General features: G+C 60.2%; 78 protein-coding genes and 2 pseudogenes (1 of these 80 running past the window's edge). 36 read left to right on the top strand and 44 right to left on the bottom strand.

Annotated elements, in window-relative coordinates; genetic code table 11:
- The first annotated feature begins 114 nt into the window (after nucleotides 1-114).
- The 7 genes from hslV (at nucleotide 115) to AEQ67_RS25025 (ending at nucleotide 8,080) form a co-directional block, all read left to right on the top strand.
- A complete protein-coding gene (hslV, locus tag AEQ67_RS25055) occupies nucleotides 115-645 on the top strand; it encodes an ATP-dependent protease subunit HslV (RefSeq protein WP_007899242.1) in 531 nt (176 codons plus the stop codon).
- A gap of 55 nt (nucleotides 646-700) precedes the next feature.
- The gene (gene hslU, locus AEQ67_RS25050; RefSeq protein ID WP_059406466.1) at nucleotides 701-2,038 is read left to right on the top strand and encodes an ATP-dependent protease ATPase subunit HslU; all 1,338 of its coding nucleotides are present in this window, start codon (nucleotides 701-703) and stop codon (nucleotides 2,036-2,038) included.
- A gap of 149 nt (nucleotides 2,039-2,187) precedes the next feature.
- Complete coding sequence (locus AEQ67_RS25045) at nucleotides 2,188-2,565, top strand: gamma-butyrobetaine hydroxylase-like domain-containing protein (protein WP_008025216.1); 378 nt, start codon at nucleotides 2,188-2,190, stop codon at nucleotides 2,563-2,565.
- A 256-nt stretch (nucleotides 2,566-2,821) separates the two neighbouring features.
- A complete protein-coding gene (gene phaC / locus AEQ67_RS25040) occupies nucleotides 2,822-4,501 on the top strand; it encodes a class II poly(R)-hydroxyalkanoic acid synthase (RefSeq protein ID WP_059406465.1) in 1,680 nt (559 codons plus the stop codon).
- A gap of 135 nt (nucleotides 4,502-4,636) precedes the next feature.
- Nucleotides 4,637-5,491, top strand: a complete 855-nt coding sequence (gene phaZ / locus AEQ67_RS25035; RefSeq protein ID WP_059406464.1) for a poly(3-hydroxyalkanoate) depolymerase — start codon at nucleotides 4,637-4,639, stop codon at nucleotides 5,489-5,491.
- 130 nt (nucleotides 5,492-5,621) lie between these two features.
- Nucleotides 5,622-7,304 (top strand): class II poly(R)-hydroxyalkanoic acid synthase, encoded by a 1,683-nt coding sequence (phaC, locus tag AEQ67_RS25030; protein WP_059406463.1) that lies wholly within the window; start codon nucleotides 5,622-5,624, stop codon nucleotides 7,302-7,304.
- 155 nt (nucleotides 7,305-7,459) lie between these two features.
- The gene (locus AEQ67_RS25025; RefSeq protein ID WP_059406462.1) at nucleotides 7,460-8,080 is read left to right on the top strand and encodes a TetR/AcrR family transcriptional regulator; all 621 of its coding nucleotides are present in this window, start codon (nucleotides 7,460-7,462) and stop codon (nucleotides 8,078-8,080) included.
- Nucleotides 8,081-8,257: 177 nt separating this feature from the next.
- Here the strand turns inward: AEQ67_RS25025 and AEQ67_RS25020 are convergent, their stop codons facing one another.
- The 3 genes from AEQ67_RS25020 to AEQ67_RS25010 all read right to left on the bottom strand — a co-directional run bounded on the left by AEQ67_RS25020 (nucleotide 8,258) and on the right by AEQ67_RS25010 (nucleotide 10,021).
- Entirely contained in the window at nucleotides 8,258-9,097 is an 840-nt protein-coding gene (locus AEQ67_RS25020) for a phasin family protein (protein WP_059406461.1), read from the bottom strand.
- 10 nt (nucleotides 9,098-9,107) lie between these two features.
- Nucleotides 9,108-9,530, bottom strand: coding sequence for a phasin family protein (locus tag AEQ67_RS25015; protein ID WP_059406460.1), 423 nt, complete (start codon nucleotides 9,528-9,530; stop codon nucleotides 9,108-9,110).
- Nucleotides 9,531-9,745: 215 nt separating this feature from the next.
- Entirely contained in the window at nucleotides 9,746-10,021 is a 276-nt protein-coding gene (locus AEQ67_RS25010) for a polyhydroxyalkanoic acid system family protein (RefSeq protein ID WP_059406459.1), read from the bottom strand.
- A 155-nt stretch (nucleotides 10,022-10,176) separates the two neighbouring features.
- Here AEQ67_RS25010 and ubiE point away from each other — a divergent pair, with 155 nt between their 5' ends.
- The 11 genes and pseudogenes from ubiE to AEQ67_RS36885 all read left to right on the top strand — a co-directional run bounded on the left by ubiE (nucleotide 10,177) and on the right by AEQ67_RS36885 (nucleotide 18,332).
- Complete coding sequence (gene ubiE, locus AEQ67_RS25005; protein WP_007948968.1) at nucleotides 10,177-10,947, top strand: bifunctional demethylmenaquinone methyltransferase/2-methoxy-6-polyprenyl-1,4-benzoquinol methylase UbiE; 771 nt, start codon at nucleotides 10,177-10,179, stop codon at nucleotides 10,945-10,947.
- Nucleotides 10,947-11,570 carry a ubiquinone biosynthesis accessory factor UbiJ gene (locus AEQ67_RS25000; protein WP_059406458.1) on the top strand — a complete coding sequence of 208 codons (624 nt, stop codon included), beginning with the start codon at nucleotides 10,947-10,949 and terminating at the stop codon, nucleotides 11,568-11,570. The genes ubiE and AEQ67_RS25000 overlap by 1 nt, the downstream gene beginning before the upstream one ends.
- On the top strand, nucleotides 11,567-13,171 hold the full coding sequence (ubiB, locus tag AEQ67_RS24995; RefSeq protein WP_059406457.1) for a ubiquinone biosynthesis regulatory protein kinase UbiB: 1,605 nt from the start codon (nucleotides 11,567-11,569) through the stop codon (nucleotides 13,169-13,171). Before AEQ67_RS25000 ends, ubiB begins: the two co-directional genes overlap by 4 nt.
- A 79-nt stretch (nucleotides 13,172-13,250) precedes the next feature.
- On the top strand, nucleotides 13,251-13,652 hold the full coding sequence (hisI, locus tag AEQ67_RS24990) for a phosphoribosyl-AMP cyclohydrolase (protein ID WP_059406456.1): 402 nt from the start codon (nucleotides 13,251-13,253) through the stop codon (nucleotides 13,650-13,652).
- Nucleotides 13,645-13,977 carry a phosphoribosyl-ATP diphosphatase gene (locus AEQ67_RS24985; RefSeq protein ID WP_007899279.1) on the top strand — a complete coding sequence of 111 codons (333 nt, stop codon included), beginning with the start codon at nucleotides 13,645-13,647 and terminating at the stop codon, nucleotides 13,975-13,977. Before hisI ends, AEQ67_RS24985 begins: the two co-directional genes overlap by 8 nt.
- A 25-nt stretch (nucleotides 13,978-14,002) precedes the next feature.
- Nucleotides 14,003-14,281 (top strand): twin-arginine translocase TatA/TatE family subunit, encoded by a 279-nt coding sequence (locus tag AEQ67_RS24980; RefSeq protein WP_010464483.1) that lies wholly within the window; start codon nucleotides 14,003-14,005, stop codon nucleotides 14,279-14,281.
- Nucleotides 14,282-14,291: 10 nt separating this feature from the next.
- Nucleotides 14,292-14,744: a Sec-independent protein translocase protein TatB gene (tatB, locus tag AEQ67_RS34240; protein WP_082377950.1), complete on the top strand. Its 453-nt coding sequence runs from the start codon at nucleotides 14,292-14,294 to the stop codon at nucleotides 14,742-14,744.
- Nucleotides 14,741-15,535: a twin-arginine translocase subunit TatC gene (gene tatC, locus AEQ67_RS24970; RefSeq protein ID WP_059406454.1), complete on the top strand. Its 795-nt coding sequence runs from the start codon at nucleotides 14,741-14,743 to the stop codon at nucleotides 15,533-15,535. Before tatB ends, tatC begins: the two co-directional genes overlap by 4 nt.
- A complete protein-coding gene (locus AEQ67_RS24965) occupies nucleotides 15,532-16,239 on the top strand; it encodes a 16S rRNA (uracil(1498)-N(3))-methyltransferase (RefSeq protein ID WP_059406453.1) in 708 nt (235 codons plus the stop codon). Before tatC ends, AEQ67_RS24965 begins: the two co-directional genes overlap by 4 nt.
- 176 nt (nucleotides 16,240-16,415) lie before the next feature.
- Nucleotides 16,416-17,474: pseudogene (locus tag AEQ67_RS36890) on the top strand (methyl-accepting chemotaxis protein); the annotation flags it as partial.
- Nucleotides 17,460-18,332 (top strand): methyl-accepting chemotaxis protein, encoded by an 873-nt coding sequence (locus AEQ67_RS36885; RefSeq protein WP_442965673.1) that lies wholly within the window; start codon nucleotides 17,460-17,462, stop codon nucleotides 18,330-18,332. The pseudogene AEQ67_RS36890 and the gene AEQ67_RS36885, both read left to right, overlap by 15 nt.
- 156 nt (nucleotides 18,333-18,488) lie before the next feature.
- On the opposite strand, the gene AEQ67_RS24955 is transcribed toward AEQ67_RS36885, so the two are convergent.
- From AEQ67_RS24955 to hutC, 21 genes are all read right to left on the bottom strand, one after another.
- The gene (locus AEQ67_RS24955) at nucleotides 18,489-19,223 is read right to left on the bottom strand and encodes an amino acid ABC transporter ATP-binding protein (RefSeq protein WP_059406451.1); all 735 of its coding nucleotides are present in this window, start codon (nucleotides 19,221-19,223) and stop codon (nucleotides 18,489-18,491) included.
- Entirely contained in the window at nucleotides 19,216-20,175 is a 960-nt protein-coding gene (locus AEQ67_RS24950; protein ID WP_059406450.1) for an amino acid ABC transporter permease, read from the bottom strand. Before AEQ67_RS24950 ends, AEQ67_RS24955 begins: the two co-directional genes overlap by 8 nt.
- Nucleotides 20,176-20,330: 155 nt before the next feature.
- A complete protein-coding gene (locus tag AEQ67_RS24945) occupies nucleotides 20,331-21,128 on the bottom strand; it encodes a transporter substrate-binding domain-containing protein (protein WP_059406473.1) in 798 nt (265 codons plus the stop codon).
- Between the two features lie 203 nt (nucleotides 21,129-21,331).
- Complete coding sequence (mdoH, locus tag AEQ67_RS24940) at nucleotides 21,332-23,902, bottom strand: glucans biosynthesis glucosyltransferase MdoH (RefSeq protein ID WP_059406449.1); 2,571 nt, start codon at nucleotides 23,900-23,902, stop codon at nucleotides 21,332-21,334.
- Nucleotides 23,895-25,718 (bottom strand): glucan biosynthesis protein G, encoded by a 1,824-nt coding sequence (locus AEQ67_RS24935; protein ID WP_059406448.1) that lies wholly within the window; start codon nucleotides 25,716-25,718, stop codon nucleotides 23,895-23,897. The genes mdoH and AEQ67_RS24935 overlap by 8 nt, the downstream gene beginning before the upstream one ends.
- 322 nt (nucleotides 25,719-26,040) lie before the next feature.
- On the bottom strand, nucleotides 26,041-26,478 hold the full coding sequence (dtd, locus tag AEQ67_RS24930) for a D-aminoacyl-tRNA deacylase (RefSeq protein ID WP_034148582.1): 438 nt from the start codon (nucleotides 26,476-26,478) through the stop codon (nucleotides 26,041-26,043).
- Nucleotides 26,475-27,446, bottom strand: coding sequence for a prolyl aminopeptidase (gene pip / locus AEQ67_RS24925; RefSeq protein ID WP_059406447.1), 972 nt, complete (start codon nucleotides 27,444-27,446; stop codon nucleotides 26,475-26,477). Before pip ends, dtd begins: the two co-directional genes overlap by 4 nt.
- A gap of 104 nt (nucleotides 27,447-27,550) precedes the next feature.
- Nucleotides 27,551-28,468: an alpha/beta hydrolase gene (locus AEQ67_RS24920; protein WP_059406446.1), complete on the bottom strand. Its 918-nt coding sequence runs from the start codon at nucleotides 28,466-28,468 to the stop codon at nucleotides 27,551-27,553.
- A gap of 145 nt (nucleotides 28,469-28,613) precedes the next feature.
- Nucleotides 28,614-29,561, bottom strand: a complete 948-nt coding sequence (locus AEQ67_RS24915; protein ID WP_059406445.1) for a choline ABC transporter substrate-binding protein — start codon at nucleotides 29,559-29,561, stop codon at nucleotides 28,614-28,616.
- A gap of 263 nt (nucleotides 29,562-29,824) precedes the next feature.
- Nucleotides 29,825-30,628, bottom strand: a complete 804-nt coding sequence (hutG, locus tag AEQ67_RS24910) for an N-formylglutamate deformylase (RefSeq protein WP_059406444.1) — start codon at nucleotides 30,626-30,628, stop codon at nucleotides 29,825-29,827.
- A 10-nt stretch (nucleotides 30,629-30,638) separates the two neighbouring features.
- Nucleotides 30,639-31,844 carry an imidazolonepropionase gene (gene hutI / locus AEQ67_RS24905; RefSeq protein ID WP_059406443.1) on the bottom strand — a complete coding sequence of 402 codons (1,206 nt, stop codon included), beginning with the start codon at nucleotides 31,842-31,844 and terminating at the stop codon, nucleotides 30,639-30,641.
- A 17-nt stretch (nucleotides 31,845-31,861) separates the two neighbouring features.
- Complete coding sequence (locus AEQ67_RS24900; protein WP_059406442.1) at nucleotides 31,862-33,271, bottom strand: amino acid permease; 1,410 nt, start codon at nucleotides 33,269-33,271, stop codon at nucleotides 31,862-31,864.
- Between the two features lie 137 nt (nucleotides 33,272-33,408).
- Nucleotides 33,409-34,941, bottom strand: coding sequence for a histidine ammonia-lyase (gene hutH / locus AEQ67_RS24895; protein ID WP_059406441.1), 1,533 nt, complete (start codon nucleotides 34,939-34,941; stop codon nucleotides 33,409-33,411).
- A 114-nt stretch (nucleotides 34,942-35,055) separates the two neighbouring features.
- Nucleotides 35,056-36,579, bottom strand: coding sequence for a histidine ammonia-lyase (gene hutH / locus AEQ67_RS24890; protein WP_059406440.1), 1,524 nt, complete (start codon nucleotides 36,577-36,579; stop codon nucleotides 35,056-35,058).
- A gap of 167 nt (nucleotides 36,580-36,746) precedes the next feature.
- Nucleotides 36,747-37,577: a quaternary amine ABC transporter ATP-binding protein gene (locus tag AEQ67_RS24885; RefSeq protein WP_059406439.1), complete on the bottom strand. Its 831-nt coding sequence runs from the start codon at nucleotides 37,575-37,577 to the stop codon at nucleotides 36,747-36,749.
- Entirely contained in the window at nucleotides 37,574-38,425 is an 852-nt protein-coding gene (locus AEQ67_RS24880) for an ABC transporter permease (RefSeq protein ID WP_059406438.1), read from the bottom strand. Before AEQ67_RS24880 ends, AEQ67_RS24885 begins: the two co-directional genes overlap by 4 nt.
- Nucleotides 38,426-38,495: 70 nt before the next feature.
- A complete protein-coding gene (locus AEQ67_RS24875) occupies nucleotides 38,496-39,464 on the bottom strand; it encodes an ABC transporter substrate-binding protein (protein WP_059406437.1) in 969 nt (322 codons plus the stop codon).
- Nucleotides 39,465-39,533: 69 nt separating this feature from the next.
- A complete protein-coding gene (locus AEQ67_RS24870; RefSeq protein WP_059406436.1) occupies nucleotides 39,534-41,006 on the bottom strand; it encodes a purine-cytosine permease family protein in 1,473 nt (490 codons plus the stop codon).
- A 127-nt stretch (nucleotides 41,007-41,133) separates the two neighbouring features.
- Complete coding sequence (gene hutU, locus AEQ67_RS24865) at nucleotides 41,134-42,801, bottom strand: urocanate hydratase (protein WP_059406435.1); 1,668 nt, start codon at nucleotides 42,799-42,801, stop codon at nucleotides 41,134-41,136.
- 466 nt (nucleotides 42,802-43,267) lie between these two features.
- Nucleotides 43,268-43,837 carry a HutD/Ves family protein gene (locus tag AEQ67_RS24860; RefSeq protein ID WP_059406434.1) on the bottom strand — a complete coding sequence of 190 codons (570 nt, stop codon included), beginning with the start codon at nucleotides 43,835-43,837 and terminating at the stop codon, nucleotides 43,268-43,270.
- A gap of 10 nt (nucleotides 43,838-43,847) precedes the next feature.
- Nucleotides 43,848-44,558, bottom strand: coding sequence for a histidine utilization repressor (gene hutC / locus AEQ67_RS24855; RefSeq protein WP_172435301.1), 711 nt, complete (start codon nucleotides 44,556-44,558; stop codon nucleotides 43,848-43,850).
- 146 nt (nucleotides 44,559-44,704) lie between these two features.
- Between hutC and AEQ67_RS24850 the strand changes: the two genes are divergently transcribed.
- The gene (locus tag AEQ67_RS24850; protein ID WP_059406432.1) at nucleotides 44,705-46,069 is read left to right on the top strand and encodes a formimidoylglutamate deiminase; all 1,365 of its coding nucleotides are present in this window, start codon (nucleotides 44,705-44,707) and stop codon (nucleotides 46,067-46,069) included.
- 115 nt (nucleotides 46,070-46,184) lie between these two features.
- On the opposite strand, the gene AEQ67_RS24845 is transcribed toward AEQ67_RS24850, so the two are convergent.
- Both AEQ67_RS24845 and AEQ67_RS24840 read right to left on the bottom strand, forming a co-directional pair.
- Entirely contained in the window at nucleotides 46,185-46,754 is a 570-nt protein-coding gene (locus AEQ67_RS24845; RefSeq protein WP_059406431.1) for a lipocalin family protein, read from the bottom strand.
- 31 nt (nucleotides 46,755-46,785) lie between these two features.
- Nucleotides 46,786-47,040, bottom strand: coding sequence for a hypothetical protein (locus AEQ67_RS24840; RefSeq protein WP_059406430.1), 255 nt, complete (start codon nucleotides 47,038-47,040; stop codon nucleotides 46,786-46,788).
- 235 nt (nucleotides 47,041-47,275) lie between these two features.
- On the opposite strand from AEQ67_RS24840, the pseudogene AEQ67_RS36880 reads away from it, so the two are divergent.
- From AEQ67_RS36880 to AEQ67_RS24830, 3 genes and pseudogenes are all read left to right on the top strand, one after another.
- Nucleotides 47,276-48,445 (top strand): annotated as a pseudogene (locus AEQ67_RS36880) (HAMP domain-containing protein); the annotation flags it as partial.
- 93 nt (nucleotides 48,446-48,538) lie between these two features.
- Complete coding sequence (locus AEQ67_RS36875; RefSeq protein ID WP_437180826.1) at nucleotides 48,539-49,303, top strand: methyl-accepting chemotaxis protein; 765 nt, start codon at nucleotides 48,539-48,541, stop codon at nucleotides 49,301-49,303.
- A 113-nt stretch (nucleotides 49,304-49,416) separates the two neighbouring features.
- The gene (locus AEQ67_RS24830) at nucleotides 49,417-49,629 is read left to right on the top strand and encodes a hypothetical protein (RefSeq protein WP_059406472.1); all 213 of its coding nucleotides are present in this window, start codon (nucleotides 49,417-49,419) and stop codon (nucleotides 49,627-49,629) included.
- A gap of 104 nt (nucleotides 49,630-49,733) precedes the next feature.
- Here the strand turns inward: AEQ67_RS24830 and AEQ67_RS24825 are convergent, their stop codons facing one another.
- The 5 genes from AEQ67_RS24825 to AEQ67_RS24805 all read right to left on the bottom strand — a co-directional run bounded on the left by AEQ67_RS24825 (nucleotide 49,734) and on the right by AEQ67_RS24805 (nucleotide 59,239).
- Complete coding sequence (locus AEQ67_RS24825) at nucleotides 49,734-50,336, bottom strand: DUF924 family protein (protein ID WP_059406428.1); 603 nt, start codon at nucleotides 50,334-50,336, stop codon at nucleotides 49,734-49,736.
- A gap of 3 nt (nucleotides 50,337-50,339) precedes the next feature.
- Nucleotides 50,340-51,350: a class 1 fructose-bisphosphatase gene (locus AEQ67_RS24820; protein ID WP_059406427.1), complete on the bottom strand. Its 1,011-nt coding sequence runs from the start codon at nucleotides 51,348-51,350 to the stop codon at nucleotides 50,340-50,342.
- Nucleotides 51,351-51,642: 292 nt separating this feature from the next.
- A complete protein-coding gene (locus AEQ67_RS24815; RefSeq protein WP_059406426.1) occupies nucleotides 51,643-53,016 on the bottom strand; it encodes a DUF3999 domain-containing protein in 1,374 nt (457 codons plus the stop codon).
- Complete coding sequence (locus AEQ67_RS24810) at nucleotides 53,013-56,585, bottom strand: DUF2339 domain-containing protein (RefSeq protein ID WP_059406425.1); 3,573 nt, start codon at nucleotides 56,583-56,585, stop codon at nucleotides 53,013-53,015. Before AEQ67_RS24810 ends, AEQ67_RS24815 begins: the two co-directional genes overlap by 4 nt.
- Nucleotides 56,586-56,788: 203 nt before the next feature.
- The gene (locus AEQ67_RS24805) at nucleotides 56,789-59,239 is read right to left on the bottom strand and encodes a glycogen/starch/alpha-glucan phosphorylase (RefSeq protein WP_059406424.1); all 2,451 of its coding nucleotides are present in this window, start codon (nucleotides 59,237-59,239) and stop codon (nucleotides 56,789-56,791) included.
- A 257-nt stretch (nucleotides 59,240-59,496) separates the two neighbouring features.
- On the opposite strand from AEQ67_RS24805, the gene AEQ67_RS24800 reads away from it, so the two are divergent.
- Nucleotides 59,497-59,937 carry a YkgJ family cysteine cluster protein gene (locus tag AEQ67_RS24800; protein WP_152974909.1) on the top strand — a complete coding sequence of 147 codons (441 nt, stop codon included), beginning with the start codon at nucleotides 59,497-59,499 and terminating at the stop codon, nucleotides 59,935-59,937.
- Between the two features lie 195 nt (nucleotides 59,938-60,132).
- Here the strand turns inward: AEQ67_RS24800 and typA are convergent, their stop codons facing one another.
- Together typA and thiI are read right to left on the bottom strand one after the other, a co-directional pair.
- Nucleotides 60,133-61,953, bottom strand: coding sequence for a translational GTPase TypA (gene typA, locus AEQ67_RS24795; RefSeq protein WP_059406422.1), 1,821 nt, complete (start codon nucleotides 61,951-61,953; stop codon nucleotides 60,133-60,135).
- A gap of 139 nt (nucleotides 61,954-62,092) precedes the next feature.
- The gene (thiI, locus tag AEQ67_RS24790; RefSeq protein ID WP_059406421.1) at nucleotides 62,093-63,547 is read right to left on the bottom strand and encodes a tRNA uracil 4-sulfurtransferase ThiI; all 1,455 of its coding nucleotides are present in this window, start codon (nucleotides 63,545-63,547) and stop codon (nucleotides 62,093-62,095) included.
- Nucleotides 63,548-63,877: 330 nt separating this feature from the next.
- Between thiI and glnA the strand changes: the two genes are divergently transcribed.
- The 6 genes from glnA (at nucleotide 63,878) to ntrC (ending at nucleotide 69,998) form a co-directional block, all read left to right on the top strand.
- A complete protein-coding gene (glnA, locus tag AEQ67_RS24785; RefSeq protein WP_010464555.1) occupies nucleotides 63,878-65,284 on the top strand; it encodes a glutamate--ammonia ligase in 1,407 nt (468 codons plus the stop codon).
- Nucleotides 65,285-65,459: 175 nt separating this feature from the next.
- The gene (locus tag AEQ67_RS24780) at nucleotides 65,460-66,047 is read left to right on the top strand and encodes a hypothetical protein (protein WP_059406420.1); all 588 of its coding nucleotides are present in this window, start codon (nucleotides 65,460-65,462) and stop codon (nucleotides 66,045-66,047) included.
- A gap of 66 nt (nucleotides 66,048-66,113) precedes the next feature.
- Nucleotides 66,114-66,626 carry a DUF4124 domain-containing protein gene (locus AEQ67_RS24775; RefSeq protein WP_059406419.1) on the top strand — a complete coding sequence of 171 codons (513 nt, stop codon included), beginning with the start codon at nucleotides 66,114-66,116 and terminating at the stop codon, nucleotides 66,624-66,626.
- On the top strand, nucleotides 66,626-67,249 hold the full coding sequence (locus AEQ67_RS24770; protein WP_177333684.1) for a DUF4124 domain-containing protein: 624 nt from the start codon (nucleotides 66,626-66,628) through the stop codon (nucleotides 67,247-67,249). The genes AEQ67_RS24775 and AEQ67_RS24770 overlap by 1 nt, the downstream gene beginning before the upstream one ends.
- Before the next feature lie 230 nt (nucleotides 67,250-67,479).
- Nucleotides 67,480-68,565: a nitrogen regulation protein NR(II) gene (glnL, locus tag AEQ67_RS24765; protein ID WP_010464561.1), complete on the top strand. Its 1,086-nt coding sequence runs from the start codon at nucleotides 67,480-67,482 to the stop codon at nucleotides 68,563-68,565.
- On the top strand, nucleotides 68,562-69,998 hold the full coding sequence (gene ntrC, locus AEQ67_RS24760; protein ID WP_059406417.1) for a nitrogen regulation protein NR(I): 1,437 nt from the start codon (nucleotides 68,562-68,564) through the stop codon (nucleotides 69,996-69,998). The genes glnL and ntrC overlap by 4 nt, the downstream gene beginning before the upstream one ends.
- A gap of 551 nt (nucleotides 69,999-70,549) precedes the next feature.
- Here ntrC and AEQ67_RS24755 read toward each other — a convergent pair.
- Nucleotides 70,550-70,990 (bottom strand): hypothetical protein, encoded by a 441-nt coding sequence (locus AEQ67_RS24755; protein ID WP_059406416.1) that lies wholly within the window; start codon nucleotides 70,988-70,990, stop codon nucleotides 70,550-70,552.
- Here AEQ67_RS24755 and trmL point away from each other — a divergent pair.
- On the top strand, nucleotides 70,989-71,444 hold the full coding sequence (gene trmL / locus AEQ67_RS24750) for a tRNA (uridine(34)/cytosine(34)/5-carboxymethylaminomethyluridine(34)-2'-O)-methyltransferase TrmL (RefSeq protein WP_008149431.1): 456 nt from the start codon (nucleotides 70,989-70,991) through the stop codon (nucleotides 71,442-71,444). The genes AEQ67_RS24755 and trmL overlap by 2 nt on opposite strands.
- A 108-nt stretch (nucleotides 71,445-71,552) precedes the next feature.
- On the opposite strand, the gene secB is transcribed toward trmL, so the two are convergent.
- From secB to AEQ67_RS24735, 3 genes are read right to left on the bottom strand one after another with little or no spacing between them, the layout of a single operon-like run.
- The gene (gene secB / locus AEQ67_RS24745; RefSeq protein WP_059406415.1) at nucleotides 71,553-72,044 is read right to left on the bottom strand and encodes a protein-export chaperone SecB; all 492 of its coding nucleotides are present in this window, start codon (nucleotides 72,042-72,044) and stop codon (nucleotides 71,553-71,555) included.
- Between the two features lie 41 nt (nucleotides 72,045-72,085).
- Nucleotides 72,086-72,340: a glutaredoxin 3 gene (gene grxC, locus AEQ67_RS24740; RefSeq protein WP_008149430.1), complete on the bottom strand. Its 255-nt coding sequence runs from the start codon at nucleotides 72,338-72,340 to the stop codon at nucleotides 72,086-72,088.
- A gap of 1 nt (nucleotide 72,341) precedes the next feature.
- Nucleotides 72,342-72,755 carry a rhodanese-like domain-containing protein gene (locus AEQ67_RS24735; protein ID WP_059406414.1) on the bottom strand — a complete coding sequence of 138 codons (414 nt, stop codon included), beginning with the start codon at nucleotides 72,753-72,755 and terminating at the stop codon, nucleotides 72,342-72,344.
- Between the two features lie 153 nt (nucleotides 72,756-72,908).
- Between AEQ67_RS24735 and gpmI the strand changes: the two genes are divergently transcribed.
- The 4 genes from gpmI (at nucleotide 72,909) to AEQ67_RS24715 (ending at nucleotide 78,102) form a co-directional block, all read left to right on the top strand.
- On the top strand, nucleotides 72,909-74,438 hold the full coding sequence (gene gpmI / locus AEQ67_RS24730) for a 2,3-bisphosphoglycerate-independent phosphoglycerate mutase (protein ID WP_059406413.1): 1,530 nt from the start codon (nucleotides 72,909-72,911) through the stop codon (nucleotides 74,436-74,438).
- A 239-nt stretch (nucleotides 74,439-74,677) separates the two neighbouring features.
- On the top strand, nucleotides 74,678-75,976 hold the full coding sequence (locus AEQ67_RS24725) for a murein hydrolase activator EnvC family protein (RefSeq protein ID WP_059406412.1): 1,299 nt from the start codon (nucleotides 74,678-74,680) through the stop codon (nucleotides 75,974-75,976).
- A 31-nt stretch (nucleotides 75,977-76,007) separates the two neighbouring features.
- Complete coding sequence (locus AEQ67_RS24720) at nucleotides 76,008-77,324, top strand: S41 family peptidase (RefSeq protein ID WP_059406411.1); 1,317 nt, start codon at nucleotides 76,008-76,010, stop codon at nucleotides 77,322-77,324.
- A 1-nt stretch (nucleotide 77,325) separates the two neighbouring features.
- Nucleotides 77,326-78,102, top strand: coding sequence for a divergent polysaccharide deacetylase family protein (locus AEQ67_RS24715; protein WP_059406410.1), 777 nt, complete (start codon nucleotides 77,326-77,328; stop codon nucleotides 78,100-78,102).
- Nucleotides 78,103-78,199: 97 nt separating this feature from the next.
- On the opposite strand, the gene AEQ67_RS24710 is transcribed toward AEQ67_RS24715, so the two are convergent.
- The 7 genes from AEQ67_RS24710 to AEQ67_RS24680 form a co-directional block, all read right to left on the bottom strand.
- Nucleotides 78,200-78,955: a substrate-binding periplasmic protein gene (locus AEQ67_RS24710; protein WP_059406409.1), complete on the bottom strand. Its 756-nt coding sequence runs from the start codon at nucleotides 78,953-78,955 to the stop codon at nucleotides 78,200-78,202.
- Nucleotides 78,956-79,033: 78 nt separating this feature from the next.
- The gene (gene hisF, locus AEQ67_RS24705; RefSeq protein ID WP_059406408.1) at nucleotides 79,034-79,804 is read right to left on the bottom strand and encodes an imidazole glycerol phosphate synthase subunit HisF; all 771 of its coding nucleotides are present in this window, start codon (nucleotides 79,802-79,804) and stop codon (nucleotides 79,034-79,036) included.
- Between the two features lie 9 nt (nucleotides 79,805-79,813).
- Nucleotides 79,814-80,551 (bottom strand): 1-(5-phosphoribosyl)-5-[(5-phosphoribosylamino)methylideneamino]imidazole-4-carboxamide isomerase, encoded by a 738-nt coding sequence (gene hisA, locus AEQ67_RS24700; RefSeq protein WP_010464588.1) that lies wholly within the window; start codon nucleotides 80,549-80,551, stop codon nucleotides 79,814-79,816.
- A gap of 42 nt (nucleotides 80,552-80,593) precedes the next feature.
- Nucleotides 80,594-80,851, bottom strand: a complete 258-nt coding sequence (locus tag AEQ67_RS24695; protein ID WP_008024930.1) for a DUF2164 domain-containing protein — start codon at nucleotides 80,849-80,851, stop codon at nucleotides 80,594-80,596.
- The gene (gene hisH / locus AEQ67_RS24690) at nucleotides 80,852-81,490 is read right to left on the bottom strand and encodes an imidazole glycerol phosphate synthase subunit HisH (protein WP_059406407.1); all 639 of its coding nucleotides are present in this window, start codon (nucleotides 81,488-81,490) and stop codon (nucleotides 80,852-80,854) included.
- Entirely contained in the window at nucleotides 81,490-82,083 is a 594-nt protein-coding gene (gene hisB / locus AEQ67_RS24685; RefSeq protein ID WP_003186751.1) for an imidazoleglycerol-phosphate dehydratase HisB, read from the bottom strand. Before hisB ends, hisH begins: the two co-directional genes overlap by 1 nt.
- A 256-nt stretch (nucleotides 82,084-82,339) precedes the next feature.
- Nucleotides 82,340-84,004 (bottom strand): OFA family MFS transporter, encoded by a 1,665-nt coding sequence (locus AEQ67_RS24680; RefSeq protein WP_059406406.1) that lies wholly within the window; start codon nucleotides 84,002-84,004, stop codon nucleotides 82,340-82,342.
- A gap of 410 nt (nucleotides 84,005-84,414) precedes the next feature.
- Here AEQ67_RS24680 and AEQ67_RS24675 point away from each other — a divergent pair, with 410 nt between their 5' ends.
- Together AEQ67_RS24675 and mutY are read left to right on the top strand one after the other, a co-directional pair.
- Complete coding sequence (locus AEQ67_RS24675) at nucleotides 84,415-86,637, top strand: AsmA family protein (protein ID WP_059406405.1); 2,223 nt, start codon at nucleotides 84,415-84,417, stop codon at nucleotides 86,635-86,637.
- Nucleotides 86,634-86,925, top strand: partial view of an A/G-specific adenine glycosylase gene (mutY, locus tag AEQ67_RS24670; RefSeq protein WP_059406404.1) — the 5' portion only. Its footprint extends 776 nt past the window's final position; the window shows 292 of its 1,068 coding nt (coding positions 1-292); it begins with the start codon at nucleotides 86,634-86,636; the stop codon falls past the right edge of the window. Before AEQ67_RS24675 ends, mutY begins: the two co-directional genes overlap by 4 nt.

Raw genomic sequence — 86,925 nt, 5'->3', positions numbered from 1 at the left:
CCCTCCCGCCCAACACCGCTCGTCCCCCGCCAACTCCCGCAGTTGAAATACGCTCCACCACCCCCATATGAGTTGGCATAAGGCATTTTCGCCCCGCTGCGTGGAGACTCTCCCTTGACCACCATCGTTTCAGTTCGCCGCCACGGCAAAGTCGTCATGGGCGGCGACGGCCAGGTTTCTCTCGGCAATACCGTGATGAAAGGCAACGCGAAGAAAGTTCGCCGCCTGTACCACGGCCAGGTGATCGCCGGTTTTGCCGGGGCCACCGCTGACGCCTTCACCCTCTTCGAGCGTTTCGAAGGCCAGCTTGAGAAACATCAGGGCCACCTGGTGCGCGCCGCCGTCGAACTCGCCAAAGAATGGCGCACCGACCGCTCCCTCAGCCGCCTCGAAGCCATGCTCGCGGTCGCCAACAAAGACGCTTCCCTGATCATCACCGGCAACGGCGACGTGGTTGAGCCCGAAGAAGGGCTGATCGCCATGGGTTCCGGTGGCGGCTACGCTCAGGCCGCTGCCAGCGCCCTGCTGAAGAAAACCGATCTGTCGGCCCGCGAAATCGTCGAAACCGCCCTCGGCATCGCCGGCGACATCTGCGTATTCACCAACCACACCTTCACCATTGAGGAGCAGGACCTCGCCGAGTAAGCCTGTTTTGGCCACCACGCCACGGCTCACTTTTACCTGAGGACCGCCAATTACTATGTCCATGACTCCCCGTGAAATCGTCCACGAACTCAATCGCCATATCATCGGCCAGGACGATGCCAAGCGCGCCGTCGCCATCGCGCTGCGTAACCGCTGGCGCCGGATGCAGCTGCCCGAAGAGCTGCGCGTTGAAGTCACGCCAAAGAACATTCTGATGATCGGCCCGACCGGTGTCGGTAAAACCGAAATCGCCCGTCGCCTGGCCAAACTTGCCAACGCGCCGTTCATCAAAGTCGAAGCGACCAAGTTCACCGAAGTCGGCTATGTCGGTCGCGACGTCGAATCGATCATTCGTGACCTCGCCGATGCCGCGATCAAGCTGCTGCGCGAACAGGAAATCACCAAGGTTCGCCACCGCGCCGAAGACGCCGCCGAAGAGCGCATCCTCGACGCCTTGCTGCCACCGGCACGCATGGGCTTCAGCAACGAAGACGCCCCGTCGGCCGACTCCAACACCCGTCAGCTGTTCCGCAAGCGCCTGCGCGAAGGTCAGCTGGATGACAAGGAGATCGAAATCGAAGTGGCCGAAGTGGCCGGCGTCGATATCTCCGCGCCACCGGGCATGGAAGAAATGACCAACCAGTTGCAGAGCCTGTTTGCCAACATGGGCAAGGGCAAACGCAAGAGCCGCAAGCTCAAGGTCAAGGAAGCGCTGAAGCTGGTCCGCGATGAGGAAGCGAGCCGCCTGGTCAACGATGAAGAGCTGAAGGCCAAGGCCCTGGAAGCCGTCGAGCAGCACGGTATCGTGTTCATCGACGAAATCGACAAGGTCGCCAAGCGCGGCAACTCCGGTGGCGTCGACGTGTCCCGTGAAGGCGTGCAGCGCGACTTGCTGCCGCTGATCGAAGGCTGCACGGTCAACACCAAGCTGGGCATGGTCAAGACCGACCACATCCTGTTCATCGCCTCCGGCGCGTTCCACCTGAGCAAGCCGAGCGACCTGGTGCCTGAGCTGCAAGGCCGCCTGCCGATTCGTGTCGAACTCAAGGCGCTGACGCCGGAAGACTTCGAACGCATTCTCAGCGAGCCACACGCGTCGCTCACCGAGCAGTATTGCGCCCTGCTGAAAACCGAAGGCTTGACCATCGAGTTCCAGCCGGACGGGATCAAGCGCATTGCCGAGATCGCCTGGCAGGTCAACGAGAAGACCGAGAACATCGGTGCCCGTCGTCTGCACACCTTGCTTGAGCGCCTGCTCGAAGAGGTGTCGTTCAGCGCCGGTGACCTGGCCAGCGCGCACGACGAAAAGGCAATTCTGATCGACGCCGACTACGTCAACAGCCACCTGGGCGAATTGGCGCAGAACGAAGACCTGTCCCGTTATATCCTGTAAGCCAAATTCCCTTCGGGATATCTGGCTGACGTAAATCTCTGTAGGAGCCGGCTTGCTGGCGATGAGGCCCTCAAGGCCGCCAAAAGCATCGCCAGCAAGCCGGCTCCTACAGTGTTGAGCCACGATCTCCTACAGACGGACATCCGGCCATGACCCAACTCCCCACCGACATCAAACTGCACAAAGCCTCGAAAACCCTGTCGCTGAAATACGCGTCCGGCGAAGAGCATCACCTGCCCGCCGAGTTCCTGCGCGTGCACTCTCCTTCCGCCGAGGTCCAGGGCCACGGCAAACCTATCCTGCAATTTGGCAAGATCGGCGTAGGCCTGACCAAGGTCGAACCGGCCGGTCAGTACGCACTGAAATTGACCTTCGACGACGGCCACGACAGCGGCCTGTTCACCTGGGAATATCTGTACCAGTTGGGCGTGCGCCAAGAGGACCTGTGGAACGATTATCTTGCCGAGCTCAAAGCCGCCGGAAAAACCCGCGACCCGAACGAATCTGTCGTCAAGCTGATGCTCTAATCCGGCCCTCTTGCTCATTAGAGGGCATTTTCTAATTCCATCTGTTTGAATGCTCCGCTTCAGGGCTATTGATTGGCCTGCTTGCGAAAAAAATTAAACTCGGGTAACCAATGGAACTGGCAAGTTCCCTGCAGTGCTCTCTGCCATAAAAGCAGCGATGCAGAATTAACGGTCACCCGAGTTGTAGTACCTGGCATTGGCTGTGTGACTGCACAGTTGGACCCGGTACTCGTCTCAGGACAATGGAGCGTCGTAGATGAGTAACAAGAATAACGATGACTTGAAGTATCAAGCCTCGGAAAACACCTTGGGGCTGAATCCTGTCGTTGGGCTGCGTGGAAAAGATCTACTGGCTTCCGCTCGTATGGTGCTGAGGCAGGCCATCAGGCAACCGATTCACAGCGCCAAGCATGTCGCTCATTTCGGTCTTGAACTGAAGAATGTGTTGTTCGGAAAATCCGAGCTTCAACCGACAAGCGATGACCGTCGTTTTGCCGATCCGGCCTGGAGCCAGAACCCGCTCTACAAACGTTATTTGCAAACTTACCTGGCGTGGCGCAAGGAGCTCCACGACTGGATCGACGACAGTAATCTGCCGCCCAAGGATGTCAGTCGCGGGCATTTCGTGATCAACCTCATGACCGAAGCCATGGCGCCGACCAACAGTGCGGCCAACCCGGCGGCGGTCAAACGCTTCTTCGAAACCGGTGGCAAAAGCCTGCTCGATGGCCTCTCGCATCTGGCCAAGGACCTGGTGCACAACGGCGGCATGCCGAGCCAGGTCAACATGGGCGCGTTCGAGGTGGGCAAGAGCCTGGGCGTGACCGAAGGCGCGGTGGTTTTCCGCAACGACGTGCTGGAGCTGATCCAGTACCGGCCGAGCACCGAACAGGTGCACGAGCGCCCACTGCTGGTGGTGCCGCCGCAGATCAACAAGTTCTACGTATTCGACCTGAGCCCGGACAAGAGCCTGGCGCGATTCTGCCTGCGCAATAACGTGCAGACGTTCATCGTCAGCTGGCGCAACCCGACCAAGGAACAGCGCGAGTGGGGCCTGTCGACCTACATCGAAGCGCTCAAGGAAGCGGTCGACGTGGTCATGGCGATCACCGGCAGTAAAGACGTGAACATGCTCGGCGCCTGCTCCGGCGGCATCACCTGCACCGCTCTGTTGGGCCACTACGCTGCGATCGGCGATAAGAAGGTCAACGCCCTCACTCTGCTGGTCAGCGTGCTGGACACCACCCTGGACAGCGACGTGGCCCTGTTCGTCGACGAGCAGACCCTCGAATCCGCCAAGCGCCATTCCTATCAGGCCGGTGTGCTGGAAGGCCGCGACATGGCGAAAGTTTTTGCCTGGATGCGCCCCAACGACCTGATCTGGAACTATTGGGTCAACAACTACCTGCTCGGCAACGAGCCGCCGGTTTTCGACATCCTGTTCTGGAACAACGACACCACACGGTTGCCTGCCGCCTTCCACGGCGACCTGATCGAAATGTTCAAAAGCAACCCACTGATCCGCCCCAATGCACTGGAAGTGTGCGGCACGCCAATCGACCTGAAGCAGGTCACTGCCGACATCTTCTCCCTGGCCGGCACCAACGACCACATCACGCCGTGGAAGTCTTGCTACAAGTCGGCGCAACTGTTCGGTGGCAAGGTCGAATTCGTGCTGTCCAGCAGCGGGCATATCCAGAGCATTCTGAACCCGCCGGGCAATCCGAAATCGCGCTACATGACCAGCACCGAAATGCCGGTCAAGGCCGAGGAGTGGCAAGAAAACTCCACCAAGCACACCGACTCCTGGTGGCTGCACTGGCAGGCATGGCAGGCCGAGCGTTCGGGCAAGCTGAAGAAGTCCCCGACCACGCTGGGCAGCAAGGCGTATCCAGCCGGTGAAGCTGCACCGGGCACCTACGTACACGAACGCTAAAATGACCCCCGACCTGTAGGAGCCGGCTTGCTGGCGATTGCATCACCGCGGTTTCACCGTTACACAGCAGTGATGCCATCGCCGGCAAGCCGGCTCCTACAGAATGGGGGCCGATCTACCCACAGGGCTTGAAGCATGCCGCAACCGTTCATATTTCGTACCGTCGACCTGGATGGCCAGACCCTCCGCACGGCGGTACGCCCCGGCAAGCCTCACTTGACGCCCTTGCTGATTTTCAACGGCATCGGCGCCAACCTGGAGCTGGTGTTTCCGTTCGTCGCGGCGCTGGACCCGGACCTGGAAGTCATCGCTTTCGACGTACCCGGTGTCGGCGGCTCGTCGACGCCAAATCGGCCGTACCGTTTTCCGGGCCTGGCGAAACTCACGGCGCGGATGCTTGATTATCTCGACTACGGGCAAGTCAACGTGATCGGCGTGTCCTGGGGTGGCGCCCTCGCCCAGCAGTTCGCGTATGACTATCCCGAGCGCTGCAAGAAACTCGTGCTGGCGGCCACGGCGGCTGGCGCAGTGATGGTGCCGGGCAAACCCAAAGTGCTGTGGATGATGGCCAGTCCGCGGCGCTATATCCAGCCGTCGCATGTGATCCGCATTGCGCCGATGATTTACGGCGGCGCGTTCCGCCGCGATCCCACCTTGGCCGCCAGCCATGCGGCGAAAGTCCGTTCGGCAGGCAAGCTCGGTTACTACTGGCAGCTGTTCGCCGGTCTCGGCTGGACCAGCATTCACTGGCTGCACAAGATTCACCAGCCGACCCTGGTGCTGGCCGGCGACGACGATCCGCTGATCCCGCTGGTCAATATGCGCTTGCTCGCCTGGCGAATCCCCAATGCCCAGTTGCACATCATCGATGACGGGCATCTGTTCCTGATTACCCGGGCCGAAGCGGTGGCACCGATCATCATGAAATTCCTTGAGGAAGAGCGGCAGCGTGCAGTGATGCACCCGCACCCGGCGCCATTGGGTGGCTGACCGGCCCCGATTTTTTGTTTATGGAAAGGGGTCGGCAGGACGCCGCGCCGCGCAACAACCCGTAACAGCGTCTATGGTGTTCTGGTTCGGTGTATCTGTATTTGGCCTGAAGACGAAGGAGTGTTGATTCATGCGCGAAAAACCAGCGAGGGACTTTTTGCCCACTCCCGCCGCGTTCATCAACGCGCAGAGTGCGATTACCGGCCTGCGCGGCCGGGATCTGTTTTCGACCCTGCGCAGCGTGGCAGCCCATGGTTTGCGCAACCCGGTGCACACCGCCCGACACGCCTTGAAGCTGGGCGGTCAACTGGGGCGCGTGCTGTTGGGTGAAACCCTGCACCCGACCAATCCGCAGGACAGTCGTTTTGCCGATCCGGCGTGGAGCCTCAACCCGTTCTATCGCCGCAGTTTGCAGGCCTACCTGAGCTGGCAGAAGCAGGTCAAACACTGGATCGACGAGAGCAACATGAGCCCGGACGATCGCGCCCGCGCCCACTTCGCATTCGCCTTGCTCAACGACGCCATGGCGCCGTCCAACAGCCTGCTCAATCCGCTGGCGATCAAGGAGATCTTCAATTCCGGCGGCAACAGCCTGGTGCGCGGTATCAGCCACCTGGTCGACGACCTCCTGCACAACGACGGCCTGCCCAGACAAGTCACCAAACAAGCTTTCGAAGTCGGTAAAACGGTCGCCACCACCACCGGTTCGGTGGTGTTTCGCAACGAGCTGCTGGAGCTGATCCAGTACAAGCCGATGAGCGAGACGCAGTATTCGAAACCGCTGCTGGTGGTGCCGCCACAGATCAACAAGTACTACATTTTCGACCTGAGCCCACACAACAGCTTCGTCCAGTTCGCCCTGAAGAACGGCCTGCAAACCTTCATGATCAGCTGGCGCAATCCGGATGTGCGGCATCGCGAATGGGGGCTGTCGACCTACGTTGAAGCCGTAGAAGAAGCGATGAATGTCTGCCGGGCAATTACCGGTGCCCGCGAGGTCAACCTGATGGGCGCCTGCGCTGGCGGGCTGACCATTGCCGCGCTGCAAGGGCATTTGCAGGCGAAGCGGCAACTGCGTCGCGTCTCCAGCGCCACCTATCTGGTAAGCCTGCTCGACAGTCAGATGGACACGCCGGCGACCCTCTTCGCCGACGAACAGACCCTCGAAGCGGCCAAGCGTCGCTCCTATCAGAAGGGCGTACTGGACGGTCGCGACATGGCCAAGGTCTTCGCCTGGATGCGCCCCAACGATTTGATCTGGAGCTACTTCGTCAACAACTACCTGTTGGGCAAGGAGCCGCCGGCGTTCGACATTCTCTACTGGAACAACGACAACACACGCCTGCCGGCAGCCTTGCATGGCGACTTGCTGGACTTCTTCAAGCACAACCCGCTGAGTCACCCGGGCGGCCTTGAAGTGTGCGGCACGCCGATCGACTTGCAGAAAGTCACGGTCGACAGCTTCAGCGTGGCCGGCATCAACGACCACATCACCCCGTGGGACGCGGTGTATCGCTCGACGCTGCTGCTGGGCGGCGAGCGACGCTTCGTGCTGTCCAACAGCGGCCATGTGCAGAGCATTCTCAACCCGCCCTCAAACCCGAAGGCCAACTATGTCGAAAGCACCAAACTGAGCAGCGACCCACGGGCCTGGTATTACGACGCCAAGCAAACCGACGGCAGTTGGTGGACCGAATGGCTGGTCTGGATTCAAGCACGTTCAGGCGCGAAAAAAGAAACCCACATGGCCCTCGGCAACCAGAACTATCCACCGATGGAAGCTGCACCCGGTACGTACGTGCGTGTGCGCTGAACCTTGAACGCCGCATCCAACCCTGTAGGAGCGAGCCTGCTCGCGATGGCCGTTAACGATTACGCGGGCGGCCTGATTACCCGCGCAGCCTGGATGTCCATCGCGAGCAGGCTCGCTCCCACAGGTTGGCCTGGCCTGATCATTAAGAAGACTGGATGAAAACCCGCGACCGGATCCTCGAATGTGCCCTGCAGTTGTTCAATCAGAAGGGCGAACCGAACGTCTCCACCATGGAAGTTGCCAACGAAATGGGCATCAGCCCGGGCAACCTCTACTACCACTTCCACGGCAAGGAACCGCTGATTCTCGGGCTGTTCGAACGCTTCCAGGCCGAACTGGCCCCCCTGCTCGACCCACCGGCTGATGTCGAACTGGCGCCGGAAGATTACTGGTTGTTCCTGCATTTGATCGTCGAGCGCCTGGCCCACTACCGGTTTCTGTTCCAGGACCTGTCGAACCTCGCCGGGCGTCTGCCGAAACTGGCGAAGGGTATTCGCAACCTGCTGAACGCGTTAAAGCGCACGCTGGCTTCGTTACTGGCGCGATTGAAGGCTCAGGGGCAATTGGTCAGTGACACCCAGGCATTGGGTCAACTGGTGGAACAGATCACCATGACACTGCTGTTCTCGCTGGACTATCAGCGGATTCTTGATCGTGAAGGCGAGGTGAGGTTGGTGGTGTACCAGATCATGATGCTGGTCGCGCCGCACCTGTTGCCGCCGATCAAGGCGGCGACCGAGCAGATGGCGATGCAGTACCTCGAAGAACACGAATAACCCTTTGTAGGAGCTGGCTTGCCAGCGAAAGCGGACTGTCACACAACATCAATGTTGAATGTGAGGGCCCTTTCGCTGGCAAGCCAGCTCCTACAGGGGATTGTGGCGTTCATTGAACCGTGCATAAACAAAAACGCCCGACCTTTGCAGGCCGGGCGTTTTCTTGAGCCCTGAAAATCAGGACTGACTGGTTGGCGTCGATGGAGCTGGCGCGGCAGTCGGGGTTACAGCAGGGGTCGGCGCGGCAGCAGAGTTCGATGTGCTGACTGGCGCTACCGGGGTTGCCGGTTTGGCGGCAGCCACTGCTGGTTTTGGCGCGGCGGCTTTCGGCGCTGCCGGTTTTTTCACGGCCGGTTTTTTCGCTGCAGCAGGTTTAGCTGCTGGTTTGGCCGCTGCGGTTTTAGCTGCAGGTTTCGCTGCTGGCTTAGCCGCTGCTTTTGCCGCAACCGGTTTGGCCGCTGGCTTGGCTGCTGCAGGCTTGGCTGCTGCGGTTTTGGCCGCTGGTTTGGCAGCCGGTTTAGCGGCAGCCTTGGCCAGTGGTTTGGCAGCGGTTTTAGCAGCTGCAGGTTTTGCCGCCGCAGTTTTCGCCGCAACAGGCGCAACCTTGGCACCGGTGAGTTTTTCGATTTGCTTGGTCAGGGTATCGACCTTGCTGTGCAGCGCTTTCACTTCGTTGCGGCTCGGAACGCCCAGGCGCGAAATGGCGCTGTTCAGGCGCTTGTCAAAAGCACCTTCCAGCTCATCCCACTTGCCCAGCGCACGATCTTTCACGCCAGTGATACGCGACTTGGCCGACGTGGCAGAGTCCTTGGCAGCATCAACTTTCTTGCCCACGGCACTCTTGGTGAGCTTCTCGGCTTTCTCGCCGTCTTTGACCAATGTATCGAAGAGCTTGCTGCCGTCAGTGTCGATCTTCGAGTACACGCCTAAACCAGCCAGCCAGATTTTGCGGGAGTAGTCTTCGACCTTCCCGATCCACGAGCTGCCTTCTTTGTCAGTTGTCTTTTTACCAGCCATCCCGTTCTCCTTAAGATTTACGCGCGACGCGTTCGAGCAATGCCGTCAGCTCATCGAGCTTGACAGAGAGTGTCTCAACGTCATGTTTAGACGGAATGCCGATACGATTCAAGGTACTTGCGACACGCGAGTCAAAAGCCTTCTCGACCTTGTCGAGTTGAAGTTCGACCTTGCCTTTGAAAGTGCTCACTTCACTCTTGGCTTCATCGATCTCGGCATTCGCTGCTTCAAGCTTCTCGGCAACGACTTTTTTGCCTTTGCTTTCAACTGTTTGACCCGCTTTTACGAGTTCTTGAAAGTACTCGCTGCCCTCTTGGCCGACCTTGGCGTAGGCACCCAGGCCTGCCAGCCAGATCTTGCGGGCATAGGATTTGACGTCGCTCAGAGCCGTTGTCGAAGCGTCGATTTTTTTCTTCAAAATAACTTTGGCCATGGTGCACCTCACGCGCAGAAGGTTTGAGGAACTGCCCGGATAAGTGTCGGGCTCAGGCACAAAGTAGTGAGATTAATTAGAAACGGCACCCTAACAACTGACATGAATCGGTGGAAAAGATCGCAGCCTCGTTGCACTCGACAGCTCCTACAGAGGGTGGTGGCGTACATCCTGTAGGAGCTGTCGAGTGCAACGAGGCTGCGATCTTTCCGCCATCACACCAACGCTTTATCCAGCGCCTTCTCGATTTCCGCTTTGATCATGCCGCTCATGGCCGACATCATCAGGCCCAACTCCACATCGACGCGGATCGAATCTTCACTGACCTGCACCGCGCCTTTCACACCCGAGCGCTTGAGGTTCAGGGTGTCGCCGGACCACTGCGGCTCCAGGCCATATTGCTCGGACAGTTTCTGCGCCAACTGGTCGGCCTTCTCGCGGGCCGCTTCCTTGCCCAGGCCGTGGGCACGCTCAACACTAATACGGGCCATCGAATGACTCCTGCTTTATGAATACTTTCCTGAAGCATCTTGACCGCTGCTGCGGCAAAACGTCCCGGTGGTTGCCTATCTTACCTGCAGCCTTGCCAAGACAAAGCAGGCCACCGGGATTAGAATGTCCCGCATTCTCTTCTGGTGACAGCGATATGACTGATCAGCGCAAAGGCAGCGATGCCGAACCCACCACTCACTTCGGTTTCAAAAACGTTCCGGAAAGCCAAAAAGCGGAAAAAGTCGCTGAGGTTTTCCACTCGGTAGCCGCCAAGTACGACTTGATGAACGACCTCCTGTCGGGCGGCATGCACCGTCTGTGGAAGCGTTTCGCGATCGAACTGTCGGGCGTGCGCACCGGTAACCGCGTGCTGGATATCGCTGGCGGCACCGGCGACCTGACCAAAAAATTCTCGCACCTCGTTGGCCCGACCGGCCAGGTGGTGTTGGCCGACATCAACGAGTCCATGCTCAAGGTCGGTCGCGATCGCCTGCTGGACCTGGGTGTGGCCGGCAACGTCGAGTTCGTCCAGGCCGATGCGGAAAAGCTGCCGTTCCCGGACAACCATTTCGATTGCGTGACCATCGCCTTCGGCCTGCGCAACGTCACCCATAAAGAAGACGCCCTGCGCTCGATGCTGCGCGTGCTGAAACCGGGTGGTCGCCTGCTGGTGCTGGAATTCTCCAAGCCGACCAACGCGCTGATGTCCAAGGCCTACGACGCCTACTCGTTCGCCTTCATGCCGCTGATGGGCAAGCTGATCACCAACGACTCGGAAAGCTATCGCTACCTGGCCGAATCGATCCGCATGCACCCGAACCAGGAAACCCTGAAGTCGATGATGGTCGAGGCCGGTTTCGACCGCGTGACCTACCACAACATGACCGCAGGCATCGTCGCCCTGCACCGCGGCATCAAGCCCTGATGTTGCTGGCCGGCCTGCTCGCCAGTGTCGAACTCGGTCTGAACCGGGTGCTGCGTCTCGACAGCACGGCGCTGCCGCGGCTGGCGCATTTGAGCGGCAAGGTGATTGCCGTCGATTGCCGCAGCCCGGCACTGCAAGTGTTCATCCTGCCCAGCGACGAAGGCCTGATGCTCGCCTCCCAGTGGGAAACCGGCGCCGACTGCACCTTGCGTGCACCGGCCTCAAGCCTGTTGAAACTGGCGATGAGCAAGGACAAGACGTCGGTTCTGCATGCGCCGGAAGTCGAACTCGACGGCGACAGCGGCGTGCTGCTGGAACTGGCCGCGATCCTTCAGGACCTTGAGCTGGACTGGGAGTACGAACTCTCACGCTGGCTCGGCCCGGTCGCCACACACCTGCTCGGCGGTCACCTGCGCAGCCGGGCACGCTTTTATCAGCAAGGGTTCGCCAGCCTCAACCAGAACATGGGCGAATACCTGGCCGAAGAATCGCGCACCCTCGTCGGTCAGCGCGAAGCCGAAGCCCGTTTCAGTGAACTGGACCAGATCAAACTCGATCTGGAACGTCTCGAGGCGCGTTTCGAGCGCCTTTCCCGATCCCTCGACCCAAGCGATAACGCATGAAGCTGCTTGCCGTCCGCCGTTTGTTGCGCATCCAGCGCGTTGTGATCCGCTACCGCCTCGATGACCTGCTGTTCGCCCTGCCACTGCCCTGGTTTTTGCTGGCGCTGCGCTACGCCTTGCCATGGCGCTGGTTCCCGCGCAAGACGCTGGACCTGAGCCGTGGCGCGCGATTGCGCCTGGCGTTACAGGACCTGGGGCCGATTTTCATCAAGTTCGGGCAGATTCTGTCGACCCGTCGCGACCTGCTGCCGGAAGACATCGCCGACGAGCTGATGAAGCTGCAGGACCGCGTGCCGCCGTTCGATTCGCAGGTGTCGATCAAGCTGATCGAAGAGCAGCTCGGCAAGAAAATCAGTGAAGTGTTCAGCCGCTTCGACGTCGAACCGCTGGCCTCGGCCTCGGTGGCGCAGGTGCATGCCGCGCAACTGAAAACCGGCGAAGAAGTCGTGGTCAAAGTGATTCGCCCGGGCCTGAAACCGATCATCGCGCAGGACCTGGCGTGGCTGTTCATCCTGGCCCGCGCTGCCGAAAAACTCTCGGCCGACGCGCGCCTGCTGCACCCGGTGGACGTGGTCCAGGACTACGAAAAAACCATCTACGACGAACTCGATCTGCTGCGCGAAGCGGCGAACGCCAGCCAGTTGAAGCGCAACTTCGAAGGCTCGGAGCTGCTCTACGTGCCGCAAGTCTATTGGGACTGGTGCCGGCCGAAAGTGCTGGTGATGGAGCGGATCTACGGGATTCAGGTCACTGACCTCGCGACCCTGGCCGACCAGCGCACCGACATGAAAATGCTCGCTGAGCGCGGCGTGGAAATCTTCTTCACCCAAGTGTTCCGCGACAGTTTCTTCCACGCCGACATGCACCCGGGCAACATCTTCGTCAGCACCGTCAACCCGTGGAGCCCGCAATACATTGCGATCGACTGCGGCATCGTCGGCAGCCTGACCCCGGAAGACCAGGATTACCTGGCACGCAACCTGTTCGCCTTCTTCAAGCGTGACTACCGCCGCGTGGCGCAGTTGCACATCGATTCGGGCTGGGTGCCGGCAGAAACCAAACTCAACGAATTCGAAGCGGCGATTCGTACTGTTTGCGAACCGATTTTCGAAAAACCGTTAAAAGATATTTCCTTCGGCCAGGTGTTGATGCGCCTGTTCCAGACCGCTCGGCGCTTCAACATGGAAGTGCAGCCGCAGCTCGTTCTGTTGCAAAAAACCCTGTTGAACATCGAAGGCCTGGGCCGTCAGCTGTACCCGGACCTCGATCTGTGGAACACCGCCCAGCCGTTCCTCGAACGCTGGATGCGCGAGCGCGTCAGCCCCAAAGCCTTGATCGGCAACGTGCAGAGCCAGATCGAACAACTGCCGCACCTGGCCAACATGGCCCGCGATCTGCTCGAACGCATGTCGCAGCCGCATGCCAATGATCCGCCGCCACCGTGGCATCGGCGCAAGGACGACTGGCTGCTGCGACTGCTCGGCTGTGCACACCTGGCGGGCGGCACGATACTCGCTGCCGGTGGACCGCTGAACGAACTGGGTCATTGGCCGGCCGGTATCATGGTGGCCGTCGGTTTGTATCTGGTCGTTCGCCGATAGCCAGAGCTCCCGCACGCTGGCACACTGTTTCAACGCCTGCCCGACTAATGAAGTGTCGGGCCCGCTGTCGGAGTCGAAGATGAAAAACTGGCTGGACGAAATCAAGTGGGACGCCGATGGCCTGGTGCCCGCGATTGCCCAGGATTACAAGACCGGGCGCGTCCTGATGATGGCCTGGATGAACCGCGAAGCGCTGGAATTGACCGCCGCCGAAAACCGCGCCATTTACTGGTCACGCTCCCGTGGCAAGCTGTGGCGCGAGGGCGAAGAGTCCGGCCACGTGCAAACCCTGCATGAGATGCGCCTGGACTGCGACGCCGACGTGATCATCCTGATGGTCGAGCAGATCGGCGACATCGCCTGCCATACCGGCCGTCAGAGCTGTTTCTACCGTGTCTTCGAGAACGGCGACTGGACAACCGTCGACCCGGTCCTGAAAGATCCGCACGCCATCTATTCCGCAGGACACAAACATGAGTGACACTCTGACCCGTCTGGCCCAGGTGCTGGAAGAGCGCAAAGGCGCCGCCGCCGACAGCTCGTATGTCGCCAGCCTGTACCACAAGGGCTTGAACAAGATTCTGGAAAAAGTCGGCGAAGAGTCGGTCGAAACCATCATTGCCGCCAAGGACGCTGCCATCAGCGGCGACTGCAGCGATGTGATCTACGAAACCGCCGATTTGTGGTTCCACAGCATGGTCATGCTCGCCCAACTGGGGCAGCATCCTCAGGCTGTACTCGATGAACTGGACCGTCGTTTCGGTCTCTCCGGACACGCCGAGAAAGCCTCGCGCCCGTCCGCCTGAACAACTATTAGAGAGGAGCAGCAACATGGGCATTTTTGACTGGAAACACTGGATCGTCATCCTGGTTGTTGTCGTACTGGTGTTCGGCACCAAAAAACTGAAAAACCTCGGCACCGACGTGGGCGAGTCGATCAAGGGCTTCAAAAAAGCCATGAACGATGACGAAAAACCGGCTGATCCAACAGTGACCCCGGCACAACCGGTTCCACCGGTCCAGCCACAGACCACGCAGTCCGTGAACCAGCCGCACACCATCGACGTGCAGGCGCAAAAAGTCGAAGAGCCGATCCGCAAAGACGTGTGAGCACTGACTAATGTTTGGTATCAGCTTCTCTGAACTGCTGCTCGTCGGCCTCGTTGCCCTGCTGGTGCTGGGCCCCGAGCGTCTGCCGGGCGCTGCGCGCACCGCTGGCCTGTGGGTCGGGCGGTTGAAGCGCAGCTTCAACGCGATCAAACAGGAAGTTGAGCGTGAAATCGGTGCCGACGAGATTCGTCGGCAACTGCACAACGAGCACATTCTGTCGCTTGAGCAGGAGGCGCGGAAGATCTTCACGCCGACCCAGCAGGAAGCCACACCCGTCCAGCCGGTTGAAGCAGTGGCGGAACAGACGATTCATGCGCCAGCCGCTGTCGAGCCTGCACCTGTTGTAGCAACTGTTGAACCTGCGCCCGTTGTCGCAGCAACCCCGGTTGAACCTGTTACGCCTGCGGCTGCGCCAGTTGCGCCGGCCCCTCATGACCCCACACTGCCGCCGCGAGCCCCATGAGCGATCTCCCCGAAAACGACCAGCACATGCCGCTGGTTTCGCACCTCACCGAGTTGCGTACCCGCCTGCTGCGCTGTGTAGCGGCGATCTTCATCATCTTCGCCGGGTTGTTCGCGTTCACCCAGCAGATCTACACCTTCGTCTCCACGCCGCTGCGTCAGTACCTGCCGGTGGGCGCGACGATGATTGCCACCGACGTGTCGTCGCCGTTCCTGACGCCGCTGAAGCTGACGATGATGGTGTCGCTGTTCCTGGCGATCCCGGTGATCCTGCATCAGATCTGGGGCTTCATCGCACCAGGCCTGTACAAGCATGAGAAGCGCATCGCGGTGCCGTTGCTGATGTCCAGCATCCTGCTGTTCTACACCGGCATGGCGTTCGCCTATTACCTGGTGTTCCCGCTGATCTTCAAGTTCTTCGCCGCCGCCACCCCGGCCGGCGTGGAAATGATGACCGACATCACCAGCTACCTCGATTTCGTCATGACGCTGTTCTTTGCCTTCGGCGTAGCGTTCGAAATCCCGGTGGCCGTGGTGCTGCTGGTATGGATCGGCGTGGTCGACGTCAAATACCTGAAGAAAATCCGCCCGTACGTGGTCATCGGCTGCTTCGTGGTCGGCATGATCCTGACGCCGCCGGACATCTTCTCGCAGACCTTGCTGGCTGTGCCGATGTGGCTGCTGTTCGAGATCGGCATTCTGTTTGGCAGCCTGATCAGCAAACGTGGCGAGCACCCGGACGACCAGCCGGCTGACGATCACAACGACCAGCCGCCAGCGACCCAACCGTGAACCTGCTGCTCCTCGAAGAAGCCGACTTCATTGCGGCCGACCGGGCGATCCTGCGTGATCGCCGGTTGACGCACATGCAGGAAGTTCACCGTTGCGAAGTCGGTGACAGCATGCGCGTCGGGCGCATCGGTGGGCTGATGGGTTCGGCTGAGGTGCTGCGCCTGGATGCCGATGAAGCCGAATTGCGCGTCACCCTCGACCAACCCCCGCCCGCCAAGCTGCCATTGACCCTGGTGTTGGCACTGCCACGGCCGAAAATGCTCCGTAGGGTGTTTCAGACCGTCGCGGCCATGGGTGTGCCGCGTATCGTCCTGGTGAACAGCTATCGCGTCGAGAAGAGCTTCTGGCAAACCCCGTTTCTGGAACCCGAGGCGATTCGCGAGCAACTGATTCTCGGCCTCGAACAGGCCCGGGACAGCGTGCTGCCGGAAATCGTCATCGAGAAGCGCTTCAAACCGTTCGTCGAGGATCGTCTGCCGGCGATCACCGAAGGGACGCTTGGCCTGGTCGGCCATCCCGGCACCTCCCCGCCCTGCCCCCGTGGCCTGGACGAGCCGGTGACCCTGGCCATCGGCCCCGCAGGCGGCTGGATTCCTTACGAAAGCGACCGGCGGGGCAAGCCCGGCCGGCACCCGGTGCAACCGGGGGGGCCCATCCTGCGCGTCGAACCCGCCGTCCCCGCACTGCTCGCCCGCCTCTTCTAACATCACCCGTTCTGTAGGAGCGAGCTTGCTCGCGAAGGTCGTGAAGCCGCCGCGTTCATTCAGGCAGCCCACGTCATCGTTAACGCCCATCGCGAGCAAGCTCGCTCCTACAGATTCCCGGCGTCCTGCCGATACAGTCCCCATAAAACCTATGAGTGGTCCTGGGGAGTTGCAGCATGTACCAATGGCTAGCCGAGAAACTGGGGAACGTCAGCGTTAACCGCAAATTGAGCGTCGGCTTCGGTCTGGTGCTGCTGTTGACGTTGTTGATCACCTTCACCGGCTGGACCGGCCTGAGTGGCGTGGTCGCTCGTGGCGACAAGCTCGGGTTCATTGCCAGCCTCAACGAACTGACCAAAGACCTGCGCCTGGCCCGTATGGACTACGACATGCGCCGCGGCGAACAAGGCCCGGGCGCCGTCAACGATCTGATCGGCCAACTCGACACCGGCTTGAAAACCGCGCGCACGCTGATCGAACAACCGGCTGATGTGGCGATGATCGACCAGCAACTCGCCGCCGTCAGTCAGTACAAACAAGCCTTCAGCGCCATGACCCAGGCCGGCGCCAACCGCGAAGACGCCCGCAGCAAACTCGGCGCCACCGCCGATAATGCTGTGGCGCGCGTGGCTGAAGTCGAAAAGTCCTTGCTGCAGGGTGACAGCGTCGCCGATTTCAACAGCGTGATCGACCTGAGCAAGCTGATCCAGCAAGCGCGCTTCCAGGTCCGCGGCTACACCTACAGCGGCAAGCCCGAGGCCGAGCAACCCGCGCTGGACGCCATCGACAACGCCCTGAAAAACCTCGAGAGTCTGCCTTCAAAACTGCCGGAACAGCACATCGCCAACCTGCAACAGGCCACCGATTCGCTCAAAGCCTACCGCGCTGCCGTCAGCCAGTACCGCGACTCCCAGGTGGCCAGCGCCGCCGCACTCAAACGCATGGCCGAGCAAGGCGAGATCCTGTTCGAAGTCAGCAAGAAGCTGACCGCCTCGCAAACCATCGTCCGCGACACAGACGCCGCGCAAGCCAAGAATATGCTGCTGTTGGCCACCGCTCTGGCGCTGGCCTTCGGCATCCTCGCCGCCTGGGCCATCACCCGCCAGATCGTGATCCCGCTGAGCCAGACCCTGAAAGTGGCCGAGCGTGTCGCGGCCGGCGACCTGACCCACAACCTCATCTCCAAGCGCCAGGACGAACTGGGTCAACTGCAACGCGCCATGCAGAGCATGACCCTGGGCCTGCGCGAGTTGATCGGCGGCATCAGCGATGGCGTCACGCAAATTGCCAGCGCCGCCGAAGAACTCTCGGCGGTCACCGAGCAGACCAGCGCCGGGGTCAACAGCCAGAAAGTCGAAACCGACCAGGTGGCTACCGCCATGAATGAAATGACCGCGACGGTGCAAGAAGTTGCGCGCAACGCCGAAGAAGCCTCGGAGGCCGCCCTCGCCGCCGACCAGCAGGCCCGCGAAGGTGACAAAGTGGTCGGCGAAGCCATCGCCCAGATCGAACGCCTGGCCCTGGAAGTCGGCAATTCCACCGAAGCCATGGGACACCTCAAGCGCGAAAGCGACAAGATCGGCAGCGTGCTCGATGTCATCAAGTCGGTGGCCCAGCAAACCAACCTGCTGGCGCTCAACGCGGCGATCGAAGCTGCCCGTGCCGGTGAAGCCGGACGCGGGTTTGCGGTGGTCGCCGACGAGGTCCGCAGCCTCGCTCAACGCACGCAGAAATCCACCGAAGAAATCGAAGAGCTGATCGTCGGCCTGCAAACCGGCACCCAGCAAGTCGCGACCATCATGGACAACAGCCGCACCCTGACCGACAGCAGCGTCGAACTGCCCCGCCGCGCCGGGGGTTCACTGGAAAGCATCACTCGCACGGTGTCGGCGATTCAGTCGATGAACCAGCAGATTGCAGCGGCGGCCGAGCAGCAGAGCGCGGTGGCCGAAGAGATCAACCGCAGCGTGCTGAATGTGCGCGATGTGTCCGAGCAGACGTCGGCAGCGAGTGAAGAGACGGCGGCGTCCAGCGTTGAGTTGGCGCGGTTGGGGACGCATCTGCAGATGTTGGTGGGGCGGTTCAAGGTTTGAGGTGATGCGGATGCCTCGGTTCACACAGAACCGAGGTGATGGTATCGCGGGCAAGCCCGCTCCCACAGGATTCATCAGTGTTACGCAAATTGCATGAACACTGAAAACACCGTGGGAGCGGGCTTGCCCGCGATTACGATCTGACAGGCGCCTGAGTTATAGAACCTGCCGCAAGAAGGCCTGCGCCCGAGGATCCTTCGGTGCATCGAAGAACTCCGCTGGCGAGGCGTCTTCCAGCAATTTGCCGTGATCGAAGAACAACACCCGATCTGCCACTTCCCGCGCAAAGCCCATTTCGTGGGTGACGCAAACCATGGTCATGCCTTCCACGGCCAGGGTTTTCATTACGTCCAGCACTTCGCCGACCATTTCCGGGTCGAGCGCCGAAGTCGGCTCATCAAACAGCATGACCTTCGGTTCCATGGCCAATGCCCGGGCAATCGCCACCCGCTGTTGCTGACCGCCTGAAAGGCGCGATGGAAATTCGTTGGCCTTCTGCGCAATGCCGACCTTTTCCAGCAACGCCAAAGCCTTGGCCTCGCGCTCCTTCTTGCCGCGCTTGCGCACGACTTTCTGCGCCAGGCAGAGGTTTTCCAGCACGGTCATGTGCGGGAACAGGTTGAAGTGCTGGAACACCATGCCGACTTCACGGCGGTAGGCATTCACGTCGGTTTTCGGGTCGGCCAGTTGCAGGCCATCGATGCTCACCGAGCCCGAGTCGAACTCTTCGAGGCCATTGAGGCAACGCAAGAACGTCGATTTGCCGGAACCGGACGGACCGATCACCACCAGCACTTCGCCCTTGGCCACTTGCGTGGTGACGTTATCCACCGCGCGAACCACGTGGCCACGGGTGTCGAAGACTTTTACCAGATCGCGGACTTCAATCACTTTGCGCGAGCCTCCGCTCTAACCGGCTGGCGATTTTCGACAGCGGCAGGTTGATCAACAAATACAGCCCGGCCACGCAGAACAGGATTTCGAACGGCGAGAACGAGGTGGTGATGACTTCGCGACCGCTTTTCAGCAGTTCGGTAATCGCGATCACCGACACCAGCGAGGTGTCCTTGACCAGACTGATGAATTGCCCGGCCAATGGCGGCAGCACGCGTTTCAAGGCTTGCGGCAGCACCACGTGGCGCATCGACTGGCCAGCGCTCAAACCCAGGGAGCGCGCGGCTTCGTTTTGGCCACGGGCGATCGACTGCACGCCCGAACGGATGATCTCGGCGACGTAGGCGCCGGTGAACAGCGATAGCGCGGCGATCCCGGCGAATTCCCGGGACAGGTTCATCACGGTGCCGATGAAGAAGTAGAAAATGAAGATCTGTACCAGCAGCGGCGTGCCACGAACGAGTTCGACGTAGATAGTCGAGAGGTCGCGCAGGGTCGGGTTGTTCGACAGACGGCACAGGCCAGTGGCGAGGCCGATCAGCAGGCCGAGCACGCCGGACACCACGGACAACCACAAGGTGGTCCAAAGGCCCCACATCAGCGGTCCGGCCGCCCAATGCCGGGTCACGCCAATCACGTCGCCTTCGGCCACGTCATCGCCCTGGGCGACTTGCAGGCTGTTGTCGTCGACGACCAGATGTTGCTCATCGCCGGCATCGTTGCGCAGGGTGACTTCGGCTTTATCGCCCTTGCGCACCAGTTCGCTGACGGTTGCGATGTCGGCGGCGCGCTGGGATTCTTCGGCGTGGTAGGCGAAGTATTGCGGCACGCGGTTCCAGCGCCATTCGTAGGACATCAGCGAGGTGGCGTAGTACAACGCGCCGGCCAGGCCGATCAGCACCAGCACGGTTAGTACGTGCCAAGGCCATTGGGCTTTTTTCTGTTTCATTACGGGTTCCGGAATGTGTGTTGCCTGGGAGGCCGTCATCGCGGGCAAGCCCGCTCCCACAGTGAACGGGGTGAACACAACCTTTGTGCCCGACGTGGTTCCTGTGGGAGCGGGCTTGCCCGCGAATGGGGCGGCGCGGTCTATCTGACCGGGCCTTATTCCATGTCCTTCAGCCAAGCGGTGTCTTTAAACCACTTGTCATGGATGCGATCGTAGGTGCCGTCTTCGTGGATCTGGTGCAGGAAGTTGTTGATGAAGTTGATGCTGTCGTAGTCACCCTTCTTCAGACCGAAGGCCAAAGGCTCGTAGGTGAACGGCTTGTCGAGGAACACCAGTTTGCCGGCACCGGCCTTGTTCACTGCCACGACGTTGTACGGCGCGTCGTAGATAAAGGCGTCGGCCTTGCCGTTGACCACGTCGAGCACGGCTTCCTGCTCGTTGTCGTAGCCGTGGTACTTGGCTTTGGCGATGAGCTTTTTGGCGACCATCTCGCCGGTGGTGCCGAGCTTGGAGGTGATGCGGTAGTCGGCGGTGTTCAGGTCTTTGTAGGACTTGATGGTGCCTTCCAGCTCCTTGCGGATCAGCAGCGTCTGGCCGACGACGATGAACGGCTCGCTGAAGTTCAGGCGCAGGTTGCGTTCCTGGGTCAGGGTCATGCCGCTGCCGATCATGTCGAACTTGTCGGTGAGCAGGGCCGGGATGATGCCGTCGTAGCCGGTGGACACCAGCTCCAGCTTGACGCCCATGGCCTTGGCCATGGCTTTGAGGAGGTCGACTTCGAAGCCGATGATCTCGCCGCGCTTGTTGGTCATTTCGAACGGCATGTAGGTCGGGTCCATGCCGACTTTCAGCGTGCCGCGCTTGACCGCGTCATCGATGGCACCGGCCTGCGCCGCGTTGGCTGCAACCCATGCCGTGACGCCGACCAGCAGCATCGAGAGATACTTCTTCATCATCATGTCCCCAAAACCATTGCGTTGTGAGGCGCGCAAACAGCGGGTTTCCCTTGGAAAACCGGCAGATACGAACAGAAAGTTGTCCGGGCGCACCAATTCGGGGACGGATGCTAACGCACTCGCCCGTTTGCACAAGGGTTTAAGCAGGATTTGTTGCTTGTACGCGATCAAAAAAAACCCCGCTTTCGCGGGGTTTTTCGTTATGCCAACTGAGGCTGCACGCTCAGGGGCTTGAGCGGCAACAGCGGCGCATGGGGATCGGCTTTCACCGATTTACGCCATGCATCCAGCCACTCGGGGTGACCTTCGTTCCAGATCTGCTCGTGCAAGCGACCCAATGCCACCGGGTCACTCAACAGGGCCACGCGCTCGTTGTTGGTCAGCCCTTCAGGTCCGACCTTCAGCGCATGACGAACCCGCTCGACGCGCAGCCACTCGATCGGCTCGGCCTGACCGTGACGGGACGTCGCCAGCGAGCACGCCAACGCGTTCTGCTGTGGGTCGACCACCGAACGGATGAAGCCGTCTTTCAGCGCATGCCAACGGTTTTCGTGGGTGTACTGGTCAGTCGCCAGCAACGCCTGTGGCGGATTGTATTCCTCAGGAATCAGGAACAGGCTCTCGTCACGGGACTTGAGGCCCAGGCCGACACGGCTGGAAATCACCGACACCGGGATCGACAGCATCAGCGAACCGACGATCGGCACCAGCCACCACAGGAAGCTCGGGTTCAGCCAGATAACCAGCAAGGCCCAGAAGAAGCCCAGCAAGGTTTGCGGACCGTGGCGCTTGACCGCTTCGCTCCATGGCGTGGAGTCGTCGTCACGTTGTGGCGAGTTCCAGGTCGCGGCCCAGCCGAGGAACGCGGCGAGCACGAAACGGGTGTGGAAAATCATCCGCACCGGCGCCAGCAGCATGGAGAACAGCATCTCCAGCAGCATCGACAGCGTCACTTTGAACTTGCCACCGAACTCTTTCGCGCCCTTGGCCCAGATCAGGATGATGCTCAACAGCTTCGGCAGGAACAGCAGCACGACGGTGGTCGAGAACAGCGCAATCGCCTTGTCCGGGTGCCATTGCGGCCACAACGGATAGAGCTGGCGCGGTTCCAGGAAGTACTGCGGCTCCATCAAGGTGTTGACCGCCAGAAGCGCTGTCGACAGCACCAGGAAGAAGAACCACAACGGTGCCGACAGGTAAGACATCACGCCGGTCAGGAACACCGCGCGGTGCACCGGGTGCATGCCCTTGACCAGGAACAGGCGGAAGTTCATCAGGTTGCCGTGGCACCAGCGCCGGTCACGCTTGAGTTCGTCCAGCAGGTTCGGCGGCAGTTCTTCATAGCTGCCCGGCAGGTCGTAGGCAATCCACACGCCCCAGCCGGCACGGCGCATCAGCGCAGCTTCGACGAAGTCGTGGGACAGAATTGCACCGGCGAACGCGCCTTTACCGGGCAACGGCGCCAGGGCGCAGTGCTCGATGAACGGCTTCATGCGGATGATCGCGTTGTGGCCCCAGTAGTGGGATTCGCCCAACTGCCAGAAGTGCAAGCCAGCGGTAAACAGCGGACCGTACACGCGGGTCGCAAACTGCTGCATGCGCGCATACAGCGTGTCCATGCCCGACGCACGTGGCGCGGTCTGGATGATCCCGGCGTCCGGCGTGGCTTCCATCAAGCGCACCAGACTGGTCAGGCAATCGCCGCTCATCACGGAGTCCGCGTCGAGCACGACCATGTACTTGTAGTCACCGCCCCAACGACGGCAGAAGTCGTCGAGGTTGCCGCTTTTGCGTTTTACCCGACGGCGACGGCGGCGATAGAAGATCTTGCCGAAGCCTTTGGCTTCACGGCAGACGTCGAGCCAGGCTTGCTGTTCGGCGACGCAGATATCGGCATCGTTACTGTCGCTGAGGACGAAGAAGTCGAAGCGATCCAGGTCACCCGTGGCCGCGACCGACTCGAACGTCGCCCGCAGACCGGCAAACACCCGTGGCACGTCTTCGTTGCAGATCGGCATCACCAGTGCGGTGCGCGCGTCCTTGGCGATCGGCTCGTTGCCGGCGCTTTTGCCGGAAATGCGGTATTTGTCGTGGCCGGTGAGCAACTCGAGGAAGCCCATCAGCGCGGTCCAGAAACCGGCCGACACCCAGCAGAACAGAATCCCGAACAGAATCAGGATGCTGGTTTGCAGTGCATACGGCAGCACTTGCGTGGCCGTCTGGGTCAGCGGTTGATGCAGCACTTCGTTGAGGTCGACGAACGACCAGCCCTGGTACGGCATGATGCCTTTCATGTACCAGCCCGCCACGATGGTCTGGCCGAGCATCAGGACCAACAGAATGTAGCGACGGATCGAACCGACGGTGCGCCAGCGAGCGGCCGGCAACACGCGTTCATCCTTCGGCGGGGCCGGCGGATTGGTGCGACCGGTCAGACGACGCCAGCCACGCACCAGAATGTTGGTGCGCCACGGCTCCGGCACGACCTTGGTCCGGCGAATCGGTGGGGTCGCTCGCAGGCAGACGCGACCGCTGGCATCGAGCACCAGCATTTCGGCGTCCTGCAGTTCTTCGGCAGTGCTCAGGGTCAGGCGCTTGCCAACCGACGCCTGGGCGGCCTCGGTCGGCGCGTCAAACGTCGAAGACGACAGACGCTCGTGCAGTTCGCTGAAAGACTGGCAGCCCGCGAGTTCCGCGCGCTGCTGGTCGGTCATCGGTAAATGCGCCAGATACTCGGCAAGAGTCTCTGGTTGTACGTGTGAATTACTCATCGGCAGGCAACTGGTAGCTCCAGGTCTCGGTCAGGACTTCTTCAGTCGCTGCCGATTCCGGTGTGGCTGGGACCGCGTCCGCAGCGACTGGCTGCTTGGCGTCATTGTTGTCCTTGTTGTCCTTGTTCTTGGTATCCGCGACTGGCTTGGCGTCGGCCTGCTTGGCTTCAGCTTGCTTGACGTCTTTGTCCATCTTCTCTTGTTGCTTGGCAGCCACCTTGTCAGCCTTGGCTACAGAAGAATTAGACGCCGGAATCGACGACTTGGCCAGATCGGCAGGCACGATGTTCTCGACCAGTGCGGCACGCATCTCGGTCGGTTTGCCCGGATCCTTGATTTTCATCCGCAGGGTCAGGCGCCAGCCCTTGGTTTCAGGGTTGTAACGCACGCTGTTCTCGACCAGTTCGGCATTCTCGCCAACGCTGACCTGACTGCGAACGTCTGCCGTTTCCGGCAATGCGGAAAGGGACGGGCCCTCGAAGTCGACCAGGTAGGCAACGCTGCCATCCGGCTGACGGATCAGGTTGGACTGTTTCACGTCACCCGTGGAACGCAGGGTCTGTTGCACCCAGGCGCTGTCCGGTGCGTGAAGGGCGGCTTCGTCGATGGTCCAGTGCATGCGGTAGGCAACGTCCAGCGGCTGGCCAGGCTCAGGCAGTTTTTCCGGGCTCCAGAACGCAACGATGTTGTCGTTGGTTTCGTCGGCGGTCGGAATTTCCACCAGGTCTACAGAACCTTTGCCCCAATCGCCTTTTGGCTCGATCCAGGCACTTGGGCGCTTGTCGTAACGGTCGTCGAGGTCTTCGTAGTGGCTGAAGTCACGGCCACGTTGCAGCAAGCCGAAGCCGCGCGGGTTCTCGATCGAGAAGTTGCTCACCGCCAGGTGTTTCGGGTTGTTCAGTGGGCGCCAGATCCACTCGCCGTTGCCGGCATGGATCGACAGACCGCTGGAATCGTGCAGCTCGCGACGGTAGTTGAGCACTTTCGACGGCTGGTTGGCGCCGAACAGGAACATGCTGGTCAGCGGCGCAACGCCAAGCTTGGTGACCTTGTCACGCAGGAACATCCGGGCCTTGACGTCGACAATGGTGTCGCTGCCTGGACGCAGGGTCAGGCGGTACGCGCCGGTCGCGCGTGGCGAATCCAGCAGGGCGAAGATCACCAGGTGCTTGTCGCCCGGTTTTGGCTGTTGAATCCAGAACTCGGTGAAACGCGGGAATTCTTCGCCGGACGGCAATGCGGTGTCGATGGCCATGCCGCGAGCGGACAAGCCATAGGTGTGACCCTTGCCGACAACGCGGAAGTAACTCGCGCCGAGCATGGTCATGATTTCGTCTTGCTTGTCGGCCTTGTTGATCGGGTACAGCACACGGAAACCGGCATAACCCAGTTGTTCGGTGGCCTTAGGATCGAACTGCACGTCGCCGAAGTCGAAACGACTTGGGTCGTATTTGATCTCTTCGACGGTGTTAGCCGTGATTTCGTTGATTTTCACCGGCGTATCGAAGTGCATGCCCTGGTGATAGAACGAAAGCTTGAACGGGGTTTTCTGATCGGCCCATTCGGCTTTTTCGGTGCGGAAACGAATTTTTTGGTAGTCCGCGAATTTCATTTCGCGGAATTCGTTCGGCAGGTTACTGCGCGGAGCTTCGAATTTCTGCCCGGCCAGCTCTTTTGCCTTGACCGACACATCATCCAGACTGAATGCCCAAAGCTGGCCGGCGCTGAGCAGGCAGAGCAGAGCAGAGCCCGCTACCAGAGCGCTTCGGAACCGTGTGGCAGTCAATTTTGGTGCATTACAGGGACTAACAATCACGAGCAACCCTCGCCGAAAACAGATCAAAAAACCAACGGCCAGTTAAAGGGCCTGTGAGGTGTACGGCATGGAAAAACCGACCTTACGGACCACTCTTGCCAAGTTGGCGAGCATTGTTCCGACTCCGGTGGGGCTAAATGATTCCCCAATCGGTCCAGGACAAGTCTCTACCTAAGTCAAAAACGGACCAACGAACGCTGATCCCCGTAGCGCGCGATTATCTAGTAGGCCGCGTTACAACGCATCAGGGCTAACAAAGTATTTCTCGCGAAAAACCCCTGTTTTCAGTCGAAAAGGGCTTAAAAAGATGTTTCAAGCGCTTTCAGGTCTGTAACAGGAAGGTGACCGGGCCATCATTGACCAGGTGCACCTGCATATCCGCGCCGAATCTACCTGATGCCACAGTGCCATGCACCTGTTTCGCTTTGCCTAATAGATAGTCGAAGAGTTCTTCGCCCAGGGCCGGAGGGGCAGCAGTCGAAAAACTCGGGCGCAATCCGCTTTTGGTGTCGGCGGCCAGGGTGAACTGAGAGACCAGCAGCAACCCACCGCCCACATCCGCCAGGGACAGATTCATCTTGCCCTCGGCGTCGCTGAACACTCGATAGTTAAGCAGCTTATTAAGAAGTTTGTCGGCGCTGGCCCGAGTATCCTCGGGCTCGACGGCCACCAGTACCAGCAAACCCTGATCGACTGCGCCGACCACCTCCCCCGCTACCTCGACTCGGGCGCCACGCACCCGTTGCAGCAGGCCCTTCATGCTTCTTCAGGAGCCAGGTCAAGCAGACGCCGGGCCATCAGATCGGCCGCGCGCACCAATGCATCGGTAATCCCCGGTTCGGAGGCGGCATGGCCGGCGTCCCGGATGATTTGCAGTTCGCTGTTCGGCCAGGCCTGGTGCAGTTCCCAAGCGTTATCCAGCGGGCAGATCACGTCATAGCGACCGTGGACGATCACGCCCGGCAAATGGGCGATCTTGCCCATGTCGCGGATCAGCTGGTTCGGCTCCAGGAACGCGTTGTTGGTGAAGTAGTGGCATTCGATGCGGGCGATGGACAACGCGCGCTGTGGTTCGGAGAAACGATCGACCACCAGCGGGTTCGGGCGCAAGGTCGCGGTCCGGCCTTCCCAGGTGGACCAGGCCTTGGCCGCGTGCATCTGGGCAATTTGATCGTTGCCGATCAGGCGCTTGTGGAAAGCCGAGAGCAAGTCGTCGCGCTCATCCATAGGGATCGGCGCGATGTAGTCCTGCCAGTAGTCGGGGAACAGACGACTGGCGCCCGCCTGATAGAACCACTCGATTTCCTGCGGACGGCAGAGAAAAATCCCGCGCAGGATCAGACCGTGCACACGCTCCGGGTGGGTTTGTGCATAGGCCAGGGCCAGCGTCGAACCCCAGGACCCGCCGAACAGCACCCATTTCTCGATGCCCAGGTGCTTGCGAATTCGCTCGAGGTCGGCGACCAGATCCCAGGTGGTGTTGTTTTCGAGGTTGGCGTGGGGCGTGGAGCGACCGCAACCGCGCTGGTCGAAGGTGACAATGCGATACAGGTTCGGATCGAAATACCGGCGGCTCTGGGCATCACACCCGGCACCGGGGCCGCCGTGGATGAACACTACCGGCAAACCTTCCGGTGAACCGCTTTCGTCGACATACAGCGTGTGAGTTTCATCGACGGCCAGATCGTGCCGGGCGTGGGGTTTGATCTGCGGGTACAAAGTCTGCATTGCGCGCTCCGTAAGGGGTCGAGGTCATCCCTGGGGGGACTTCTATTATTCTGCCGTCCGGCATCATAAACCCGAATTACGCCAATGAGCATGCCCTTGCAGAGTCAGAGTTTTGCCGTCAGATATCTGGACAGGGTTTCATAGAGGGCGTCGACCTCGGCGACTTGCCCCCGAGCGCGTAAACAACCGTGAACCAGCCCTTCCCCGTAATATAGTGTCGCCTTCACACCGGCGGCGTTCAGTCGTTCGGCGTAACGCACACCGTCATCGCGCAGCGGGTCGAATTGCGCCACGGCGACCAGCGCGGGCGGCAGGCCGCTGTAGTCGTTGGCGAGCAATGGCATCGCATAGGCGCCCGGCTGTCGGGTGCCCCGCAAGTACAACGCGTGATAGCAATCCACATCACTGCTGCTGAGCAACGGGGCGTCGACGCATTCGCTGCGCGACGGCAACCGATGATCGCCGCCGAGGCCGGGATAAATCAGCACCTGCGCACAGGGCACAGGCTCGCCGGCATCGCGCAGTGCCAGGCACAACGCGGCGGCAAGATTGCCGCCGGCACTGTCGCCTGCCACTAGCGTACGCGCAGGGTCGAGCCGAAACGGTCCTGAGCGCAGGGCTCGCCAGACTTTCAGACAGTCATCGAACGCCGCCGGAAACGGATGTTCCGGCGCCAAACGGTAGTCGACGGCGATCACCAACACACCGAGGGTCGACGCCAGTTCGGTGCAGATGAAGTCGTGGGAATCCAGATCTCCCACCACCCAGCCGCCGCCATGCAGATACACAATGCACGGGACACCGTTGGTCGACGGCGGAACCGGCGGCTGATAAGAACGCAGCGGTACGCCAGCCAATTCGAAATCGACCACGTAAAGCCCGGCCGGACGTGGCGGAGTGAACGCCCGGCACATCTCGCTATAGGCCTGACGCAAACCGGCGAGGCTGCTGTCGGTGCTGTTGAAGCCGACGGTTTTCTCGACAAAAGCCGTCATCTGTTCGGAAAGCGGATAAGGAGCCATAAGCCTGGTGCCCGTTCAGAGAGATTTGTGGCCCCCCTGTAGGAGCTGGCTTGCCAGCGAAGGCGGTGTGTCAGGCCACATTGATGTCATCTGACACGCTGCCTTCGCTGGCAAGCCAGCTCCTACAGGGGAGTTGCGGTGACGGTCAGTTTTTCAGGCTGGCCTGAACGGTGGCCACGCCATCCTTGCCATCGAAACTGCTGACACCGGCGAGCCAGCGCTGAAGATCTTGCGGGTTGTCGCGCAGCCATTGCCTGGCGACATCCTGTGGCGTCTTGCGCTCCATGATCGGCACCATCAACTGGCTTTCCAGGGCGGCGGTGAAGGTCAGGTTTTCCAGCAGGCGATTCACGTTCGGGCAGCGCTGGGCGTAGTCCGGGGCGGTGACGGTGGAGACGGTCGCCGCACCTTCATTCGGGCCGTAGACGTCTTCGCTGCCCGTCAGGTAGGCGATCTTCATATTGATGTTCATCGGGTGCGGGGTCCAGCCGACGAACACCACGAACTCCTTGCGATTCACCGCGCGCTGCACGGCGGCGAGCATGCCGGCTTCACCGGATTCAATCAGTTTGAAGTCCTTCAAGCCAAAGTGATTGGTCTCGATCATGGTTTTGATGGTGGTGTTGGCGCCGCTGCCCGGCTCGATGCCGTAGATCTTGCCACCGAGTTTGTCTTTGAATTTGGCGATGTCAGCGAAGGTTTTCAGCCCTGCTTCGGCGACGTACTCAGGTACGGCGAGGGTTGCCTGGGCGTCGGCCAGGCTCGGTTTATCCATGACCTTCACCTGATTGGCGGCCACGAACGGCGCGATGTTCTTGTCCATCGCCGGTTTCCAGTAACCAAGGAAGATGTCCAGGCGCTTGTCGCGGATGCCGGCGAAGATGATTTGCTGCACGGCGCTGGTTTGCTTGCTCTCGTAGCCGAGGCCGTTGAGCAGCACGTCGGCCATGCCGCTGGTGGCGATGACGTCGGTCCAGTTGACCACGCCCATGCGCACGGCCTTGCAGGAAGGGTCGTCATTGGCCAGAACGCTGGTGCTCAGAAGAGCCGTGCCGCAGAGGATGGAGAGACAGCGGGTGAACAGTCTTTTCATTGGGAGAGTCTCGTGCGGCAGCGGATTATTGTCGGGCCGGTGTCTTTGTGCACCGTGGACCAAACATTACGCAGCAGACGAGCGGTAAAAGCGAACTGTGGCGACCGTGTTTTGCACGGTGGCGACGCGTGATCCGTTATCAAGTCGAACACATACCCTGTAGGAGCAAGCTTGCTCGCGCAGAGGGCGTGTCAGTCGGCATCGATGGTGACTGATCCACCGTCTTCGCTAGCAAGCTAGCTCCTACAGGGTTATGCGTCGGTTTAGCGCTTGTAGTGTTGCTCGCCCCAGGCGAGCAGGCCTTGCAGCAATTCCTTCAGTACCACCTGCGTCGGCTCTGCCAGATCAGGCCGATAGCGGAACGGCTCGAACTCTTCCATGTACGTGCACTGGCCCAACTCCAGTTGCACCGCATGAATGTTCTCGGCCGGGTTGCCGTAATGTCGGGTGATGTGGCCGCCCTTGAAGCGACCGTTCAGCACATGGCTGTAATCGGCGTGCTTGGCGCAGATCGCTTCCAGTTGAGTCGCCAACTGCGGATCGCAACTGGCGCCGTTGAAGGTGCCGAGGTTGAAGTCCGGCAGCTTGCCGTCGAACAGGTGCGGGATGATCGAACGGATCGAGTGCGCGTCGAACAGCAGCGCGTAGCCAAACTCGGCTTTCAGTCGCGCCAGTTCGTTCTGCAACGTGCTGTGGTACGGCGTCCAGATCTGCTCCAGATAGGTCGCGCGCTCTTCTTTTGAAGGCTCCAGCCCCTCGCGGAACAGCGGGATGCCGTCGAACAGCGTCGCCGGGTACAGACCCGTGGTCGCGCCGACGTACAAAGGCTTGTCGTCGGACGGTCGGTTCAGGTCGATGACAAACCGTGAATACTCGGCCGCCAACGTGCTGGCGCCCAGCTCGGCGGCAAACTCGTAAAGCTTGGGGATGTGCCAGTCGGTGTCCGGCAGGCTTTTCGCGTCGGGAATCAACCCGGCTTCTACGGCCGGGGTCAGGCGCAGGCCCGCGTGGGGCATGCTGATCAGCAGCGGCACGCGGCCTTGTTTGAAGTTCAGAACCTTATCCACAACTGTTCTCCTAAACGCTTGTTTCGACGCCGTGACGCACGACGCGTTTTTCCAGGTCACCGCCCAGCCAGTACGACAGGTCGGCGGGACGATCAATTTGCCAGGCGACGAAATCCGCGACCTTGCCGACTTCCAGCGATCCATGAGTCTCGGCCATGCCCAATGCGGTGGCGGCGTGAATCGTCGCACCGGCCAAGGCTTCTTCCGGGGTCATGCGGAAACAGGTGCACGCCATGTTCAGCATCAGGCGCACCGACAGCGCTGGCGAGGTGCCGGGGTTGAGGTCGCTGGCGATGGCGATCTTCACGCCGTGTTTGCGCAGCGCGTCCATCGGCGGCAACTGGGTTTCGCGCAGGAAGTAGAACGCGCCGGGCAGCAACACCGCGACGGTGCCGGACTGGGCCATGGCGATGGCGTCGTCTTCGTCCATGAACTCCAGGTGATCAGCCGACAGTGCGTGGTAACGCGCCGCCAGGCTCGACCCGTGCAGCGACGACAATTGCTCGGCATGCAGTTTCACCGGCAAGCCCAGTTCTTGTGCGGTGATGAACACCCGCTCGACCTGCGCCGGGGAAAACGCCAGGTATTCGCAGAACGCGTCCACCGCATCCACCAGCCCTTCGGCGGCCAGTGCCGGAAGCATCTCGGCGCAGATATGGTCGATGTAGTCGTCGGCGCGATCGGCGTATTCCGGCGGCAAGGCGTGAGCGGCCAGGCAGGTGCTGCGCACGCTGACCGGCAGTTCGGCGCCGAGGCGACGGATCACACGCAGGATCTTGCGTTCGCTGGCCAGGTCGAGGCCGTAGCCGGATTTCATCTCGACCGTGGTCACGCCGTCACGCAGCAAGCTCTTCAGGCGCTTGGCGGCGCTGGCGAACAACTCGTCTTCAGTCGCTGCGCGGGTGGCGCGAACGGTGCTGGCAATGCCACCACCGGCCGCGGCGATTTCCGAATAGCTGACGCCTTGCAGGCGCTGTTCGAATTCGCCGCTGCGGTTACCGCCGAACACCGTGTGGGTGTGGCAATCGATCAGGCCCGGCGTGACCCAGGCGCCTTTAAGATCGTTGACGACCGGGTACTCACCCGCCGGCAGTTCGCCGCGCGGGCCGATCCACTCAATGTGCGCACCTGACGTCACGATGGCCGCATCCTCGATGATCGAGTAGACGCCTTGCGCCATGGTTGCGACGTGGCAGTGTTGCCAGAGAGTTTTCATCCGTGGCCTCCGTTAGGTTATCGATGTGAAAAAGAAGGTTCCTGCTCGACCCGTGCTGCCTGGCCTGCCGCAGGTTTGACCCACGTCAGGTAGGCCAGCACCAGCAGAGCAATCCAGACCACGCCGACGATCAACGCCGCCTGGGTGTCCGGGAAATAGCCCAGCACGCCGAAGATGAACAGCATGAAGGCAATCGCCGCCATCGGCGCATACGGCCAGAACGGCACCGGGAATTTCAGTTGCGCGACCTGCTCGCTGCTCATCGAACGACGCATCGCCACTTGAGTGAGCAGAATCATCAACCAGACCCACACCGTCGCAAAGGTCGCGATGGAAGCGATCAACAGGAAGACGTTTTCCGGAATCAGGTAGTTCAACAGCACGCCCAGCAACAGCGCGCCACTCATCACCACCACCGTCATCCACGGCACGCCATTGCGCGACAACCTGGCGAAGCCCTTGGGCGCATGCCCTTGCTGGGCCAGGCCGTACATCATGCGGCCTGCGCCGAAGATGTCGCTGTTAATGGCTGAAATCGCCGCCGAGATCACCACGATATTCAGAATAGTCGCCGCCGAGCTGATCCCCAGATTGTCGAAAATCTGCACGAACGGGCTGCCCTGGCTGCCGATCTGCTGCCACGGAAAGATCGACATCAGTACCAGCATGGTCAGCACGTAGAACAGCAAAATACGCAACGGCACAGCATTGATCGCCCGCGGCAGCACACGCTGCGGGTCTTTGGCTTCACCGGCGGTTACGCCGATGATTTCAATGCCGCCGAAGGCAAACATCACCACGGCGAACGAAGCGATCAGGCCGCCTACGCCATTGGGCATGAAGCCGCCATGGCTCCAGAGGTTGCTGATGTCGGTCGCTTGGGCGCCGGGTGCACTGCTGATGCCGAACAGCATGATGCCGAAACCGCCGAGGATCATTGCGACGATGGCCGCGACCTTGAGCAGCGACAGCCAGAACTCCATTTCGCCAAAGACTTTGACGTTGCACAGGTTCAAGCCGCCGACCACCGAGACGATGCCCAGCACCCAGATCCAGCGGTCGACTTCCGGAAACCAGAAGCCCATGTAAATACCGAACGCAGTGACGTCGGCCATGCCGACGATGACCATTTCGAACGCGTAGGTCCAACCGAGGATGAAGCCCGCCATTGGCCCCAGATAGGTGCTGGCGTACTGGCCGAAAGAGCCGGCCACCGGGTTGTGCACCGCCATCTCGCCGAGGGCGCGCATGACCATGAACACCGCCGCGCCACCGATCAGGTAAGCCAGCAGTACCGCAGGCCCGGCCATTTGAATGGCCGAGGCAGAACCGTAAAACAGCCCGGTGCCGATCGCCGACCCCAGCGCCATGAAGCGAATATGTCGGGCAGAAAGCCCGCGTTTGAGTCCTTTTGATTGCTGTTGCATTGCTCGTCCCTAATTATTTTTATTCGACGCCAAACCGAATCGCCTCCTGTAGGAGCTGTCGAGTGCAACGAGGCTGCGATCTTTTAAAAAGCAAGATCAAAAGATCGCAGCCTGCGGCAGCGCCTACATTGGAACCATTACAGGCTAGGCAGCAACTTCGCCGGCACCAGTTCATTCAGGCAACGGGTAGCCAACAGTTCAGACGCCGCATTGATGTCCGGTGCGAAGAAGCGGTCCTTCTCATAGAAAGGCACTTCGGCACGCAGAATCCCGCGCGCTTTTTCCAGTTTTGGCGAGGTTTTCAGACCGTCACGCAGATCCAGACCCTGCACCGCAGCCAGCCATTCAACCGCCAGAACACCACGGGTGTTCTCGGCCATTTCCCACAGGCGCTTGCCAGCCGCCGGGGCCATGGACACGTGGTCTTCCTGGTTCGCCGATGTCGGCAGGCTGTCCACCGAATGCGGATGCGACAACGCTTTGTTTTCGCTGGCCAGTGCCGCCGCAGTCACCTGGGCGATCATGAAGCCGGAGTTCACGCCGCCATTGGCCACCAGGAACGGCGGCAGTTGCGACATGTGCTTGTCCATCATCAGCGAGATACGACGCTCGCTCAGGGAACCGATTTCAGCGATGGCCAGCGCCATGTTGTCGGCCGCCATGGCCACCGGTTCGGCGTGGAAGTTACCACCGGAGATCACGTCGCCTTCAGCAGCGAAGACCAACGGGTTGTCGGAGACGGCGTTGGCTTCAATGACCAACACTTCGGCAGCCTGGCGGAACTGGGTCAGGCAGGCGCCCATGACTTGCGGCTGGCAACGCAGGGAGTACGGGTCCTGTACCTTCTCGCAGTTCTGGTGCGAGTCGGACACTTCACTGCGCTCACCCAGCAGATCACGGTAAGCGGCAGCGGCGTCGATCTGGCCTTTCTGGCCACGAGCAGCGTGGATGCGCGCGTCGAACGGCGAGCGCGAGCCCAATACCGCTTCAACGGTCAAGGCACCCAGCGCCAAGGCACCGGCGAACAGGTCTTCACCTTCGAACAGACCGCGCAGCGCGTAAGCGGTAGACACCTGAGTGCCGTTGAGCAGCGCCAGACCTTCTTTCGCCGCCAGGGTCAGCGGCGTCAGGCCGGCGACTTTCAGCGCTTCGGTGGCTTCCATCCATTCGCCTTTGTAGCGGGCCTTGCCTTCGCCCAGCAGTACCAGCGACATGTGGGCCAACGGCGCCAGGTCGCCGGATGCACCGACCGAACCTTTCAATGGAATGTGCGGGTAAACCTCGGCGTTGATCAGCGCGATCAGGGCGTCGATAACCTTGCGACGAATACCCGAGAAACCACGGCTCAGGCTGTTGACCTTAAGCACCATGACCAGGCGCACCAGCGCGTCGCTGATCGGCTCACCGACACCGGCGGCGTGGGACAGGACCAGCGAGCGCTGCAGGTTTTCCAGGTCTTCGCTGGCGATGCGGGTCGAAGCCAACAGGCCGAAACCGGTGTTGATGCCATACGCAGTGCGGTTCTCGGCGAGGATCTGTTCCACGCAGGCAACGCTGGCTTCGATCTGCGCCGAGGCGCTGTTGTCGAGGGTGATTTTGACCGGTTGCTGATAAACATCACGCAGTTGGGCAAGGCTCAGTTGGCCGGGAATCAAATTAAGCGCAGTCACATCATTCTCCTTTTGAGAGTCTTTTATTAACTCACCAGACGCTCCGGAGATGTCCGTTGTCCGTCGCGTCTCTCTGTTGGGGAGCCGCGCCTTGGCACGCTGGTGTGGTGGGAATCAATTCAGATTCGGTAAAGCCTTGTGCAACAAAATCGGGTCTTTCAACACGCTGGCAGCGGCGGCGATATCAGGCGCCAACCAGCGGTCCTGGTCGTACGCGGGAACCCGCTCGCGCAGCAGGCGCCACGCGGCATCGGTGCCGGCGCCGAAGCGTTGTTCTTTGAGGAACTCAAACGCCTGGGCCGCCAGCAGGTACTCGATGGCGAGGATCTGCGTGCAGTTCTCCAGGACACGGTGCAGCTTCAGCGCCGCGTTGGTGCCCATGCTCAGGTGATCTTCCTGCAGGCCCGAGGTGACGTAGTTGTCGAGCACCGCCGGTTGAGCCAATTGACGGTTTTCCGCACACAGCGAAGCGGCGACGTACTGGACAATCATCATCCCGGAATTCACCCCCGGATTGGCCACCAGGAAGGCCGGCAAACCGCTGACGTGCGGGTTGATCAGGCGATCGAGGCGACGCTCGGCGATGGAGCCGATTTCGGCCATGGCGATGGCCAGCAAGTCTGCCGCCAGTGCCACGGACTGGCCGTGCGGGTTGGCCTGGGACATCACCCGGAAGTTGTCCGGCGTGCCCAGCAACATCGGGTTGTCGGTGACGGAGTTGAGTTCGGTTTCGATCTGCTTCCTGGCGTGCTCAAGCTGATCGCGAGCGGCGCCGTGCACTTGCGGGATCGAGCGGATGCTCAACGCATCCTGGGTGCGAATACCTTTGCTCGAAGCAATCACTTCACTGCCATCGAGCAACGCCCGCAGGTTGATGCCGACTTGCTGCATGCCCGGATGTGGCTTGAGCGCGATGATCTCGGCATCGAACGCAGCAATCTGCCCGCGTTGGGCTTCAAAGCTCATGGCACCGATCACGTCGGCCCATTGCAGCAGACGGGTGGCGTCGGCCAGCGCCAGGCAGCTGAGGCCGGTCATGCACGGCGTGCCGTTGACCAGGCACAAGCCATCTTTGGCACCCAGTTGAACCGGTTGCAGGCCTTCTTCGGCCAAGGCTTGCTGCGCGGAAACGATCTGCCCGCGATAGCTGACATTGCCGACGCCCAGCAGCGCGATGCTGATGTGCGCCATGTGGGTCAGGTAACCGACCGAGCCCTGGGACGGCACTTGCGGGGTGATGCCACGATTAAGCAGTGCCAGCAGCGCTTCGACCACCCGGCGATGAATGCCGGATTTGCCATGGCTGTAGTTACGAATGGCCGCGCAGATAATGGCGCGGGTCTGTTCGTCGGCCAACGGCGCGCCGACGCCACAGGCGTGGCTGAGCAGCGTATTGCGCGACAGTTGGCTGAGTTGCTCGTCTTTGAGCGAGACGTTGCACAAGGCGCCGAGGCCGGTGTTGACGCCATAGGCGCGTTCACCGCTGACGACGATGCGCTGGACGATCGCCTGGGCATTCTCGATCCGGGCCCAGGTCTCGGCCGACAGCTCGAGCTGCGCGCCATGGCGGGCTACGGCAACCACATCCTGCCAGCGCAACGGGGCGTCGGCGATAACGATTTTTTCAGCCTGGGACATCTTTGACCTCGTGCGTACAACTTGAATATTGATGCAGCTCTACGGGCGCCATCGCGGGCAAGCCCGCTCCCACAGTGGTTCCGGGTGTACACACAATTGTGTAACGCAACCTATCCCTGTGGGAGCGGGCTTGCCCGCGATGAGGCCGACCCAATCACCACAAACCTTTAAACCACCGCCGCCCGCCGCTGTACGAACCGGTCGACATACTCATCCGCCGGCGAATGCAGGATCTCTCTTGGCGTGCCGACCTGAATCAGACGGCCATCCTTGAGGATCGCAATGCGGTTGCCGATGCGCACGGCCTCGTCGAGGTCGTGGGTGATGAACACGATGGTCTTGTGCAGGGTCTTTTGCAGCTCCAGCAACTGGTCCTGCATTTCGGCGCGGATCAGCGGATCGAGTGCGCTGAACGCTTCGTCCATCAGGATGATGTCGGTGTCCGCCGCCAAGGCGCGGGCCAGGCCCACACGCTGGCGCATGCCGCCCGAAAGCTGATGCGGGTATTTGTTTTCGTAGCCCTTGAGGCCCACGGTGTTGATCCAGTGCAGCGCACGCTCGGAGCACATTTGCTTGGTCTCGCCACGCACTTTCAAGCCGTAAGCGACGTTATCCACCACGGTCTTGTGCGGCAGCAGGCCGAAGCTCTGGAACACCATGCTGATCTTGTGCCGGCGAAATTCGCGCAGGGCTTCCATGTCGTATTGCAGGATGTCCACGCCGTCGACCAGGATCGCGCCGCTGGTCGGGTCGATCAGGCGATTGAAGTGGCGCACCAACGTCGATTTTCCGGAACCCGACAGGCCCATGATCACGAAGATCTCGCCGGTGCCGATGCTCAGGGACAAGTCGTTGACGCCGACCACACAGCCGGTTTCGGCCAGCACCTGATCCTTGGTTTTGCCCTGGCTGATCATGCCCAGCGCTTCCTTGGAGCGGTTGCCGAAAATCTTGAAGACGTTTTTGACTTCGATTTTGCTGATGGCTTCGTTGTTCATTTGCTCACCTCATGCCGTGGCCGACCGTACGCTTGAGTAATGCGGTCGATCACCACTGCCAGAATCACGATCGCCAGACCGGCTTCAAGGCCACGTCCGACGTTGAGGGTCTGAATCCCCACCAACACGTCTTCGCCCAGGCCGCGAGCACCGATCATCGAGGCAATCACGACCATCGACAGGGCCATCATGGTGGTCTGGTTGATCCCGGCCATGATGCTCGGCAGGGCCAGTGGAAGTTGTACGCCAAACAGTTGCTGCCAGCGGTTGGCACCGAAGGCGTTGATGGCTTCCATCACTTCACCGTCGACCTGGCGGATGCCCAGATCGGTCAGGCGGATCAGCGGTGGTGCGGCGTAGATCACGGTGGCGAAAATCGCCGGGACCTTGCCCAGGCCGAACAGCATCAGCACCGGGATCAGGTACACGAAACTCGGCATGGTCTGCATGATGTCCAGCAACGGCATCAGCACCGAACGCAGGCGATTGCTGCGTGCCGAGAGAATGCCCAGCGGGATGCCGATCAGCACCGAAATGACCGTCGCGACCATCATCAGCGCGAGGGTCTGCATCAGCTTGTCCCAGAGGCCGACCGCGCCTACCAGGAACAGCAGACCGACGATCACGGCGGTGGTCACGACTTTGCGGGTCGCGGGCCAGGCAACGCCCGCCACGATTGCCAGCATCAGCCACCAGGGCGCCGCACGCAGCAGCCCTTCAAGATTGACGATGGCCCACAACAGGGTGTCGGAGATGTGCCGGAACACGTCGCCGTAGTTGGTGACCAGCGAATCGACCCAACCGTTGACCCAGTCGGCGATGGAAAAGGTAAAGCTTTCGGGAAACATAAGAGACTCTCAATCAAGGGGTTGCGATCAAGCGTCCGACCGCCGTTGCCGACAGTCGGAGAAGCCCAACCTACAAGGCCGCGTCGATTTTCTTGGCTGCGTCGTCGCTCACCCATGCGTGCCAGACTTCAGGATGTTCCTTCAAGAAGATCTTGGCCAGTTTTGGCGACTCGATCCGCTCTTTGGCCATACGCCCGAGGTTCTGGTTCAGCAGGTCGATTGGCAGGTTGACCTTTTCCAGCACAGCCACCAGTTCCGGGGCTTGCTCGTGGAACGTCTTGGACAGGCCGACCTTGATGGTCACGCGCTTGTCCACGCCTGGCTTCTCTTCAAGCTTGACCAGGTCAACCTGGCCCATCAGCGGGGTTGGCGACCAGTAGTAGAACAGGATCGGCTCGCCACGCTTGTAGCTCGACAGCACCGCCGCATCCAGCGCCGGGCCGGTGCCCGGACGGAAGTTGGTGTAGGTGCTTTCCAGGCCATAGCTTTTGAGCATTTCGCTGTTGTCCAGTTCACAGGTCCAGCCCGCCGGGCAGTTGTAGAAACGGCCCTTGGAGGGCTCTTCGGCGTCCTTGAACACAGCGGAATATTTGGCCAGGTCAGCAATGTTTTTCAGGTCCGGTGCCTTCGGCTCCAGCTTACGCTTGGCGTCGCCTTCGATCACGTAACGCGGCACGTACCAGCCTTCGATAGCGCCTACGACAGGGGCGCCGACACCGACGACTTTGCCGGCCTTCTCGGCCTTGTTCCAGACTTCACTGCGGCCGACCCACTCTTCGGCAAAAATCTGAATGTCGTTGCTGCTCAGGGCGTTTTCCATGGTGATGGAGTTGCCCGGCAGGCTGTCAGTCTTGCAGTCGTAGCCTTTCTCCAACACGACTTGCAGCACGTCGGTCAGCAGCATGGCGCTTTCCCAGTTCAGGCCGGCAAATTTCACCGGTTTGCCCGACTCGCACCAACCCGCCGCCTGAGTGGCACCGGCACTGGCCAGCAGGCCCATGGAAAGCAATGTGGTCAGCAGGGTCTTGTTCGATTTCATTGTGTGACGCTCCTAATCATGAATTGGCTTACGGCAGTCAAGAGGCATCCAGGCCCTGTCCACGTCCAATCAGGCCTGCGCCGCAGCGCGACCGGCCCCGCTTGTTATAGGTGCTGCATTGCTGTCCTGCTCGACTGGCAGAATCAGGTGATCGGGTACTGGGCTGTGCCATTTTTTCGCGCACACGTAATACAGGGCAGCGGGAATCACTAGACCGATGATCCAGGAAATATCCACATCGCCCAGGGCCGCTACCAGCGGACCGGTGTAGAACTTGGTGGAGATGAACGGCAGCTGCACCAGCACACCGAAGACATAAACGCTGATACCGAGGGCGTTCCAACGGCCGTAGCGACCGTTTGGATCGGCCAGTGCCGGCACGTCATAACGCTCGCGGGTGATGCAGTAGTAGTCCACCAGGTTGATCGCGCTCCAGGGTGTAAAGAAGGCGAGCAAGAACAGGATGAAAGACTTGAATGCACCGAGGAACGAGTGCTGACCGAGCAACGCCATCAGGGTCGCGGCACCGACGATGACCAGCACGAACACCAGACGCTGCAAGCGCGATACTTTCAGATCACCACGAAAACCGCTGATGACGGTCGCAATGCACATGAAGCTGCCGTACGAGTTCAGCGTGGAGATGGTGACCTTGCCGAACGCGATGCTGAAGTACAGCAGCGCAGCGGTGGCACCGGTGCCGCCCAAACCAACGATGTAGGCGACTTCGTGGCCGGCAAATTGGCCGTTGGCCGAGGCGGCCGCGAACACGCCGAGGATCATTGCCACCTGTGCGCCAATGACCGAACCTGCGCCAGCGGCGAAAAAGGTCTTCACCGAGGACGTCTTGCTCGGGAGGTAGCGCGAATAGTCAGCCACGTACGGGCCGAAGGCGATCTGCCAGGACGCGGCAAGAGATACCGCGAGCAGGAAGCTGCTCCAGCTGAAGTGGCGGATTTGCAGGAGTGCGCCAATGTCGGTCTGGCTCATCAGACGGCTGAACAGGGAAACGAAGGCAATCACACCAATGACACTGGCAACACGGCCAATCCAATGGATCACCCGATAACCGAGCACCGTGACCAGCACGATGACACTGGCGAAGATAAGGATACCGACGCTGTCGCTGACGCCAAACAACTGGCCCAGCGCCTGGCCGGAAAGTACGGTTCCCGTTGCGGTGAAACCGAGGTACATCAAACACACCAGCACGATCGGGATGGCCGCGCCATACACGCCGAACTGCACGCGGCTGGAGATCATCTGCGGCAGGCCAAGCTTTGGCCCTTGTGCGGCATGCAACGCCATCACACCGCCGCCGAGCAGTTGCCCGATCAACAGACCGATCAACGACCAGAACACGTCACCGCCCAGCACTACGGCCAGGGCCCCGGTGACAATCGCGGTGATTTGCAGGTTGGCACCCATCCACAGGGTGAACTGGCTCAATAGACGACCGTGTCTTTCCGCTTCCGGGATGTAGTCGATCGAACGTTTCTCGATCAACGGTTTGTTGCCTGCACGATCGCTGTTAACCGCCATGATTCAACCTCTGTGGATTGTTATTGGGTGATCCCTGTAGGAGCGAGGCTTGCCCGCGAAGGCGTCCTTCCTGACACACCGTGGTGCATCATTCGCTGGCAAGCCAGCTCCTACAGGTATTTCTGCGTTATTTGCCGGTGATCATCGGCAGGTTCAGGCCTTGTTCCTTGGCGCAGTCGATCGCGATCTGGTAACCCGCATCGGCGTGACGCATAACGCCGGTCGCCGGGTCGTTGTGCAGAACGCGAGCGATACGCTCGGCCGCTTCGTCAGTACCGTCGCAGACAATCACCATGCCCGAGTGCTGGGGGAAGCCCATGCCGACGCCGCCGCCGTGGGGCAAGGAAACCCAGGTCGCGCCGCTCGCGGTGTTGAGCAGGGCGTTGAGCAGTGGCCAGTCGGACACGGCATCAGAACCGTCTTGCATCGATTCGGTTTCGCGGTTCGGGCTGGCAACCGAACCGGAGTCCAGGTGGTCGCGACCGATCACGATTGGCGCGGACAATTCACCGCTGCGAACCATTTCGTTGAACGCCAGGCCGAGCTTGGCGCGCAGGCCCAGGCCAACCCAGCAGATACGTGCCGGCAGACCCTGGAAGCTGATGCGCTCGCGCGCCATGTCCAGCCAGTTGTGCAGGTGAGCGTCGTCCGGGATCAGTTCTTTGACCTTGGCGTCGGTCTTGTAGATGTCTTCAGCGTTACCCGACAGCGCAGCCCAACGGAACGGGCCGATGCCACGGCAGAACAGTGGACGGATGTAAGCCGGTACAAAGCCTGGGAAGTCGAATGCGTTTTCCACGCCTTCTTCCTGGGCCATTTGACGGATGTTGTTGCCGTAGTCGAAGGTCGGAATGCCCATTTTCTGGAATTCGAGCATCGCTTTAACGTGCACAGCCATCGATTGCTTGGCGGCCTTGACCACGGCAGCAGGCTCGGTCTTGGCGCGAGCGCGGTATTCTTCCCAGGTCCAGCCGGCTGGCAGGTAACCGTTGAGTGGGTCGTGGGCGCTGGTCTGGTCGGTGACCATGTCCGGGCGCACGCCACGCTTGACCAGTTCCGGGAGGATTTCAGCCGCGTTGCCCAACAGAGCGATGGAGATCGCCTTGCCTTCCTTGGTGTATTTTTCGATGCGCGCCAGGGCGTCGTCGAGGTCGGTGGCTTGCTCGTCGACATAACGGCTGTTCAGGCGGAAGTCGATGCTGACCTGCTGGCATTCGATGTTCAGCGAGCAAGCGCCGGCCAGTGTCGCGGCCAGAGGTTGAGCGCCGCCCATGCCGCCGAGGCCTGCGGTCAGGACCCAACGACCTTTGAGGTCATCGTTGTAGTGCTGGCGACCGGCTTCGACGAAGGTTTCGTAGGTGCCCTGGACGATGCCCTGGCTGCCGATGTAGATCCAGCTGCCGGCGGTCATCTGGCCGTACATGGCCAGGCCTTTGGCGTCGAGTTCGTTGAAGTGCTCCCAGCTCGCCCAATGTGGCACCAGGTTGGAGTTGGCGATCAGTACGCGCGGGGCGTTGGTGTGGGTCTTGAACACGCCGACCGGCTTGCCGGATTGCACCAGCAGGGTCTCGTCGTCGTTCAGGTTGGTCAGGCTTTCGACGATCTTGTCGTAGCATTCCCAGTTACGTGCCGCACGACCGATACCACCGTAAACCACCAGTTCTTTAGGGTTCTCGGCGACTTCCGGGTCGAGGTTGTTCATCAGCATGCGCAGCGGCGCTTCAGTCAGCCAGCTCTTCGCAGTCAGTTTGTTACCGCGGGCAGCGCGGATTTCAACGTCACGAAATTTAGTCACGAAAAGAACTCCTCAGCAATCAATCCAAAACCAACCCAGACAGTGGGCGAGCAAGCCAATGAGCATCAGTGCACACCGGCGAATCAGTGGACGATGGTTGAGTCTTCGTGACTCATACGCATACGTCTTTACTTGTACATACAAGCATATGCAATCAGGCGGCCAACTTGTTGGATAGCTGTTCAAGAAAAATTCTGAAAGGGCTGGAGAGCGCCTGAATCAAGGGTTCTGGCGTAGATGAAATTTTTCTGGGGGATTGTGCGGAGGGCGTGACAGTTGTTACTTGAGCGTGGTTTTGCGCCACGCTGGGGCGTTCGGTAACAAAGTGGTGCGCGATGGGGAACGGGTTTGAGTAGCGAAAAGCTTCGCGGGCAAGCCTCGCTCCTACAGGTTTTATGTCAATCCCCGATCGAGGAACGACAAATAACCTGTAGGAGCGAGGCTTGCCCGCGAAAGGGATGTTGGATCAGCGTGCGATCAGTTCAATCACACAGCACAGGCCGTTACTGGAGATTTCCAGCAGCCCAGCGTTATCTTCGAGTTGCAAGCAATCATGGCGACCCAGTTGTGCATCGCTGTTACCCACCTTCACTTCCAACGCTTCGGTGACACTGAACACCAACACGGTGCCCGCCGAACTGAAAAACCGCTGCTCACCGTCCAGCCACTGCAACCGCGCGCTATACCGCTGCGGCGCGTAAATCAGGTTGAAGTCGCGAATCGGCCCGCCGAGCAATGTGCAGGAAACCTGGCTCTCACCGCTGAAGGCAAATGGATCGATCGGTAACAATGGCCGCGTGACTTGGCCATCAACCGACAAGGTCATGCCATCGCCTTGCAGCACGGTAATCACCCGCTCGTAACCGGCGAAGGTGGAAAACCCGCCCGACTCACCAATATCGGCAATCGACAGGCGCCAGCCAAACCCATCCAGGCCGGTGCCGGCATCGCGGGTGATTTCTTCAGTGCTGCCGCCGCCGTTTTTCCACGGCATGCGCGGATAATCTTTTGCGCGTAAAACCTTCAACTCACTCATTTATGGCTCTCTATTTATGAAACCGCCCTTCCAGACGATGACGGGAACCGGGGTGGATCAAACGGGCGGCGGTCACGGGCTGACGGCCGGACCAGGTGCGGCGACGAATCAGCAGGCACGGCTCGCCCTTTTCAATCTGCAGCAATTTGCATTCGGACGCCTCAGCCAGAATCGCCTCGACCACGTGCTCGCCTTCGGTCAGCGGTGCCACCTGGTTCAAGTAGGCGTACGGCGTTTGCAGGGTGAAATCCTGCTTGAGGTAGTCCGGAGCGACCAGCGCGTTGACGAAACGGTCTTCGATTTGCACCGGGATATCGTTCTCGAAATGCACGATCAGCGAGTGGAAGACCTTCTGGCCTTCGCGCATGTCCAGGGCCAGTGCGCGCTCGGAACCGGCGGCCTCTTCTTCCAGCGTGATCACCTTGCAGGTGTGGCGATGGCCACGGGAGGCGATTTCGTCGGCGATGTTGTGCACTTCAAACAGCGCGGACTGGCTTTTCGGCTCGGCGACGAACGTGCCGACACCTTGCATGCGCACCAACAGACCGTCGGCGGTCATCTCGCGCAGGGCGCGGTTGATGGTCATACGGCTGAAGCCCAACTGGCTGACCAGTTCACTTTCCGACGGGACGCGGTAGTGCGGCGGCCAGTTTCCACTGTCGATTTGCTGGGTGATCATTTGTTTGACGCGGGCGTACAAGGGCGCCGGACTGTCGCCCATGTGTGCGGCCAACGGAGAGACTGCAGGCGGAGTCGGCACGGTTAATCCTTGTTCGTTGAGAAGAGATTGCTAGCTTGCCGGAGTTTACCGAGCAGGCAAACGTCTGTATATGTATATACAAATAACACACGATGGGGTGCTGAACCATGTCCGCCTTCTTTGCCGAACGCGCGCTGCTGCCTAGTGGATGGGCCAACAATGTACGTCTTGAGGTCAGCGCCGAAGGCGTTTTGACCCATATCCAGGCCGATTCCACTGCAGATGGCGCCGAACGGCTAAGCGGTCCGCTGCTGCCTGGTATGCCGAATCTGCACTCCCACGCCTTCCAGCGGGCCATGGCCGGGCTGGCGGAAGTGGCGGGTAATCCGAACGACAGTTTCTGGACCTGGCGCGATTTGATGTATCGCCTCGTCGGAAAAATCAGCCCGGACCAGCTCGGCGTCATCGCTCGTCAGCTGTACATCGAAATGCTCAAGGCCGGTTACACCTCGGTCGCGGAATTTCATTATGTGCACCACGACACGAGCGGCCAACCGTACGCCGACCCGGCCGAACTGGCGCTGCGCATCAGCCAGGCCGCCAGTTCCGCCGGTATCGGTTTGACCTTGCTGCCGGTGCTTTATAGCCATTCCGGTTTCGGCGGCCAGCCCCCGAACGAAGGCCAACGCCGCTTCATCAACAGCACCGAAAACTACCTCAAGCTTCAATCGCGTTTGCAGCCGATCCTCGCGCAGCAACCGGCGCAGTCGCTGGGCCTGTGTTTCCACTCGTTGCGCGCGGTCACACCGCAGCAGATCAGCGAAGTGCTGGCGGCCAGCGACAAACAATGCCCGGTGCACATTCACATCGCCGAACAGCAGAAAGAAGTCGATGACTGCCTGAGCTGGAGCGGTCGCCGTCCGCTGCAATGGTTGTACGAAAATACCGACGTCGACCAACGCTGGTGCCTGGTCCACGCGACCCACGCCAACCCTGAAGAAGTCACGCTGATGGCCAAGAGTCGCGCCATCGCCGGTTTGTGCCTGACCACCGAAGCCAACCTCGGCGACGGGATTTTCCCGGCGGTGGATTTCCTCGCGCAGGGCGGACGCATGGGCATCGGTTCCGACAGCCATGTGTCGTTAAGCGTGGTGGAAGAACTGCGCTGGCTGGAATACGGCCAGCGCCTGCGCGATCAGCGACGTAATCGCTTGTATGGCGCCGATCAGCCGATGGTTGGCCGCACGCTGTATGACGCAGCGCTGGACGGCGGGGCTCAGGCGCTGGGTCAGCCGATTGGTGCGCTGGAAGTCGGCAAGCGAGCCGATTGGCTGGTGCTCGACGGTAACGATCCGTACCTGGCAACCGCCAGCGGCGACGGGATTCTCAATCGTTGGTTGTTTGCCGGTGGCGATCGCCAGGTGCGGGATGTGCTGGTCAATGGCCAGTGGGTCGTGCGTGACGGGCGCCATGCCGACGAAGAAGAAAGCAACCGCGCGTTCACCCAAGTCCTGCGCGATCTCCTGGGCTAACGCCAACCTCTGTAGGAGCTGGCTTGCCAGCGAAGGCGGCCTCTCAATCAACATCATCGTTGAATTTGAAGGCCTCTTCGCTGGCAAGCCAGCTCCTACGGGTTTGTATATGCCTTTAGTTCGAGGTCTTGGCCATCTGCGTATCGGACGCGCGCCAGATCAGTCGCGTGGTGTCGTAGCCTTGCTGGCGCGCCTTGCTCAGCAATTCCTCGCGCACGACGCCATTGACCGTCGGGGTCCGTGACAGCAGCCACAGGTACTTGCGGCTCGGGTCGCCAACGATGGCGGTCTTGTAGTCGTCGCTGACGTACAACACCCAGTATTCCCCCTTCGACACGCCCGGCAGCAATCGTGAGAACCAGGTATCGAACTCGACCCACAGTTTGTCGGACTTGCCCGGCACTTGTGGATAAGCCGTGCCCTTGGCCTCTTCCCATTGCCACTGCGGCGTCAGGCAACGGTTCAATACCGCCACGTTACCGTCAGGCAAGAGGGTGTAATGGGCTTCGGATTGCGCGCAGTTGCGCTGGAAATACATCGGCAGACGGGCCAATTCGTACCAGGTTCCTTGGTACTTTTTGAGATTGACGCTGTTGACGGTCTTGGGCGCCAACGGATCGTTGCCAGAAGTGGCACAGCCGGCCAATACCAGGCTGGCAAAAAGTAGGATCAATAACCGCTTCATTGTTTTTCTCCCGTGGGCGCATAGCCCCGGTTTACTTCAGGCCTTGGCCGGAAAACATCAGCACTTTGTCACCGGCGTACTGCACGCTGATAAAGCTGTTCTTGTCGCCCCAGGTGCAACTGGACATGCCGAGCGCGCCCGAGCAGTCGGCAGGTTTGCCCAGCAAGGTTTCTACCTCGGCCTTGGGCATGCCGGTCGACAGCTTGGAATAATTTTCCTGATTGACCTTGCTGCACGCAGCCAACAACACGCAGAACGAAAGCAGGGCGATAGATCGCAGCGACATGGTGTAGCTCCTGGGCGAAGGGGAATGGCATGTCTGCCAAGCAGAAGCTTAGAAGAGAAAACCCCTGTCTGGTTCCCTGCCAGCCCGGCTATTTGTTTGGCCGCTCGTCTGCCTTTTGCCGAAAAATCAGCCACTTTCTTTCGCTGTTGGGTATTTCGTCGTTTTTCGCAAAAGACGCCTAATCTTTGGCGCTGACCTGTCGACATAGGTCCTTGTAGGAGCGAGCTTGCTCGCGATGGTCCTCAGGTCATCGCGTGCACTCAGTAAGCACGCGTTATCGTTGAAGCCCATCGCGAGCAAGCTCGCTCCTACAGTAGCCCCTGCAATAATCACAAAGTTCGACCAGTCCCCTCCCGCGGTAGCTCATTTAATGACCAGAAACATGAAGTTCAGCCACAAGATCTTGTCGGCTGCTGCCCTCGTGGTGGCCGTTGCGTTCGCTTGTTTCATCCTGTTCAACGACTACCGCCAGCGCCAGACCCTGCGCAGCAGTACCGAATCGTCGATGCAGGAACTCGGCAGCCTGACCACCAGCAACATCCAGACCTGGCTGGAAAGCCGCATCCAGTTGCTGCAATCGCTGTCCCAGCAGATCGCCGTGGACGGCAGCGCCCAGGCCAGCCTGAAACGCGCGATCGACCTGCCGGCCTACACCAGCAACTTCCAGTTGAGCTACTTCGGTGGCACCGACGGCGTGATGTTCTCGATCCCGGCCGGCAATCGCGCCGCCGACTACGACCCACGCGCCCGTGGCTGGTACAAGGCGGCCAACAGCGCGCAACAGACCATCGTCACCGAACCGTACATCGCCGCTTCGTCGGGCAAACTGGTGATCACCGTGGCCACACCGGTCAAGCACGAGAGCCAGATGATCGGCGTTGCCGGCGCAGACATCGACCTGTCCAGCGTCAGCGCGATCATCAACTCGCTGAATTTCGGCGGTCATGGCCACGCGTTTATCGTCAGCGCCGACGGCAAAATCCTGATCCACCCGGACAGCAAACTGGTGCTCAAGAGCCTGGCCGACGCCTACCCCAACGGTGCGCCTAAAGTCAGCCCGGGCATGAAAGAGGTCGAGATCGACGGCAAGAGCCAGTTCATCTCCTTCACCCACGTCAACGGCGTGCCGTCGGCGGACTGGTATGTGGCGCTGGTGCTCGATCAGGACACCGCGTTCTCGATGCTCAGCGAATTCCGCACTTCGGCGATCATCGCCATGGTCATCGCCGTGGTGATCATCATTGCGCTGCTGGGCATGTTGATCAGTTTCCTGATGCAGCCGCTGCTGACCATGGGCCGCGCCATGCACGACATCGCCGAAGGCGAAGGTGACCTGACCAAACGCCTGACCATTCACGGCCACGACGAATTCGGCGCCCTGGGCACCTCGTTCAACCGTTTTGTGGAACGCATTCATACGTCGATTACCGAAGTGGCCTCGGCCACCGGCCAGGTCAACGAAGTCGCCTTGCGGGTAGTGGCGGCGTCGAACTCGTCGATGTTCAACTCCGACCAGCAAGCCTCGCGCACCAGCAGCGTGGCCGCAGCGATCAACGAACTGGGCGCCGCCGCCCAGGAAATCGCCCAGAACGCAGCCCTCGCCTCCCAGCATTCCAGCGATGCCAGAGCCTTGGCCGAAGACGGTCAGCACGTGGTGGATAAAACCATCGCTGCGATGCAGCAGCTCTCGGCGAAGATCAGCGATTCGTGCGGCAACATCGAGACGCTCAATAGCAACACCGTCAACATCGGGCAGATTCTGGAAGTGATCACCAGCATCTCGCAGCAGACCAACCTGTTGGCCCTCAACGCCGCGATTGAAGCCGCCCGCGCTGGTGAAGCCGGACGTGGTTTTGCCGTGGTCGCGGACGAGGTGCGCAACCTCGCCCACCGCACCCAGGATTCGGCGCAGCAAGTGCAGAAGATGATCGAGGAACTGCAAGTCGGCGCCCGCGAAGCGGTCAGCACCATGACCGACAGCCAGCGCCAGAGCGAAAGCAGCGTCGGCATCGCCAACCAGGCCGGTGAACGCCTGGGCAGCGTGACCCAGCGTATCGGCGAGATCGACGGCATGAACCAATCCGTGGCGACGGCGACTGAAGAACAGACCGCTGTGGTGGAGTCGATCAACGTCGACATCACCGAGATCAACACGCTGAACCAGGAAGGTGTGGAGAACTTGCAATCGACCTTGCGCGCGTGCGCTGACCTTGAACAGCAGGCGGCGCGGTTGAAGCAGTTGGTCGGTAGTTTCAGGATCTAGCGACTGATCTGGCCTCATCGCGGGCAAGCCCGCTCCCACAATGATTTTTGGCGGACACAAATTTTGTACACGACAGAAAAACCTGTGGGAGCGGGCTTGCCCGCGAAGACGGCATCAAACGCAACAAAAATCTAAAACCTGCCTACGAGACACGTTGGTCGGCTGAAGCAAAGCTCGTAGTCATGGATGTGAAAAGCTTTGAAGAGCAGGAAGACACGATGGCCCTTCTGAAACTCTTGGCGATGGGTCATCGCGAGATTGAAGAGGGCAAGTTTCAGGATGCCGAAGATGTCTTCGCAGAACTGGACAAGGCTGACCGTCAATGAGTTTGAAGGTGGTTATTCTTCCACATCATTGCCGACACGCGAAAAAATCTGCCTACGCTTCTGATGAAGCGACTGCTTCAAGGGAATCCGTGAGTTGAAAAGGTTTAGAAACGTGAACCCGGCTTACTCAAAAACTCCATTTCCTCAGCCGTAGACTCCCGCCCCAGCACCGCATTCCTATGCGGAAACCGCCCAAACTGCGCGATCACTTTCTGATGCTTCTCGGCGTAATTCAGGTAATCGGTGAACAGCGCTTGATCCGTTTCCGGCTGTTGTGCCACCAGGTCGATGTAGCGGGAAACCGCCTCGTTCTGCACCGCCAGATTCTCGCAATGCTCAAACACCAGGTAGATGAACACGCGCTGAATAGGCTGTAACTGCCGATCGAAATCCGCAGCGATGCCTTGCGCCACCAGCGCCTGGGCCCGGAGATCGCCTGCAAAGGATTTGGGGGAGTCGCGAAAGATCATTCGCGGGATTTGGTCGAGTAGCAGCACCAGGGCCAGCCAACCTTCGGGGCGTTGCGCCCACTCGGTCAATCCGCCGGCCAGTGCCTGCTCGACCCAGTCCCCGAAACGCGTCTGCGCTTCGAGGTCCTGGCTGTCGCGCTTGCCGAACCACAACTTGCCCTTGTCAGCCGCTACATCCTTCGGTGCTTCGGCTGAACCGAACCACCAATCGAGTAACGGCTGCCAGGGCGCGGTCATGGTTTATTCCTTGTGGTAAGCCGTGACGCGTTCAACTTCTTCTTTCGAACCGAGGAACACCGCGACACGCTGGTGCAAGCCGTCAGGCTTGATGTCGAGGATGCGCTGATGGCCATCGGTGGAAGCACCGCCGGCCTGTTCAACCAGGAACGACATCGGGTTGGCTTCGTACATCAGACGCAGCTTGCCCGGCTTGGACGGCTCGCGGCTGTCGCGTGGGTACATGAACAGACCACCACGGGTCAGGATGCGGTGCACGTCCGCGACCATTGCGGCAACCCAGCGCATGTTGTAGTTCTTTTTCAGCGGGCCTTCTTCGCCCGCCAGCAATTCGCCGACGTAGCGCTGTACCGGCGCTTCCCAGTGACGCTGGTTGGATGCGTTGATCGCGAATTCCTGGGTGGCTTCCGGGATCTTGATGTCTTCGTGAGTCAGCACGAAGCTGCCCATTTCACGGTCCAGGGTAAAGCCTTTCACGCCATCGCCCAGGGTCAGGATCAACATGGTCTGTGGACCGTAGATCGCGTAACCGGCCGCCACTTGCTCGGTGCCTGGCTGCAGGAAGGCCTTTTCGTTCAAGGGCTCGTTCTGGCTCAGGTATTCGTTCGGGCAACGCAGTACCGAGAAGATCGTACCGACCGGGGCGTTGATGTCGATGTTCGACGAACCGTCCAGCGGGTCGAAAACCAGCAGGTACGCGCCTTTCGGGTATTTGCCCGGGATTTGGTAGGCGTTGTCCATTTCTTCGGACGCCATGCCGGCCAGGTGACCGCCCCATTCGTTGGCTTCGAGCAGGATCTCGTTGGAGATCACGTCGAGTTTCTTCTGCACTTCACCTTGAACGTTTTCTGTGCCCATGCTGCCCAGAACACCACCGAGGGCACCTTTGGACACGGCGTGGTTGATCTCTTTGCAAGCACGCGCCACCACTTCGATCAGGAAACGCAGATCGGCAGGGGTGTTATTGCTACGGGTCTGCTCAATCAAATAGCGACTCAGGGTAACGCGGGACATGGAAGGCTCCGGTGGATTGGGGGCTAAAAACCCGCGCAGTTTAGCGCGAGTCGGGGCGCATTTCCTCCTATCAGACGTGATCCGCCCAATAGAGTTCATGCGCGGGGATGAGCGTAGTTCGAAATGGACGGGGGATAGGTGGCAGTTTCAAGATTTTCGTTGCCTGACAATCCGCCTTCGCGGGCAAGCCCGCTCCCACAATGAATCCTCGTTGTGACAGATATTTTGTTCCCAACGCAAAACCCTGTGGGAGCGGGCTTGCCCGCGATCTGGCGCGCAGCGCCAGCCATTCTCAGGATTTAGTGGCCGGTTTGCGCAACAGGCTGAACGCCATCGCCGCCAGGAACAAAACGCTCAGCAACAACACCGCCCACAACCCGAATTTCTTCCAGTTCGTGTCATTGGTCGCCGCCGTTGTCACCGTCGACACCGGCGTGGCAACCGCCCCACCATCAACCGTAGCCTTGCCCAGCGTCGCGAATTTTGCAGCGCTGTAATCCGGGATCAACGTCGATAACGGCAGGTTCGCCGCCTTCACCGTCGCACTCCCCAGCGCCAGCGTGTAAGGCCCGGCGCCGCGCGCCAGGAACACCAATTGCGTCGAACGCACCGCGAACCGAACTGTTGGCGCCTCTTCACCGAGACCACCGCCGCGCTCGTCCACGGTCAGTTTCAATTGCTGCACGGTTTGCCCCGGCAGCTGCAATTCGTTCTGCACCACGTCCTGGCCACTTTGGGTCAGGCGATAGAGCAGACCACTGCTCAGCGCCTGCCACGGCAGGCTGCTTTCCCGACGACCGGACAACGTCACCGGCGCCAGGCTGTTGGGCTGACTCAACTCGACCTGCAAGCGTTCGACGTGCAATCCCATCGGCAATTGCCACGTGTACTCACCGGCCTTCACCCGGCTGCCGGCCAACGGTTGCGACCAGACCAATGGCAGCGGCAGGCTGCGGCTGCTGGCGCTTTCCAGTTGCGCCGAGGTCAGCACCGGCGCCGATTGCGGCGTGCTCCACAGCAAGCGCAAATAGCGCGCCGATTGCCCCGGCAAGCCGACTTCGTGCTGCTCGACCCGCTCGTCGGCAAACGTCAACCGCGCCACCTGTCCATCGCCCCAGGACTGCCAACTCTGCAAGTCATCGCTGGCTTCGATGCTGAAACGCTGGAAGCCGTCGCGCTCGCTGGTCCAGTCGAGGATCAACTGCTGCAACGGTGCCTTTATCCCACTGGCGTCGAGCAACCAGCCACGCAGCACTTCTTCGCCCGCCTCCAACTGGCTGGACGGCTGCACTTCGACCAGCGTGCCATTGGCGCTCGATTGCACGCGCACGCTGGGCGCGCGTTCGGTGTCGTCTGCCGAGTTGTACAGCGGGAACCATTTCACCTCAGTCACGGTGCGGTTTTCGCTGGTCTGCGCGGATTCCCGAGCCAGGGCGTAAGCTTGAGCCTCGCCGGCAGCGTTGAACACGCGCACGTCGCTCAGGTCGGTCTGGCGCGCATTCAGCTGCACGGCCAAGGGCAATTCGAGGCGATACCACGGGCCTTCGCCGGTAACGGTTAACGGCACTTGCGTGGCGAAGTCCGCCGGTTTTTCCTGGGCGCCAGCCGACAACGCCACACCCATTAAAACTGCGCCCAACCAGTTCAGGTTCAGCTTCTGACTCAAGATGACACTCCTTCGGTTTCCGGCACCGGTTTCTCAGCATCCGGCACAGCGTCGGCACGCTTGGGTGGCAACGGCGCGAAATAGCCCACCACCAACAGCAACACGCCAACGCCGATAAACGAGACGATCCGGGCGAGGCCGCCACGGTTACTCAATTCAATAAAGAACAGTTTGGCCACCACCACGCCGATCAGCGCCGCACCGATCAACCAGACTTCGCGGCGATGGCGCAAATGGCCGCCGATCATCAGACTCAGCGCCATCAAGGTCCAGACGATCGACAGACCGGCCTGCACCAGCATCGATTCAAGCAACGCGTCCAGTTCGAACGGCACGCCGCCCCAATGGTGAGCCGTGCGCATCACCAATGCGGTGAAGAACACGAACAGCGAGACGCCGGCGATCAGTTGCGTGGCATGCGCGGCGTAGTCCTTGCGGATCGCCAGTTGCGTCACCGCGCTGCGCGACCATACGTAGACACCGAACAGCGCGAACAGCAGGCCCAACTCCAGCGGGTTGATCAATGGCACGTAGGGCAGCGGCTCAGCAGTGCCGTCGCTGACGATGTTCGCCAGCCAGAACCAGCCGAGCATCAATACCGCCAGAGGTGCCGCCGCATAGAGGCGGTATTCGCGGGAATACGCCGACACTGGCCACGGCCATGTACGGTTTGCGGCCGTGAGCACCAGATACAGGCTCGGCAGAATCGCCCAACCCAACCAGCGCCAGGCGTTGTATTGCTCGGACAACAGCAGCAAGCCATAACGCAACTCCAGCGCCAGCACGCCGATCAACAGCCAGCAGCCGAGCACGTGAGTGGTACTGAGCGCGCGTGCCGGCAGCATCGGCGCCAGACGCCGCAGGGAGATGAAATGCACGACGAACACTGCCGCCCACACCAGCCAGCCGAAGTTGGCCGCCGGGTGATAACGCGAATGCCACGCGGCGACCAACACCAGGCCCGCCGCCGGAATCAACAAGGTGCAGAGCAAGCCCAGCGCAGACCATTTCAATCGCAGTGCCAACAGCGTCCATAGCGCAACGCTCAGGGCTGCGACGGCCAGCAACAAGGTCGCTTGCAGATTCAACGGGGCAAAACGCAGCACTTCACTGATCCACGCCAGCGCCCACCAGCCCGCGCCCCACACCAGCAGCACTTCGGACAAACGCTGCAAACTCAACGCGTCGAAGGCCGTGGCGTGATTGCCGAGCTGTAAGCGCCAGGCGCCGACGAACGCGGCCAAGCCCAACACCAATGGCGTCCAGAACCCGCTGTGCGCCAGTGGGCGCAAACCTTCGCTGGCCAACGGCCCGAGCAGGTCCGGCCCGGCCAGCAAGAACGCCGCACCGCCAATCACCTGCAACAGCAGACCGAAGACAAAACTCACGCGCTGCTTGAGGTACAAACTGAGCCAGATGATGAATAAACCACTGGCCGCCCACACTGCGCTCGCCGTTTGCCAGGGCAGAACGAACAGCACCGCCAGGTTGATCAGCACCAAACCGGCGAGCAGCACCACCGACAAGCCGCGCAACAGTCGAATGTCGCTGCGGACCATGTCGTCGCGAGCCGCCAGCAACATGCCAGCGATCAGCGCCAGGCCGATCAATGACGCGCTGAGCAAGCCGCTCCAACCGGCGCTGAACACGACGCCGGAGTCAGTGCTCAAACCTTGCAGCCGCAACAGGAACAACGCGCCACCCAGCAACTGCACGGCAAACGCAGTGAACAGGAAGGTGCGTGATTGCAGACGCAGCCCGACAAACAGCGTCGCCAACCCCGCCAGCGCCCAACTGATCGCCGTGCCGTGGGTGAAGAAGAACAACGGCGCCAACAGATAGAGGAAGGTCAGGCCGAGGCAGGCCAACACCGGCAGGCTTTTGCGTTCCCACGGCGAGGTCTGTTCGGGCAATGCCTTGCGCAATTGATAGAAGCTGAACAACAACGCCACGCCGAGCATCAATGCGCCGAGCGGCGCACCGTCCAGCAGGCTGCTCTCGCCACTGCGCAACTCACTGAGGAACGCCAGCGCCGAGCCCAGTTGCAGCAACAAGGCAAAAGCACGGGCCAGCGGTCGTTGCTGGCGCAGGCCGAGCCAGAAGATCCCCGCGCCCTCCACTGCCCAGGCCGCCGACGTCCAGCGCGCATCCAACCCTAATGGAATCGCCAGGCTGGCGAAGATCACACCCAGCGCCAGGCAGGTTTCCGCCAGCAGCAGCGCGCGACCGCCCATCAGCAGACGCGCCAGCCCCATGTAGATCATGCCTAACGCCAGCGCGCTGAAGGCGGCGGCGAATTCCAGATGTTGAACCAGGGCGAACTGCAAACCGAAGCCGACGATGGGCGGACCAAATAGCATCGTGCCATCGACGTAGTCGCCCTTGCGCGCCGACCAGCGCAGCAACGCTTCGCGGCTGCCATCCTGCGGTGCGTCGCTCATCTCCAGCAGCTTGCGCCGGGTGAACAGCAGGCCGATGGCCAGGTACATCAGGAAGAACAGAATCAGGAACGGCTCGGTGCTCCACAACAGCTCCGGCGCATAAGAACGCAGGCCCCAGGCGAAACCGATGCCGAAGGTGCCGACAAAACCGATCAGGTTGAGCAGCCGCCAGGCCTTGAACCACGCAATCGCGAGGATGCCGGCATTGAGCAAGGCGAAGTAGCTGAACAGCGCGACGTGGTTGCCGGCGCCGGTGGAGGTCAAAATCGGTGCGGCAAAACCGCCCAATGCCGCAGCGGCGGCGAGGCCCAACGCGTCCTGGGTAATGGCCAGAATCGCCGAGAACACCGTCACTGCGACCAGCAGGCCCAATGCCGCCGAAGGGTCGAGCAGCGGATGCAGTCGCATCGCGGCAAATACCGTCAGGTACAACACCGCAATCCCGGTGCCTTGCAGCATCAACGCGTAATGGCTGTTGCGGGTTCTCAACCACCAACCCAATCCGAGCAGGCCTAACGCGGCCGCTGCAACACCGGCGTAACGCAACTCGATCGGCACCACCATGCCTTCGGTGGCGTAACGCAACAGGAATGCCAGACCGAGGAACAACAGCACCACGCCCACCCGCAGCACCGTGTTGCCGCCGAACAGCCAGGCGCGGGCGCCGCTGATGGCGCGATCGATGAAGTTCGGGCCACGAGGGGCGGCGGGCGCTTGCGGTTCGCGGGCGACCGGCTCGGGTTTCCAGGCATCGACCGGCGGTGGACGACTGGTTTCGGTGGCGGCGGCGCTAATCGGTTCGAGATCGGGCGGAAGCTCCCAGATCAGTTGCGGGGCTTCGACAGGGATTTCATCGAGAAGGAATTCAGGCGTCAGGACCGGCTCGCTGGCTTGCTGCGCCTTGACGCCAGACACCTCCAGCAATGCCAGACGCTGCTCGACCGCCCCCAGCGCAACCTGGGCTGATTGAAGCTGACGTTGTTGCTCGGCGGCCTGAGAACCCAAGCGGCCGATGCGGATAGCCTGGCCGATGCCCAAACCGAGCAGCGCGCCCAACAGCGCATCGCTGAACGACTCGTCGAGTATCCAGCCCAGCACCAGCCCTATCAGCATGAACATCCATTGCATGGTCGATATCCCTAAGCGGCCCATTGCCTTGTGGCGTCTGCACTGACGTCATCGCGGGCAAGCCCGCTCCCACAGGATTTGCATATAGCCTGTGGGAGCGTGGCTTGCCCGCGATTGAGCGCGCAGCGCTCACCGAAACTGACGCTTAGTATATCGATCAGGCCCAACGGCCGTCGGGCCTTGCGCACATTTGTCGCTAAAAGTTACTCCAGTGCCTTCCAGATATCCGTGGCGTACTCGCGAATCGTCCGGTCAGAGGAGAACCAGCCCATCCGCGAGGTGCTCAATACCGCCGAACGCCACCACGCTTGAGAATCGTGCCAATGCGCTTCAACCCGCATCTGCGCATTCCAGTAAGAATCAAAATCGGCGCAGACCAGGAAGCGATCGTAGTCGATCAGCGAATCGATCAGCCCGGTGTAACGGGACGGATCATCCGGCGAGAACACCCCGCCACGAATCGCTTGCAGCACATCATTGAGACGATGGGATGCAGCAATGTCCGGCGTCGCGTTGAACTCATGATTCTGCTTGCGCGCTTCAACCTGCTGGGCGCTGAGGCCGAAAATGAACATGTGCTCAACGCCAATGCGCTCGCACATTTCCACGTTGGCGCCGTCCAGGGTGCCAATGGTCAGTGCGCCGTTGAGGCCGAACTTCATGTTACTGGTGCCCGAGGCCTCGAAACCCGCCGTGGAGATCTGCTCCGACAAATCCGCCGCCGGAATAATGCTTTCCGCCAGGCTGACGTTGTAGTTGGGCAGGAACACCACTTTCAGCAAACCGCGCACCGTCGGGTCGTTGTTCACTACACGGGCGATGTCGTTGGTCAGTTTGATGATCAACTTGGCCTGGTGATAACTCGCCGCCGCCTTGCCGGCGAAGATCTTCACGCGCGGCACCCAGTCGATTTCCGGCTCGGCACGAATCGCCTGATACAGCGCCACCGTGTGCAGCAGGTTGAGCAACTGACGTTTGTATTCGTGGATCCGTTTGACCTGGACGTCGAACATCGCCGCCGGGTTGACCGCCACCCCGAGTCGCTCATGGATGATGTACGCCAGGGCTTTCTTGCTGTGCAGGCGCTGCTCGGCGAACGCCTTGCGGAACGCGGCTTTCTCGGCGAACGGTTCCAGGTCGAGCAAGCGCTCTTCAGGGTTATCCAGCAGATCAGGCCCGAGGGCATCGACCATCATCGACGTCAGTTCAGGGTTGGCCTGATAGAGCCAGCGGCGGAAGGTGATGCCGTTGGTCTTGTTGTTGATCCGCTCCGGGTAAAGCTTGTGCAGTTCGGAGAACACCGTTTTGCGCATCAGCTGCGTGTGCAAGCCGGATACGCCATTGACGCTGTGGGAACCCAGGAACGCAAGGTTACCCATACGCACCCGACGGCCGTTGTCTTCCTCGATCAGCGACACTGCGCGCAGCACGTCGAAATCGTGAATGCCCTTGGCGCGCAGGGAGTCGATGTGCTGAGCGTTGATCAGGTAAATGATCTGCATGTGCCGTGGCAGCATGCGCTCCATCAAACCGACCGGCCAGGTTTCCAGCGCCTCGGGCAACAGCGTGTGGTTGGTGTAGGAAAGCGTATCGACGGTGACCTGCCACGCCGCATCCCACGCCACGTCATAGACGTCGACCAGTTGCCGCATCAGCTCGGCCACGGCAATCGAGGGGTGAGTGTCGTTGAGCTGGATCGCCGCGTGATCGCCCAGGGTCAGCACCGAGGTGTGCATGTTGCGATGGCGACGGAGTAAATCCTGCAGGGAGGCGGCGACAAAAAAGTATTCCTGACGCAGGCGCAGTTCCTGGCCGGCTTCGGTGCTGTCCGCCGGGTAGAGCACGCGGGAAATACTCTCGGCCCGGGCCACTTCTGCCACCGCGCCCAAGTGGTCGCCGGCGTTGAAGCGTTCCAGGTGCAAATCTTCCATGGCCCGTGCGCGCCACAGCCGCAGGGTGTTGACGCTCGCGCCGCGCCAACCGACCACCGGCGTGTCGTAGGCAATCGCCCGAACGGTTTCTGCCGGGCTCCAGACTTGCTTGGATTTGCCAGCTTCGTCGGCCACGGTTTCGACGCTGCCGCCGAAGCCGATCGTGTAAACGACTTCTGGCCGTTCAAATTCCCAAGGGTTGCCGAAGTCCAGCCAGTGTTCGGTTTGTTCCTGCTGCCAGCCGTCGACGATGGCCTGACGGAACAGCCCGTGTTCGTACCGAATGCCGTAGCCATGGCCGGCGATACCGAGGGTCGACATGCTTTCCATGAAGCACGCGGCCAGGCGCCCGAGGCCGCCGTTACCCAGCGCCGCGTCGGGCTCCAGCAGGCGGATGCGTTCCAGGTCGACACCGAGTTCGGTCAGGGCTTCGCGGGCCACGTCGAGCAGGCCGAGGTTGCTCAGGCTGTCGTAAAGCAGCCGGCCGATGAGAAATTCCAGAGAGAGGTAGTAAACGCGCTTTTGACCTTTGCGGTAGATCTGCCGCGTGTGGTCCATCCAGTGCTCGACCATGTGATCACGCGCGGCCAAGGCAATGGCTTCGAACCAGTCGTGGTCGAAGGCGTGATCAGGGTCTTTGCCCACCGCGTAGGTGAGTTTGGTCAAGACGGCGTCGCGGAATGCGGCCACCTCTGCTTCGCGAACAAGTGGTTCTTGAGTCATCGATAGGACCTCGAGCGAGCATGGAATTGTCTGAGCCTAGACGGTCTGACAGGCGGTATGGGCTCTGGTTCGGCAGTTTTTCCTGATAGTGCGAGATAGGTCGGCATTACCTCGTCGTGTGCCCGAATCAATGCAGGGGCCGTGCCGGAACACAGGGTTGATTTGACGACAAACAAAAAAACTGGCGAAAGGTTGTTCAAAAATCCACCAGTCCCGGTATGATCGCGCGCCCTGATGCACGCTGGTAACAACCGATGATGAAGTCCAACCTGATCGCCGCCGCGGAGATCGATCGCCTCGATACCTGGGCCAAATACTCGGCCCCGATGTGCGGCTCGTGCGTGTCCAGCTGCTGCACCCTGCCGGTCGAGGTCAAGATCAAGGATCTGATCCGTATCGGAATTGTCGACGAATTCGAGCGCGGCGAGCCAGCGAAGAACATCGCCAAGCGCCTGCAGAAGGAAGGGATCGTCGAGCGCTACAACCAGAAGTCCGAGATCTTCACCCTCCAGCGCATGAGCAACAACGATTGCCTGTACCTGGATCGTAAGAGCCGTCTGTGCACTATTTATGAAAAGCGCCCGGATACTTGCCGCAATCACCCGAAAATCGGCCCGCGGCCTGGGTATTGCGCTTATAAGCCGAAGGAAGTGGCGCGTGAGACCAGCGCCGGCCGTCGCACCCTCGAAAAATTTTAACGATCGCTGAGTTCTTCGACGGCTGACAGTCCGCCTTCGCGGGCAAGCCTCGCTCCTACAGGATTCACGCGGTCCCTGTAGGAGCGAGGCTTGCCCGCGAAGAGGCCGGAAAAAACACCACACAACCTCCAGACAAACAAAAACGCCCCCGACCTTGCGGTCGGGGGCGTTTTTTTTGTCAGCTAACTAAATGACTCAGTTACCGGACTTCTTGGCAGCGCGGGTACGCTCGCTTTCGCCCAGGATCTTCTTGCGAAGACGGATGGACTTAGGAGTGACTTCGCACAATTCGTCTTCTTGAACGAATTCCAGAGCCTGTTCCAGAGTGAAACGGATAGGCGGAACCAGAGCGATGGTTTCGTCTTTACCCGAGGCACGCATGTTGTCGAGCTTCTTGCCTTTGGTTGGGTTGACGCCCAGGTCGTTGTCGCGGCTGTTGATGCCGACGATTTGACCTTCGTACACGTCTTCGCCGTGACCCAGGAACAGTTTGCCGCGAGCTTGCAGGGTTTCCAGCGAGTAAGTCAGCGCCTTACCGGTAGCTACCGAAACCAGCACGCCGTTCTGACGACCGGACATGTCGCCGGACTTCATCACGTCGTAACGGTCGAAGATCGAGGTCAGGATGCCTGCACCGGAGGTCAGGGTCAGGAACTCGTTACGGAAACCGATCAAGCCACGAGCCGGGATGTTGTACTCAAGGCGCACACGGCCCTTGCCATCCGGAACCATGTTGGTCAGGTCGCCTTTACGGATACCGATCTGTTCCATGATCGAACCTTGCGATTCTTCTGGCAGGTCGATGGTCACGTTTTCGTACGGTTCGTGCTTAACGCCGTCAACCATACGGATGATCACTTCCGGACGACCAACACCCATTTCGAAGCCTTCGCGACGCATGGTTTCGATCAGTACCGACAAGTGCAGCTCACCACGGCCGGACACTTTGAACTTGTCAGCGGTGTCGCCTTCTTCAACGCGCAGGGCAACGTTGTAGAGCAGTTCTTTGTCCAGACGCTCTTTGATGTTACGGCTGGTGACGAACTTGCCTTCACGGCCGCAGAACGGCGAGTCGTTAACCTGGAAGGTCATCGAAACGGTTGGTTCGTCAACGGTCAGCGGCTTCATCGCTTCGACGTTCAGTGGGTCGCACAGAGTGTCGGAGATGAACAGCGAATCGAAGCCGCTGATGCAGACGATGTCGCCAGCAGCTGCTTCGTCAACGTCTACACGGTGCAGACCGTGGTGACCCATCAGCTTCAGGATACGGCCGTTACGGCGCTTGCCGTCGGCATCGATCGCTACAACCTGGGTGTTCGGCTTGACGCGACCACGAGCGATACGGCCAACGCCGATGATGCCCAGGAAGCTGTTGTAGTCCAGTGCCGAGATTTGCATCTGGAACGGACCGTCACGGTCAACTTTCGGCGCAGGTACGTTGTCGACGATCGACTGGTACAGCGGGGTCATGTCTTCAGCCATGGCGGTGTGTTCCAGACCGGCAATGCCGTTCAGGGCCGAGGCGTAGACAACTTTGAAGTCCAGCTGTTCTTCGGTAGCACCGAGGTTGTCGAACAGGTCGAAGATCTGGTCCAGAACCCAGTCCGGACGCGCGCCTGGACGGTCAACCTTGTTGATCACCACGATTGGACGCAGGCCGGCTTCGAAAGCCTTCTTGGTCACGAAACGGGTTTGCGGCATAGGGCCGTCTTGAGCGTCAACCAGCAGCAGAACGGAGTCAACCATCGACATTACGCGTTCAACTTCGCCGCCGAAGTCGGCGTGGCCCGGGGTGTCCACGATGTTGATGTGGTAGCCGTTCCAGTTGATGGCGGTGTTTTTCGCCAGAATGGTAATACCGCGCTCTTTCTCCTGGTCGTTGGAGTCCATCACGCGCTCGTCGTTGAGCTCGTTGCGCTCCAGGGTGCCGGATTGACGCAAGAGTTTGTCTACCAGGGTGGTTTTACCATGGTCAACGTGAGCAATGATGGCGATGTTGCGTAGATTTTCGATCACTTGTGTATCTCGATCAGAGGATTCGGTGTGCTGACAAGTCTTGGCAGCGATTTACAGTAGAGTCAGGCCTTGCCGTTACAGCTTGACGGCAGAGTCGGGGGGCCGGTGACGCAGGCCACAGGCGTACAGCCCCGGGCTCTTAGCTCGGTCGATAAACGCGCACATTGGCATGCCCCTCACTGAGCAAATGGTGGGCATGCAGGCGACTCATCACGCCTTTGTCGCAATACAGCAGGTACTGGCGAGTAGGGTCCAGTTCCTTGAAACGAGCGTTCAATGCATAAAACGGCATCGTCTGTACCTCAATGCCAGCGAGTCCCAGCGGCTCGTCTTCAGCGGCATCCGGGTGACGGATGTCGATGATGATCTGACCGGCCAGTGCTTCGCTGACTTCTTCGATCTGCACATCCTGGCCCAATTCATCGATCACGCGATCGATCGGCACCAGCTTGGCGTTCTCAAGCGCACGCTCAAGGACTGCCATGTCGAACTGTTGTTCTTCGTACTCCACGCGTGGACGCTTGGCGTGGGTCTTGGGGTTCACCGAGATGACCCCGCAATATTCCGGCATGTGCTTGGCGAAGTCGGCGGTGCCGATTTCGTTGGCCAGGTCGATGATGTCCTGCTTGTGACTGGCGATCAGCGGACGCAAGACCAGCTTGTCGGTCACGCAGTCGATCACGGACAGGTTCGGCAGCGTCTGGCTCGACACCTGGGAAATCGCCTCGCCGGTTACCAGCGCATCGATCTCCAGCCGATCAGCAATACGAGAAGCAGCGCGCAACATCATACGCTTCAAAACTACGCCCATATGACTGTTATCGACTTTCCCGAGAATTTCTCCCAGTACTTCTTCGAAAGGCACACTGACAAATAACACGCGTTGGGAGCTGCCGTACTTCTTCCAGATGAAATGCGCGACTTCCATAACGCCCAGTTCATGGGCCCGCCCGCCCAGATTGAAGAAGCAGAAATGGCTCATAAGCCCACGGCGCATGATCTGGTACGCGGCGACGGTGGAATCGAAGCCGCCGGACATCAGCACAAGCGTCTGTTCCAGGGCACCCAGCGGATAACCGCCGATGCTGTTGTGCTGGTTGTGGATCACGAACAACCGTTTGTCGCGAATTTCGATGCGAACTTCGATTTCCGGCTCTTTCAGCGAGATTCCGGCGGCGCCGCACTGACGACGCAGTTGGCTGCCGACGTATTTCTCGACGTCCATCGAGCTGAATTCATGCTTGCCGGCACGCTTGCAGCGTACCGAAAAAATCTTCCCGGCCAACGCCTCACCGAAGTGCTGCTTGCACTTGGCGACGATGTCATCGAAGTCGCCCAACGGGTACTCGTCGACCTGCAGGAAATGCGCAATGCCCGGCATGCAGCTCAGGCGCTCGGTCATCTCTTTCAGGGCTTTGGGCTCGCTGACGCGGGTTTCCAGCTCGAGATTGTCCCACACACCGTTCACCACCACAGCCGGGTCCAGGTCGCGGAGCACGGTACGGATGTTCTTGGCCAACTGACGGATGAAACGCATCCGTACCGGGCGGCTCTTGATGGTGATCTCGGGGAAGACTTTTACGATTAGTTTCATGAAAACAGCGCGCGCTGGGCCAGCCGAAAAAGGGGGGCGCGGATTATAGCGGAAATTGCTCAAGGTTTAACCAGTTAATGTGCAGAAGGTTTTGCGCGCACCAAAACAGGTCATTTGTCGATTTTAGCGCCACATTGTAGGGCGAGATTTTGTGCTTTAAGACGCTTTGTACCTTTATAAGCGTGAAATTGGGGCAAAAAACCCATGGTGGGGCACTGGCATGCAATTTGCTCCCTTGTGAGGCAGGTTGCCTTGGCAGAGTATTCGCGCCGGCATCACCCACATTCTAAGGGCATCCACTACTAAGCCCGAAGCCACCCGGAGGACACTATGTCGAAGTCGGTTCAACTCATCAAAGATCATGACGTCAAGTGGATTGATCTGCGCTTCACGGACACCAAAGGCACTCAGCACCACGTGACCATGCCGGCTCGCGACGCGCTGGATGAAGCTTTCTTCGAAGAAGGCAAAATGTTCGACGGTTCCTCCATTGCTGGCTGGAAAGGCATCGAAGCCTCCGACATGATCCTGATGCCGGACGACAGCACCGCTGTTCTCGACCCGTTCACCGAAGAGCCGACCCTGATCCTGGTTTGCGACGTGATCGAGCCTTCGACCATGCAAGGCTACGACCGTGACCCACGTGCGATCGCCAAGCGCGCCGAGGAATACCTGAAGTCGACCGGTATCGGCGACACCGTATTTGTTGGTCCAGAGCCTGAATTCTTCATCTTCGACGAAGTGAAGTTCAAGTCCGACATCTCAGGTTCCATGTTCAAGATCTACTCCGAACAAGGTTCGTGGATGTCCGACCAGGACGTGGAAGGCGGCAACAAAGGCCACCGTCCAGGCGTCAAAGGCGGCTACTTCCCGGTTCCACCGTTCGACCACGACCACGAAATCCGTACCTCCATGTGCAACGCCATGGAAGAAATGGGCCTGGTCATCGAAGTTCACCACCACGAAGTGGCAACGGCTGGCCAGAACGAAATCGGCGTGAAGTTCAACACCCTGGTTGCCAAGGCTGACGAAGTTCAAACCCTGAAGTATTGCGTACACAACGTTGCTGACGCATACGGCCGCACCGCGACCTTCATGCCTAAGCCTCTGTACGGCGACAACGGTTCGGGTATGCACGTTCACCTGTCCATCGCCAAAGATGGCAAGAACACCTTCGCTGGCGAAGGCTATGCCGGCCTGTCCGACACCGCCCTGTACTTCATCGGCGGCATCATCAAGCACGGTAAGGCCCTGAACGGCTTCACCAACCCGTCGACCAACTCCTACAAGCGTCTGGTCCCAGGTTTCGAAGCACCGGTAATGCTGGCCTACTCGGCGCGTAACCGTTCCGCTTCGATCCGTATTCCTTACGTGTCCAGCCCTCGCGCTCGCCGTATCGAAGCCCGCTTCCCGGATCCAGCAGCCAACCCGTACCTGGGCTTCGCTGCACTGTTGATGGCTGGCCTGGACGGCATCCAGAACAAGATCCACCCTGGCGACGCAGCTGACAAAAACCTGTACGACCTGCCGCCTGAAGAGGCGAAAGAGATCCCACAAGTTTGCGGCAGCCTGAAAGAAGCCCTGGAAGAGCTGGACAAAGGTCGCGCGTTCCTGACCAAAGGCGGCGTGTTCTCCGATGACTTCATCGACGCTTACATTGCTCTGAAAAGCGAAGAAGAAATCAAGGTCCGCACCTTCGTACACCCACTGGAATATGAGCTGTACTACAGCTGCTGATCCGGTAGCGCCTGCGCAAGCGGCGTGAAAAAAAAAAGAGGCCTCCTTCGGGAGGCCTTTTTTGTGGGCGGGAATTTTCAGGCAAAAGGCTTTTTGCATTTTTTTGAAAATAGTTCTGTGAAACTTTCAAGCAGTTTTCATTTACTGTCCCGGGACTTTTCGGAAGGAACATCAGATGAAATCAGCATCGGCCTCTCTTTATTCGCTAGCGTTGTTTCTTGCGGCGCTAACACCTGCCTGGGCCGCAACTGATAGTTCCCACTCCACTGATCAGGGCAAACATTGGAGGGTGGAAAAATCCTCCGACGACAGCCGGTTTCAAACGGCCCTTCTCAGCGGAAATACGCGCTATGACGGCACAACCGGCGAAGCCCTATTGGCGATAAGTTGTCATCCTGATGACCCGATGAGAATGTCCCTGACTATCCCGACACAGCGACTTGGCTTCAATGCCGATGATTATGAAGGCCCGGGCGCACCGGCAAACGGACCATTGCGCCTGACAACCGGCGCGCGCGCGCCCATCAGCTATCTGGTTAGCGGTTGGGGCTCGGTAAGGAGCCTGCAAAAAGACGGTTGGGTGTTTGAGTTTGGTACGAGCATCGACAAGCACGAGTTGCATTACTGGCTCACCGACACTGCCCATGGTCAACGTGTAACTTTGACATTGCCTTCGCGCAAGAGTGATACCCCACTGATTGCAGAGTTTGTATTACCAGAAGACGACAGCGGGTTGCGCAAGGTTATCGGGGCTTGCCTGTAGCCAACTATGCCAACCCACGCCCGTAACCTATGCTGCAATCCAACGCTTTCGTTTCTGGTCGATTTTATGGGTCGTGGTTTTCTATTGATGCTGCTGCTGTTGATCGCCCTGCCCGCTGCAGCGCAGATCTATAAGTACACCGACGCCGACGGCAACACCGCCTACAGCAATCAACCGCCCGATGGCGTGAAAGCTCAGCCGGTCGAGTTGCCACCGCTGAACAGGGTTGAGCCCCAAGCCCCTTCTGCGCCACCTGTCGAAGCCACCAGCCGCGAACAGCCGCGCAGCGCTTACGAGGTGCTGGAGCTGAGCAACTTGCCCACCACCGAAGCGTTGCGTGCCAACAACGGCACCTTCACCGTCAACGTGCTGATCAAACCCCGCCTGCAAGGCCCACATTTGTTCAGGCTGTTGCTGGACGATCAGCCTTACGGCCAGCCGAGCAACGTGCCGATCCTGCAATTGATCAACATCGACCGAGGCGAGCACAGCCTCGCGGTGCAGGTAATCGACGGGGAAAACATCGTGCAGCAAAGCCCGTCCGTGTCCTTCACCGTGCAACGGGTGCATAAGCCGTGATGCGCTGGTTGCTTGCCGTGTGCCTGTCGCTGATGGCTGGCGCTGCATCGGCAGAGGTTTACACCTACGTCGATGCCCAGGGCAATCGGGTCTACACCGACCAGCCTGGTTCCGGCAACGCCAAACGGGTGCCGGTGGCGCCGAGCAATCGCATGGCCGCCCACCCCACCGGCGCGGCGCCAATGACAACCACGAAGAAAACCGAAGCCAAACCGCTCTTCCACTACGACATGCTTCGCGTACTGGTGCCGGAGCCAGACGCGACTGTCCGCAGCAGCGCCGGCGAGCTGATTGTCAGCGTCACCAGCGAACCGGGCCTGCAACGCGGTCATCGTTACCGCTTGCTACTCGACGGCGAGCCTACGGCCGAGCCCGGCCCCAGCCCGGTATTTGCCCTGAGCAACATCGATCGCGGCAGCCATCACCTGTCCGTGGAGATCCTCGACGAACAGGGCCGCACGGTCGAACGCACCGCCAATCAACCCTTCCACATGCTGCGCATCTCCCTCGCGCAGAAACGCCAGGTCAAACCCTGCACGCTCGACGACTACGGCCAACGGCCGGAATGTCCGATCAAAGACAAACCACCCGAAGAAAAAAACCCCTTCCTGCGTTTCTTCTAACCTCGTTCAGCTTTGCGCACTATATTGGTGCAATAGGTTGCACCGTACCCACATCACAACCCATTTTGGTTCGAAAGTACCCGCGAAAGCTGGCAGAGCGCCACGCAAACGAGCGTCAAACGCCCGTTTCAGGCCTTTGACGCTTCTTTTCGGAGCCTTGGTTTGGTTTTTGCATTTTCCTTGTATCAGCGCTTTATTCATGCGCGCGCCCTGCTCCAAAAGAGGTCCTGATGACCATTAGCGACGCACTGCATCGATTGCTACTCGACAACCTGACCACCGCCACCATTCTGCTCGACGCCGAACTGCGCCTCGAGTACATGAACCCGGCGGCGGAGATGCTCCTGGCCATCAGCGGCCAGCGCAGCCATGGGCAGTTCATCAGCGAGTTGTTCACCGAATCCACCGAAGCGCTGAACTCCCTGCGCCAGGCGGTCGAGCAGGCGCACCCATTCACTAAGCGCGAAGCGATGCTCACCGCCCTCACCGGCCAGACCCTGACCGTCGATTATGCGGTAACGCCGATCCTGGCCAACGGCGCCACCATGCTGCTGCTGGAAGTCCACCCTCGCGACCGCTTGCTGCGGATCACCAAGGAAGAAGCCCAGCTGTCGAAGCAGGAAACCAGCAAGATGCTGGTGCGCGGCCTCGCTCACGAAATCAAGAATCCGCTGGGCGGGATTCGCGGTGCGGCACAACTGCTTGCTCGCGAGTTGCCGGAAGAAAGCCTGCGCGACTACACCAACGTGATCATTGAAGAAGCCGACCGCTTGCGCAACCTGGTCGATCGCATGCTCGGCTCCAATAAATTGCCGTCGCTGGCCATGTGCAACGTCCATGAAGTGCTGGAACGCGTCTGCCATCTGGTCGAGGCCGAGAGCCAGGGCTGCATCACTTTGGTGCGCGACTACGACCCAAGCATTCCCGACGTATTGATCGACCGCGAACAAATGATTCAGGCCGTGTTGAACATCGTGCGCAATGCGATGCAGGCCATCAGCAGCCAGAACGAACTGCGCCTGGGCCGCATCAGCCTGCGCACCCGCGCCATGCGCCAGTTCACCATCGGTCACGTACGCCATCGTTTAGTGACCAAGATCGAGATCATCGACAACGGTCCCGGCATTCCCGCGGATTTGCAGGAAACCATCTTCTTTCCCATGGTCAGTGGCCGCCCGGACGGTACAGGGCTGGGCCTGGCCATTACCCAGAACATCATCAGCCAGCACCAGGGCCTGATCGAATGTGACAGCCACCCAGGCCACACCACTTTCTCGATCTTTCTGCCACTGGAACAAGGAGCCACATCGACATGAGCCGTAGTGAAACCGTGTGGATCGTCGATGACGACCGTTCTATCCGTTGGGTCCTGGAAAAAGCCTTGCAGCAAGAAGGCATGACCACGCAAAGCTTCGACAGCGCCGATGGCGTGATGAGCCGCCTGGCGCGCCAGCAGCCGGACGTGATCATCTCCGACATCCGTATGCCCGGTGCCAGCGGCCTGGACCTTCTGGCGCGGATTCGCGAACAACACCCACGGCTGCCAGTGATCATCATGACGGCGCACTCCGATCTGGACAGCGCTGTCGCGTCCTATCAGGGCGGTGCGTTCGAATACTTGCCGAAGCCTTTCGACGTCGACGAAGCGGTGTCGCTGGTCAAGCGCGCCAACCAGCACGCTCAGGAACAGCAAGGCCTGGAAGTCCCGGTCGCCCTGACTCGTACACCGGAAATCATCGGTGAAGCGCCGGCGATGCAGGAAGTGTTTCGCGCCATCGGGCGCTTGAGCCACTCCAACATTACTGTGCTGATCAATGGCGAATCCGGCACCGGTAAAGAGCTGGTGGCCCATGCTCTGCATCGCCACAGCCCACGGGCGGCCTCGCCATTCATTGCACTGAACATGGCGGCGATCCCCAAAGACCTCATGGAGTCCGAGCTGTTCGGCCATGAGAAAGGCGCGTTCACTGGTGCCGCCAACCTGCGTCGCGGTCGTTTCGAGCAGGCTGACGGCGGCACGCTGTTCCTTGATGAAATCGGCGACATGCCGGCCGATACCCAGACCCGTTTGCTGCGGGTGCTGGCCGATGGCGAGTTCTATCGTGTTGGCGGCCATACGCCGGTGAAGGTCGATGTGCGCATCATCGCCGCGACGCACCAGAATCTGGAAACCCTGGTGCACGCCGGGAAATTCCGTGAGGACTTGTTCCACCGTCTCAACGTGATCCGCATTCATATCCCACGGCTGTCGGACCGTCGCGAAGACATCCCGACCCTGGCCAAGCACTTCCTCAGCCGCGCCGCGCAAGAACTGGCGGTGGAGCCGAAGCTGCTGAAAAGCGAAACCGAGGAATACCTGAAGAACCTGCCGTGGGGCGGCAATGTGCGTCAGCTGGAGAACACTTGCCGCTGGATCACGGTCATGGCTTCGGGTCGCGAAGTGCATATCAGCGACCTGCCGCCAGAACTGCTGAACCTGCCGCAGGATTCGGCACCGGTGACCAACTGGGAGCAAGCACTGCGCCAGTGGGCCGATCAGGCGTTGGCTCGCGGCCAATCGAGCCTGCTCGACAGTGCTGTGCCGGCGTTCGAACGGATCATGATCGAAACCGCCCTCAAACACACCGCCGGCCGCCGCCGCGATGCCGCTGTGCTGCTGGGTTGGGGACGTAACACCCTGACGCGCAAGATCAAGGAATTGGGGATGAAGGTTGATGGTGGGGATGATGATGAGGGGGATGAGGGCTAAACAGCCCTTAGATCTTCGCTGACTGTTAGATCCAATCGCGGGCAAGCCCGCTCCCACAGTGGACTCTGGTGTTTCACGATTGCGTGAACACCACTGAAACTTGTGGGAGCGGGCTTGCCCGCGATGCTTTTAGGGGCTGAATGCACCGTCGCAATGCACCGTGAACCGCAATCGCGCACGCTAACTGATCCGAAACCCCGCCTTCTTTCGCAATCGAACCCAAACCAAAAAAACACGAAAGCCCCGAAATACGTGGCCTTCAGCGCTGTTCAGCGACTTTCTGTTTCAACTTGTTAAAACCTGGCACGCCCCCTGCAATAGTCCATTCAGTGAATCAGTTCACTACCCAGTTTCGGGGACCTTGGTACAGGCAGGCCGGGGATTCCCCTCTTTACACCGGGCTCACACCGCACTTGCGACGAGCCCACCCCGTTTTGGGGTCCTTGGTACAGGCAGGCCGGGGATTCCTTCTTTACACCGGGCTCTCGACGCAATGCGCGAGCCCTCCCGTTTTGGGAACCTTGGTACAGGCAGGCCGGGGATTCCCTCTTTTATTGCTCTCGGAGATGGATCTCCAGCCGCCAGCGGTCATCGACCTCGCTACCGGCCCACTCGCCCTGCAGTGGCCGGGCCGCCACCACCGTCAGCAACAGCCCCCCATCACTCAAACGGACATGCCAGTTCACGCTCTTGTCGTTGATTTTGAGCTGACCTTTCTGCGTCTTGCCCTCAGCCTCGAACAGCAGCGCGAGGCTGCCGTCGACGAACTCGCCGTGGCTCTTGGGTTCATTGTTGAACCACACCACCAAGCCGTCGTTCGTTACCTCAACCTGCTGCAATTCGCTGGGGTCGGGGGTGGTCAGGCGACCGATCATCAGCCCCACCATCACCCCGACAATCGCCAGCGAAGCCATCACTCGCGGGAATAGTTTCGAACGGTTGTCCACGGGCGGCGTAGAATGCCGCTCATCTTTACCTTCGGAGCCGTGCATGTTTCACGTCATCCTTTTCCAACCAGAAATTCCGCCGAATACCGGCAACGTTATCAGGCTGTGCGCCAACAGTGGCTGCCACCTGCATTTGATCGAACCGCTGGGCTTCGAGATGGACGACAAGCGCCTGCGCCGGGCCGGCCTCGACTATCACGAGTATGCCACCCTGCAACGTCACGCGGACCTCGCCAGCTGCCTGGAAAGCCTCGGCCATCCACGGTTGTTCGCCTTTACTACCAAGGGCTCGCGGCCGTTTCACGATGCCAGTTTCGCCGAGGGTGACGCGTTCCTGTTCGGCCCGGAAAGCCGTGGCTTGCCGGCGGAAGTGCTCGATGCGCTGCCCGGCGAACAGCGCCTGCGCCTGCCAATGCGTGAAGGCTGCCGCAGCCTGAACCTGTCGAACACCGTGGCCGTTGCCGTGTACGAAGCATGGCGCCAGAACGGCTTCAAGTAACTCGAAGCTCATTTTCGCCTGACAGAAACAATCGCGGGCAAGCCCGCTCCCACAGGTTTTGCACAATCCTGTGGGAGCGGGCTTGCCCGCGATTTTCAGCAGCGCAGATTATTGAACGGTCGGAGTCTCGCCAGCCGCCTGCATGCGTTGCAGTTCTTGTGCGTACAGCGCGTCGAAGTTCACCGGAGCCAGCATCAGGGCCGGGAACGAACCGCGGGTCACCAGGCTGTCCAGGGTTTCGCGAGCGTACGGGAACAGGATGTTCGGGCAGAACGCGCCGAGGGTGTGGCTCATCGAAGCGTCGTCGAGGTTCTTGATCAGGAAGATCCCGGCCTGTTGCACTTCCGCGATGAAGGCCACTTCGCCGTTTTCACCGTTCTTCACGGTGACGGACAATGTCAGGACGACTTCATGGAAGTCATTTTCCAGAGCCTTTTGACGGGTATTCAGATCCAGACCGACGCTCGGTTCCCACTGCTGGCGGAAGATCGCCGGGCTTTTCGGGGCTTCGAAGGACAAGTCACGTACGTAGATGCGCTGCAAGGAGAATTGCGGTGCGGTTTCTTCTTCGCTAGCTGCAGTGTTCTGTTGGTCAGTCATCTCAGATCCTTTCTGATCTTGGGGTCTTATAGGGAAGGCATTCAGGCCTTGAGCATCGCGTCGAGCTTACCGGCGCGCTCAAGGGCAAACAAATCATCACAACCGCCAACATGGGTGCTGCCGATCCAGATCTGCGGCACGGACGTACGTCCGGCCTTCTGAGCCATGGCGGCACGCACCTGCGGCTTGCCATCGACCTTGATCTCTTCGAAGGCCACGCCTTTGTTCTCGAGCAGGTACTTGGCTCGCGAGCAGTAAGGGCAGTAATCGCTGGAATAGACGACGACGTTGCTCATATCACTTCACCAGCGGCAGGTTGTCGCCCTTCCAGCTGGAGATCCCGCCGGAAAGCTTGGCGGCGATGAAGCCGGACTTCATCAGTTCGCGGGCGTGAGTGCCGGCGGTCTGACCCAGGGCGTCAACCAGGATGATGGTCTTGGCCTTGTGTTTTTCCAGTTCGCCAACGCGAGCGGCGAGCTTGTCGTGAGGAATGTTCAACGCACCAACGATGTGACCGGCGGCGAAGTCCTTGGTCGAACGAATGTCGACTACAACGCCTGCGTCCTTGTTGACCAGGCCGGTCAGTTCACCGGTGCTCAGGCTGCGGCCGCCGCCTTGCATCTGATAAGCGATCAGCAACGCCAGCAGTACGACGAAGATACCGACGAGCAGATAGTGGTTAGTGGCAAATTCAATCAGGTGAGCAACCATCGAAGGAGGTTCCAGGGCGTTAAAATGTCGGCCAGTATACACAGCCCCTATGGTGGGCCAAACCCCGTCCGGCGGTGACGCGGTCGGAACTTCGCATTAAACTGCCACTCCCTTTTCCATCGCCCTCTTTTAATTCAGCCACGAGTGGAATCCATGACTACCACGCCTAAACCTTTGGTCCTGATTATTCTCGATGGCTTCGGTCACAGTGAGAGCCCTGAATCCAACGCCGTGTTTGCGGCCAAGAAGCCCGTACTGGACCGCTTGTGGGCCACCGTGCCGAACGGCCTGATCTCGGGCAGCGGCATGGACGTCGGCCTGCCGGATGGCCAGATGGGCAACTCCGAAGTCGGCCACATGAACCTCGGCGCCGGCCGCGTGGTGTATCAAGACTTCACCCGCGTGACCAAATCGATCCGCGATGGCGAGTTCTTCGAGAACCCGACCATTTGCGCGGCGGTCGATAAAGCCGTTGCCGCCGGTAAAGCCGTGCACTTCATGGGCTTGCTGTCCGATGGCGGCGTTCACAGCCACCAGGACCACCTGGTTGCCATGGCTGAACTGGCCTACAAGCGCGGCGCCGAGAAAATCTACCTGCACGCCTTCCTCGATGGCCGCGACACGCCGCCAAAGAGCGCCCAGTCGTCCATCGAACTGCTCGACGCGGCTTTCCAGGCCCTGGGTAAAGGCCGGATCGCCAGCATTATCGGTCGCTACTTCGCCATGGACCGTGACAACCGTTGGGATCGCGTGGCCCAGGCCTACAACCTGATTGTCGACGGCAATGGCGAATTCAACGCCGCCACTGCTCAGGAAGGTCTGCAAGCGGCGTACGAGCGTGGCGAGAGCGACGAATTCGTCAAAGCCACCTCCATCGGTGAGCCGGTGAAAGTCGAAGACGGCGACGCCGTGGTGTTCATGAACTTCCGTGCCGACCGCGCTCGTGAGCTGACCCGCGTATTCGTCGAAGACGGTTTCAAGGAATTCGAGCGTGCCCGCCAGCCAAAACTGGCCGGTTTTGTCATGCTGACCCAATACGCCGCCAGCATTCCCGCGCCATCGGCCTTCGCTGCCGGCAGCCTGGAAAACGTGCTGGGCGATTACCTGGCGAAAAACGGCAAGACCCAGCTGCGCATTGCCGAAACCGAAAAATATGCGCACGTGACCTTCTTCTTCTCCGGCGGTCGCGAAGAACCGTTCCCGGGCGAAGAGCGCATTCTGATCCCGTCGCCAAAAGTCGCTACTTATGACTTGCAGCCGGAAATGAGCGCGCCGGAAGTCACCGACCGCATCGTCGACGCCATCGATAATCAGCGTTACGACGTGATCGTCGTCAACTACGCCAACGGCGACATGGTTGGTCACAGCGGCGTGTTCGACGCGGCCGTCAAAGCCGTTGAATGCCTGGACCTGTGCGTCGGCCGTATCGTCGACGCCCTGGAAAAAGTCGGCGGCGAAGCCCTGATTACAGCCGACCACGGCAACGTCGAGCAAATGGCCGACGAATCCACCGGCCAGGCTCACACCGCACACACCACCGAGCCGGTGCCGTTCATTTATGTCGGCAAGCGCGACTTCAAGGTCCGCGACGGCGGCGTACTGGCGGATGTGTCACCGACCATGCTGATGTTGATGGGGCTTGAGAAACCGGCCGAGATGACCGGGACGTCGATACTGGTGTAAACCGGTCGCTCAAACACCATCAAACCCTGTGGGAGCGGGCTTGCCCGCGATAGCAATCTGGCTGCCAACTTCTATGTTGAATTTCAGGACGCTATCGCGGGCAAGCCCGCTCCCACCTGTTTTGCGGTGTTTGCACCGCCGAACCCGGGCCAGTCATCACACAGCCCCAATTGGGCGTTTTTTTTGCAGCGCATGGCGGGCATACTAGGGCGTCCCTTTCCCTGGTGTCGCCCGCCTCTATGCTTCGCGTCCTGATAGCCCTTGCTCTGACTTGCCTGCTCCAACCGGCCTTTGCCGACGAGCGTGCGCAAACCCAACAACAGTTGGACGCCACGCGTCAGGACATTGCCGAGCTGAAAAAACTGCTGGGCAAGCTCCAGGAAGAAAAATCCGGTGTGCAAAAAGACCTCAAAGGCACCGAAACCGAGATGGGCAAGCTCGAGAAGCAGGTCGAAGCCCTGCAAAAAGAGCTGAAGAAAAGCGAATCCGAGCTGCAGCGACTCGATGGTGAGAAAAAAAAACTCCAGAGCGCGCGCATTGAACAGCAGCGACTGATCGCCATTCAGGCCCGCGCGGCCTATCAGAATGGTCGTCAGGAATACTTGAAGCTGCTGCTCAACCAACAGAACCCGGAAAAATTCGCCCGCACCCTCACCTATTACGACTACCTGAGCCAGGCCCGCCTGGAACAGCTGAAGAATTTCAACGAAACCCTGCGCCAACTGGCCAATGTCGAAAAAGACATCGCCATGCAGCAAGCGCAGTTGCTGGTGCAGAAAAGTAGCCTCGACAGCCAGCGCGACGAACTCGACAAAGTCCGCCAGGAGCGCCAGCAAGTCCTGGCCAAGCTCAACGACGACGTAAAGGCTCGCGACCAGAAGCTGGCCAGCCGCGAGCAGGATCAGGCAGACCTGTCTAAAGTCCTTAAAACCATTGAAGAAACCCTGGCCCGCCAGGCACGAGAGGCAGAAGAGGCGCGGCAAAAAGCGCTGATTGCCCAGCAGGAAGCCGAAAAAAAGCGCTTACGTGAGGCCCAGGCTGCAGCAGATGCTGAGACCACTGACGCCCCACGCAAACCCGTTAAATCGACACCCGGCGCACTGGTTTCAAGTTCAGGCGAGACCTTCGGCGGCCCCTTTGCTTCAAGCCGGGGAAAACTTCCATGGCCAGTTGATGGTCGACTGCTGGCACGCTTTGGCGAATCCCGTGGCGACGACGCCCGCACCAAGTGGGACGGCGTGATGATCAGCGCCTCCGCCGGCAGCCAGGTGCACGCCGTGCATGGCGGTCGCGTGGTGTTCGCCGATTGGTTGCGCGGCGCCGGGCTGCTGGTGATTCTCGACCACGGCAACGGTTTTTTGAGTCTTTATGGTCACAACCAGACGCTGCTCAAGTCTGCGGGTGACGTGGTAAAAGCCGGTGAGTCCATCTCCACTGTTGGCAGCAGTGGCGGGCAGGACACACCAGCACTGTATTTCGCTATTCGTCAGCAGGGTCACCCGAGTGATCCGGCGCAATGGTGTCGTGCGCAAGGATAAGTACGCCATCTACTTCAGGAGTTCGTTCGACATGCTGCATTTGTCCCGCCTTACCTCGCTGGCCGTGACGATCGCCCTGGTGATCGGCGCGCCTCTGGCGTTCGCCGCTCAACCTGCTCCGGTGGTCGCGCCTGCGGGCACTGCTGCGACCACCAAGGCGCCATTGCCGCTGGAAGAGTTGCGCACCTTTGCCGAGGTCATGGATCGGATCAAGGCAGCCTATGTCGAACCGGTTGACGACAAGACCCTGCTGGAAAACGCGATCAAGGGCATGCTCAGCAACCTCGACCCGCACTCCGCTTACCTGGGCCCGGAAGATTTCGCCGAGTTGCAGGAAAGCACCAGCGGCGAATTCGGCGGCCTGGGCATTGAAGTCGGCGCCGAAGACGGTTTCATCAAGGTAGTCTCGCCGATCGATGACACCCCGGCCTCCAAGGCTGGCATTCAGGCGGGCGATTTCATCGTCAAGATCAACGGCCAGCCGACTCGCGGCCAGAGCATGACCGAAGCCGTGGACAAAATGCGCGGCAAGATCGGCCAGAAAATCACCCTGACCCTGGTGCGTGACGGCGGTACGCCGTTCGACGTGACCCTGGCCCGCGCCATCATTCAAGTGAAGAGCGTGAAGAGCCAGCTGCTGGAGTCCGGCTACGGCTACATCCGCATCACCCAGTTCCAGGTCAAGACCGGCGAAGAAGTCTCCAAGGCCCTGGCCAAGCTGCGCAAGGACAATGGCAAGAAGCTCAACGGCATCATCCTCGACCTGCGCAACAACCCGGGCGGTGTGTTGCAAGCGGCGGTGGAAGTGGTCGACCACTTCATCACCAAGGGCCTGATCGTCTACACCAAGGGCCGCATCGCCAACTCCGAACTGCGCTTTTCGGCCACCGGTAAAGACGAAAGCGAAGCTGTGCCAATGGTCGCGTTGATCAACGGCGGCAGCGCCTCGGCTTCGGAAATTGTCGCCGGCGCCTTGCAGGATCAGAAACGCGCGGTCGTCATGGGCACCACCAGTTTCGGTAAAGGCTCGGTACAAACCGTGCTGCCGCTGAACAACGAACGCGCACTGAAAATCACTACGGCGCTGTACTACACGCCGAACGGCCGCTCGATCCAGGCTCAGGGCATTGTCCCGGACATCGAAGTGCGCAAAGCCAAGATCACCAGCGAGCAGGACGGCGAATACTTCAAGGAAGCCGATCTGCAAGGTCACCTGGGCAATGGCAACGGCGGCGCCGACAAACCGACCTCCAGCAGCAAGGCCAAGGCAATGCCGCAGGATGATGATTACCAGTTGGCCCAGGCCCTGAGCCTGCTCAAAGGGCTGAGCATCACCTCCGGTCGCTGAGGTGCGCCTGCGGTTCATCTTTGGCCTGTTGTGCTGTCTGGCGGGTGTTGCTCACGCAGCGCCCGTCGCGCCGGCGCCGCAAAAGGTCTATCTAAGCCTGATCATCGACGACCTGGGGCAGAACCTGCCCCGGGATCGCCGCGTGCTGGCCCTGCCCGGCCCGGTGACCACGGCGATCATGCCCGACACACCCCACGCCACCGAATTCGCCCGCGAAGCCCATCGCGCCGGCAAGGTCGTCATCCTGCACATGCCCATGGACCCGGCGACCGGCCCGTTCGCCTGGCACCCCGACTTGCCCATCGACGAGCTTGAGCAACGCCTCAACGCGGCGTTCAAAGTTGTGCCGTATACCGCTGGCATCAACAACCACATGGGCAGCCGTATGACTGCCCAACCGGCCGCCATGGCCTGGCTGATGGCGGACTTGCAGCGCCGGCACAAATTCTTCGTCGACAGCCGCACCAGCGCGCAAACCGTTGGCGCTGCCGAGGCGCAGAAGATTGGCTTGGCGAGTGTTTCGCGGGATGTGTTTCTGGATGATGAGCGCACGGAAGCGGCGATCCTCACGCAGCTTCAGACGGCGATCAGCCTGGCGCGCAAGCAGGGTTCTGCGGTGATGATCGGGCATCCGTATCCGCAGACGTTGGCGGTGCTGGAGCGGGAGTTGCCGAAGCTGAAAGCTCAGGGCATCGACTGGATTGATATCAAGCAGATGATCAGCGTGCGCGGCAATCGGGCGACGGCGGCACATGGGAAGGGTGGTGTTTACCGCTAAAGATCGCAGCCTCGTTGCACTCGACAGCTCCTACAGGTGGATGCGATCGAGTGTAGGAGCTGTCGAGTGCAACGAGGCTGCGATCTTTTGATCCACCCTACAAATACCGCGCCATGATCTCGTCGACCATGCCTTCCTTGCGCAGCTGATCCAGCGCTGCCTGCAGCTTGGCGACCACCTCGTCCGGCACATCCTTGTTCAACGCCAGGTACAGCTCGGCACTGTTGAAGCGCAGTACCGTTTTCAGACCGTTAACGCCCTCTTGCCGCGCCAGGTAGCGCCCGGCCGGATCGCCCGTCGCCCACAAATCAATCTGCCCGCTGACCAGTTTTTTCGCGTTGTCCTGATCGCGCAACACAACAATCGGATTTAACCCTTGCTTGGCCAATGTCTCGGCAATCGCATCGCCCTTGTAGGCGCCGATCTTGTACTTGCGCGCCTGTTCCAACGACTCCAGGCTGATCTTGCTGTCAGCCTTGGCCAGCATGATCCAGTCGTCAGGGCCAATAGGACCGACCCACTTGAACAGTTTCTCGCGATCCGGCAGCCGCGCCATCACGAACACGCCGTAACCGGGTTTTTCCAGGGCGATCTTGTAGATGCGTTCCCAGGGGAAACGCAGGGTCAGGCTGTAGGTGACGTTGGCGCGCTTGAACATCTCGCGGACGATGTCCACGGCGATGCCATTGATGTTCTCGTCCTGAGCGAAGTTCTTGCCGTTCTTCGCCATGTTGTACGGGGGGAAATTTTCAGTCAGCAACACCAGATCGGTGTCGGGACTTTCTTCGGCGCGGGCCCCACTGATGAGCAATAGAGAAGCGCTGGCGAGGACAAGAAGAAGGCGTTTAAGCATGTCTGGCTACCGAAATCCATGGCGTACCCAAGAGTGCCTTGAGCCCGCCATGATGTCCACTGGCCTGTACCGGTTTGTTTAGCGCATCACGATGCCGCGATGAGCCATGTAGGCCTTGGCTTCCTGCACGGTGTATTCGCCGAAGTGGAAAATACTCGCCGCCAGTACCGCACTGGCGTGACCTTCAAGAATGCCGTCGGCCAAATGCTGCAAGTGGCCGACGCCGCCGGAGGCGATCACCGGAATGCCCAGTGCATCGCTGATGGCGCGGGTGACGCCCAGGTCGAAGCCGTTTTTCATGCCGTCCTGGTCCATGCTGGTCAGGAGGATTTCCCCGGCGCCCAGGCCTTCCATCTTCTTCGCCCATTCAACAGCGTCGAGGCCGGTCGGCTTGCGCCCGCCGTGGGTGAAGATTTCCCAGCGCGGAGTTTCGCCCGGAGCGGAAACCTTCTTCGCATCGATGGCAACGACGATGCATTGCGAGCCGAAATGCTGCGCCGCTTCGCCAACGAATTCCGGATTGAACACGGCGGCGGTGTTGATCGAGACTTTGTCTGCGCCGGCATTCAGCAAGTTGCGAATGTCCTGCACGGTGCGCACGCCACCGCCCACGGTCAGCGGGATGAACACCTGGCTGGCCATGCGCTCGACGGTGTGCAGCGTGGTGTCGCGACCGTCGACGCTGGCGGTGATATCGAGAAAAGTAATCTCGTCGGCACCCTGCTCGTCGTAGCGACGGGCGATTTCCACCGGGTCACCGGCGTCGCGGATGTTCTCGAACTTGACGCCCTTGACCACCCGGCCGTTGTCCACGTCCAGGCAAGGGATGATGCGTTTGGCCAGCGCCATGGTCAGTCCTCAGCCTTTGTACGAATCGCAGAAAGCTTGCGCTTCAGCGACGTCGAGGGTGCCTTCGTAGATCGCCCGGCCGGTGATCGCGCCGATGATGCCCGGCGCCTTGGCGTCGAGCAGCGACTTGATGTCACCGAGGTTGTGAATGCCACCGGAAGCGATCACCGGAATGCGCGTGGCAGCGGCCAGCGCAGCCGTGAACGGCACGTTACAGCCCTGCATCATGCCGTCTTTGGCGATGTCGGTATAAACGATCGCGGACACGCCGTCGGCTTCGAATTGCTTGGCCAGGTCGATCACCTGAATGGTGCTGATTTCAGCCCAGCCATCGGTGGCGACGAAACCGTCCTTGGCGTCAAGACCGACGATTACCTTGCCCGGAAACGCGCGGCAGGCTTCAGCGACGAACGCCGGATCTTTCACGGCTTTGGTGCCGATGATCACGTAGCTCACGCCCGCCTTGACGTAGTGCTCGATGGTTTCCAGGGAGCGGATACCGCCACCGATCTGGATCGGCAGGTTCGGGTAGCGCTTGGCAATCGCGGTGACCACTTCGCCGTTGACCGGCTGGCCTTCGAAGGCGCCGTTCAGGTCGACCAGATGCAGGCGACGGCAACCGCCCTCCACCCACTTGGCAGCCATGCTCACCGGGTCATCGGAGAACACCGTGGAATCTTCCATGCGGCCCTGGCGCAGACGAACACAGGCACCGTCTTTGAGATCGATAGCGGGAATAATCAGCATCTGGCAAACCTTCAAATTCGATTGTTCAGCTTCGCTCGAAAATCAGTTTTTCTCGAGCGCCCACAGGTCGCTTTCGATGCTTTCGAACCTTTCTTTAAGGTGCGTCTGCACATCGAAAATCGCCCTGTTGTAATAGTGCGGCGCAATTTCGCGGGTAAACAGCTCAAGGATTTCAGCCGCTTCGAATGAACCCAGGTCCAGTTCGAAGCGATCCTCCATAAAGCGTTTGATCTTGTGATTGGCCTCGTTCTCCTGTTCGGGAGTGAGGGTCAGGATCGGCGGCTTCTTCTTGACGGCCATTTACCAGCGACCATCCCACGCCGCGAAGTTCTGCAGCAATTGCAGGCCATGGGTATGGCTCTTCTCCGGATGGAACTGCACGGCGAAACGCGAGCCATCGGCCAGCGCGGCGGCGAAATCGACACCGTAGTGACCGCCACCCACTACCTGCCGCGCGTTGCCGGCAGCGATGTAGTAGCTGTGCACGAAGTAGAAACGCGCCAGGTCCGGAATGTTGTGCCACAGCGGGTGCGTGACCGTCTGCTTCACTTCGTTCCAGCCCATGTGCGGGACTTTCAGGTGCTCGCCGTCTTCATGCAGGTCCTTGCCGAAGAATTTCACCTGGCCCGGGAACAGGCCGATGCAGTCGACGCCGTCGTTCTCTTCGCTGCTGTCGAGCAAGGCTTGCATGCCGACGCAGATGCCGAGGAACGGCCGGTCCTGGCTGACTTCACGCACCAGCGAATCGAAACCGAGGCGACGGATCTCCGCCATGCAATCGCGAATCGCGCCAACGCCGGGGAAAACCACCCGGTCGGCTTCGCGAATCACGTCGGCATCGCTGGTGATCAGGACCTTGCCGGCACCGACGTGCTCGAGGGCCTTGGCCACCGAGTGCAGGTTGCCCATGCCGTAATCGATAACCGCGACCGTCTGCATTACAGAACGCCTTTGGTCGACGGCATCTGGCCGGCCATGCGGTCATCCAGCTCTACCGCCATACGCAGTGCACGGCCGAATGCCTTGAACACGGTCTCGATCTGGTGGTGGGTGTTGTGCCCACGCAGATTGTCGATGTGCAGGGTGACGTTGGCGTGGTTGACGAAGCCCTGAAAGAATTCCTGGAACAGGTCAACGTCAAAACCGCCGACGGTGGCGCGGGTGTAGGGAACGTGCATCTGCAGGCCAGGACGGCCGGAGAAGTCGATCACCACGCGCGACAGCGCTTCATCGAGCGGCACGTAGGCGTGGCCGTAGCGACGGATGCCTTTCTTGTCGCCGATGGCTTTGGTGAATGCCTGACCCAGGGTGATACCGACGTCTTCCACCGTGTGGTGGTCATCGATATGCAGGTCGCCTTTACTGACGATATCCAGGTCGATCAGCCCGTGACGGGCGATCTGGTCGAGCATGTGCTCAAGAAAAGGAACACCGATATCAAATCGGGCCTTTCCGGTGCCATCCAGGTTGATCGAGGCTTTGATCTGGGTTTCCAGAGTGTCGCGCTCGACAGACGCCTTACGTTCGGCCATCACCAGCTCCGCAAAATCATTGGGCGAAAAAGGCAACCATTATAGGGGCGCGGGCCGGAAACAGAAACACGAGAGGTGATATCACTGACGGACTGAATTCAGCGCCGTCAGCGATATACATGTCAGTACAAGCCAGCATTCATTGCGAATGCAAGGTTTTTGACCCTGTAGGAGCTGGCTTGCCAGCGAAGGCGGCGCCACTGATACACCGCGGCGCATTGATCGCCAGCAAGCCGGCTCCTACGAAGGTTTTGCGTTAGTGGAAGAGAACCGCAGTTTTCTGCAGGGTCACCCACACACCCCACGCCAACGGAATCCCCACCACCAACCACGCAGCAATCGCCAACGGACGCGTGCCAGGCGCTGCTTTCCACTCCAGCGAAGTGCTGGCATCAGCGCCCTTGTCGTGGCCCAGCGCCTGTTCGGCAGCCAGTTCGGCGTCGGTCATGAAGTATTTGTCCGCCACCGGACGCACCAGCAGGTTGCACAGGAAACCCAGCACCAGCAGGCCCGCCAGGATGTACAGCGTGATGTCATACGCTGCGGCGCGTTCAACGCCGATGCTCAGCTGATATTCACGCAAGTAGTTCACCAACACCGGCCCCAACACGCCCGCCGCCGCCCACGCCGTCAGCAGACGACCGTGGATCGCACCGACCATTTGCGTACCGAACAGGTCCGCCAGATAAGCCGGAACCGTCGCAAAACCACCGCCGTACATCGACAGGATGATGCAGAACGCCGCCACGAACAGCGCAACGTTGCCCAAGTGACCGAGGTTCGGGATCAGCGCGTACAGGGCAAAACCCAACGCGAAGAACACGAAATAGGTATTTTTGCGGCCCAGGTAGTCCGAGAACGAGGCCCAGAAGAAGCGGCCACCAATGTTGAACAGGCTCAGCAAACCAGTGAAACCAGCCGCAATCGCCGCGATCGAGGCGAGTTGCCCTGCATCCAGCTGACCGAACGCCTGGTCAGTGCCCAGCAATTTACCGCCGAAGACTTCCTGCAACAGCGGCGAAGCCATGCCGAGGATGCCGATACCGGCCGAAACGTTCAGGCACAACACCAGCCACACCAGACGGAATTGCGGAGTTTTCCACGCTACGTTCACGTGCACGTGGCGGTGAGTGATCATCGCGTTCGAGGCTTTTTTCGCCGGAGCAGTCCAGCCTTCAGGCTTCCAGCCGGTTGGCGGGACACGGTAGGACAGTGCGCCACCGATCATGAACACGAAGTAGATCGCGGCCATCACCAGGAAGCTCTGCCATACGCCGACGCTGGTGGGCGAAGCGAAGTGGCCCATCAGGGCGGCGGCCAGTGGCGCACCGACCATCGCGCCACCGCCGAACCCCATGATCGCCATGCCGGTGGCCATGCCACGCTTGTCCGGGAACCACTTGATCAGGGTCGAGACCGGCGAGATGTACCCCAGGCCCAGGCCGATACCGCCAATGACCCCGGAGCCGATCCACATCAGCCAGATCTGGTGGGTATAAACCCCCAGCGCCGAAATCAGCAGGCCACCGCACCAGCACAAGGCCGAAACAACGCCAGCCTTGCGTGGCCCGGCGTGTTCCAGCCAGCCACCCCAGATCGCTGCCGAGCAGCCGAGGAAGATGAAGAACAGGGTGTAGATCCAGCCGAGCATCGAGATCGGCCAATCGCATTGCGACGAGAACACTTGCGAAATGAAGCTCATGTCCGGCGCGCAGGTCACTGCCTTGGTCACGCCCAAGGCCTTGGACAACGGCAACCAGAACACCGAAAAGCCATAGGCCATGCCGATGCAGAGGTGGATGGCCAGCGCGGCCGGTGGCACCAGCCAACGGTTGAAACCGGGCTTGGCGATGATGCGTTCCTTGGACAGGAACGCGGGCTGATCGGCTTTAAGGCCGTCCGCCGCGATACTCGTGGTCATTGTGTATCCCCCAATTATTAGTATGGTTCGCCAGCCACTCCTCACCCCCAGCCTTTATGCGCACGCATGACTGTTTTTTCAGGCTGAAGCTCCGCTTTGGTGCGACATCACGTCGCAGAAGGACGGACGAACCTGCAGAGGTTAGCATCTGTACGTGACAGAAAAGCCAAAGTGACATCACCTTTTGTACGTTATCCGATCTCCACACCTGTAGGCGCTGCCGAAGGCTGCGATCTTTTGTTCTTTGCATCTGGTTACAACAGATCAAAAGATCGCAGCCTTCGGCAGCTCCTACAGAGGGTCAACCGCGTATAACCTCTCAGAAGCGGTGATCGCTGACCGGTCGTCCGCTTCGGAGCGCTATACTCCCCGGCTAAATTTCGAATTCGACAAACTACAAGGACTCGCCCATGAAAGCGTTCGGCAAAATCCTGGGTCTGGTACTTCTCGGGCTGTTGCTGATCATTGTGGCGCTGGGCTTTGCCCTGACGCACCTCTTCGATCCCAACGACTACAAAGACGAGATTCGCCAGATTGCCCGCGACAAGGCCCACATCGAGCTGACGCTCAATGGCGACATCGGCTGGAGCCTGTTCCCCTGGCTCGGTCTGGAACTGCACGAAGCCAGTGTCGCGACCCTGGCCAAGCCCACCGAGCCGTTCGCTGACTTGCAGATGCTCGGTCTATCGGTACGTGTGATTCCGCTGCTGCGCCGTGAAGTACAGATGAGCGATGTGCGCGTCGAAGGCCTGAACCTGCGCCTGACCCGCGACAAGGACGGCCACGGCAACTGGCAAGACATCGGCAAAGTGCCGGCGCCTGCCACCCCGGCTACGCCCGCCACTCCCGGCGAGCCAGCACCGGAGACCACCGCCCAAGTGGAAAAACCAGCCCAGCCGATACGCCTGGACATCGACAGCCTGACCGTCAACAACGCCCGCGTTGAATACAGCGACGAGAAAACCGGCAAGCAGTTCAGCGCCGAGAGCATCCAGCTCAGCACTGGCCCGGTGCATGACTCCACCAATATTCCGGTCAAACTCACCGCGTTCCTCGGCACCAACCAGCCAGTCTTGCGGGTGCGTACCGAGCTCAGCGGCGAGCTGCGTTTCGAGCGCGCGTTGCAGCGTTACAAACTCGAAGACATGAAGCTCTCGGGTGAAGTCGCTGGCGATCCGCTGCAAGGCAAGACCATGACTTTCGCTGCCCAGGGCCAGTTGCTGCTGGATAAAGCAGCCAACGTCGCCGAATGGACCGGCATCAAGATTTCCGCCAACCAATTACGGGCATTGGGTGAACTGAAGGTCAACGACCTCGACAAGACCCCGCAAGTCAGCGGCGGCCTGTCGATTGCCCAGTTCGACCTGGCGAAATTCGTCGACAGCATTGGCCAGAAACTCCCGGCCATGGCCGAAGGCAGCCTGAGCAAAGTGGAACTGGTCAGCCGCCTCGCGGGGACGCCGACCAGCCTGGCGCTCGACAACATCAACCTGAAAGTCGACGACAGCACTTTCAGCGGCCGCATCGCCGTCGAGGATTTCGCCAAGCAATCGCTGCGGGCAACCCTCAAGGCTGACACCTTCAACGTCGACCGTTACCTGCCGCCAAAATCCGCCGAAGCCAACAGCGCGACACAAGTGCGCCAGGCTGAAGTCGCCAGCACCGAGGCCGATGCCATGGCCGGCGCCGGTAGCACACCGCTGCCGAACGCGCCGACCAAAACCGCGTGGAGCAACGAACGCCTATTGCCGGTGGAAAGACTGAGCAAACTCGACGTCGATGCCGACCTGACCTTCGGCCAGTTGACCCTCGAGAAATTGCCGATCCACAACGCCGCGCTCAAAGCCAACGGCCAGGGCGGCCTGCTGACGCTGGAGAACCTGCGCGGCGATTTGTACGACGGCAACTTCGAAGCCAAGGGCACCCTCGACGTGCGCCAGCAGGTGCCGGCGCTGAACATGCAGACAAATATCAGCAAAGTGCCGGTGGAAAAAATCCTCGAAAGCCAGGGTAAAAATCCGCCGGTCAAAGGTCTGGTCACGCTCAACAGCGCTCTCACCGGCAGTGGCAATAGCCAGCAAGCGCTGATCGACAGCCTCAACGGCACCGCCAGTTTCGTCATCAACAACGGCGTGCTACTCAATGCCAACCTCGAACAACAGTTGTGCAAAGGCATCGCCACCCTGAACCGCAAAACCCTCAGCGGCGAGCCTCGGGGCAAGGACACACCGTTCCAGGAACTCAAGGGCAACCTGACGTTCCGCAACGGCGTGGCCAGCAACCCTGACCTGAAAGTGGGCATCCCGGGCATGACCGTCAAGGGCGACGGCGATGTCGATCTGCGGGTGTTGGGCATGGATTACCGCGTCGGCGTTATCGTCGAAGGCGACAAGAGCGACATGCCGGATCCGGCCTGCCAGGTCGGCGAGAAGTTCGTCGGCATCGAGTGGCCGCTGCGCTGCCGTGGTCCGCTGGAACTGGGCGCCAAAGCTTGCCGTCTCGATAACGAGCGCATGGGTCAGGTCGCGAGCAAACTGGCTGGCGAGCGCATCAGCGAAAAAATCGACGAGAAGCTGGGCGACAAAGTCAGCCCGGAACTGAAAAACGCGCTCAAGGGGCTGTTCAAGCGATGAGAGCCGAGCAATTTTCAACGGCGGTGCTGGACTGGTACGACCACCACGGCCGCCACGATTTGCCCTGGCAACAAGGCATCACCCCGTATCGGGTGTGGGTCTCGGAAATCATGTTGCAACAGACCCAGGTCAGCACCGTGCTGAACTACTTCGACCGGTTCATGGCTTCGTTGCCGACGGTCGAAGCGCTGGCCGCCGCGCCGGAAGACGAAGTGCTGCACCTGTGGACCGGCCTCGGTTACTACACCCGCGCACGCAATTTGCAGAAGACCGCGAAGATCGTCGTCG

Source organism: Pseudomonas sp. RIT-PI-q, assembly GCF_001297125.1.
Classification (GTDB): domain Bacteria; phylum Pseudomonadota; class Gammaproteobacteria; order Pseudomonadales; family Pseudomonadaceae; genus Aquipseudomonas.
This window is presented reverse-complemented; position numbering and strand designations above follow the sequence as displayed.

What these genes read in the sequence shown, in the direction of transcription:
- hslU (WP_059406466.1), top strand. Translation starts at nt 701, where the DNA reads ATGTCCATGACTCCCCGTGAAATCGTCCACGAACTCAATCGCCATATC.
- AEQ67_RS25045 (WP_008025216.1), top strand. Translation starts at nt 2,188, where the DNA reads ATGACCCAACTCCCCACCGACATCAAACTGCACAAAGCCTCGAAAACC.
- phaC (WP_059406465.1), top strand. Translation starts at nt 2,822, where the DNA reads ATGAGTAACAAGAATAACGATGACTTGAAGTATCAAGCCTCGGAAAAC.
- phaZ (WP_059406464.1), top strand. Translation starts at nt 4,637, where the DNA reads ATGCCGCAACCGTTCATATTTCGTACCGTCGACCTGGATGGCCAGACC.
- phaC (WP_059406463.1), top strand. Translation starts at nt 5,622, where the DNA reads ATGCGCGAAAAACCAGCGAGGGACTTTTTGCCCACTCCCGCCGCGTTC.
- AEQ67_RS25025 (WP_059406462.1), top strand. Translation starts at nt 7,460, where the DNA reads ATGAAAACCCGCGACCGGATCCTCGAATGTGCCCTGCAGTTGTTCAAT.
- AEQ67_RS25020 (WP_059406461.1), bottom strand. Translation starts at nt 9,097, where the DNA reads ATGGCTGGTAAAAAGACAACTGACAAAGAAGGCAGCTCGTGGATCGGG.
- AEQ67_RS25015 (WP_059406460.1), bottom strand. Translation starts at nt 9,530, where the DNA reads ATGGCCAAAGTTATTTTGAAGAAAAAAATCGACGCTTCGACAACGGCT.
- AEQ67_RS25010 (WP_059406459.1), bottom strand. Translation starts at nt 10,021, where the DNA reads ATGGCCCGTATTAGTGTTGAGCGTGCCCACGGCCTGGGCAAGGAAGCG.
- ubiE (WP_007948968.1), top strand. Translation starts at nt 10,177, where the DNA reads ATGACTGATCAGCGCAAAGGCAGCGATGCCGAACCCACCACTCACTTC.
- AEQ67_RS25000 (WP_059406458.1), top strand. Translation starts at nt 10,947, where the DNA reads ATGTTGCTGGCCGGCCTGCTCGCCAGTGTCGAACTCGGTCTGAACCGG.
- ubiB (WP_059406457.1), top strand. Translation starts at nt 11,567, where the DNA reads ATGAAGCTGCTTGCCGTCCGCCGTTTGTTGCGCATCCAGCGCGTTGTG.
- hisI (WP_059406456.1), top strand. Translation starts at nt 13,251, where the DNA reads ATGAAAAACTGGCTGGACGAAATCAAGTGGGACGCCGATGGCCTGGTG.
- AEQ67_RS24985 (WP_007899279.1), top strand. Translation starts at nt 13,645, where the DNA reads ATGAGTGACACTCTGACCCGTCTGGCCCAGGTGCTGGAAGAGCGCAAA.
- AEQ67_RS24980 (WP_010464483.1), top strand. Translation starts at nt 14,003, where the DNA reads ATGGGCATTTTTGACTGGAAACACTGGATCGTCATCCTGGTTGTTGTC.
- tatB (WP_082377950.1), top strand. Translation starts at nt 14,292, where the DNA reads ATGTTTGGTATCAGCTTCTCTGAACTGCTGCTCGTCGGCCTCGTTGCC.
- tatC (WP_059406454.1), top strand. Translation starts at nt 14,741, where the DNA reads ATGAGCGATCTCCCCGAAAACGACCAGCACATGCCGCTGGTTTCGCAC.
- AEQ67_RS36885 (WP_442965673.1), top strand. Translation starts at nt 17,460, where the DNA reads ATGCAGAGCATGACCCTGGGCCTGCGCGAGTTGATCGGCGGCATCAGC.
- AEQ67_RS24950 (WP_059406450.1), bottom strand. Translation starts at nt 20,175, where the DNA reads ATGAAACAGAAAAAAGCCCAATGGCCTTGGCACGTACTAACCGTGCTG.
- AEQ67_RS24945 (WP_059406473.1), bottom strand. Translation starts at nt 21,128, where the DNA reads ATGAAGAAGTATCTCTCGATGCTGCTGGTCGGCGTCACGGCATGGGTT.
- mdoH (WP_059406449.1), bottom strand. Translation starts at nt 23,902, where the DNA reads ATGAGTAATTCACACGTACAACCAGAGACTCTTGCCGAGTATCTGGCG.
- dtd (WP_034148582.1), bottom strand. Translation starts at nt 26,478, where the DNA reads ATGAAGGGCCTGCTGCAACGGGTGCGTGGCGCCCGAGTCGAGGTAGCG.
- pip (WP_059406447.1), bottom strand. Translation starts at nt 27,446, where the DNA reads ATGCAGACTTTGTACCCGCAGATCAAACCCCACGCCCGGCACGATCTG.
- AEQ67_RS24920 (WP_059406446.1), bottom strand. Translation starts at nt 28,468, where the DNA reads ATGGCTCCTTATCCGCTTTCCGAACAGATGACGGCTTTTGTCGAGAAA.
- AEQ67_RS24915 (WP_059406445.1), bottom strand. Translation starts at nt 29,561, where the DNA reads ATGAAAAGACTGTTCACCCGCTGTCTCTCCATCCTCTGCGGCACGGCT.
- hutI (WP_059406443.1), bottom strand. Translation starts at nt 31,844, where the DNA reads ATGAAAACTCTCTGGCAACACTGCCACGTCGCAACCATGGCGCAAGGC.
- AEQ67_RS24900 (WP_059406442.1), bottom strand. Translation starts at nt 33,271, where the DNA reads ATGCAACAGCAATCAAAAGGACTCAAACGCGGGCTTTCTGCCCGACAT.
- hutH (WP_059406440.1), bottom strand. Translation starts at nt 36,579, where the DNA reads ATGTCCCAGGCTGAAAAAATCGTTATCGCCGACGCCCCGTTGCGCTGG.
- AEQ67_RS24885 (WP_059406439.1), bottom strand. Translation starts at nt 37,577, where the DNA reads ATGAACAACGAAGCCATCAGCAAAATCGAAGTCAAAAACGTCTTCAAG.
- AEQ67_RS24880 (WP_059406438.1), bottom strand. Translation starts at nt 38,425, where the DNA reads ATGTTTCCCGAAAGCTTTACCTTTTCCATCGCCGACTGGGTCAACGGT.
- AEQ67_RS24875 (WP_059406437.1), bottom strand. Translation starts at nt 39,464, where the DNA reads ATGAAATCGAACAAGACCCTGCTGACCACATTGCTTTCCATGGGCCTG.
- AEQ67_RS24870 (WP_059406436.1), bottom strand. Translation starts at nt 41,006, where the DNA reads ATGGCGGTTAACAGCGATCGTGCAGGCAACAAACCGTTGATCGAGAAA.
- AEQ67_RS24860 (WP_059406434.1), bottom strand. Translation starts at nt 43,837, where the DNA reads ATGAGTGAGTTGAAGGTTTTACGCGCAAAAGATTATCCGCGCATGCCG.
- hutC (WP_172435301.1), bottom strand. Translation starts at nt 44,558, where the DNA reads ATGGGCGACAGTCCGGCGCCCTTGTACGCCCGCGTCAAACAAATGATC.
- AEQ67_RS24850 (WP_059406432.1), top strand. Translation starts at nt 44,705, where the DNA reads ATGTCCGCCTTCTTTGCCGAACGCGCGCTGCTGCCTAGTGGATGGGCC.
- AEQ67_RS24845 (WP_059406431.1), bottom strand. Translation starts at nt 46,754, where the DNA reads ATGAAGCGGTTATTGATCCTACTTTTTGCCAGCCTGGTATTGGCCGGC.
- AEQ67_RS24840 (WP_059406430.1), bottom strand. Translation starts at nt 47,040, where the DNA reads ATGTCGCTGCGATCTATCGCCCTGCTTTCGTTCTGCGTGTTGTTGGCT.
- AEQ67_RS36875 (WP_437180826.1), top strand. Translation starts at nt 48,539, where the DNA reads ATGTTCAACTCCGACCAGCAAGCCTCGCGCACCAGCAGCGTGGCCGCA.
- AEQ67_RS24825 (WP_059406428.1), bottom strand. Translation starts at nt 50,336, where the DNA reads ATGACCGCGCCCTGGCAGCCGTTACTCGATTGGTGGTTCGGTTCAGCC.
- AEQ67_RS24820 (WP_059406427.1), bottom strand. Translation starts at nt 51,350, where the DNA reads ATGTCCCGCGTTACCCTGAGTCGCTATTTGATTGAGCAGACCCGTAGC.
- AEQ67_RS24810 (WP_059406425.1), bottom strand. Translation starts at nt 56,585, where the DNA reads ATGCAATGGATGTTCATGCTGATAGGGCTGGTGCTGGGCTGGATACTC.
- AEQ67_RS24805 (WP_059406424.1), bottom strand. Translation starts at nt 59,239, where the DNA reads ATGACTCAAGAACCACTTGTTCGCGAAGCAGAGGTGGCCGCATTCCGC.
- AEQ67_RS24800 (WP_152974909.1), top strand. Translation starts at nt 59,497, where the DNA reads ATGAAGTCCAACCTGATCGCCGCCGCGGAGATCGATCGCCTCGATACC.
- thiI (WP_059406421.1), bottom strand. Translation starts at nt 63,547, where the DNA reads ATGAAACTAATCGTAAAAGTCTTCCCCGAGATCACCATCAAGAGCCGC.
- glnA (WP_010464555.1), top strand. Translation starts at nt 63,878, where the DNA reads ATGTCGAAGTCGGTTCAACTCATCAAAGATCATGACGTCAAGTGGATT.
- AEQ67_RS24780 (WP_059406420.1), top strand. Translation starts at nt 65,460, where the DNA reads ATGAAATCAGCATCGGCCTCTCTTTATTCGCTAGCGTTGTTTCTTGCG.
- AEQ67_RS24775 (WP_059406419.1), top strand. Translation starts at nt 66,114, where the DNA reads ATGGGTCGTGGTTTTCTATTGATGCTGCTGCTGTTGATCGCCCTGCCC.
- AEQ67_RS24770 (WP_177333684.1), top strand. Translation starts at nt 66,626, where the DNA reads ATGCGCTGGTTGCTTGCCGTGTGCCTGTCGCTGATGGCTGGCGCTGCA.
- glnL (WP_010464561.1), top strand. Translation starts at nt 67,480, where the DNA reads ATGACCATTAGCGACGCACTGCATCGATTGCTACTCGACAACCTGACC.
- ntrC (WP_059406417.1), top strand. Translation starts at nt 68,562, where the DNA reads ATGAGCCGTAGTGAAACCGTGTGGATCGTCGATGACGACCGTTCTATC.
- trmL (WP_008149431.1), top strand. Translation starts at nt 70,989, where the DNA reads ATGTTTCACGTCATCCTTTTCCAACCAGAAATTCCGCCGAATACCGGC.
- AEQ67_RS24755 (WP_059406416.1), bottom strand. Translation starts at nt 70,990, where the DNA reads ATGCACGGCTCCGAAGGTAAAGATGAGCGGCATTCTACGCCGCCCGTG.
- secB (WP_059406415.1), bottom strand. Translation starts at nt 72,044, where the DNA reads ATGACTGACCAACAGAACACTGCAGCTAGCGAAGAAGAAACCGCACCG.
- grxC (WP_008149430.1), bottom strand. Translation starts at nt 72,340, where the DNA reads ATGAGCAACGTCGTCGTCTATTCCAGCGATTACTGCCCTTACTGCTCG.
- AEQ67_RS24735 (WP_059406414.1), bottom strand. Translation starts at nt 72,755, where the DNA reads ATGGTTGCTCACCTGATTGAATTTGCCACTAACCACTATCTGCTCGTC.
- gpmI (WP_059406413.1), top strand. Translation starts at nt 72,909, where the DNA reads ATGACTACCACGCCTAAACCTTTGGTCCTGATTATTCTCGATGGCTTC.
- AEQ67_RS24725 (WP_059406412.1), top strand. Translation starts at nt 74,678, where the DNA reads ATGCTTCGCGTCCTGATAGCCCTTGCTCTGACTTGCCTGCTCCAACCG.
- AEQ67_RS24720 (WP_059406411.1), top strand. Translation starts at nt 76,008, where the DNA reads ATGCTGCATTTGTCCCGCCTTACCTCGCTGGCCGTGACGATCGCCCTG.
- AEQ67_RS24710 (WP_059406409.1), bottom strand. Translation starts at nt 78,955, where the DNA reads ATGCTTAAACGCCTTCTTCTTGTCCTCGCCAGCGCTTCTCTATTGCTC.
- hisF (WP_059406408.1), bottom strand. Translation starts at nt 79,804, where the DNA reads ATGGCGCTGGCCAAACGCATCATCCCTTGCCTGGACGTGGACAACGGC.
- hisA (WP_010464588.1), bottom strand. Translation starts at nt 80,551, where the DNA reads ATGCTGATTATTCCCGCTATCGATCTCAAAGACGGTGCCTGTGTTCGT.
- AEQ67_RS24695 (WP_008024930.1), bottom strand. Translation starts at nt 80,851, where the DNA reads ATGGCCGTCAAGAAGAAGCCGCCGATCCTGACCCTCACTCCCGAACAG.
- hisH (WP_059406407.1), bottom strand. Translation starts at nt 81,490, where the DNA reads ATGCAGACGGTCGCGGTTATCGATTACGGCATGGGCAACCTGCACTCG.
- hisB (WP_003186751.1), bottom strand. Translation starts at nt 82,083, where the DNA reads ATGGCCGAACGTAAGGCGTCTGTCGAGCGCGACACTCTGGAAACCCAG.
- AEQ67_RS24680 (WP_059406406.1), bottom strand. Translation starts at nt 84,004, where the DNA reads ATGACCACGAGTATCGCGGCGGACGGCCTTAAAGCCGATCAGCCCGCG.
- AEQ67_RS24675 (WP_059406405.1), top strand. Translation starts at nt 84,415, where the DNA reads ATGAAAGCGTTCGGCAAAATCCTGGGTCTGGTACTTCTCGGGCTGTTG.